96 protein-coding genes, 1 pseudogene and 1 riboswitch (2 of these 98 running past the window's edge) are annotated in these 114673 nt (G+C 72.3%); of the genes and pseudogenes, 24 read left to right on the top strand and 73 right to left on the bottom strand.

Annotated features, from left to right (window positions below):
* The 7 genes from ACZ6A9_RS25135 to ACZ6A9_RS25105 form a co-directional block, all read right to left on the bottom strand.
* On the bottom strand, positions 1-635 hold the 5' portion of the coding sequence (locus ACZ6A9_RS25135; protein WP_468989248.1) for a DUF1266 domain-containing protein. Its footprint begins 196 nt before the window's first position; the window shows 635 of its 831 coding nt (coding positions 1-635); its start codon is at positions 633-635; its stop codon lies beyond the left edge, outside the window.
* A 581-nt stretch (positions 636-1216) separates the two neighbouring features.
* Positions 1217-1585, bottom strand: coding sequence for a hypothetical protein (locus ACZ6A9_RS25130; RefSeq protein WP_468989244.1), 369 nt, complete (start codon positions 1583-1585; stop codon positions 1217-1219).
* The gene (locus ACZ6A9_RS25125) at positions 1582-6069 is read right to left on the bottom strand and encodes a putative T7SS-secreted protein (protein WP_468989241.1); all 4488 of its coding nucleotides are present in this window, start codon (positions 6067-6069) and stop codon (positions 1582-1584) included. Before ACZ6A9_RS25125 ends, ACZ6A9_RS25130 begins: the two co-directional genes overlap by 4 nt.
* A gap of 21 nt (positions 6070-6090) precedes the next feature.
* On the bottom strand, positions 6091-6585 hold the full coding sequence (locus ACZ6A9_RS25120) for a hypothetical protein (RefSeq protein ID WP_468989238.1): 495 nt from the start codon (positions 6583-6585) through the stop codon (positions 6091-6093).
* A complete protein-coding gene (locus tag ACZ6A9_RS25115) occupies positions 6582-7091 on the bottom strand; it encodes an SseB family protein (protein WP_468989235.1) in 510 nt (169 codons plus the stop codon). Before ACZ6A9_RS25115 ends, ACZ6A9_RS25120 begins: the two co-directional genes overlap by 4 nt.
* A 139-nt stretch (positions 7092-7230) precedes the next feature.
* A complete protein-coding gene (locus ACZ6A9_RS25110; RefSeq protein WP_468989232.1) occupies positions 7231-7542 on the bottom strand; it encodes a WXG100 family type VII secretion target in 312 nt (103 codons plus the stop codon).
* A gap of 31 nt (positions 7543-7573) precedes the next feature.
* Complete coding sequence (locus tag ACZ6A9_RS25105; protein ID WP_189559447.1) at positions 7574-7906, bottom strand: WXG100 family type VII secretion target; 333 nt, start codon at positions 7904-7906, stop codon at positions 7574-7576.
* 344 nt (positions 7907-8250) lie between these two features.
* On the opposite strand from ACZ6A9_RS25105, the gene ACZ6A9_RS25100 reads away from it, so the two are divergent.
* Positions 8251-8562, top strand: a complete 312-nt coding sequence (locus ACZ6A9_RS25100; RefSeq protein ID WP_468989230.1) for a DUF397 domain-containing protein — start codon at positions 8251-8253, stop codon at positions 8560-8562.
* Between the two features lie 13 nt (positions 8563-8575).
* On the opposite strand, the gene mycP is transcribed toward ACZ6A9_RS25100, so the two are convergent.
* Entirely contained in the window at positions 8576-9817 is a 1242-nt protein-coding gene (gene mycP / locus ACZ6A9_RS25095; protein ID WP_468989228.1) for a type VII secretion-associated serine protease mycosin, read from the bottom strand.
* A gap of 77 nt (positions 9818-9894) precedes the next feature.
* On the bottom strand, positions 9895-11436 hold the full coding sequence (eccB, locus tag ACZ6A9_RS25090; RefSeq protein ID WP_468989225.1) for a type VII secretion protein EccB: 1542 nt from the start codon (positions 11434-11436) through the stop codon (positions 9895-9897).
* Positions 11437-11615: 179 nt separating this feature from the next.
* Between eccB and eccE the strand changes: the two genes are divergently transcribed.
* The 3 genes from eccE to ACZ6A9_RS25075 all read left to right on the top strand — a co-directional run bounded on the left by eccE (position 11616) and on the right by ACZ6A9_RS25075 (position 17336).
* The gene (gene eccE / locus ACZ6A9_RS25085) at positions 11616-12944 is read left to right on the top strand and encodes a type VII secretion protein EccE (protein WP_468989221.1); all 1329 of its coding nucleotides are present in this window, start codon (positions 11616-11618) and stop codon (positions 12942-12944) included.
* Positions 12941-13738 (top strand): hypothetical protein, encoded by a 798-nt coding sequence (locus ACZ6A9_RS25080; protein WP_468989219.1) that lies wholly within the window; start codon positions 12941-12943, stop codon positions 13736-13738. Before eccE ends, ACZ6A9_RS25080 begins: the two co-directional genes overlap by 4 nt.
* 373 nt (positions 13739-14111) lie before the next feature.
* Entirely contained in the window at positions 14112-17336 is a 3225-nt protein-coding gene (locus ACZ6A9_RS25075) for an SCO5717 family growth-regulating ATPase (protein WP_468989216.1), read from the top strand.
* 60 nt (positions 17337-17396) lie between these two features.
* Here the strand turns inward: ACZ6A9_RS25075 and ACZ6A9_RS25070 are convergent, their stop codons facing one another.
* The gene (locus ACZ6A9_RS25070) at positions 17397-17840 is read right to left on the bottom strand and encodes a RidA family protein (RefSeq protein WP_468989215.1); all 444 of its coding nucleotides are present in this window, start codon (positions 17838-17840) and stop codon (positions 17397-17399) included.
* 92 nt (positions 17841-17932) lie between these two features.
* Here ACZ6A9_RS25070 and ACZ6A9_RS25065 point away from each other — a divergent pair, with 92 nt between their 5' ends.
* Positions 17933-18433: a MarR family winged helix-turn-helix transcriptional regulator gene (locus ACZ6A9_RS25065; RefSeq protein ID WP_468989211.1), complete on the top strand. Its 501-nt coding sequence runs from the start codon at positions 17933-17935 to the stop codon at positions 18431-18433.
* A gap of 145 nt (positions 18434-18578) precedes the next feature.
* On the opposite strand, the gene ACZ6A9_RS25060 is transcribed toward ACZ6A9_RS25065, so the two are convergent.
* The 9 genes from ACZ6A9_RS25060 to rimP form a co-directional block, all read right to left on the bottom strand.
* On the bottom strand, positions 18579-19550 hold the full coding sequence (locus tag ACZ6A9_RS25060) for a bifunctional riboflavin kinase/FAD synthetase (RefSeq protein WP_468989209.1): 972 nt from the start codon (positions 19548-19550) through the stop codon (positions 18579-18581).
* Positions 19551-19689: 139 nt separating this feature from the next.
* A complete protein-coding gene (locus tag ACZ6A9_RS25055; protein WP_468989206.1) occupies positions 19690-23391 on the bottom strand; it encodes a trypsin-like peptidase domain-containing protein in 3702 nt (1233 codons plus the stop codon).
* Positions 23392-23876: 485 nt separating this feature from the next.
* Positions 23877-24782, bottom strand: a complete 906-nt coding sequence (truB, locus tag ACZ6A9_RS25050; RefSeq protein ID WP_468989204.1) for a tRNA pseudouridine(55) synthase TruB — start codon at positions 24780-24782, stop codon at positions 23877-23879.
* A complete protein-coding gene (rbfA, locus tag ACZ6A9_RS25045) occupies positions 24779-25228 on the bottom strand; it encodes a 30S ribosome-binding factor RbfA (RefSeq protein WP_468989202.1) in 450 nt (149 codons plus the stop codon). The genes truB and rbfA overlap by 4 nt, the downstream gene beginning before the upstream one ends.
* Before the next feature lie 49 nt (positions 25229-25277).
* The gene (locus ACZ6A9_RS25040) at positions 25278-25574 is read right to left on the bottom strand and encodes a DUF503 domain-containing protein (RefSeq protein WP_468989322.1); all 297 of its coding nucleotides are present in this window, start codon (positions 25572-25574) and stop codon (positions 25278-25280) included.
* A 245-nt stretch (positions 25575-25819) separates the two neighbouring features.
* Positions 25820-28855 carry a translation initiation factor IF-2 gene (infB, locus tag ACZ6A9_RS25035; protein WP_468989200.1) on the bottom strand — a complete coding sequence of 1012 codons (3036 nt, stop codon included), beginning with the start codon at positions 28853-28855 and terminating at the stop codon, positions 25820-25822.
* A 186-nt stretch (positions 28856-29041) separates the two neighbouring features.
* Positions 29042-29323, bottom strand: coding sequence for a YlxR family protein (locus tag ACZ6A9_RS25030; RefSeq protein ID WP_189559457.1), 282 nt, complete (start codon positions 29321-29323; stop codon positions 29042-29044).
* Positions 29324-29426: 103 nt separating this feature from the next.
* A complete protein-coding gene (gene nusA, locus ACZ6A9_RS25025; protein WP_228967367.1) occupies positions 29427-30413 on the bottom strand; it encodes a transcription termination factor NusA in 987 nt (328 codons plus the stop codon).
* A 2-nt stretch (positions 30414-30415) separates the two neighbouring features.
* The gene (gene rimP, locus ACZ6A9_RS25020) at positions 30416-30937 is read right to left on the bottom strand and encodes a ribosome maturation factor RimP (protein ID WP_468989196.1); all 522 of its coding nucleotides are present in this window, start codon (positions 30935-30937) and stop codon (positions 30416-30418) included.
* Positions 30938-31148: 211 nt separating this feature from the next.
* Here rimP and ACZ6A9_RS25015 point away from each other — a divergent pair, with 211 nt between their 5' ends.
* Genes ACZ6A9_RS25015 through ACZ6A9_RS25005 form a run of 3 tightly spaced genes read left to right on the top strand, consistent with a single transcriptional unit; the run spans position 31149 to position 33120 of the window.
* Positions 31149-31691, top strand: a complete 543-nt coding sequence (locus ACZ6A9_RS25015; RefSeq protein WP_468989194.1) for a hypothetical protein — start codon at positions 31149-31151, stop codon at positions 31689-31691.
* Positions 31688-32161: a DUF4439 domain-containing protein gene (locus ACZ6A9_RS25010; protein ID WP_468989192.1), complete on the top strand. Its 474-nt coding sequence runs from the start codon at positions 31688-31690 to the stop codon at positions 32159-32161. Before ACZ6A9_RS25015 ends, ACZ6A9_RS25010 begins: the two co-directional genes overlap by 4 nt.
* Before the next feature lie 50 nt (positions 32162-32211).
* Positions 32212-33120, top strand: coding sequence for an aminoglycoside phosphotransferase family protein (locus ACZ6A9_RS25005; protein WP_468989189.1), 909 nt, complete (start codon positions 32212-32214; stop codon positions 33118-33120).
* 335 nt (positions 33121-33455) lie between these two features.
* Here the strand turns inward: ACZ6A9_RS25005 and ACZ6A9_RS25000 are convergent, their stop codons facing one another.
* From ACZ6A9_RS25000 to ACZ6A9_RS24960, 9 genes are all read right to left on the bottom strand, one after another.
* Entirely contained in the window at positions 33456-35156 is a 1701-nt protein-coding gene (locus ACZ6A9_RS25000) for a proline--tRNA ligase (RefSeq protein ID WP_468989187.1), read from the bottom strand.
* A 123-nt stretch (positions 35157-35279) separates the two neighbouring features.
* A complete protein-coding gene (locus tag ACZ6A9_RS24995) occupies positions 35280-35846 on the bottom strand; it encodes a GNAT family N-acetyltransferase (RefSeq protein WP_468989184.1) in 567 nt (188 codons plus the stop codon).
* 27 nt (positions 35847-35873) lie between these two features.
* Positions 35874-36722, bottom strand: a complete 849-nt coding sequence (locus tag ACZ6A9_RS24990) for a GNAT family N-acetyltransferase (RefSeq protein WP_468989319.1) — start codon at positions 36720-36722, stop codon at positions 35874-35876.
* 147 nt (positions 36723-36869) lie between these two features.
* Complete coding sequence (gene ispG, locus ACZ6A9_RS24985; RefSeq protein WP_468989182.1) at positions 36870-38027, bottom strand: flavodoxin-dependent (E)-4-hydroxy-3-methylbut-2-enyl-diphosphate synthase; 1158 nt, start codon at positions 38025-38027, stop codon at positions 36870-36872.
* A 183-nt stretch (positions 38028-38210) separates the two neighbouring features.
* Positions 38211-39503, bottom strand: coding sequence for a M50 family metallopeptidase (locus ACZ6A9_RS24980; RefSeq protein ID WP_468989316.1), 1293 nt, complete (start codon positions 39501-39503; stop codon positions 38211-38213).
* 8 nt (positions 39504-39511) lie between these two features.
* Complete coding sequence (gene dxr, locus ACZ6A9_RS24975) at positions 39512-40774, bottom strand: 1-deoxy-D-xylulose-5-phosphate reductoisomerase (protein WP_468989180.1); 1263 nt, start codon at positions 40772-40774, stop codon at positions 39512-39514.
* Positions 40775-40926: 152 nt separating this feature from the next.
* Positions 40927-42867 carry an acyl-CoA dehydrogenase family protein gene (locus ACZ6A9_RS24970; RefSeq protein WP_468989178.1) on the bottom strand — a complete coding sequence of 647 codons (1941 nt, stop codon included), beginning with the start codon at positions 42865-42867 and terminating at the stop codon, positions 40927-40929.
* 133 nt (positions 42868-43000) lie between these two features.
* Positions 43001-43684: an ABC transporter ATP-binding protein gene (locus ACZ6A9_RS24965; RefSeq protein ID WP_468989175.1), complete on the bottom strand. Its 684-nt coding sequence runs from the start codon at positions 43682-43684 to the stop codon at positions 43001-43003.
* Positions 43681-44772, bottom strand: a complete 1092-nt coding sequence (locus ACZ6A9_RS24960; RefSeq protein WP_468989172.1) for an ABC transporter permease — start codon at positions 44770-44772, stop codon at positions 43681-43683. Before ACZ6A9_RS24960 ends, ACZ6A9_RS24965 begins: the two co-directional genes overlap by 4 nt.
* Positions 44773-44941: 169 nt before the next feature.
* On the opposite strand from ACZ6A9_RS24960, the gene ACZ6A9_RS24955 reads away from it, so the two are divergent.
* The 3 genes from ACZ6A9_RS24955 to ACZ6A9_RS24945 all read left to right on the top strand — a co-directional run bounded on the left by ACZ6A9_RS24955 (position 44942) and on the right by ACZ6A9_RS24945 (position 47992).
* Positions 44942-46159, top strand: coding sequence for a sensor histidine kinase (locus ACZ6A9_RS24955; RefSeq protein ID WP_468989170.1), 1218 nt, complete (start codon positions 44942-44944; stop codon positions 46157-46159).
* Positions 46160-46795, top strand: coding sequence for a response regulator (locus ACZ6A9_RS24950; RefSeq protein WP_468989167.1), 636 nt, complete (start codon positions 46160-46162; stop codon positions 46793-46795).
* A 183-nt stretch (positions 46796-46978) separates the two neighbouring features.
* Positions 46979-47992, top strand: coding sequence for a LacI family DNA-binding transcriptional regulator (locus tag ACZ6A9_RS24945; RefSeq protein ID WP_468989165.1), 1014 nt, complete (start codon positions 46979-46981; stop codon positions 47990-47992).
* Between the two features lie 48 nt (positions 47993-48040).
* On the opposite strand, the gene ACZ6A9_RS24940 is transcribed toward ACZ6A9_RS24945, so the two are convergent.
* From ACZ6A9_RS24940 to ACZ6A9_RS24905, 8 genes are all read right to left on the bottom strand, one after another.
* A complete protein-coding gene (locus ACZ6A9_RS24940) occupies positions 48041-48877 on the bottom strand; it encodes a dioxygenase family protein (protein ID WP_468989164.1) in 837 nt (278 codons plus the stop codon).
* A gap of 176 nt (positions 48878-49053) precedes the next feature.
* Positions 49054-49767 (bottom strand): glycoside hydrolase family 12 protein, encoded by a 714-nt coding sequence (locus tag ACZ6A9_RS24935; protein WP_468989161.1) that lies wholly within the window; start codon positions 49765-49767, stop codon positions 49054-49056.
* Positions 49768-49801: 34 nt separating this feature from the next.
* A complete protein-coding gene (locus ACZ6A9_RS24930) occupies positions 49802-52015 on the bottom strand; it encodes a glycosyl hydrolase family 95 catalytic domain-containing protein (protein ID WP_468989158.1) in 2214 nt (737 codons plus the stop codon).
* Positions 52012-53982: a beta-galactosidase gene (locus ACZ6A9_RS24925; protein ID WP_468989154.1), complete on the bottom strand. Its 1971-nt coding sequence runs from the start codon at positions 53980-53982 to the stop codon at positions 52012-52014. Before ACZ6A9_RS24925 ends, ACZ6A9_RS24930 begins: the two co-directional genes overlap by 4 nt.
* Complete coding sequence (locus tag ACZ6A9_RS24920; protein WP_468989152.1) at positions 53982-56168, bottom strand: WD40/YVTN/BNR-like repeat-containing protein; 2187 nt, start codon at positions 56166-56168, stop codon at positions 53982-53984. The genes ACZ6A9_RS24925 and ACZ6A9_RS24920 overlap by 1 nt, the downstream gene beginning before the upstream one ends.
* A gap of 122 nt (positions 56169-56290) precedes the next feature.
* Entirely contained in the window at positions 56291-57226 is a 936-nt protein-coding gene (locus ACZ6A9_RS24915) for a carbohydrate ABC transporter permease (RefSeq protein WP_468989149.1), read from the bottom strand.
* Positions 57223-58257 (bottom strand): ABC transporter permease, encoded by a 1035-nt coding sequence (locus tag ACZ6A9_RS24910; protein WP_468989147.1) that lies wholly within the window; start codon positions 58255-58257, stop codon positions 57223-57225. Before ACZ6A9_RS24910 ends, ACZ6A9_RS24915 begins: the two co-directional genes overlap by 4 nt.
* 27 nt (positions 58258-58284) lie before the next feature.
* Positions 58285-59976 carry an extracellular solute-binding protein gene (locus tag ACZ6A9_RS24905; protein ID WP_468989144.1) on the bottom strand — a complete coding sequence of 564 codons (1692 nt, stop codon included), beginning with the start codon at positions 59974-59976 and terminating at the stop codon, positions 58285-58287.
* 361 nt (positions 59977-60337) lie between these two features.
* Here ACZ6A9_RS24905 and ACZ6A9_RS24900 point away from each other — a divergent pair, with 361 nt between their 5' ends.
* Positions 60338-63178: a glycoside hydrolase family 3 C-terminal domain-containing protein gene (locus ACZ6A9_RS24900; protein WP_468989142.1), complete on the top strand. Its 2841-nt coding sequence runs from the start codon at positions 60338-60340 to the stop codon at positions 63176-63178.
* Between the two features lie 98 nt (positions 63179-63276).
* Here the strand turns inward: ACZ6A9_RS24900 and ACZ6A9_RS24895 are convergent, their stop codons facing one another.
* From ACZ6A9_RS24895 to ACZ6A9_RS24885, 3 genes are all read right to left on the bottom strand, one after another.
* Positions 63277-64722 (bottom strand): aldehyde dehydrogenase family protein, encoded by a 1446-nt coding sequence (locus tag ACZ6A9_RS24895; protein WP_468989140.1) that lies wholly within the window; start codon positions 64720-64722, stop codon positions 63277-63279.
* Between the two features lie 355 nt (positions 64723-65077).
* On the bottom strand, positions 65078-66637 hold the full coding sequence (locus tag ACZ6A9_RS24890) for a PucR family transcriptional regulator (RefSeq protein WP_468989139.1): 1560 nt from the start codon (positions 66635-66637) through the stop codon (positions 65078-65080).
* A 123-nt stretch (positions 66638-66760) separates the two neighbouring features.
* Positions 66761-69181, bottom strand: coding sequence for an ATP/GTP-binding protein (locus tag ACZ6A9_RS24885; RefSeq protein ID WP_468989136.1), 2421 nt, complete (start codon positions 69179-69181; stop codon positions 66761-66763).
* A 280-nt stretch (positions 69182-69461) separates the two neighbouring features.
* Between ACZ6A9_RS24885 and gabT the strand changes: the two genes are divergently transcribed.
* Positions 69462-70796: a 4-aminobutyrate--2-oxoglutarate transaminase gene (gabT, locus tag ACZ6A9_RS24880; protein ID WP_468989133.1), complete on the top strand. Its 1335-nt coding sequence runs from the start codon at positions 69462-69464 to the stop codon at positions 70794-70796.
* A gap of 397 nt (positions 70797-71193) precedes the next feature.
* On the opposite strand, the gene ACZ6A9_RS24875 is transcribed toward gabT, so the two are convergent.
* Complete coding sequence (locus tag ACZ6A9_RS24875) at positions 71194-71994, bottom strand: tetratricopeptide repeat protein (RefSeq protein ID WP_468989129.1); 801 nt, start codon at positions 71992-71994, stop codon at positions 71194-71196.
* 53 nt (positions 71995-72047) lie between these two features.
* Between ACZ6A9_RS24875 and ACZ6A9_RS24870 the strand changes: the two genes are divergently transcribed.
* Entirely contained in the window at positions 72048-72680 is a 633-nt protein-coding gene (locus ACZ6A9_RS24870; protein ID WP_468989126.1) for a phosphatase PAP2 family protein, read from the top strand.
* Positions 72681-72692: 12 nt separating this feature from the next.
* On the opposite strand, the gene ACZ6A9_RS24865 is transcribed toward ACZ6A9_RS24870, so the two are convergent.
* Genes ACZ6A9_RS24865 through ACZ6A9_RS24840 form a run of 6 tightly spaced genes read right to left on the bottom strand, consistent with a single transcriptional unit; the run spans position 72693 to position 79890 of the window.
* The gene (locus ACZ6A9_RS24865; RefSeq protein ID WP_468989124.1) at positions 72693-74111 is read right to left on the bottom strand and encodes an NAD(P)/FAD-dependent oxidoreductase; all 1419 of its coding nucleotides are present in this window, start codon (positions 74109-74111) and stop codon (positions 72693-72695) included.
* Positions 74112-74147: 36 nt separating this feature from the next.
* Complete coding sequence (locus ACZ6A9_RS24860) at positions 74148-74951, bottom strand: ABC transporter permease (RefSeq protein ID WP_468989120.1); 804 nt, start codon at positions 74949-74951, stop codon at positions 74148-74150.
* Positions 74952-75881: an ABC transporter permease gene (locus tag ACZ6A9_RS24855; protein WP_468989117.1), complete on the bottom strand. Its 930-nt coding sequence runs from the start codon at positions 75879-75881 to the stop codon at positions 74952-74954. It lies immediately after the preceding gene.
* Complete coding sequence (locus tag ACZ6A9_RS24850) at positions 75881-77053, bottom strand: ABC transporter ATP-binding protein (protein ID WP_468989116.1); 1173 nt, start codon at positions 77051-77053, stop codon at positions 75881-75883. Before ACZ6A9_RS24850 ends, ACZ6A9_RS24855 begins: the two co-directional genes overlap by 1 nt.
* A gap of 4 nt (positions 77054-77057) precedes the next feature.
* Positions 77058-78305, bottom strand: coding sequence for a polyamine ABC transporter substrate-binding protein (locus ACZ6A9_RS24845; protein ID WP_468989113.1), 1248 nt, complete (start codon positions 78303-78305; stop codon positions 77058-77060).
* A 49-nt stretch (positions 78306-78354) separates the two neighbouring features.
* Positions 78355-79890: a gamma-aminobutyraldehyde dehydrogenase gene (locus ACZ6A9_RS24840; protein WP_468989109.1), complete on the bottom strand. Its 1536-nt coding sequence runs from the start codon at positions 79888-79890 to the stop codon at positions 78355-78357.
* Positions 79891-80113: 223 nt separating this feature from the next.
* Here ACZ6A9_RS24840 and ACZ6A9_RS24835 point away from each other — a divergent pair, with 223 nt between their 5' ends.
* On the top strand, positions 80114-80695 hold the full coding sequence (locus ACZ6A9_RS24835; RefSeq protein WP_468989107.1) for an NADAR family protein: 582 nt from the start codon (positions 80114-80116) through the stop codon (positions 80693-80695).
* Here the strand turns inward: ACZ6A9_RS24835 and ACZ6A9_RS24830 are convergent.
* Entirely contained in the window at positions 80688-81503 is an 816-nt protein-coding gene (locus tag ACZ6A9_RS24830) for a DUF4190 domain-containing protein (protein WP_468989106.1), read from the bottom strand. The genes ACZ6A9_RS24835 and ACZ6A9_RS24830 overlap by 8 nt on opposite strands.
* Positions 81504-81656: 153 nt before the next feature.
* Between ACZ6A9_RS24830 and ACZ6A9_RS24825 the strand changes: the two genes are divergently transcribed.
* Both ACZ6A9_RS24825 and ACZ6A9_RS24820 read left to right on the top strand, forming a co-directional pair.
* The gene (locus ACZ6A9_RS24825) at positions 81657-82724 is read left to right on the top strand and encodes an adenosine deaminase (protein ID WP_468989103.1); all 1068 of its coding nucleotides are present in this window, start codon (positions 81657-81659) and stop codon (positions 82722-82724) included.
* A 19-nt stretch (positions 82725-82743) separates the two neighbouring features.
* The gene (locus ACZ6A9_RS24820) at positions 82744-83520 is read left to right on the top strand and encodes a glycerophosphodiester phosphodiesterase (protein WP_468989101.1); all 777 of its coding nucleotides are present in this window, start codon (positions 82744-82746) and stop codon (positions 83518-83520) included.
* Between the two features lie 87 nt (positions 83521-83607).
* Here ACZ6A9_RS24820 and ACZ6A9_RS24815 read toward each other — a convergent pair whose 3' ends face one another.
* Together ACZ6A9_RS24815 and ACZ6A9_RS24810 are read right to left on the bottom strand one after the other, a co-directional pair.
* Positions 83608-84129 (bottom strand): hypothetical protein, encoded by a 522-nt coding sequence (locus ACZ6A9_RS24815; RefSeq protein WP_468989098.1) that lies wholly within the window; start codon positions 84127-84129, stop codon positions 83608-83610.
* Positions 84130-84234: 105 nt separating this feature from the next.
* Positions 84235-85674, bottom strand: a complete 1440-nt coding sequence (locus ACZ6A9_RS24810) for a gamma-aminobutyraldehyde dehydrogenase (protein ID WP_468989097.1) — start codon at positions 85672-85674, stop codon at positions 84235-84237.
* A 206-nt stretch (positions 85675-85880) separates the two neighbouring features.
* On the opposite strand from ACZ6A9_RS24810, the gene ACZ6A9_RS24805 reads away from it, so the two are divergent.
* The 6 genes from ACZ6A9_RS24805 (at position 85881) to ACZ6A9_RS24780 (ending at position 91576) form a co-directional block, all read left to right on the top strand.
* Positions 85881-86399: an Lrp/AsnC family transcriptional regulator gene (locus ACZ6A9_RS24805; RefSeq protein ID WP_228967325.1), complete on the top strand. Its 519-nt coding sequence runs from the start codon at positions 85881-85883 to the stop codon at positions 86397-86399.
* Positions 86400-86401: 2 nt separating this feature from the next.
* On the top strand, positions 86402-87775 hold the full coding sequence (locus tag ACZ6A9_RS24800; RefSeq protein WP_468989093.1) for an aspartate aminotransferase family protein: 1374 nt from the start codon (positions 86402-86404) through the stop codon (positions 87773-87775).
* A gap of 246 nt (positions 87776-88021) precedes the next feature.
* Entirely contained in the window at positions 88022-88771 is a 750-nt protein-coding gene (locus ACZ6A9_RS24795) for an ABC transporter ATP-binding protein (protein WP_468989091.1), read from the top strand.
* Positions 88753-90090, top strand: coding sequence for a hypothetical protein (locus ACZ6A9_RS24790; protein WP_468989089.1), 1338 nt, complete (start codon positions 88753-88755; stop codon positions 90088-90090). The genes ACZ6A9_RS24795 and ACZ6A9_RS24790 overlap by 19 nt, the downstream gene beginning before the upstream one ends.
* A 132-nt stretch (positions 90091-90222) precedes the next feature.
* Positions 90223-90630 carry a VOC family protein gene (locus ACZ6A9_RS24785; protein WP_468989086.1) on the top strand — a complete coding sequence of 136 codons (408 nt, stop codon included), beginning with the start codon at positions 90223-90225 and terminating at the stop codon, positions 90628-90630.
* A gap of 244 nt (positions 90631-90874) precedes the next feature.
* Entirely contained in the window at positions 90875-91576 is a 702-nt protein-coding gene (locus tag ACZ6A9_RS24780; RefSeq protein WP_468989084.1) for an LAETG motif-containing sortase-dependent surface protein, read from the top strand.
* Positions 91577-91643: 67 nt separating this feature from the next.
* Here ACZ6A9_RS24780 and ACZ6A9_RS24775 read toward each other — a convergent pair whose 3' ends face one another.
* The 10 genes from ACZ6A9_RS24775 to rpsB form a co-directional block, all read right to left on the bottom strand.
* Positions 91644-92480 carry a maleylpyruvate isomerase family mycothiol-dependent enzyme gene (locus ACZ6A9_RS24775; protein ID WP_468989080.1) on the bottom strand — a complete coding sequence of 279 codons (837 nt, stop codon included), beginning with the start codon at positions 92478-92480 and terminating at the stop codon, positions 91644-91646.
* Positions 92481-92505: 25 nt separating this feature from the next.
* Positions 92506-93525, bottom strand: coding sequence for an ABC transporter ATP-binding protein (locus ACZ6A9_RS24770; protein WP_468989077.1), 1020 nt, complete (start codon positions 93523-93525; stop codon positions 92506-92508).
* A complete protein-coding gene (locus tag ACZ6A9_RS24765; protein ID WP_468989072.1) occupies positions 93526-95127 on the bottom strand; it encodes an ABC transporter permease in 1602 nt (533 codons plus the stop codon).
* Between the two features lie 47 nt (positions 95128-95174).
* Positions 95175-96263, bottom strand: coding sequence for a thiamine ABC transporter substrate-binding protein (locus ACZ6A9_RS24760; RefSeq protein WP_468989070.1), 1089 nt, complete (start codon positions 96261-96263; stop codon positions 95175-95177).
* Positions 96264-96340: 77 nt separating this feature from the next.
* Positions 96341-96446, bottom strand: a riboswitch (TPP riboswitch).
* A 24-nt stretch (positions 96447-96470) separates the two neighbouring features.
* Entirely contained in the window at positions 96471-97583 is a 1113-nt protein-coding gene (rlmN, locus tag ACZ6A9_RS24755) for a dual-specificity RNA methyltransferase RlmN (protein ID WP_468989066.1), read from the bottom strand.
* A 155-nt stretch (positions 97584-97738) separates the two neighbouring features.
* Complete coding sequence (locus tag ACZ6A9_RS24750; protein WP_468989064.1) at positions 97739-98863, bottom strand: phosphatidate cytidylyltransferase; 1125 nt, start codon at positions 98861-98863, stop codon at positions 97739-97741.
* Positions 98863-99420 (bottom strand): ribosome recycling factor, encoded by a 558-nt coding sequence (gene frr, locus ACZ6A9_RS24745; RefSeq protein WP_468989062.1) that lies wholly within the window; start codon positions 99418-99420, stop codon positions 98863-98865. The genes ACZ6A9_RS24750 and frr overlap by 1 nt, the downstream gene beginning before the upstream one ends.
* 119 nt (positions 99421-99539) lie before the next feature.
* Complete coding sequence (gene pyrH, locus ACZ6A9_RS24740) at positions 99540-100298, bottom strand: UMP kinase (RefSeq protein WP_030216636.1); 759 nt, start codon at positions 100296-100298, stop codon at positions 99540-99542.
* Positions 100299-100488: 190 nt separating this feature from the next.
* Positions 100489-101325: a translation elongation factor Ts gene (tsf, locus tag ACZ6A9_RS24735; RefSeq protein ID WP_468989058.1), complete on the bottom strand. Its 837-nt coding sequence runs from the start codon at positions 101323-101325 to the stop codon at positions 100489-100491.
* 156 nt (positions 101326-101481) lie between these two features.
* A complete protein-coding gene (gene rpsB, locus ACZ6A9_RS24730) occupies positions 101482-102396 on the bottom strand; it encodes a 30S ribosomal protein S2 (protein ID WP_468989055.1) in 915 nt (304 codons plus the stop codon).
* Positions 102397-102677: 281 nt separating this feature from the next.
* On the opposite strand from rpsB, the gene ACZ6A9_RS24725 reads away from it, so the two are divergent.
* Positions 102678-103271, top strand: a complete 594-nt coding sequence (locus ACZ6A9_RS24725; RefSeq protein ID WP_468989053.1) for a murein hydrolase activator EnvC family protein — start codon at positions 102678-102680, stop codon at positions 103269-103271.
* Between the two features lie 435 nt (positions 103272-103706).
* Here the strand turns inward: ACZ6A9_RS24725 and ACZ6A9_RS24720 are convergent, their stop codons facing one another.
* From ACZ6A9_RS24720 to rimM, 14 genes and pseudogenes are all read right to left on the bottom strand, one after another.
* Positions 103707-104264 (bottom strand): TetR/AcrR family transcriptional regulator, encoded by a 558-nt coding sequence (locus ACZ6A9_RS24720; protein WP_468989313.1) that lies wholly within the window; start codon positions 104262-104264, stop codon positions 103707-103709.
* A gap of 90 nt (positions 104265-104354) precedes the next feature.
* Positions 104355-105197, bottom strand: coding sequence for an RNA polymerase sigma factor WhiG (gene whiG, locus ACZ6A9_RS24715; RefSeq protein ID WP_228967311.1), 843 nt, complete (start codon positions 105195-105197; stop codon positions 104355-104357).
* Positions 105198-105468: 271 nt separating this feature from the next.
* Positions 105469-106629 carry a DNA-processing protein DprA gene (gene dprA, locus ACZ6A9_RS24710; protein ID WP_468989049.1) on the bottom strand — a complete coding sequence of 387 codons (1161 nt, stop codon included), beginning with the start codon at positions 106627-106629 and terminating at the stop codon, positions 105469-105471.
* A complete protein-coding gene (locus tag ACZ6A9_RS24705; RefSeq protein WP_468989047.1) occupies positions 106626-108251 on the bottom strand; it encodes a YifB family Mg chelatase-like AAA ATPase in 1626 nt (541 codons plus the stop codon). Before ACZ6A9_RS24705 ends, dprA begins: the two co-directional genes overlap by 4 nt.
* A gap of 1 nt (position 108252) precedes the next feature.
* Positions 108253-108654, bottom strand: coding sequence for a YraN family protein (locus tag ACZ6A9_RS24700; protein WP_468989045.1), 402 nt, complete (start codon positions 108652-108654; stop codon positions 108253-108255).
* 58 nt (positions 108655-108712) lie between these two features.
* Positions 108713-109021 (bottom strand): DUF2469 domain-containing protein, encoded by a 309-nt coding sequence (locus ACZ6A9_RS24695; RefSeq protein ID WP_003965949.1) that lies wholly within the window; start codon positions 109019-109021, stop codon positions 108713-108715.
* A 52-nt stretch (positions 109022-109073) separates the two neighbouring features.
* Positions 109074-109601 (bottom strand): NUDIX hydrolase, encoded by a 528-nt coding sequence (locus ACZ6A9_RS24690; protein WP_468989043.1) that lies wholly within the window; start codon positions 109599-109601, stop codon positions 109074-109076.
* Positions 109591-110367, bottom strand: coding sequence for a signal peptidase I (gene lepB, locus ACZ6A9_RS24685; RefSeq protein ID WP_468989038.1), 777 nt, complete (start codon positions 110365-110367; stop codon positions 109591-109593). The genes ACZ6A9_RS24690 and lepB (ACZ6A9_RS24685) overlap by 11 nt, the downstream gene beginning before the upstream one ends.
* A gap of 33 nt (positions 110368-110400) precedes the next feature.
* Complete coding sequence (lepB, locus tag ACZ6A9_RS24680; RefSeq protein WP_468989036.1) at positions 110401-111390, bottom strand: signal peptidase I; 990 nt, start codon at positions 111388-111390, stop codon at positions 110401-110403.
* Positions 111281-112372, bottom strand: a pseudogene (lepB, locus tag ACZ6A9_RS24675) (signal peptidase I); the annotation flags it as partial. The gene lepB (ACZ6A9_RS24680) and the pseudogene lepB (ACZ6A9_RS24675), both read right to left, overlap by 110 nt.
* Positions 112365-113105 (bottom strand): signal peptidase I, encoded by a 741-nt coding sequence (gene lepB / locus ACZ6A9_RS24670; RefSeq protein ID WP_468989033.1) that lies wholly within the window; start codon positions 113103-113105, stop codon positions 112365-112367. The pseudogene lepB (ACZ6A9_RS24675) and the gene lepB (ACZ6A9_RS24670), both read right to left, overlap by 8 nt.
* Before the next feature lie 45 nt (positions 113106-113150).
* Positions 113151-113501 carry a 50S ribosomal protein L19 gene (gene rplS / locus ACZ6A9_RS24665; RefSeq protein WP_190098062.1) on the bottom strand — a complete coding sequence of 117 codons (351 nt, stop codon included), beginning with the start codon at positions 113499-113501 and terminating at the stop codon, positions 113151-113153.
* A gap of 132 nt (positions 113502-113633) precedes the next feature.
* Positions 113634-114467 carry a tRNA (guanosine(37)-N1)-methyltransferase TrmD gene (trmD, locus tag ACZ6A9_RS24660; protein ID WP_468989030.1) on the bottom strand — a complete coding sequence of 278 codons (834 nt, stop codon included), beginning with the start codon at positions 114465-114467 and terminating at the stop codon, positions 113634-113636.
* Positions 114467-114673, bottom strand: the final stretch of a protein-coding gene (gene rimM / locus ACZ6A9_RS24655; RefSeq protein WP_468989027.1) for a ribosome maturation factor RimM. Its footprint extends 345 nt past the window's final position; the window shows 207 of its 552 coding nt (coding positions 346-552); the start codon falls outside the window, past its right edge — the gene reads right to left on this strand; its stop codon occupies positions 114467-114469. Before rimM ends, trmD begins: the two co-directional genes overlap by 1 nt.

Raw genomic sequence — 114673 nt, 5'->3', positions numbered from 1 at the left:
GCCTCCGCTTCCTGGACTGTGGCATAGCGCGCTCCGACTCCCCACCGCGCCATCTTCGAGACACGCCCGAGGTCCCACGCGTCCACGGATGTCACGTAGCGGTTCTCGTCCAGCACGCCGTCGGCGCGCATTCGGGCCTCGTAGCGGGTGATGCGTCCGATGAGTCGCTGCGTCCCCTCGATCAGTGCTTCTGACTCGGGCTCGGAGATCGGTTCGGTCCGCGTGACTCCGTCGGGACCGAGTACGGTCCGGCCCTCGACGCCGGATCGCAGTACCTGGGCGACGGTCTGCCGCCAGTAGCCGACGTCCACGTGTCCACCGAAGTTCCGGGCGATGGTCCGACGCACGCGCAGGACGAACGTCCAGGTGGAGCTCGATGCTTCACAGGCGAGGAGGTTGCGGGTGTGGTGTTGCCAGTCCTCGCGGCTGCGGATGCCCCACCACTCGCGTAGCCGCGAGCGCTCCGCGGGGTAGCCCGTGCCGTGCCACCCCATGGCGTTCCACAACGAGCCGTTGTTGACGCACAGGAGGGCACCGAGGGCGAGGCCGTGTGCGACGGGGCCGGAGAGGACGCCTCCGACGCTGAGGCCTCGCAGCCGCATGCCGAGGGGAGGCTCGCCCACCCGTGCGGCCACTTGGGACCACTCCGTCGATCCCGGAGGGCCGAAGGGCAGCGTGAGCTCGGCAGGGCTACCCGGGTTGATCACGAGAACTTGAGGGGCTTCGGGACTCCATTGGCGCGCGACCCAGCAGAGCCGGGCCGCTGTGTATATCCGGTCCGGCTCAGGAGCGGGCAGCATGCCGTCGGTGAATGCCTCGTACCTCGGAGCTGAAGTGAGCGGGTCCCGACCGAAGGCCCAATGGTTTTGGTGAGGGGCCTCGTCCGCCCACTTCCGGGGCGCGACGAAGTACAGCCGTACCTGAGCCAGAGTCTCGTAGTAGGCCGTCCAGTCGCCCCGTGTTTTGCTCTCGACGAGAGCTCGCTCAACCTCCGTTGGTGGGATCCAAGAGGGTGGTACGGATGGTGCGTAGCCGGGAGGGGGTGGCACGAAACTCATTCTTTATTCCTCGACGGTGACTCATGAGGCAGCATACTGCGTGCAATTCAATAAGGTTGCAAGATGGTGTTGGCATTGCAAGACAGCACGCGCAGCGACCTTGATGAGCTCCTCACAGCGCACCTGTTCCGGAATGTGTCATTGCAGCATTCCACGTGTCATGAGAGAGGACTTTCGCCGCCCGCCCAATCTCGTTCATCGAGATAACGCAAAGCTTCCGTGGCGAGAATCCTCAGTTCGTCCCACGCCGATGAATGGCGTAGGGCATCGATGCTCCACTCATCCCCGCGCGAGCGCGTCATCTCACTCAAGATTTCATCGATTGGGGCCAGGATCCTACCGAGTGATACCGGCAGTAGCCCTTCACTTACCATGCCTGCGGCGACACGGAAGGAATCGTCGAATTCGAGCGCAAGTTCATCGGCGCCAACAGCGAGCCGGTTGATGTAGTCGATCTGACTTTCTGCTTCCCACGACAGATGCGTCAGCGCGTTCCGCAACTGCCGTGAAACTCTTTCAGCTGTCATCTGATAATCCCTTCCGCGTCGCCTCCGACAACACCCTCCATATCCAGAACGCGCCAGTATGCTCCGTCGCCGTGATGCCCGCCACCGGGGTGCCACCGAAGCATACGGCCTGTTGGGTGCCCTCGGTCGTTGTATTCGCGTAGAACCCAACCCTGGCCTGCGTGATCGCCCTTACCCAAGCTTTCCTCCCTCCAGCCCGGTGTGTTCACCAGTGCACCGCGAATCTGGTCCGGCGTTACCCCTCCAGTGAGCACATCGGGGTCCCGCATGATGTCGTCAATTCCCTGAATTGACCCCACGGGTCCGGCTTCAACACGAAGTTGCTCACGAAGGCGCTCACCATTCGCAGTATTGTGGGGTCCGTCAGCTCCATTGCGCCACTCTCCCTGCGGGCACGCATCTGGCGCCAGTCCAAAAGGATCCACCCACGTATGTGGATTACGGACAAAGTTTTGTGGATCGGGTGCGGGCGCCAGACCGAGTGGGTCCGGCGTCAGATATCGCGCCGTTTCCGGGTCGTAGTGGCGGAAGTAGTTGTAGTGGAGGGCTGTTTCCGGGTCGTAGTACTGGCCGGGGAAGCGGAGGGGGGTGTAGGCCGTGCTGGAGGTTGGCCAGGTTGTTGTGCCCCATAGGGTGCTGCGGGTGCGCCAGGCTATGCCGCCCTGCTCGTCGATGAGTTCGGTGGGGGTGCCGACCAAGTCGGTGACGATGGCGAAGAAGCGGGAGTCGATCTCGTGTTGGGGGGCGTCCGCGGCGGTGATGCGTTCCGACTGGGTGATGGGGTGGAGGCCCCGGTGGTTCCAGGTCAGGGTGACCGGGTTCGGGAGGGACGGGGAGGTCGTCGTCTGTTCGCAGAGGGTTGTGCCGTCCCAGGTGAAGAGGACCTGTTCGGTGACGGTTTCGCCGTCGTCGGCCAGGCGGAGTTTGGCCGTTCTGCGGCCCAGGGGGTCGTAGGTGTAGCGCCAGCGGGTGCCGTCGGGGGTGGTGACCGCGGTCAGGCGGTCTTCCGCGTCCCAGGTGTAGTGCCAGGTGTCCGGCTTGCGGGACAGGCGCGGCTTCTGACGGAGGGTGGTGCGGCCCAGGGCGTCGTGTTCGTAGCGGACGCGGCCGGCCCGGGTGATGCGGGTGCCCGCATAGTCGCGGGAACCGGTTGCTTCGCCGCCCGGATGTGACGTCGGCCATGACGCGGACGTCTGGTTGCCGGACCCGTCGTAGGCGTAGCGCTCCGTCCAGTTCGCGGCGTGTACGGCCGTAACCCGGCCCGTCGGGTCCAGGTCGAAGCGGCGCGGGCCTGCGAGCTGGTCCTCGATGCCGATCAGGTTGCCGTCGGCGCGGTAGGTGTACGCGCGGTGCTGCACGGAGCGGCCGTGCGTGCCTGTCACTGACTGGGTTGTCAGGCGACCCAGGGGGTCGAAAGCATGGTCCAGGGTGACTGTTTCGCCTATGCGGCGCTTCAGTTCGCGGCCGACCTGGTCGTACGTGAAGTCGATGGTGCGGCCCGAGACCGTCATGCCCGTGCTGCGGCCGGTCGCGTCATAGGTCCAGGTGCTGGTCGCGCCGGTGGGGGTCGTGCGGGCTGTGCGGCGGCCGAGGTCGTCGTAGGCGTAGGCGAGGGTGCGGCTGTCGACCGTTTCGGAGAGGACGCGGCCGTGGATGTCCCGGTCGATGGTCAAGTTCGTGCCGTCGGGGCCGTTGGCTTCGATCAGCCGGCCGTTCGTGTCGTACGCGTAGGTGGTGACTCCGTCGGGCGTGCGCTTGGTGTTCACCTGGCCCAGTGCGTCGCGCTCGTACGTCAGGGCCTGGCCCAGCACGTTGCTGCGGGACGTCAGGCGGCCGGCCTCGTCGTAGGTGTAGGTGAGGGTGCGGTCGTCGAAGTCGGTTTCCGTGGTCAGGCGGCCGGCTGGGTCGTAGGTGTAGTTCCAGGTCAGGCCCTTCGGGTTGGTGACCTTGGTGAGGTTCAGCTCGGTGTCGTGCTCGAATTCGTAGCGCACTCCGTCCGGGCCGGTGCGGGCCGTCAGCAAGTCGAAGTGCGTGTATTCGAAGTGTGTGGTGCCGCCGAGTTGGTCGGTGTGGGTCGTGCAGTTCCCCTCGCCGTCGTAGGTCCAGGACTCGGTCGTGCCGTCGGCGGCGGTGCGGCGGGACAGGCGTCCCTCCACGGTCCATTCGAAGCGGGTCACCGCGCCTGTGGGGTCGGTGATCGTGACCGGGCGGCCGAAGGCATCACGTTCGTACGACGTCGTAGCGCCGAGGGGGTCCGTGATGCGTACCGGGAGGCCCGCGTCGTCGCAGGCGATCGTTGTGGTGTGGCCCAAGGGGTCGACGACGGCCGTCAGGCGGCCCCGCTCGTCGTGGCTGAAGTGGGTGGTGTGGCCCGTCGGCGCTGTGAGGGAGGTTCTGTTGCCGCGGGAGTCGTACGTCTGGTGGGCGGTGGTGCCGTTCGGGTGGCGGACCGTTGTGGGGAGGTGGAGGTCGTTGTAGTCGGCTCGGGACTCGCGACCGTCGGGACGTATGACAGAGGTGAGGTTCCCTGCCTCGTCGTAGCTGAAGCAGGTGGTGTGGCCCAGGGGGTCGGTGCGGGCGAGCAGGCGGTTGCAGCGGTCCCGTTCGAAGCGGGTCATCGCGCCCACCGGGTCGACCTCGGCGACCACCTGGCACAGGTCGTTGACGAAGTACCGGTAGGCGTGTCCGTTGCCCGTGGTGGCGGTGGTGGTGCGAAGGCCCGTCTCGGCGTCCTGGTCGGCGTACTCGATGCGCAGGCTCATGTGGCCTTCGGCGCCGCCCTCGGCGATACAGCGGTCGTGGTCGTCGTACTCGTACGTGTAACCGCGGTCGTTGGTGTCGGTCCAGGAGGTGATGCGGCCCGCTTCGTCGTAGGTGAAGCGGAGCGGCAGGGCGGAGGAGTTCACCACCTCGGTGAGATCGCCCGCCGCGGAGTAGCCGTACCGGATCAGTTCCTGGTCGTCCCCGCCCGGAGCGGCGCCGGCGAGGTGGAGGGCTGTGATTCTGTGCGCCTCCGTGGTGATGCGGATGCGGTGACCGCCGTTGTGGGTGATGGCGGTGGGCGTGCCGTCCGTGTCGTGTTCGAACGTGATGCGGTTGCCGTTGCGGTCGTCGATCCGTTCCAGGAGCGCGTGGTCGTCGGCGTGTCGGGTGAAGTGCCAGGTGCGTCCGGCTGCCGGGTCCGTGATCGTGTAGCCCTCGGGCTCCGCGCGCAGTACCCATCGAGGACCCTCGGTCGGCAGGCTTGTGCCGCCGGGGGCCGGGTGGGGGTAGGCCAGGATGAGACCGTCCTCGTGGACGAGGACGATGCGGTCGGCCTCGATCTCCAGCCGCTGGTCGACGGTCGAGGACCAGGAGGGGCCGAACCAGCGGCCGGCGCGGTAACCGGACTCGGCACGGCGTATGAACACCAGGGGAAGTGTTCCGGGGAGAGCGACGTCGGTCTGCGGCATGTACATCTTGCCGGTGGCGAGGTCGACCGGGTCGGTGGGGTTGTTCTGGGTGGCGTGGCCATCGCTGTGGCTACCGGGACGGCTGGCGTCGAGGTGGGCGCCGGCCGTGCCGAGGCCGGTCGGGCTGCCGAGCGCGTTGGGCCCGTCCATGCTGCGTGCCAGGCTTCCCGCACCCTTGAAGGCCGCTCCGCCGGCGAGGCTGGGCGCCATGTAGCCGAGCATGCGGGCCGGGTCCTTCTGGAACTCGTCCCAGGTGGAGGAGACGCCCTGGTACACGTCCTTCGAGAAGCCGACCGGGTCCCTGACCGCGCCGACGCCTCCGTCGATGACCATGGCCGCATCGTGGACGTAGGCCTTGGGTTCGGTCAGGAGCCTGCCGGGGTTGACGGCGAGGCCGAATTCGACGAGGTCGTTCCAGCCCTCCTTCGCGCCGTCGGTCATGCGTTGCCAGCCGCTCGGCCGTTCGGGCGCTTTTCCGGCTGCCTTGTGGAGAATCCGTTGGGCGGCGCTGGCGGCTTCCTCGACGTTCCCCTGGGCGCCGTTGATCCTTTCGACCAGTTCGGCCATCGTGGTACGGCCCGGGTCGGTCTCCGGTGGCCGGGTGGGGAGCGTCGTCGCGCCGGCTTTGATCGCCGCGTTGTAGTCGTCGACGGCCTTGGCGTACTGGCGGGAGAGGTCGCGGGCGACGGGTGCCTCGTGGTCGAGGATCCGCTGGGTGAGGCGCTGGGCCGCGTCGAGCACCTCGCGGTAGGCGAGTACGGCGGCGCCCGCCTCGACGAACGCGTCCAGCGCGCCGTCGAGTTCCTTGGGCAGCTTCTTGACCGTCTTGCGGAACGCCTCGGCGGCCTCGCCCTGCCAGGGGTCGGTGTCGAGCTTGCGCAGCTGCTCCGCGCCCTCGCCGAAGTGTGCCGCGGCGCCGGCGAGTTTCTTGATGAGCCGGTCGAGTTCGGTGGGCTTGCCCGGGATCCAGTCCTGGACGGTGTCGTCGGGGCCGATCCAGATACGGCGGAAGAGGGACCGTTTTTCCGTCATGCCGGGTCTTCCTGCTCCTGCCTACTTCGGGGTCCGGACGTCCTGGCCGTCGGGGTTCACGGGATCCAGGCGGGCTCGGAACTCCTTTTTCTCCTCTGCGGCGACGCCGTGCTCCTCCAGCCACGTGGTGACGGGGTGGTCGTCCTCGTGCTGTTGCTGCCGCTCGAGCATCATGGCCTTGTACCGGGTCCTGGTCTCGGTGACGAGGAAGTCGTTGATCGTCGCGCTGAGCGCGGAGACGATCACATCGGCGTCGTCGGCGATGCAGCCCAGGCCGTGGCACCACTTGTCGAGGAAGTCGTTGACCGCCGTGGTCACCGCACCGGCGCCGGTCGTGTCCTCGGTGACCTGGAAGACGTCGTCGAACCGCTGCTCCGCGCGGTCCCCCGCGATCTTCCGGGCGGCGGCCGTGGACTCTTCCAGCGGCTGCGCGATCGACTGGAGAAACTGGACCTCCCACGTGAATTCGCCGCCGTCCGCTCCCCGCGGGATCAGCCAGCCCTGCGCGTCACTCACGCCACGGTCCTCCGGGGTCGGTAAGAGACGTGCAGCACCGGCTGCACGGCGGTGGCGGCCGTCACGAGTCGTACGGAGTGCTCGGCGGCCGGGTCGAGCCACACGTCGAGTCCCGCGGGGAGCAGGTCCAGGACGTCGGCACCCGTCGTCGAGAACCAGGCTCCCCCGCCGGTGAAGCGTGCGAACTGTTCCAGTGAGGTGAACACCGGTAGCAGCCGGGCCGGTGCCGGCGCGGAGTCGGTCATGGTGCTGGCCAGGTCGAGGATGCGGGAGCGCGGCTGCGTGTCGTCGGCGGTGTGACCGGGTGCGGTGACCGTCAAGAAGCCTGGGTCCTCCGGTCGTTCGCAGTGGACCCGGGCTCGGAGGAAGGCGTCGAAGACGTCCTGAGGGGAGGCCCTTCCGGCTTTCGCGCGTCGCACGGTCTCCGCCAGTTCGACCGGCTCGTGTCCCGCCGCGCCCGTGCCGCTGATCGTGGTCATGTCGGCGCCGCCCCCGTTCGCACGCATGAGGAAGAAGATCGCACACGTAGTCCGGGCGCGCTATGCGGTTCCGCCGCCCCGGCGCGTGGTGAAGCACACGTGTGAAGGGGGCCGCCCCGGATCGGGCCGCCCCCTTCGTGGCCGGTGTGGTGCCGTGGGGTGCGGGTCAGCCCATCAGCATGCGGAAGCGGGCCGCGTTGCCGTGGTCGGTGTCCTTGTAGCCGACGACGGACTCGTCGAGGAGCTGGGCGATGCGGACCAGCTTCTGGCACATCTGGTCCATCTCGACGCTGCTGCTGCGCTGGATCTCGGTGTAGGCAGTCTTGGCCTCGCCCTGCCAGGTCTCGGCGACGGCCTTGACCTGGCGCATGAGGATGTCGAGCTGCTCGCTCATCTCCTTGGCCGTCTTGCGGACGTCCATGGCGGCCTGGGTGACGGTGTCGAAGTTGACCGCCGTGCGGTCGTAGTTGACGCTCACTGTGTGCTTCTCCCGGATGCGGCGGTGTCGGTCAGGCGAGGTCGGTGATGCGGCTGGAGACCTGGTAGGAGTTGTCCACCCGGCGGATCTCGGAGACGCGCTCCTGCTCGTTGGCGCTGAAGCCCTTGACGCTCATCCGCATGACGTCCTCGAGGTCGACGAGGTCGTCCTGGAGCTTCTTCAGGTGCTGGTTGACCCCGCGCTGGACGGAGTCGAACTCCTTGCCCGCGGCGCCCTGCCAGCCCGCCTGGATCATGTCGACGACCGTGTTGAGGGACGTCACCCTCTTGCTCACGTCCGTGTGGAAGTCCTGGATCTTGTTGGCGAGATCCGTAAGGTCGGAGTCGCTGTAGTCGACGCTCATGTGTCTCTTGCCCTCCTGGTGAAGTGCTGGTGGCCGTCGCCACCGTGACGGGTCGCCGTGGACGGTTGTCCAGGTGTCCTGGCGGGCAAGAACCGCTGCCTCCCAGCGCGACTCGTGGTCGCAGCGTCGCGCCGCCCCCGTGCGGTACCACACGCGTGGCACCGGGAGCCACTTTAGTCACTTGCTGTGGGTGTTCCAACTGCAAAGCGCCCACGGGTCAGTTCGCGGCCGGTACTGTCCGCCGGAACCGTTGTGATCCGGTCACGGAACGGACATGCCCCGAGGGGGTGCCCAGTACTGTGGCCGGGGATCGTTCGTACGTGACGAAAGGACACCGTTCCGCCATGGCTGATCTGCCGGACCGGGAGCGCGAGACGCCCGAGGACATCAAGGCGCGCAAGGAGCGTGAACGGGACGAGCTGTACGCGCTGGACATCTCCGGCGTCGAGTGGCACTCCGCTCCGGGTACGGAGGAGCACGAGGAGCGGGTGGAGATCGCCTATCTGCCCGACGGCGCGGTGGCCATGCGGTCGTCGCTGGATCCGGAGACGGTGCTGCGCTACACGGAGGCGGAGTGGCGTGCCTTCGTCCTGGGGGCGCGGGACGGGGAGTTCGACCTGGAGCCGTCGGCGGGGAACGCGGCCGCCGGCGACTGAGCGGGGAGGGTGGTCACGTCTCCCGCTGTGCCCGGCGGCGGCGCAGGTCGCGCAGTGCCACCGCGCAGCCGGCGATGACGGTGACCAGGACCGCGGTGATGCCCAGGGCGTAGGTGGCGTGCCGTTCGTCGCGTTCCGCCGGGGTCTCCGCGAGGGAGAACGGGGGGACGTCGGGTGACTGGGCCCGGGCCACCCCGGGGTCGGGCGTGGGGGACGAAGGGGGGTCGGCGAGGTCGGACTCCTGGACGGCGCGGACCGGGTCGACCACGCCCCACCCGACGAAGTTGTCGTGGCCGTTGACCGAACGCTCCGCCGTCTGTTCGATCCGCGTGACGATCTGGGCCGGGGTCCAGTCGGGGTGCTTCTCCTTGAGGAGGGCGGCCACCCCGGCGACGAAGGGCGCCGAGAAGCTGGTGCCACTGTCGGTGCACTGGCCGCCGCCGGGGACGGTGGAGACGATGTCGACTCCCGGCGCGGCCACTCCCACGAAGTCCCCGGCCTGGGAGAAGGCGGCGCGTTCGTTGTTCCGGTCGGAGGAGGCCACGGCGAGGACGCCGTCGAAGGCGGCGGGGTAGGTCTTCTTGGCCTTGCCGTCCAGGCCGTCGTTGCCCGCCGACGCGACCACGACGACGTCGCGGGCGATGGCCTTGCGGACCGACTCCGCGAGGGCGGAGGTGGCGGAGAGCGGCTTGGCGGTGTCCTGGGAGATGTTGATGACGTCGGCGCCGCGGGCCACGGCGTGGTCGATGGCCCGGGCCATGCTGTCGGAGTCGCCGCTGCTGTCGGCGTCGTTCTGGCGGATCGGGATGATGGTGGCGCCCGGTGCCAGGCCGACGAAGCCGGTTCCCTCGCGGGGGCGGGCGGCGATGATGCCGGCGACCTTCGTGCCGTGTCCCACCTCGTCGTTGGTGGGGTCGGCACCCGTGCCCGAGGTGAGCAGGTCCAGTCCGGCCGCCTTGTCGACGGCGGCGGTGAGCTGGGGGTTCCTGTCGTCGACGCCCGTGTCGATGACGGCGACCCGGACGCCCTTGCCCTTGTTGGTGCCCTGCCAGAGTTCGTCCAGCAGGACGCGCTGCAGGGCCCACGGGCGGGCCTTGAACTGCTGTTTGCTGGGGTAGGTGCACTCTCCGCTGCCGGCCAGCCGGAGGGGCTCCCGCGGCGGTTCGGGCGCCCCGTGGGCGGGCGTGGGCGGCGTGCCGCCGAGTGCGGTCAGCAGTACGGCGGTGGCCAGCAGGGCGGCCTTGGTGGGCGACACCGGTGCGGTCCCTCTCTTGTCCGTCGTCCATGGTCCGTGCGTCCGGGGTCGGCGGGTGTCCGCCTGGGAGTCCCGGATCACGAACCCTGCGGCTGCCGTGCGCTGTTGGTGTCCAGGCGTGGTCCCTTGGCGAGGAACTCGGACCAGGCCAGCGGGATCCTCGTCGGCCTGACGTTCTGGTAGCCGAGCTTGACCTGGGCCTCGCTGGGTTCGGGTGCGGTGTCCTGCTCCTGGCCCGCGTCCTTCTGGTCCGTGGTGCCCGCGCCGATGTCGGAGGTGTCGCTGTCGCTGTCCCCGTTCGCCTGGACGGCGTACCGCAGTCCGGTGTCCGTCACCAGGAAGAGGGAACCGGCGTCGGCGGCGGTGCCCTGGATCTGCGTGTAGAGCTGGCCGGTTCCGGGGGTGACGTAGGTGCTGGTGCCGCCGGCCGTGATCTCGACGGGGTAGCCGCTGCCCGCCCAGGTGCTGAGCACCGTCGTGTTGTCCTTGCCCACGTCGCGCAGCACGCTGCACACCGTGTTCCGGCCGCCGTCGGGGGAGTTGACCTGCTGGGCTCGCAGTTCGGGCCAGTTGGCGGGCTGTCCGGCGAACGGCTCGGGGTCGGCGGTGAAGTCCTGCAGGCCCACGGTGCGGGCCTTGCCGTTCATGTTCAGTACGGCCGTCTGCGGCGAGGAGATCAGCAGCCAGGCGGTGAACTCGCTGACCGGCTGCACCTTTCCGGGCAGGACGACGAAGTGCCGGGTCCCTTCGCCGGTCTCCGCCCTGAGGACCGTGCCGACCCTGTTCTCGTCCGCCGACAGCTGTCCCGGGACGCCGGCCGGGTCGCCGACGCCCGCGGGGAGCCGCGGGAAGCGGATGGGATCGCCCTTGTGGAGGGTGGCGAGCCATTCCTCGGAGACGAGCTGGGGCTTGCGGGAGCCGACGAGGGCGATGGTCAGCGGGTCGGATTCCGCTCCGGTGACGGCGTAGGAGGTTCCGCGGGCGTCGACGAGGTGGCGCTCGCCGCCGCGGGTCTTGACGTACAGGGTGTCGCCGCCGGTGAGCCGGCCGGATCCCTCGGTCTTCTTCTTGTCGGCGTCGGCGAGCACGAACGTCGCTTCCTGGACGGTGCTGTTGCCGTCCTTGCCGCCGGGCTGCGCGCAGACGGCCCAGCGTTTGGCCCGCCCGGCCTCCTCCGCGGAGGGCAGGCGGTCGGGGGCGTAGGGGATGCCGAGGATGGGTCCGCGCGGCAGTCTGCCGGAGTCGAGGATCTTGTCGTCGACCTGAACCACCTTGTACTGCGCGTCCTTCATCAGCAGGCGCGCGGAGGCGTGGTTGAGCACCGGGTGCAGGCGGGTGTCGCCGTCCGTCTTCAGGACGACGTACCGGGTCGTCGACTGCTTGCCGACGATCACGCGCGTGCCGGGTTCGTCCCAGTCGGGCGGGGCGGTGGGCTTGAACATGCCCCAGGCCCCGAACACGCCGAGCACCAGTGCGCCGACCACCAGGCTGGGTACGACCGCGCGCAGCGGCCGGGGGGCTCCCTCCTCCGATCCCGAGGGTGAGGGCTGGAGAAACGCGGCGAGCATGCGCCGCTTCGCGAACGTGTAGGCGTTGAGTTCGTCCCGCCGTGATGCCATGAGTGACTGCCGCTCCCCGTTACCGCCCCCGGGGTCCGAGTCCCGGGCCGTCCGTTGTCGGACCGGCCCCCTACTATGCCTGGTGATCGTCGGCGTGCGTGGAGCAGGTAGGGTTCGGGCTCTTTCCGGGCCGTGGCGGGGCAGTTGCCCGGGGTGTCGTGAGCAGATCGGGGGATGGTGTGAGGGCTTCGGGGACGCGGGTGCGTGGCCCGGCGGGAGTGCGGGGGCCGTCCGCGGGCGGGCCCGAGGGGGCGGGGCCGCCGGCGGCGGCCGGGGAGCCCTCGCGAGGGCAGCCGCGTCTCAGGGCGCGTCCGGGACAGGGGGGTTCGTTCCGGTTGCAACGGCTTGTGCTGCTGGAGATCGCCGCGGCGGTGCTGCTCGTCGGCTGGGTGACCGGTCCGGTCGGCCTGGTACCGGCCGCGGTCGTCGCCGCGGTGCTGGTGGCGCTGGCCGTGGTCCGTCGCCGTGGCCGCTCGCTGCCCGAATGGCTGGCCACCGCGCGGGCGTTGCGTGCGCGGCGTCAGCGGGCCGCGGCGCTCGAGGTTCCGCCGGGGACCGAGCCGGGGCTGGTGCCGGTGCTCGAATGCGCTCCGGCCCTGCGCACGTACGCGCACGGGGCACGGGACCGGCGGCCGGTGGGGATCATCGGCGACGGCACCTTCGTCACGGCGGTCGTGCACGTGGAGGCGGACTTCACCGCGCTCCGCGCGCAGCGCAGCAGGCAGCCGCTGCCGTTGGCCCTGGTGCGGGACGCCCTGGAAGTGGACGGGATCCGGCTGGAGTCGGCGCAGATCGTGCTGCACACCCAGCCCGCTCCCGCGCTGCATCTGCCCCGGCAGTCGGTGGCGGTCGCCAACTACGCGCCGCTGCAGGAGCAGATCGAGGCACCGGCGGTGCGCATCACGTGGGTCGCGCTGAAGCTGGACCCCGAGTTGTGTCCCGACGCCGTGGCCGCGCGGGGCGGTGGGCGGGTGGGGGCGCAGAAGTGTGTCGCCCGTGCGGCTCATCATCTCGCCAGCCGGTTGACGGGGGCCGGTTTCCGGGCGGCCGTGCTGGACGAGGAGGAGCTGGTCGCGGCCCTCGCCACGTCGGCGTGCGCCAATCCGCTGGTGACGGCGGAGGCGGGGCGGACGGAGACGAGGGAGCGGCGGACCGAGGAGTCCGGGCGCAGTTGGCGCTGCGACAACCGCAGACACACGACGTACTGGATACGCCGGTGGCCGGGGGCCGGTGGCGGTGACGGGCCGTCGCTGCCCCAGTTCGTGGCCCGCGTGACGGCGGTGCCCGCGCTCGCCACGACCTTCAGTCTCACGCTGTCCCGCGGGGAGGGGCGGGACGTCTCCCTGTGCGGGCACCTGCGGGTGACGGGGCGCAGTGACGACGAACTGGTGGCGGCACGGCACGCGTTGGAGGAGGCGGCCCGTCGGTCGGGGGCGGGTCTGGCCCGCCTGGACCGGGAGCAGTTGCCCGGCATGCTGGCCACGCTGCCACTAGGAGGTGCGCGGTGACGACGACCACGACGGATCCGGCCGACGGGTCGTCGGCGCAGGGTTCCCCGGACGGGGGCGCCCCGCCCGCGGACCGGAGGGTGGGGGCCGGCCGACTGCTCAGCGGCTTCGGGCTGCTCGGGCCGCGGCACGGGCGGCACACGCTGCCCGTGGACGAGGTGGACGCGCTGGCGTTGCCGATCGGCGACGACGGGGTCATCGCCGGGGTGGATGCCGAGGGCCGGCCCGCGGTGCTGGGGCTCAACCGGCCCACGCCCTACGACGTCGTCCTGATCGGCGGGTTGTGGACGGCACAGGTGCTCGCGCTGCGGGCGGCGGCGACGGGTGCGCGTGTCGCGGTGGAGACGGGCCGCCCACAGGCCTGGTTGCAGATGCTCCACGCGATGGGGGGCGGGCAGAACGGTCTGGCGGTGTACGACGTGGGCCGTGTGCCGCCCCAGGGCGCGTCCGCGGGGACGCCCGTGCTGGTGGTGCGGGACTGCGGGATGCGGCCGCCCCGGGGGCGGGTCGTCTCGGGTCCCTGGCAGTCGCTGCTGACCCTGTTGCCGTATCTGAGTCCTGTCGCTCCCGGGCTGCTGCGGCGTGCCCGGCTGGCGGGCATCCAGCGGGTCTCTCCGGACGAGGCGGCGGAACTGGGCCGCACCATGGGGCTGACACCGGCCGAGGTGGAGTCCCTGCCCACCCTCGCGGACGGTGTGACGCTCTGGTGCGCCGACGGCGACCGGCAGTACGTGACGACCCGGCCCACGGACGCGGAGACCGGACTGCTGGGCATGCCGCGGCGGATGGACTGACGGGGACGGGACGCGCGGCGTCGTTTCCTCACCCGGATTTCACCGCATGGTCACACGACCGCCGGGCTTGCCCGGTTTGCAGGCGGATGTCGGACGGCCGGCCCCCGGGGTGTTCCGTCGGGGGCCCGGAGGGCCGATGGTGGTGGGTGGACGGGCCTGCCGGTGTGGGGCGTGTGGTGATTAGGCTGGGAGTGGGCGTGACGTCGGAACCCGTGAACCGGGCGGCGGCGTCCCCGGGTAGGGCGGGGAAGTCCGGCGGCGCCGGAGGATCTCGCACGACCTCGAGCGGCTTCGGCGCACTGCGGAGCACTTCGGACGACGGACACGGTCGCCCCAGCGCGGCATGAGGGTGCACGACCAATCAGGAGGAACTGTGAGCAGCGATCGGGACGGGACGCGCGGGGGCTGGGCGACACCCGGCGATGACCAGCCCGACGCGGAGTCAGCCATCGAGACGACGGGCGAGTTCACCATCGACTACGCGCCGCCGGCCTGGTACACGCAGAATGCCGCGGGGAGTTCGGGTGCGGGAGCGTCGTCCGCCTCCTCCGGTCCCTCCGACGCCGCCGGTTCCGCCGCTTCCTCCTCTTCTCCCGTTTCCGGTTCCTCGCCCGTCCCGCCGCCGGCGGCGCCTACGGCCGGGGGGCCCGTTCCGCCGCTGCCCGGACCGACTCCGCCGGCGCCTCCGGTGGGGGCGTCCGACCCGTCGCCGGTGCCGGGTGCGCCGTTCGCTCCTCCCGCGCCGCCGACCGGGCCGCCGGTCGCCGTGCCCAGGCTTCCGGTGGGAAGCGGGTTCGAGCCGCAGCACCCGGAGGCTGCGGCGGACGCCGCGGACCCGGATTCCGGTGCGGCTTCACCCGCGGGTGCGCCGGACGTTCCCGGGGGCGGGAGTCCGGCGCCGTGGTCCGCGCCGCAGGCCTCCCCCGCGCAGCCGGAGCAGCCTCAGCCGGACACGACCGGCAACGGTGACCTGGAGAGCGGTGCCACGATCCGCTTCTCCGCCGCCGCGTTGAAGCGGGAGATCGCACAGCGCGAGACGGACAGCGAAGCACCCGCGGACGCGGGGACCGCAGCGGATGCCGGCGCCACAACGGATGTCGGCGCTACAGCGGATGCCGGGACAGCGGCTGGGGCCGAAGGCACGGCGTCCGCCGACGAGGACGCCCGGGCAGGGGCCGCGGATGCCGCGGATTCCTCCGCTGACGGGTCCGGCGGCGCCGAGGAGGTCGCGGAGGCCGAGGAGCCCTCCGGTGCCGCGGCCGGTGGCGTCTCGCCCACCGGGGACGCGGTGGGGGATGCCGGTGGGCAGGACCAGGACGCGGGGTCGTCGGTGACGGACGGCACCGACTCGGCGGAGGACGACGCCTCGGCGGCGGAGCCGGAAGGCGAGCCCGAGGAGGTGGCGCCCGCGGAGGACGTACCGGCGGCGCTCGAGCCGGAGAACGCCGAGCCGGTCGTGACCGACCCGGCGCCCGCCGGTGAGGCCCCCGCCAGGGCCGACGAGGACGAGATCCCCCGGGACGCCGTCCCGGCGCCGGCCGACGCCGTGCCCGCCTGGACTCCCCCGGCGCCGCAGGTGCCCCCGGCCCCGCCGTCGGCGTACCCCGCCGCGCCCGCGCCCGCGGCCGAGTGGCCCGTACAGCCGCCGCAGGCGCCCGGGCAGCCGCACCCCGCGGCGGCGCAGGACCAGCCGGCGGTCCCGGCTCAGCAGCCGCCGTTCCAGCCGCAGGCGCCCGAGCCCGCGCCCGCCGCCTGGAACCCGCCGCCCGCCGGTCCGGCGCAGCCCGGCTACGGCTTCCCGCAGCCGGACGCCGCCGCCCAGCAACCCCCCGTGCAGTCGCAGGCCCCGCAGGCCGGGTACGGCTTCCCGCCCGCAGGTGCGGTCCGGCAGCCGCCCGCGCCGCAGCACCCCCAGAACCCGCCCGTGCCCGACCCGCAGGCCGGTTACGGCTTCCCCCAGCCCGGGACCCCGGCCCAGCCCCCCGCTCCCCCGGCCGCGAACCCGGCCTCGCCCCACCAGACCGGTTACGGCGTGCCGCAGCCGGGCGCTCCCGCGCCCCAGCAGCCGCCCGCCCAGCCGCCGGCCGGGAATCCGTCCGTCCCGCAGGCCGGTTACGGTTTCCCGCCCGCCGGTGCCGCCCCGACTCCCCCGGCCCAGCCCGGTGGTTACGGCTTCCCCCAGCAGCCGCGGCACCCCGGGGTGCCGCAGCAGGCACAACCCCCGCAGGCACAGCCCCCGCAGCAGGTGCCTCAGCAGCCCGTCGATCCGCGGGCCGGGGCCGCCTGGCCGCAGCCGATCCGGCACGATCAGCGGCAGCCCACCAACCCCGGGGCCGCGCCGCTCGGTTACACGGCTGCCGTGGAGCTGTCGTCGGACCGGCTGCTCAACAGCAAGAAGCAGAAGGCGAAGAGCAGCCGGCCCGCGTCCGCCGGGTCACGCTTCAAGCTGGGCGGGAAGAAGGAGGAGGCGGAGCGGCAGCGGAAGCTGGAACTGATCCGCACGCCGGTGCTGTCCTGTTACCGCATCGCCGTCATCAGCCTCAAGGGCGGTGTCGGCAAGACGACCACGACGACCGCGCTCGGTTCCACGCTCGCCACCGAGCGGCAGGACAAGATCCTCGCGATCGACGCCAACCCGGACGCCGGTACGCTCGGCCGCCGGGTGCGGCGCGAGACCGGGGCCACCATCCGTGACCTGGTCCAGGCGATCCCGTACCTCAACTCGTACATGGACATCCGGCGGTTCACCTCGCAGGCGTCCTCCGGTCTGGAGATCATCGCCAACGACGTCGACCCCGCCGTGTCCACGACGTTCAACGACGAGGACTACCGGCGCGCGATCGACGTGCTGGGCAGGCAGTACCCGATCATCCTCACGGACTCCGGCACGGGTCTGCTCTACAGCGCCATGCGCGGCGTGCTGGACCTCGCCGACCAGCTGATCATCATCTCCACGCCGTCGGTCGACGGTGCGAGCAGCGCCAGTACGACGCTGGACTGGCTGTCCGCGCACGGCTACGCGGACCTCGTCTCCCGGTCCCTCACCGTCATCTCGGGGGTGCGCGAGACCGGCAAGATGATCAAGGTCGACGACATCGTGGCGCACTTCCGGACCCGGTGCCGGGGTGTGCTCGTCGTACCGTTCGACGAGCACCTGGCCGCCGGTGCGGAGGTCGACCTCGACATGATGCGGCCGAAGGTGCGGGAGGCGTACTTCAACCTCGCCGCGCTGGTCGCCGAGGACTTCGTCCGCCACCAACAGTCGCACGGCCTGTGGACCTCCGACGGCAACCCGCCGCCGGTCGCCGCCCCGCCGCTGCCGGGCCAGCCCGTCCCAGGTCAACCCGTCCCGGGCCGGCCCGGTGCGTATCCGCAGCAGCCGCAGCCCGGAGAGCCGTACGGCGCACCGGGCCGGCCCCCGGCCCGGGCACCCCAGGCCCAGCCCGGGCAGCCGTACGCGCCACCGCACCAGCAGCCCGCCCAGCCCTATCCCCAGACGCCGGCCCAGCCCCAGCCCGGGCAGCCTCCGGCCGGCTACGGCTACCCCCAGGCGGGACAGGGGCAGCAGCCCGGACAGCAGCCGCCCCCGCAGCAGTAGGACCGTGGCGTGGCGGAGGCGGTGGCCCGTCGAGGGGCCGCCGCCTCCGCCACGGGCCGGTCAGTCGTCCCGGCCGACGACGGCGGTGACGCGGATCTCGACCCTCATGCCCGGGGCGCCCAGCGCCGCCACCCCGATCTGTGTCCAGATGGGCGCGCGCTCACCCATGCGCCGGCGGAACTGCTCGACCATGACGCGGTTGTGCGCCTCGCCGATGGAGTCGGCGTCGGTGGGCACGTGGTAGGAATCCACGGCGATGACGTCTCCCCAGGTGGCTCCTGCCTCGGCGAGCGTCTTCTCCACGTTGTCGAACGCCCGGACGATCTCGTCCTCCAGCGTCTCCGGGAAGTTCGTGTCGTCGTCCCAGCCGCCCTGACCCGAGATCTCGACGCGGTCACCCACGCGTACGGCCTGGCTGTAGTGCAGCAGCGCCAGATGCTTCTCCCCGTAGCCGGGAGTGAGGAAGAACCGCGGGGCCGGGGGCTGCTCGGTGGTGGCGGACATGGCCACATCCTCTCATTGACTTCATTCTTGAAGTGAACGTACCACGGATGACTTCAAGCATGAAGTCAAAGACCGCTTGGTACTGTGACGGGATGACCAGTTCCGCGCCCCTGGATGCCGGCGACGACTCCCCCGGCGAACCCCAGTGGCTCACTCCCGACGAGAAGGAGGCCTGGACCGGCCTGGCCTCGCTCGTGCTGTTGCTGCCGGGACGGCTCGAAGCCCCGTTGCAGCGCGAGGCGGGCCTGACGCTCTTCGAGTACCTGACCCTCAGCCACATGTCGGAGACGCCCGAACACCGCCTGCGCATGAGCGAGTTGGCCTACCTCGCCAACGGCTCGCTCTCCCGGCTGTCGAACGTCGTCAAGCGGTTCGAGGCGCGGGGGTGGGTGGAGCGCTATCCCGACCCGGAGGACGGCCGCTTCACCATCGCCGCCCTGACGGACGCCGGGTACCAGGTCGTCGTCGCCGCCGCGCCCACGCATGTGCGGGCGGTCCGCAGACTGGTCCTCGGACCACTGAGTCCCACGGACCAGCGCGCCCTCGCCCGCATCGCCGAAAAGCTGCGGACACGGCCCGAGGACCTCGCCTGACGGCACGCGCGCCGTGAGAGCGGCTCGCGACGGCGGAGCCGGGAGTACTCACCGGCTTCGAGCCTGAACGACGGCCACACGGTCCTCGGCCCGGACGGACGGCCGGACCCGCCGCACGTCCGGCCGGACCGGCGAGAACCCGCTCCTACGCCGTCCGCCCCGCGCCCTGCTGCTCGGCCGCGGCGACGAGCTCCCTGCAGCGCTCGACGTCCTCGGCCATCTGCTCCAGCAGCGCCTCGATCGTGTCGAACCTCGCCTGCCCGCGCACGAACGCAAGGAAGTCGACGGCGACGTGGAGGCCGTACAGGTCGAGGCCGACGCGGTCGATGGCGTACGCCTCGACCGTCCGCTCGGTGCCGTCGAACTGGGGGTTGGTGCCGACCGAGATCGCGGCCGGCATGGCCTCGCCCTGGGCGTGCAGCCAGCCGGCGTAGACGCCGTCGGCGGGGATCGCGGTGTGCGGGAGCGTCTCGACGTTGGCCGTGGGGAAGCCCAGGTCGCGGCCGCGCTGGGCGCCCCGGACGACGATGCCCTCCACCCGGTGCGGACGGCCCAGGATCTCGGCGGCGCCCCCGACCTCGCCCTCGGCGACCAGGCGGCGGGTGAGCGTGGAGGAGAACGGCTCGCCGCCGCCCGCCTCACCGCTGACGTACAGGTCGACGACCTCCACGTCGAAGTCGTAGACCTCGCCCTGTTCGGCGAGGAAGTCCACGGTGCCCGAGGCCTTGTGGCCGAAGCGGAAGTTGGGGCCCTCGACGACCGCCTTGGCGTGCAGCTTGTCGACGAGGACCTTGACCACGAAGTCGGCCGCGGACAGCTTCGAGAACTCGGTGGTGAAGGGGAGGATCAGGACCGCGTCCACCCCGAGGCCGGACATGAGTTCGGCGCGCCGGTGGTGCGGGGCGAGCAGCGGGGGGTGGCTGCCGGGGCGGACGACCTCGCTGGGGTGCGGGTCGAAGGTGACGACGACGGCCGGTACGCCCAGCTCGCGGGCCCGGTCCACGGCATGCCGGATGATCAGCTGGTGCCCGCGGTGGACTCCGTCGTAGGAGCCGATGGTGACGACGCTGCGCCCCCAGTCCTGGGGGATGTCCTCCAAGCCACGCCAGCGCTGCACTGTGCCTGCTCCTTGTCGAAACCTTGCCGGACGGACCCGGGTCCGCGGACTGCTCTGCGCAGGTCTAAGGGTGCCATGCCGCATGCGGTCCGCCCGCATCGGCATGGTCACGGTGTGACGGGCCGCACGTCGGGGCGGGTCAGGCGGGGACTCCCGCGCCCGCCAGGTCCTCGACGGTCCGCCGCGTGGCGGGGCCCACCAGCGGGGCCCAGGCACGCGGGGAGTCCGTGAGCCAGCCCGCCACGGTGACGGCGAACCCGGGGACGTGGCGGCACAGGTCGGTAAGGCAGCGCTCGAAACGGACGGCTCCCTCCGGGGTGCGGCCGAGGAGCAGCCCGGTGCGGTGGACGAGGACACGCGGCTCGGGGCCGGTGGTGCGGACGGCGGCGCGCAGCACCGCCTCGAGGACGGCCGGGTCGGACTCGCGGGCCAGGAGGCCGTCCAGCAGTTCGCGGCGCAGCGGGCGGGATGCCCGGGTGCCGGGGGCGGTGAGGACCCCGGCGAGGACCAGCCGGAGTGGTTGCGGACCGTCCTCGAGCAGGCCGGTGAGCAGGGCCCGCAGTACGGCACGGTCGGCGGGGCCGCCGTGGTCCAGTCTCCGGTCGGCGTAAGCGGCCATGGGCCCGGTGAGTTCGGGCCGCCGTTCCGCGCTGTCCCGCAGGACGGCGGCGACCGGCCGGGCGAGGGCGGGGGTGGTGGCGTCGGCGAGGGCGTGGAAGGTGCCGGCCGGGTCGGCCGCCCGTGCCAGCCTCGTGCGGAAGGCGTCCAGGACGGGTCCCGGGTGGGTTTCGAGGGCGTCGGTCAGCGCGCTCGGCGGGAGGTGGGGGTCGCCGTCCGCGAAGTGGGCCAGGGCACGGGTGAGGTGCCGGTCCCTGCTGTCGGGGTCGCGGACGAGGAGGGCGAGCGCCCCGCCGTGCAGGTCCCGGTCGGCGGCGCGGACGAGCACGGAGAGGGCCGCGTATCTGAGCAGGGTGCGGTCGGCGGCGTCCCGCGCGTGCGGCGCGGCCCGCAGGCCGTAGGTGATCGCCGCGGCCCGGCGCGCGGGGCGTTCGTCACGCGCCCAGCGGTCGGCGGCCCGGCACATCGCCGCCGGCTCCTCGTGCGTCAGTACGGTGAGCAGTTGGTCGGCGCGCCGGTGGGTGCTGTCGGCGAGGGCTTCCGTCAGCGCGTCCAGGGCCTGGTGGCGGTGGGTGTGCAGCAGCGCCTGCGCGGCCGTCGCGACGGTCGCGTGCGGGGTGGCGGGCAGCGGCCGCTCGTCCTCGAACCAGCGCACCAGGTACGGCAGTACGGCGACGGGGTCGGCGGTGAGCAGCCGGGCGGCGGCGTCCAGGAAGCGGGGGCCGCCCTCGCACGGAGGGCCGTCGGCGTGGACGAGGCGGCGCAGCAGGGCACAGCGGGTCTCCATGGGCAGCCGGAGCGCGGTCCAGAAGGCGGGGCCGAGCTCCGGCGGGACCGTCCGGCGCTGTTCCCGCCACGCCACGATCCGGTCGGTCAGCAGGCGCAGCACGTCCGTGTACGGGGTCGCGTCGGGTACGCGTGCGAGGGTCGTGGTGAGCAGGCGGGCGGCCCACCAGGAGCCGGGGTCGGCGTCGAGGCCGTGGACGAGGTCAGCCAGGCGTGAGGCGAGGCGGCCGGCACCGTGCCGGCGGGTGAGGAGCAGCAGGGCCTCGACGACGGGCCCGATGCGGTGGTGCGGGACGGGCTCGGTGTGCGGCGGGGTGCGGTGGCCGTGGTGGACCAGGGCGCGCAGGGCGCCGTCCAGGTCGAGGTGGAGGCCCTGGAGCCAGTCGGCGAGCTCTTCGTGGGCGAACCGGTAGCCGGTCCCGGCGGGGACCAGGAGTCCCTCGGCGAGTACGGCGGCGGCCCAGCCGGTGCCGTGCCCCGCGGGCCGTCCGGGGACGGGACCGGCCGGGAACAGGTCCTCGAACGCCTCCCGGTCCAGTGCGCCGTGCCCGGTGCCGAGGCCGCGCCGGGCGGCTTCGTGGACCCGTCCGGCCACCTGGGCCGCCAGCCGCCGCACGGCGGTGCCGCGCAGTCCTTCCCCGGCGGCGAGGCGGGTGGCGGTGCGCAGGCACAGCAGGTCCAGGTGGGCCGCGAGCACGTCCTCGCGGTGGACGGGGGCGTCGGGGGCGTCGTCGGCGAGAGCGGACCTCACCTCGGCCATCAGCCGCAGGGTCAGCGGGTGGCGGGCGTCGGTGCCGGCGACGGCGTCTTCGGGGATGCCGTGGCGGGCACGGAGGTCGCGGGCCTCTCCGGGGGTGAGGTCGCCGAGGGCCACGCACGGGGGGAGCCCGTCCGGGCGGAGCGCTGCGGGGTGCAGCAGTTCCGCGGGGAATGCCGCCGCCTCCCAGTGCTCCGCGCGGCACGCCACCACCAGCCGCAGGCCCGTGGCCCCGAGCCACCGCGCGGTGCCGGCGGTCCATTCGGGGAGGCGGTGGAAGAGCTCCGGCGGCATGTGCTCGGGGTCGTCGAGGAGCAGCATCAGGGGGTGGCCGGCGGTGTGGGCGAGCCGGGCGAGATGTTCCGGGCTCACGTCGCCGAGTGCGTCCGGGGTGGCTGGGAAGGGGACGCGGGAGGTGGCGACGACCGCGGCGGCGCGGTCCAGCGCGCGGCGGGCGGCGTCGGCGAGGGAGCGGTCGTGCTCGCGGAGATCGGCGCCGCGCAGCATGAGGGTGGGGCGTCCGGCCCGCCGGCGGCGGGCGGCGAGCGCCGCGAGCTCCGTGCTGCGGCCGCTGCCGGGGGGCCCGACGAGGCCCAGTACGGTGGCGCCGCCCCGCTCGAAGGCGGCGAACTCCGCGAGGACGGCGTGCCGTTCGACGGGTTCCGCGGTGGCCCCGCGTGCTCCCTCGCCTCGCGCGGAGGTGGCCGCCGGTGCGGCGTGCGAGACGGCGGCGCCCTCCGCGTCCGGACCGAACCCGGGGTAGGGCGGGACGAGTTGTCCCGGGGCGGCCACGCACCCGGCTGCGGTGACCGCCTGGTGTGCGGCGCCCGGAGTGGATCCGGCGAGCGCCGTGTCCACGGCCGGCCCCGCCGTGGACGCGGCCGTGAACCCCTGCTCGCCGGGCGGGAGTTCGTTCCACGTGGCCGTCAGTTCCACCAGCCCGGCGAGGTTGAGGTCGGCGCCGTGGGCGGGGACGGTGGCCGCGTTCTCGGCGAGGAGTGCGGCGAGTGCCGGAGCAGCCGGGGGAAGCGGCACGGCGAAGCCCACCTCGCTGTCGGCCGAGCGGAGGGCGGTGCCGAGGACGCCGAGGACGGTGCCGGTGCGGGCGTCGAGCACCGGGCCGCCGGCGGCTCCGCCGCCGAGCCGCAGCGCGTCCCGGCCGGCGGTGCCGACGGCCAGCTCCAGGGCGTCGGCGACGGGGTACGGGCGGTCGGTGGCGGTGTAGGTGACGGCGGCCGTGCCCAGGACCCGCGCCTCGCGCCAGCCTCCGGCGGGGATCCGCACGTAGGTGCCGCTCTCGACGTCCTTCCGCATGGAGACGGGCAGCGGTGCCACGCCCAGCCCGTCGGTGCGTACGAGGGCCAGGTCGAGCGCGGGAAGCGGGGTGACGGCGTCGGCGGTCACCACGCAGTGGCGGTTCCCGGCCCCGTACAGCACGAGTCGGGGCAGGCCGTCGACCGCCTCATGGCTGGTGATCACCGTGCCGTGGCGGTCGGCGACGAAGCCGGTGCCGCGCGGGCGGCCGGCGAGATCGTGCAGCCGGACGAGACCGTCGTCGACGGGCTCACCCGGCGCGCCGGGCCTGCCGCCCGGCAGACTGCCGGGGCCGAGCGGACTGCCGGGGCCGAGCGGACCGCCGAAGGGATCCGCGAGGCCGGGAGCGACGGGAGGGGCGGCCAAGGCCCCCGAGGCGTCCCGGAGGCTCACGAGGGCCCCGCCGGACGGCTCCGGGAGGGCGCGGGCGGGCCGGGGGCGCCCGGACGGCTCCGCACGCCCCGGGGCCCTCTCGCCGCCGACGGGGTCAGTGTGCTCCCGCGGTCGCGGGAAGCCGCAGGTGACCGGGGCCCCGGTGGAAACCGAGGGGCTGCCCGGGACGTCCCGCTCCTCGCGGGATCCGCTTCGTGACGGCATCCTCGAGCCTCCCGCCGTACATCCGTGCCCTGGTCTGTGACATTAGGCCCGAAATGATCAGCGGGACAGATCCGTCGGCGAACGCGCCCCCTTCCGCTCCCCCGGTTCACTCCGAGCGCCCGCACCTACGGGTGAACAGGCGGACGCGACGGGACAGACCCTGGGGGTGGGGGAACCGAGGGGGGCCGTGGAGCGGCGGCATGTCCATCCCGTGACGCCGCTCCACGGGCGGACCCCCGCTCCGGTCGCTCCGGTCAGCCGAAGACGGCCAGGCTCTTCGCCTTCCCCCGCTGCTCCTCGACGAGCGCCAGGAACCGGCCCCCGGGGCCGAAGACGCCCACGGCTCCGGATCCGGCGTACTCCTCGGGCATCTCCAGCCGCACCCCGTTGGTGAGCAGCCTGGCCCGCCGCTCGTCGACGTCCCAGCGCGGGAAGGCGGCCGTGGCGGCCTCGGCGAGGGGCATGACCGTCAGCTCCTTCTGCAGCTGGTCCAGCGTCTTCGCGGAGTCCAGCTTGTACGGGCCGACGCGGGTGCGGCGCAGCGCGGTGAGGTGGCCGCCGACGCCGAGGCCCGCGCCGAGGTCGCGGGCGAGGGCGCGGATGTAGGTGCCGGAGGAGCAGACGACCGAGACCACCAGGTCCAGCACCGGGGTGCCGTCCTCGGCGACGCCCTCCCGGACGTCGTACACGGAGAAGGAGGAGACGGTGACCGGCCGGGCGGGGATCTCGAACTCCTCGCCCTCCCGTGCGCGCTTGTAGGACCGCACCCCGTTGATCTTGATGGCGCTGACCTTGGACGGCACCTGCATGATGTCGCCGGTCAGCCGGGCGACGCCGGCGTCGATGGCCTCGCGGGTGACCGCGGAGGCGTCGGTGGAGGAGGTGATGACCCCTTCGGCGTCGTCCGTCAGCGTGTTCTGGCCGAGCCGGACGGTTCCGACGTACTCCTTCTCGGTCAGCGCCAGGTGGCCGAGGAGCTTGGTCGCCTTCTCGACGCCGAGGACGAGGACTCCCGTCGCCATCGGGTCGAGGGTGCCGGCGTGGCCGACGCGCCGGGTGCGGGCGATGCCGCGCATCTTGGCGACCACGTCGTGCGAAGTGAAGCCCGACGGCTTGTCGACGATGACAAGGCCGTCGGGCGTGGTGTGCTTCTGGGTCATTCGGAGGTGTCGTCCGTCTCGTCGTCTTCCGGCTTGCGGTACGGGTCGGCGTCGCCGGCGTACCGGGCGCCCGCGGACGCCTCGCGCACCTTGGCGTCGGACTGGCGCGCCTTGTCGAGGAGGTCCTCGATGTTGCGTGCCGTGTCCGGCAGGGCGTCCATGACGAAGGTCAGGGTCGGCGTGAACTTCACGCCCGCCGCCCGGCCCACCTCGGAGCGCAGGATCCCCTTGGCGCTCTCCAGGCCCGCCGCTGCGGCCTTCCGCTCCTCGTCGTCCCCGTACACGGTGTAGAAGACGGTCGCCTCCCTGAGGTCACCGGTGACCCGGGTGTCCGTGATGGTGACGTGCGAGCCGAGCCGCGGGTCCTTGATCCCGCGCTGCAGCTTCTGGGCCACCACCTCTCGGATGAGGTCCGCCAGCCTTTTCGCCCGCGCGTTGTCGGCCACTGGTCCGTCTCCCGTTCTTTCCTGTCTGCGTGTCTTGGGGCTGTGGTCGTCAGTCGTCGTCTTCGCCGTGGAAGCGCCGCCTGACGGACAGCAGCTCCACCTCGGGGCGCCCGGCGACCAGCCGCTCGCACCGGTCCAGTACGTCTCTCAGGTGCCCCGCGTCACCGGACACCATGGCCAGGCCGACGACGGCCCTGCGATGGAGGTCGATGTGGTCCACCTCGGCCGCGCTCACCGCGTACTTGCGCTGGAGCTCGGCGACGATCGGGCGGACGACGGAGCGTTTCTCCTTCAGCGAATGTACGTCGCCGAGGAGGAGGTCGAAGGACAGCGTCCCCACATACATGTGCAACCGGTTCACCCGCCGGTACGGGATCGGTGGCCCCGCCATCCGTGGTGGGCAGGGACACCAGAACCGTACATCGAAGGGGGCGTGGCGATCGACGGATATTGCGCCCGCCGGCGCCCCCTCCGCGCCCCTCGGGGTTCCCCGGACCTGCCCAGATCGTCCCGGGAGCGCGACGCGGTCCCCGCACACACGAGCCGGCCGGCGGGACCGTGGTCCCGCCGGCCGGTGTGAACCGTGGGGTGTTACGCCCGCGGCTTCTCGCGCATCTCGTACGTCGCGATGACGTCGTCGACCTTGATGTCGTTGAAGTTTCCGAGGTTGATACCGCCCTCGTAGCCTTCACGGATCTCGGTGACGTCGTCCTTGAAGCGACGCAGGCCCTCGATGTTGAGGTTCTCCGCGATGACCTTGCCGTCGCGGATGAGGCGGGCCTTGGTGTTCCGCTTGACCTCGCCGGAGCGGATGAGCACACCCGCGATGTTGCCCAGCTTGGACGAGCGGAAGACCTCGCGGATCTCCGCCGTGCCGAGCTCGACCTCTTCGTACTCCGGCTTGAGCATGCCCTTGAGGGCCGCCTCGATCTCCTCGATCGCCTGGTAGATGACCGAGTAGTAGCGGACGTCCACGCCCTCGCGCTCGGCCATCTGCTGCGCACGCCCGGCGGCGCGCACGTTGAAGCCGATCACGATGGCGTCCGAGCCCATCGCCAGGTCGATGTCGGACTCCGTGACCGCACCGACGCCGCGGTGCAGGACGCGGATGTCGACCTCTTCGCCGACGTCCAGCTGGAGCAGGGAGGACTCGAGGGCCTCCACCGAACCGGAAGCGTCACCCTTGATGATCAGGTTCAGCTGCTGGACCTCGCCGGCCTTGAGCACCTTGTCCAGGTCCTCGAGCGACACGCGGCGCGTGCGCTTGGCGAACGCGGCGTTGCGCTCACGGGCGGCGCGCTTCTCGGCGATCTGACGGGCCGTACGGTCCTCGTCGACGACGATGAAGTTGTCGCCCGCACCCGGGACGTTGGTCAGGCCCAGGACCTGGACCGGCGTCGACGGGCCGGCCTCGGCGACGTTGTTGCCGTTGTCGTCGAGCATGGCGCGCACGCGGCCGTAGGCGTCGCCCACCACCATCGTGTCGCCGACCCGCAGCGTGCCTCGCTGGACGAGGACGGTCGCCACGGCACCGCGGCCGCGGTCGAGCCGGGACTCGATCGAGATGCCCTGCGCGTCCTGCGTGGGGTTGGCCCGCAGGTCGAGCGAGGCGTCCGCGGTGAGGATGACGGCCTCGAGGAGGCTGTCGATGTGCAGACCCTGCTTGGCGGAGATGTCGACGAACATGGTGTCGCCGCCGTACTCCTCGGCCACCAGGCCGTACTCGGTCAGCTGACCGCGCACCTTGGTCGGGTCGGCGCCCTCGACGTCGATCTTGTTGACCGCGACGACGATCGGGACCTCGGCCGCCTTGGCGTGGTTGAGCGCCTCGACCGTCTGCGGCATGACGCCGTCGTTGGCCGCGACGACCAGGATCGCGATGTCCGTCGACCGCGCACCACGGGCACGCATGGCGGTGAACGCCTCGTGACCCGGGGTGTCGATGAAGGTGATCCTGCGCTCTTCCTCGTTGACCTCGGTCGCGACCTGGTAGGCACCGATGTGCTGGGTGATGCCGCCGGCCTCGCCCGCGATGACGTTGGTCTTGCGGATGGCGTCGAGGAGGCGGGTCTTACCGTGGTCGACGTGACCCATGACGGTGACGACCGGCGGGCGGACCACCAGGTCCTCCTCGTCGCCCTCGTCCTCGCCGAACTCCAGGTCGAAGGACTCGAGCAGCTCGCGGTCCTCCTCCTCCGGGCTGACGATCTGAACCGTGTAGTTCATCTCGTCCGCGAGGAGCTGGAGCGTCTCGTCGGAGACGGACTGGGTCGCGGTGACCATCTCGCCGAGGTTCATCATGACCGCGACGAGCGACGCCGGGTTGGCGTTGATCTTCTCCGCGAAGTCGGTGAGCGAGGCACCGCGCGACAGGCGAATGGCTTCGCCGTTGCCGCGAGGCAGCATCACGCCGCCGACCGACGGGGCCTGCATGGCCTCGTACTCCTGGCGCCTCTGCCGCTTCGACTTGCGTCCGCGACGCGCGGGACCACCGGGACGACCGAAGGCGCCCTGCGTGCCACCACGGCCACCCGGACCGCCGGGACGGCCGCCGAATCCGGGACGGCCACCGCCGCCACCGAAGCCGCCGCCACCACCGGGACGGCCGGCGAAGCCGCCGCCGCCACCGGGACGACCGGCACCGCCACCGCCACCGGGACGACCGGCGAAGCCGCCGCCGCCACCGGGACGACCGGCACCGCCGGGACGACCCGCGCCACCGGGACCGCGGCCACCGGGGCCGCCACCGGGACGGGGGCCGGCAGCGGGACGCTGCGGCATCATGCCGGGGTTGGGACGCGGGCCGCCGGGGCCGCCGCCGGGACGGGGACCGCCCTGCGGACGCGGCATCGAGCCCGGCGTCGGGCGCGGACCGCCCGGAGCCTGCGGACGCGGACCGCCGCCCTGGCCACCGGGGGCCTGGGGACGGGGACCGGCGCCGGGGGCACCGGGACCGGGACGCTGCCCCTGCGGGCGCGGGGCCTGCGGACGGGCCATGCCGGTGGAGCCACCGGAGGTGAACGGGTTGTTGCCGGGACGGGGACCGGCCGGGCGGGCACCCGGACGCGGAGCGCCGCCACCGGGACGCTGACCCTGGCCGGCCGGACGGCCGCCCTGGCCACCCTGACCCTGGCCCGGACCGGCCGGACGGCCACCGGGCTTGGGGGCACCGGGACGCGCGCCGGCGGGCTTCGGGCCGGACGGAGCGGGGGCCGCCGCCGCGGGCGGGGCCTGGAACTCCGGGGCCGCCGGAGCCGGACGCGGCGCGGGCCGCGGGCCCGGCGTCGGGCGCGGACCGGAGGCCGCCGGCGAAGGCGCCGACGGGGCCGCGGGCGGCTGGGCCGCGGCGGGCTTGGGCGCCGGCGGCTTCGGGGCAGCCGGACGTGCCGCCTGCGCCGGGGACGGCGCTGCGGGCCTGGGGGCGGCCTTCCTGGGCGCACCGGGCTTGGCGGCGGACTTGCCATTGCCGCCGCCCTGGAAGGCGTCTGTCAGCTTGCGTACTACGGGCGCTTCGATGGTCGAAGACGCCGAACGGACGAATTCACCGAGTTCCTGGAGCTTGGCCATGACGACCTTGCTCTCCACACCGAACTCCTTGGCGAGTTCGTAGACCCGGACCTTAGCCACTTCGCTCCTCTGAGGTCCGGGTTGCGTCCGGACCGTCGCTAGTTCATGGGCGTACTCATCGCGTACTCATCGAGTGCTCATCGCAATCTCGACCTGCTTTCGACTCGCGAGGTACCAGACCGTACGGAGGTTTCCGTGCGGCATGTTCGTGCCGTGTTGCCTGCCCAGTCGGCGCGGGGCCGCTGCTCAGCAACCTTGTGCCTGCTCGACGTAGTGGCGCAACGCCTTTACGTCGAGCGGTCCCGGGACGCGCAGCGCCCTGGGGAACGCCCTGCGGCGTACCGCCTGGTCGAGACAGACCGGGGCGGGGTGCACGTACGCACCCCGGCCGGGCAGCGTACCGCGAGGATCCGGGACGCACGCGTCCTCGATCGCCACGATCCGCAGCAGCTCGTTCTTGACCGCTCGCTCCCGGCACCCCACGCAGGTGCGCTCGGGGCATACGCCAGCTCGTGTCCGGCCAGACACTCCTTAGTCTACCTCCCCGGACCGACCTCACCCCTTCGGGGCAAGAATCGAACACCACCGCGCGGACAAAGCTGTCGTGAACTCAGCCCACCGCGGCCTGGATCTATTCCCCGGTCTGCTCGGTGTCGGGCCGGATGTCGATCCGCCAGCCGGTCAGACGGGCGGCCAGGCGGGCGTTCTGCCCCTCCTTGCCGATCGCCAGGGACAGCTGGTAGTCCGGCACGGTGACCCGGGCGGAGCGGGCCGCCAGGTCGACGACGTCCACCCTGGAGACCCGGGCCGGGGAGAGCGCGTTCGCCACCATCTCGGCCGGGTCGTCCGACCAGTCGACGATGTCGATCTTCTCGCCGTTCAGCTCGCCCATGACATTGCGCACACGGCCGCCCATGGGGCCGATGCAAGCGCCCTTGGCGTTCAGACCCGACCGGGTGGACCGGACGGCGATCTTGGTGCGGTGACCGGCCTCGCGGGCGATGGCGGCGATCTCCACCGAACCGTCGGCGATCTCCGGCACCTCCAGGGCGAACAGCTTCTTCACCAGATTGGGGTGCGTACGCGACAGGGTGACGGACGGGCCGCGCACCCCCTTGGCCACCCGGACGACGTACGACCGCAGCCGCATGCCGTGGGGGTAGGTCTCGCCGGGCACCTGCTCCTGCACCGGCAGGATGGCCTCCAGCTTGCCGATGTCGACCAGCACGTTCTTGGGGTCGCGGCCCTGCTGGACCACGCCGGTGACGATGTCGCCCTCACGGCCGGCGTACTCGCCGAGCGTCGCGTCGTCCTCGGCGTCGCGCAGGCGCTGCAGGATGACCTGCTTGGCCGTGGTGGCCGCGATACGGCCGAAACCGGACGGGGTGTCGTCGAACTCGCGGGCCTCCTGGCCCTCCTCGAGGTCCTCGGGGTCCTCCTTCGCCCACACGGTCACGTGTCCGGTCTCCCGGTCGAGCTCCACGCGCGCGCGCCGGCGGCTTCCCTCGGTGCGGTGGTAGGCGATGAGGAGGGCCGACTCGATCGCCTCGACCAGCAGGTCGAGGGAGATCTCCTTCTCCCGTACCAAGAGCCGAAGAGCACTCATGTCGATGTCCACGATTACGCCTCCTCTTCCTTCGTGTCGTTCTTCTTGTCGGACGCGTCGTCCTTGCGGTTGAACTCGACCTGGACGCGCGCCCTGGTGATGTCGGCGAAGGCGAGTCTGCGCGCGGTGGGCCTGCGGCCCTTGACCCCGGGCACCTCGACGTCGAGTCCCTCGTCGTCCGCCTCGGTGATCCTGGCGACGAGTTCGTCGCCACCGGCCAGCTGGAACCGCACCAGGCGGCCGGTGGCGCGCACGTAGTGGCGGTGCTCGGTCAGCAGGCGTTCGGCGCCCGGGGTGCCGACCTCGAGGGTGTACTCGGCGCTGCCCATCGCGTCCGTCTCGTCGAGCTTCGCCGAGAGCGCGCGGCTCACATCGGCGATCCGGTCGAGGTCCGCACCGGTGTCGGAGTCGACGACGACGCGCAGCACCCGCTTGCGGCCGACCGCGTCCACGGCGATCTCCTCGAGGTCCAGGCCCTGGGAGCTGACGAGCGGCTCCAGAAGTTCTCGAAGCCTCTCGCTCTGGGTGGTGCTCATCCGGGTGACTCCTCGGCCGCGTGTGCTGTTGTGGGACGGTGCGCGTGTCTGGATCAAAGGGTATCCGGTCGCGGGGGGTGTTGCCGTCCACCCCGGTCACGGAGGGTGCCGCTGACGGCTGCGGGGCGGACGCCCGGGTACCGTGATCGCGGGCCAGCGGTCCGCTTCCCTTCCGTCGTCACGTTCGTACGAGTCCCCGAGGACGTCTGCCGTGCCGTTCCCCTCGTCTCCGCCCGCCCGTTCGGGGCCGCGCAGGAGGATCCTGCTCGCCGTCGCCCCGGCAACCCTGCTGGCGGCGGGCTGTTCCGCCGGGTCCGAGAAGCCGGAGAGCGGCGGCGGCCGTCCCTCGGCCGCCGACCGGGTCCGCGCGCGTGCGGCCGGGGACAGCCGGGAACTGGCCGAGCGGTACGACGCGGTGGTCGCCGCGCATCCCGGGCTGACGGGGCGGCTGGCTCCGCTGCGCGCGGAGGTCGCCGCGCACGCGCGGGCGTTCGGGGAGGGCGATGCGGCGAAGGCCTCGCCGTCACCGTCCGGTTCCGGGACGGCCGCCGCCTCGTCCCCGGCTCCCGCCCGGGCCGCCGTGCCCGTCAGGGAGAAGGACGCCCTCGCCGAACTGGCGGCCGCGGAGCGGCGGATCGCCGACCGGCGGACGCGGGAACTGCTGGAGGCGCCGGACGAACTGGCCCGGCTGCTGGCCTCGGTGGCCGCGGCGGGCGCGGCGCACGTCTATCTGCTGACGGAGGCCGGACGGTGAGCGAGACGCGCGACGCGGAGGACGGGGAGCTGCGGGCCCTCCAGGCGGCCCTGGCCGCGGAGCACGCGGCGGTGTACGGCTACGGGGTCGTCGGCGGGCGCGTCGGCAGGGAACGGCGCACCGAGGCTCGGACGGCGTACGACGCGCACCGGGCGCGCAGGGACGCGTTGGCTCGCGCGGTACGCGACACGGGTGGCGCGCCCGTCGCCGCCGCGGCGGGGTACGCGCTGCCGTTCCCGGTGCCGGACGCGGCCGCGGCGGTGCGGCTGGCGGCGGAGCTGGAGGGCAGGGTGGCCGGGGTGTACGCCGATCTGGTGCGCGCGAGTACCGGCGAGCGGCGGCGCGGGGCGGCCGAGGCGATGCGGGAGGCGGCGGTGCGGTCGGTGCGCTGGAGCGGGAAGAGCGTAGCCTTCCCTGGGCTCGCCGAGCGGGGCGGTACGGCATCGGGGACACCGGCGCCGTCCGCGTGACGTGACGGGGCGGCAGGCACCGCGTACAGCAGGAAGGAAGCGACTCGCGCATGGTTTTCGAACCGCCGCAGCGTCTGGTGAGGGCGCTCGGTGAGGCGGCGCCCGAGGGTGACGACTGGCTGGAGAAGCTGCCGGAGTTGGCGCACGAGGCCGTCGCGCAGCGCGAGTTGACCGTGGAGCGGGTACAGGTGCCGGGCGGGCGCAGCAGCCTGGTGGTGCTGGTGCGCACGGCCGGCGGGAAGCCCGCGGTGCTGAAGCTGGCGCCGCGCCGGGCCCGCCCGGCAAGTGAGCGGGCGGCGCTGGCCCGGTGGGACGGGCTGGGAGCGGTCCAGTTGCTGGAGGAGACCTCCTCGCCGGGGGCCGAGGGGGTGCTGCTGCTGGAGCGGCTGCATCCGGACGTGTCGGTGCGGACGCTGCCGGAGGCGCGGGCGTTGCTGGAGGCGGCGGGGACGCTGCGCCGGCTGTGGGTGGACCCGCCGGAGGGGCACGGTTTCGAGACGGTCGCCGAGCGGACGGGGCGGCAGGCGCAGGCGATGCGGGCGAGCGCGGTGGCCGACCCGGAGGTGGCGCCGCTGGTGGACGCGGCGCTGACGGCCCGGGAGGAGTTGCTGGCCGCGCCGCCCGAGCATCGTCTGCTGCACGGGACGTTCCGGCAGAGCAAGGTGCTCGCCGGGGAGCGGATGCCGTGGCTGGCGGTGGGCCCTGACCCGGTGGTCGGCGAGCCCGCCTTCGACCTGGCCCGGCTGGTCCGCGACCGCGTGGAGGACCTGATCGCCCAGCCGTCGGGCGCGACGACGACGCGCCGCCGGGTGAAGCGGCTCGCGGAGTCCCTGGACGTCGACCGTGACCGGCTGCGCGGCTGGACGCTGTTCCGTGCGGTGGAGTCCGGTGTGCGGGCCCGACGGGTGCGGCGCGAGCGGGACGCGGAGCTGTTGCTGGAGTTCGCCGCCTGGCTGTGAGTGGGCGGCGCATTGGTGCTGGCCGGGGGTAGCGGCGCGGCCCGGCGCCTACGGGGTGCCGCCGCGCCCACCCTCCCCCATGCTCGGCTGCGCTCGACCGGGGGCCCCATCGCCCCGGCGGCACGACTGCCCGCGGTTGCGCGCGCCTGGGCGCTGGTGCGGCCCGGGGGGGGTGTCGGCGCGGCCCGGTGCGTGCGGGGGAACCGCCGGGCCCGCCCTCCCCCGTCGCCCGGGCGGCACGGCTGTCCGCGGCTCGGGGCGGCACCGCATGGGTGCGGCCCCGAGCCTGCGGGGGTGCTGCTCTGCTGGCTGCGGGCGGCTGCCCGCGGCTCGGGTCAGGCCGTCAGGCGGGTTACCGCTTCCTCGACGGTGAGTTCCTCGCGTTCGCCGGTGCGGCGGTCCTTGAGTTCGACGATCCCCTCGGCGGCGCGGCGGCCGGCGACCAGGATCTGCGGGACGCCGATCAGCTCGGAGTCGGTGAACTTCACGCCCGGGGAGACGCCCGCGCGGTCGTCGACCAGGACGCGGAGTCCGGCGGCGGACAGCTTCTCGGAGACGTCGAGCGCGAGCTCCGTCTGCAGCGCCTTGCCGGCGGCGACCACGTGCACGTCGGCCGGGGCGACCTCGGCGGGCCAGCACAGGCCCTTGTCGTCGGCGGTCTGCTCGGCGAGCGCCGCCACCGCGCGGGAGACGCCGACGCCGTAGGAGCCCATGGTGACGCGGACCGGCTTGCCGTTCTGGCCGAGGACGTCCAGCTTGAGGGCGTCGGCGTACTTGCGGCCCAGCTGGAAGATGTGGCCGATCTCGATCGCGCGGTCCAGGCGCAGGCCCGTGCCGCACATGGGGCAGGGGTCGCCCTCCTGCACCACCACGACGTCCACGTACGCGTCGACCTCGAAGTCGCGCCCGGCGACCACGTTCTTCGCGTGCGTGTCGGCCTTGTTGGCGCCCGTGATCCAGGCGGTGCCGGGTGCGACGCGCGGGTCGGCGATGTACCTCACCTTGTCCAGGCCCTGCGGGCCGACGTAGCCGCGCACCAGCTCGGGGCGGGCGGCGAAGTCGGCCTCGGTGACCAGTTCCACCGCGGCCGGGGCGAAGTGCGCCTCGACCTTGCCCATGTCGACCTCGCGGTCACCGGGCACGCCCACGGCGACGATCTCGCCATCGACCTTGACCAGCAGGTTCTTCAGCGTGGCGGAGGCGGGCACGCCGAGCGACGCGGCGAGGGTCTCGATGGTCGGGGTGTCGGGGGTGGGGATGTCCTCGGCGGCCGGGACCGCGGAGCCGTCGACCGCCTTCAGGTCGTACGCGACGGCCTCGGTGTTGGCGGCGAAGTCGCAGTTCGGGCAGTCGGCGAAGGTGTCCTCGCCGGCCTCGGCGGGGGCGAGGAACTCCTCGGACTTGGAGCCGCCCATGGCACCCGCGGTGGCCGCGACGACGCGGTAGTCGAGGCCGAGGCGCTCGAAGATCTTCTGGTAGGCGGCGCGGTGCAGGGCGTACGACTGGGCGAGGCCCTCGTCCTCGAGGTCGAAGGAGTAGGAGTCCTTCATGAGGAACTCGCGGCCGCGCAGGATGCCGGCGCGGGGGCGGGCCTCGTCGCGGAACTTGGTCTGGATCTGGTAGAGGATCACGGGCAGGTCCTTGTAGGAGGACGCCTGGTCCTTCACCATCAGGGTGAAGATCTCCTCGTGGGTGGGGCCGAGGAGGTAGTCGCCGCCCTTGCGGTCCTGGAGGCGGAACAGCTCGGCGCCGTACTCGTCCCAGCGGCCGGTGGCCTCGTAGGGCTCACGCGGCAGCAGGGCGGGCAGCAGGACCTCCTGGGCGCCGATGGCGTCCATCTCCTCGCGGACGATGCGCTCGACGTTGGCGAGGACCTTCTTGCCGAGGGGCAGCCACGTCCAGATGCCGGCGGCGGTACGGCGCACGTAGCCCGCACGGACCAGCAGCTTGTGGCTGAGGACCTCGGCGTCCGCCGGGTCGTCGCGCAGCGTCTTCGCCATCAACTGGGACATGCGCTGGACCGGTGCGTTCGCCATGGTTCTCGTACTCCTGCTGCTGGGGGTCCCCCCGCTCGAGCGCAGCCGAGAGTGGGGGCGGGTCGATGACAGGGAGGTTAGCCGGGCGGGACGCGGCGGCGGAAATCCATTGTCTGCCGTCCGCTACCCGCGCGGCAGCGGCAGCGGGGCGCCCATGACCGCGTAGGGCATGGCGGCGCTGGGGAAGTGGACCTGCCGGGCGAGGTCCTGGTAGCCGAGGGAGCGGTACAGGTGGCGGGCGGGGCTCTCGGTGTCGATGGCGGAGAGGATCGAGCGGGGCTGTTCGGCGCCGTCGGTGATCGTGGTGATCAGCGCGCGCCCGATGCCGTGTTTCTGGTAGCGGGGGTGGACGTGCAGCTCGGTGATGACGAAGGAGTCGTCGAGCCAGTCGCCGTGGCCGCGGGCGCGCAGATAGGGCTCGACGACGGTGGACCACCAGTGGGTGCGGTCGTTGGGCATGCCGTAGACGAAGCCGACGAGGCGGCCACCGACCGTGGCGCCGAAGGCCCGGGCGCCGGGGAAGGTCATGTGGCGCAGCACGATCTGCCGGCGGACGGCCACCTCGTCCGGGCCGAGCCCGAACGCCACCGCCTGCACCGCGAGTGCCTCGTCGACGTGACCGGGCAGGTCGAGGGGGCCGATCACGATGTCGTCGGGCTCGGAGCGGTCGTGACCGGGGAAGCGCAGCATGCCGGGGAGACTACAGGGACGCGCCGGTCAGAACAGCACGCTCATGAAGGCTCCGACCTCTTGGAAGCCGACCCTCTCGTACGTCCTGCGGGCGGGGGTGTTGAAGTCGTTGACGTAGAGGCTCGCCACGGGGGCGACGTCGGTGAGGGCGTAGCGCAGGACGGCCGCCATGCCGGGGGCGGCGACGCCGTTGCCCCGGTGTTCGGGGGCCACCCACACGCCCTGGATCTGGCAGGCGCGGTCGGTCGCGGCGCCGATCTCGGCCTTGAAGACGACCTTGCCGTCGGCGTCGAAGCGGGCGAAGGAGCGGCCGGCGCCGACGAGTTCGGCGACCCGGGCCTGGTAGAGCAGGCCCCCGTCACCGGCCAGCGGGGAGATGCCGACCTCCTCGGTGAACATCGCCACGCACGCCGGCATGATCGTCTCCAGTTCGTCCTTGCGGACGCGGCGGACGGAGGGGTCCGGGGCGACGGTGCGGGGCATGCGGTCGGTGACCATGAGGGGCTGGTGGGTGCGGACCTCGCGGGCCGGGCCCCACTGGGGTTCGAGCAGCCGCCACAGTTCGGCGGTGGGCTCGGCCGGGCCGACGATGGAGGAGCAGCGGCGTCCGGCCCGGCGGGCGCGGTCGGCGAAGGCCCGCACGGCCCGGGGGGTGGCGCAGATCGGCACCAGGTTGGCGCCGGCGTAGCAGAGGGAGGTCAGGACGCCCCCCTCGTACCATCCCCACATCTCGCCGCCCAGCCGCCAGGGGTCCAGGCCGGCGATCTGGACCCGGGCCGTGACGAAGGCGTTCGCGACCGGCTCGCGGTCGAGGACGGCGAGGGCTGCGGCCAGGTCGCTCGGCTCGAGGACCCGTGAAGTGGTCTGCGTCAACAAAAGCGGGGGCCTCACACAAAGGGGTCTGCCTGATTTCCGCACTGTACCCGCGGAAGCCGGGCAGCGCCGCCCCGGTCCGGCCCCGGGCCGGCTGGTCCCCGGGCGCCGGAGCGGGCTGTCCGCCCCGGCCGGCGCCCGGCGCGGCCGTCAGCCGGCGACCGAGACCTCGGGCTCGCCGGAGGCCACTCCGTCCTTCTCCATCTGCTCGGCGATCTTCATCGCCTCCTCGATCAGCGTCTCCACGATCTTCGACTCGGGCACGGTCTTGATGACCTCGCCCTTCACGAAGATCTGGCCCTTGCCGTTGCCGGAGGCGACACCGAGGTCGGCCTCGCGGGCCTCGCCGGGGCCGTTGACGACGCAGCCCATGACGGCGACGCGAAGCGGGACGTCCATGCCGGTGAGGCCGGCGGTGACCTCCTCGGCGAGCTTGTACACGTCGACCTGGGCGCGGCCGCAGGACGGGCAGGAGACGATCTCCAGTCCCCGCTGCCGCAGGTTCAGGGACTCCAGGATCTGGATGCCGACCTTGATCTCCTCGACCGGCGGGGCCGACAGCGAGACGCGGATGGTGTCGCCGATGCCCTGGGAGAGCAGGGCGCCGAAGGCGACGGCCGACTTGATGGTGCCCTGGAAGGCGGGGCCGGCCTCGGTCACGCCGAGGTGCAGCGGGTAGTCGCACTGGGCGGCGAGCTGCCGGTATGCCTCGACCATGATGACCGGGTCGTTGTGCTTGACGGAGATCTTGATGTCCCGGAAGTCGTGCTCCTCGAAGAGGGACGCCTCCCACAGGGCGGACTCGGCCAGCGCCTCGGGGGTCGCCTTGCCGTACTTCTGGAGCAGGCGCCGGTCCAGTGAGCCGGCGTTGACGCCGATGCGGATCGGGGTGCCGTGGTCCTTGGCGGCCTTGGCGATCTCCTTGACCTGGTCGTCGAACTTCTTGATGTTGCCCGGGTTGACGCGGACGGCGGCGCAGCCGGCCTCGATCGCCGCGAAGACGTACTTGGGCTGGAAGTGGATGTCGGCGATGACCGGGATCTGCGACTTCTTGGCGATCACCGGGAGGGCGTCGGCGTCGTCCTGGGTGGGACAGGCCACGCGGACGATCTGGCAGCCGGACGCGGTGAGCTCGGCGATCTGCTGGAGGGTGGCGCCGATGTCGGACGTGCGCGTGGTCGTCATCGACTGCACGGACACGGGGGCGTCCCCGCCTACCGCAACGGACCCGACCTGGATCTGCCGGCTCTTGCGGCGCTCGGCGAGCCTGGTCGGAACGGACGGCATGCCGAGAGAAATCGCGGTCATCTGCTGTGCAACCCCAAGTCGTGGTTCGAGCTCCGGCTCCCCGTGAGCAGCGGGCCCCGGGCTCCGAGATTACGGTACCGACCGCCGCCCGGGCACATCGTGCCCGTGAACCCGCTCAACGGGCGACGGCCCGGAACCCAAGGGTTCCAGGCCGTCGTGAACGGCGGGTGGCGGGGGCGGGCGTCAGGAGATCCTCACCGGGTTCACCACGTCCGCGATCAGGACGAGGAGGGTGAAGCAGACGAAGATCCCGGCCACGACATAGGCGACCGGCATCAGTTTCGCCACGTCGAACGGTCCCGGGTCGGGGCGGCGCAGCAGCCTGGCGAGGTTGCGGCGCAGCGACTCCCACAGGGCGCCCGCGATGTGTCCGCCGTCGAGTGGGAGCAGCGGGAGCATGTTGAACAGGAACAGGGAGAGGTTGAAACCCGCGAGCAGCATCACGAACATGGCCATCTGCTGTGAGGCGGGGATCTCCAGGGTGGCGATCTCGCCGCCGACCCGGGCGGCCCCGACGACCCCCATGGGGGAGTCCTGTTCGCGCGGGCCGTCGCCGAAGGCGGCGTCCCACAGGGCGGGGATCTTGGACGGCAGGGCGGCGAGAGAGTCGACGGCGTCGCCGACCCGGTCGGTCATCCAGACCACGGAGTCGCCGAGGTCCTGTTTGACGACGCCGGTGGCCGCGCTGAAGCCGAGGAAGCCGGCCTTGACGTACTCGCCCTCGACGTAGGCGCCGTTGCCGTCCTTCTTGGCGACCAGGTTGGTGGCGATCTTCGCCTGGAGGGTGACCTCCCGGCCGTCGCGGTCCACGACGATCGGCACGCTCTTGCCGGCGCTGTCCCGGATGAGGTCGGAGAGGGTGGCCCAGTCGTCGGTCCTGACGCCGTCGAAGGCGACGATCCGGTCCTCGGCCTTCATGCCGGCCGCCGCGGCCGGGGACTGCGGGTCGGACTTCTCGCAGTCGTCGCGGTTCTCGCTCTGTGAGATGACGCACTGGGAGACCGAGCTCACGGTGGTGGTCTGCTGCTGGATGCCGAAGCCCATCAGCACCGTGAGGAACAGCACGGCCGCGAGGATCAGGTTCATGAACGGGCCCGCGAACATCACGACGACCCGTTTCCACGGCTTGCGCGTGTAGAACAGCCGCTTCTCGTCGCCGGGCCGCAGCTCCTCGAAGGCGGCGGAGCGGGCGTCCTCGATCATGCCGCGCCACGGTGAGGTGGAGCGGGCCTCCACCCGGCCGTCGGGGCCGGGCGGGAACATGCCGATCATGCGGATGTAGCCGCCGAGGGGGATCGCCTTGACGCCGTACTCGGTCTCGCCCTTGTGCCGGGACCACAGGGTCGGTCCGAAGCCGACCATGTACTGGGGCACGCGGATCCCGAACATCTTGGCCGTGGACAGGTGCCCGAGTTCGTGCCAGGCGATGGAGAACAGCAGGCCGACCGCGAAGACGACTATGCCGAGGATGAACATCACGATCGTCATGCACGCGCCTCCGCGCTCGCCGTCCGGACTGTCAGTTCCCGGGCCCTGGTCCGGGCCCAGGTCTCCGCTTCGAGGACGTCCGACACGGTCAGGGAGGTTCCCGTCGCCGGGGTGCCGTGTTCCTCGACGACCCGGGTGACCGTCTCCATGATCCCGAGATACGGCAGCGCACCGGAGCGGAAGGCCTCGACGCACTCCTCGTTCGCCGCATTGAACACCGCCGGGGCCGTTCCCGCGAGCTCGCCGACGTGCCGGGCGAGGTTCACCGAGGGGAAGGCCTCGTTGTCGAGGGGGAAGAACTCCCAGGTGGACGCCTTGCTCCAGTCGAAGACCGGGGCCGCGTCCGGGACCCTTTCGGGCCAGCCGAGGCCGATGGCGATGGGCCCGCGCATGTCGGGGGGCGTCGCCTGGGCCAGTGTCGATCCGTCCGTGAACTCAACCATCGAGTGGACATACGACTGCGGGTGCACGACGACCTCAATGCGGTCGAAGGGAATGTCGTAGAGGAGGTGCGCCTCGATGACCTCCAGGCCCTTGTTGACGAGGGTCGCGGAGTTGATCGTGATGACCGGGCCCATCGCCCAGGTGGGGTGGGCGAGGGCGTCCTCGACGGTGACGCAGGCCAGCTGCTCCCTGGTGCGGCCGCGGAAGGGTCCGCCGGAGGCGGTGACGACGAGCTTGGCGACGTCGGCGCGGGTGCCGGCGGCCAGCGCCTGGAAGAGGGCGGCGTGCTCGGAGTCGACCGGGATGATCTGGCCCGGCTCGGCGAGCGCCTTGACCAGCGGGCCGCCGACGATGAGCGACTCCTTGTTGGCGAGCGCGAGGGTGCGGCCCGCCTCCAGGGCGGCGAGGGTCGGGGCGAGGCCGATGGAGCCGGTGATGCCGTTGAGGACGGTGTGGCAGTCGGAGGCGGCGAGCTCGGTGGCCGCGTCCGGTCCGGCGAGGATCTCCGGCAGCGGCTCCCCCGTGCCGTACTGCGCGGACAGCGCCTCGCGCAGCGCCGGTACGACGTCCTCGCGGGCGACGGCGACCGTGCGCACCCGCAGCAGGCGGGCCTGCTCGGCGAGGAGGGCGACCCTGCCGCCATTGGCGGACAGGCCGGTGACCCGGAAGCGGTCGGGGTTGCGCAGCACGAGGTCGATGGCCTGGGTGCCGATCGACCCGGTCGAGCCGAGGATCACCACGTCCTTCGGGCCGTCTCCCACCACGGGGTCGTACACCAGGTGCGGATCGGCGAGGGGGGCTGGAGCGTCGGTCATGGCCCCCATTGTGTCGGGTCCCGCCCGCCGCCGGGGCCCCGCCCCGGCTCCCGGCCCGGCGTTCCCCTGCTCCCCCGGGCGGGGGAATCCGGTCGTACGGATGCCGCCCTGCCCGGGGGAGCACCGCCGGAAGGGGGTGCGGGCCGCGCGGGTCAGCGGATCGGCCGGTGGACGTTCTCGCGTTCGGACGGGCCCGGGGTGGCGTCGGCGATCCAGGGTCCGTCGTCGGAGGGGTCGACGACCCCCTGCTCGAGCCATGCGTAGGTGCCGGAGAGCACGCCCTTGACGACCTTGCGGTCGAGGTCGTCGGTGTTGGACCACAGCCGGCCGAAGAGTTCCTCGACGCGGATGCGGGCCTGGTGGCAGAAGGCGTCGGCGAGCTGGTACGCCTCACGGCCGTTCTCACCGCGGCCGCGGAGCAGTTCCGCGCGGACGCAGGCGGCGCTCATCGCGAACAGTTCCGCGCCGATGTCGACGATCCGGCCCAGGAAGCCCTGCTTGGTCTCCATCTTCCCCTGCCAGCGGGACATGGCGTAGAAGGTGGAGCGGGCCAGCTTTCGGGAGGTGCGTTCGACGTAGCGCAGGTGCGCGGACAGGTCGACGCCGTGCTTGAACTCGCCGTAGGAGGTGGGGAGCTGACCCGGTCCGGCGACGAGCTTCGGCAGCCACTTGGCGTAGAAGAGGCCCGCTCCCGCGCCGGCCTTCGCCTTGTCGGCGAGGGACTTGTCCGGGTCGATCAGGTCACCGGCGACCGACAGGTGGGCGTCGACGGCCTCGCGTGCGATCAGCAGGTGCATGATCTCGGTGGAGCCCTCGAAGATGCGGTTGATGCGCAGGTCGCGCAGCATCTGCTCGGCGGGGACGGCGCGTTCTCCGCGGGCGCGCAGGGACTCGGCGGTCTCGAAGCCGCGTCCGCCGCGGATCTGGACCAGTTCGTCCGCCATCAGGCAGGCCATCTCCGAGCCGTACAGCTTGGCGAGGGCGGCCTCGATGCGGATGTCGTTGCGGTCCTCGTCGGCCATCTGCGAGGAGAGGTCGACCACGGCCTCCAGGGCGAAGGTGGTGGCCGCGATGAAGGCGATCTTGGAGCCGACGGCCTCGTGCAGCGCCACCGGCTTGCCCCATTGTTCGCGGGCCGCCGACCACTCGCGGGCGATCTTCAGGCACCACTTGCCGGAGCCGACGCACATCGCGGGCAGCGACAGCCGGCCGGTGTTCAGCGTGGTGAGCGCGATCTTCAGGCCCTGGCCCTCCTCGCCGATGCGCTGGGAGGCCGGAACGCGCACCCGGTGGAAGCGGGTGACGCCGTTCTCCAGTCCGCGCAGGCCCATGAAGGCGTTGCGGTTCTCGACGGTGACGCCCTCGGAGGCGGCCTCCACGACGAACGCGGTGATGCCGCCCCGGTGGCCTTCGGACCTGGGCACGCGCGCCATGACGACGAGGAGGTCGGCGACCACGCCGTTGGTGGTCCACAGCTTCACACCGTCGAGGACGTAGTCGTCGCCCTCGGGGACGGCGGTGGTGGCGAGGCGGGCCGGGTCGGAGCCGACGTCCGGCTCGGTGAGCAGGAACGCCGAGATGTCGGTGCGGGCGCAGCGCGGGAGGAACGTCTCCTTCTGCTCGCGCGTGCCGAAGATCTTCAGCGGTTGCGGGACGCCGATCGACTGGTGGGCGGAGAGCAGGGCGCCGATCGCCGGGCTGGCGGAGCCGACCAGGGCGAGGGCCTTGTTGTAGTAGACCTGGGTGAGGCCGAGACCGCCGTACTTGGTGTCGATCTTCATGCCGAGGGCGCCGAGCTCCTTGAGTCCGGTGACCACCTCGTCGGGGATGCGGGCGTCGCGCTCGATCGTGGCGCCGTCGATCTTCGTCTCGCAGAAGTCGCGGAGCTTGGCGAGGAACTCCTCGCCGCGCTGGACGTCGTCGTCGGCGGGCAGGGGGTGGGGGTGGATCAGGTCGAGCCGGAGGCGGCCGAGGAACAGTTCCTTGGCGAAGCTGGGCTTGCGCCAGTCCTGCTCGCGGGCGGCCTCCGCGACCTCGCGGGCCTCCCGTTCGGTGACCGTGGGCCGGGACGGGGACTCGGGTACTGCGGACATGAGGCTCACCTCGCCGCGAAGTGGGTGGAGTCGTGCGGAGTCGTGCGTTACTGACTGGTGCTACCCGATCGTATGTACCCGATTCGTAGCGACCCCACCACCCTTCGTGCGGCCGTTCGGCCGATACGTCCGCTCAGGGGGCCGGCGCCGGGAGGGTGAGCCGGCCGTCGTGGACCTCGGCGACCCGGTCGACGGCGGTGAGCAGTCCGCGGTCGTGGGTGACCAGGACGGTGGCGGTGGCACGCTGGTGGGTGAGCCGGGTGAGCAGGTCCACGACGGCAGCGCCGCGCTCGTGGTCGAGGGCGCTGGTGGGTTCGTCGACCAGCAGGACGGTGGGGTCGTTCATCAGGGCGCGGGCGATGTTCACCCGCTGGCGCTGGCCGCCGGAGAGCTGGTGGGGGCGGCGGCCGGCCCGGTCGGCGAGGCCGACGGCGTCGAGCAGTTCCATCGCCCGGCCGCGGGCGCGGCGCGGTGAGCGGCCGTCGATCGCGGCCATGACCTGGAGTTGTTCGACGGCGGTGAGGGAGGGCAGCAGGTTGGGCTGCTGGAAGACGATGCCGATGGCGCGGCGGCGCAGGTCGGTGAGGTCCCCGCGGCCCAGGCCGGTGGTGGGGGTGCCGTCGACGGTGACGGTGCCGGAGTCGGGGGTGACGAGGGTGGCCGCGACGGCGAGCAGACTGGACTTGCCGGAACCGGAGGGTCCGACGACGGCGGTGACGCTGCCGCGGGGGATGTGCAGGGTGACCCGGTCGAGGGCGGTCAGCCGGGTGTCGCCGTCGGGGTAGGTGAGGGTGATGCCGGTCAGTTCGAGGCTCATCGGACGCTCCCCAGGGCGGTCAGCGGGTCGACGGACGTGATGCGGCGGACGGACAGGGCCGCCCCGAGCGCGCCGAGGAGGACCGTGACGGCGGCGGGGACCAGCACGGTCGCGGGGGTCAGGGCGAAGGGGATCGCGGAGCCGGAGACGGCGGCGCCGATCGCGGCGGCGAGGGCGGTGCCGGCCAGGGTTCCCCCGGTGAGCAGCACCAGGGCCTGGCCGAGGGCGTCGGCCAGCAGTCGGCGCGTGGGTGCGCCGAGTGCCTTCAGCACGGCGACGTCGGCGCCGCGCTGGATGGTCCAGACGGTGAAGAAGGCGCCGACGACCAGGGCGGAGATGGCGAACAGGAAGCCGCGCATCAGCTGCAGCGAGCCGTTCTCCGAGCTGTAGGAGCCGATCGCGGAGAGGGAGTCGTCCTTGGTGACGGTCCGGGTGCCGGCGGCGCGGTCGGCGGCCGGGAGGTCGGCGCCCGGGCCGGTGTCCAGGGCGATGACGGTGGCGGCGGGTTCGCCGTCGGGGGCGGCGGCGGGCGGGGCGACGGCGTTCCAGGTGCGCAGGGACGTCCAGACGACGGGGGTGTGGCTGAAGGAGGCCCGCCCGCTCGTGGCGGCGACGGTCAGCTTCCGGCCGGCGAGGGTGACGGGGTCGCCCGCGCCGACGCCGAGCGCCTCGGCCGCGGCGGCCGACACGACCACCGTGCCGTCCGCGATCCGGGTGCCGTGGGGGGCCAGCGGGGAGCCCGGCAGCACACCGAAGACGGAGACGCCGGTGGTGCGTGCGCCGGCGGTCGCCCTGGTGGTGGTGATGCCGAGGGGTTCCGCGCGCGTCACTCCGGGGGTGTTCGCCCACCGCCGCCACTGCGGCTCGGTGACGGTGGAGTCGGCGTACGAGAGGTCCTGGCCGTCGGCGGGGGCGGCGAAGGCGACGCGGTCGGCGGGCAGCCCGGTGACGGCGGAGACGTTCTCCCGGGCGAGTCCGGCGGTCAGCCCGGACAGCAGACCGACCAGCAGGGTGATCAGGACGACGACGGCGCCCATCAAGGCGAATCGCCCCTTGGCGTATGTGAGGTCCCTCCAGCCGACGTACATGCCCTGACCTGCCCCTTCGATCGGTGGAAACGGTGTGCTCCCACCGTCGCGTCCGGCTGGGTGCGGGGGCATCGCACCCATGAGGGGACTTTGCGAATCGAAGGGTCGGTGCCGGTCTCCACCTTTTGATCGATGCCCGGTATGCGCGGTTCTCCGTAGAGTGGGGTCGATGAACAGCCTCACTCCGACGACCCGGGCCCTGGACCGGTCCCTCCACCTGCTCGTGGCGGGGCTGCTGGCCCTTGCCGCCGTGCGGGCGGCGACGGAGGGCCTGGCGCACACGGGTGCCGTGATCGCTGTGTGCGCGGCACTGGCGGGCGTCTACGCGGCCGGGCCGCTCACCCCGGCCGTCTCCGCCTCCCGCCGCGCCGCCCGGTGGTGGCTGGCGGCGCTGGGCGGTGGCTGGCTGCTGCTGCTGGCGCTGACCCCGGACGGGGTGTGGCTGGCGTTCCCGCTGTACTTCCTGCAGCTGCACCTGTTGTCCCGGCGCGGCGGGCTGACGGCGGTGGTGGCCATCGCCGTCGCCGCGATCGCCGCGTTCGCCGCGCACCGGGGGTCGTTCTCCCCCGCCGTGGCCATCGGGCCCGCGCTCGGGGCGGCCGTCGCCGTCGCGGTGGTGTGGGGGTACCAGGCCCTGTACGGGGAGAGCGAGCGCCGCCGCCGGCTGATCGAGGAGCTCACCGCCACCCGCGCCGATCTGGCCGCCGCGCAGCACACCGCGGGTGTGCTCGCCGAGCGTGAACGGCTGGCCCGGGAGATCCACGACACCCTGGCGCAAGGGCTGTCGAGCATCCAGTTGCTGCTGCGCGCCGCAGAGCGGGCCCTGCCCGACCGGCCGGGGGCGGCCGCCGCCCACGTCGTGCAGGCCAGGCAGGCGGCCGTGGGCAACCTCGCCGAGGCCCGCCGGTTCGTCGCCGCCCTCACCCCGCCCGCGCTGGAGGGCACCACGCTGGCGGGGGCCCTGGAGCGGCTGTGCGCCACCACCAGCGCCCAGCACCCCGTCGCCGTGCGCTTCCGCCTCACGGGCACACCCCGCGCGCTGTCCACCTCCGTCGAGGTGGCCCTGCTGCGCATCGCCCAGTCGGCGTTGTCCAACACCGTCCGGCACGCGCGGGCCTCCACCGGCGAGGTCACCCTGAGCCACCTGGAGGACGGCGTGCGGCTCGACGTGGTCGACGACGGCACCGGTTTCGACCCCGGGCGGCTTCCGGCTCCGGACCCGGCTGCCGGCGGGTTCGGCATCGCGGCGATGCGCGCCCGGGCGCGCGCCCTGCACGGCACGCTGGCCCTCGAGTCGTGCCCGGGCGGCGGCACGGCGCTGTCGGCACGGTTCCCCCTGGACGCCGCGGAGCGGCGCTCCGACGCGCCGGACGAGGACGAGGCCTAGGTGGACGACCTTCCCATCCGCATCCTGATCGCCGACGATCACCCGGTGGTCCGGGCCGGGCTGCGCGCGGTACTGGAGACCGAGCCGGACTTCGTCATCGTGGCCGAGGCCGCCACCGCCGAGGAGGCCGTGGAGCTCGCCGCGTCCGGCGGGGCCGACGTCGTGCTCATGGACCTGCAGTTCGGCGGCGGCATGAACGGATCGCAGGCCACCGCAGCCATCACCGCCCGCCCCGGGTCGCCGCGTGTGCTGGTCGTCACCACCTACGACACCGACGCCGACACGCTCCCGGCGATCGAGGCCGGGGCCACCGGCTATCTCCTCAAGGACGCGCCGCCCGAGGAGCTGGCCGCCGCGGTGCGCACCGCGGCGGCGGGACGCACGGCGCTCGCGCCCGCGGTCGCCGACCGGCTGATGCACCGGCTGCGCGCACCGCACACGTCGCTGACCAGGCGCGAGACGGAGGTGCTCACCCTGGTCGCCGAAGGGCTGTCCAACCAGGGCATCGGTGAGCGGCTGCACCTGACCCAGGCCACGGTGAAGTCCCACCTGGCGCACGTCTACGCCAAACTGGGGGTCGACTCGCGCACCGCCGCGGTCGCCGCGGCCCTGGGGCTCGGCATCATCCGCCGCTGAGGGACACTTCTCCCGCGGAGCGTCTCCGGGGGCGCACCATGTCGACCGCCGAAAGAAAAGTGTCGAAGCGCTTCGACAGCCTCTGGACACCCGTTGTCCTGTACGGCTACTGTCGAGCACACTCTCCCTACCCGGTCCGCCCCGGCCCCTTGTCGAAGCGCTTCACACACTTGGAGAACGTGCATGGTCACCCTCGCCGAGGTCGCCCAGCACGCCGGAGTCTCGGCGAGCACGGTGAGCTATGTCCTCAGCGGCAAGCGGTCCATCTCCGCCGGCACGCGCCAGCGGGTCGAGCGGAGCATCCGCGAGCTCGGGTACCACCCGAACGCCGGGGCCCGCGCCCTGGCCAGCAGCAAGTCCAACATCATCGCGCTGATGGTCCCCCTGCGCACGGACATGTACGTGCCGGTGATGATGGAGATCGCCATCGCGGTGGCCACCACCGCCCGCACCCACGGGTACGACGTGCTGCTGCTCACCGGCGAGGAAGGCCCGGACGCGGTGCGCAGGGTGGCGGGCAGCGGACTGGCCGACGGCATGATCCTCATGGACGTCGAGCTGGACGACGAGCGGCTGCCGCTGCTGCGCGGGGCGCGGCAGCCGGCGGTGCTGATCGGTCTGCCCGCCGACACCGAGGGCCTGACCTGCGTCGACCTCGACTTCAGGGCCACCGGCGCACTCTGTGTGGAGCACCTGGCCGAGCGCGGGCACCGGGACGTCGCCGTCATCGGCGAGGCCCCGGCGGTCTACGAGCGGCACACCGGCTTCGCCGAACGCACCCTGGACGGACTGCGCGGCCGGGCGCGGGAGCTGGGGCTGCGGCTGCTGCACCGCCCGTGCGAGGGCGGGTACGACGCGATGGCGGTGACGCTCGCCCGGATCCTCGACGAGCGTCCCGGCACCACGGGCTTCGTCGTGCAGAACGAGGCGGCGGTCGAACCGCTGCTCGCCCTGCTGCGCCAGCAGGGCCGCGCCGTGCCCGAGGACGTGTCCGTGGTGGCGGTCTGTCCGGAGCAGGTCGCCGTGCAGGCGTCGGTGCGGCTGACGTCGGTCGCCGTCCCCGCCCAGGAGATGGGCCGGCACGCTGTGGAGCAGCTCGTCGCCAAGCTCGACGGCCGCGGCGGTGAGAAGGTCGTCCTGCTCCCGCCCGAGCTCACCGTCCGGGCGAGCTCGGGCCCCGCACCCCTGCAGCCGTGACCACCCGTCCTTCCGCAGGGCCCGTACCGTCCGCGAGCGGCGCTGCTCCTACTCGCGGCGCCACAGGGCCGGAACATGGGGGGGCTCCCAGCCCGTCATGGACGTGTGCGCCTGGAGGCAGCGGTATCCGGCACCGCTGTGGGTGACCCTGTCGCCCGCGCTGTAGGCGCGGGCGGGCGCCCAGCTGCCGCTCGGCGGGTCGGTCGGCGGATCGGTGGGCGGATCGGTGGGGCCGCCCCGCACATCGAGCACGAAGTCGAAGGTGGCCTCCTTGCCGCCGCCTGCGCCGCGGACGTTCATCAGCAGCGCCGGATCGAAGATGGTGTCCGTGCTGTTGCGGGGTTCGCCCGGGAAGTACAGCTGGGTGGTCAGGACGGGCTCACCGGGTGCCTGGGCCTTGACGTGGATGTGCCGGGTGCGTCCCGGGTAGAGACCGGGCACGATCGTCCGCAGGGTGAACGCGCCGGAGGCGTCGGTGAACTGGTGCCCGCGGAAGGTGTACCCGACATTGTCGTAGGCGCCCGCGTGGTCCGCCTGCCAGAAGTCGAGCAGGACCCCGCGCAGCGGGACGCAGTTCCGGCCGAAGACGTAGCCGCTGACGGTGAGCGGCGTGCCCGGGGCGCCCGGTGTCACGAGGCCGGTGCGCAGCGGGGATCCCGGCTTGAAGTAGGGGCCTTCCATCTGGGGAATCGTGGGGTCGTCGCCGTCGTCGCAGAACGGTGTCGGGACGAGGTCCCGTCCCTGGGAGCCGGCGTCCCTGGCGAGTGCCACCGTGCCCGTCGCGAGCAGCGGGACGGCGGCACCGGCGGCGACAGCCGCCCTGAGCAGGCTCTTGCGGCTGATCCGGCGGTCGGCGCCGGGTTCGTCGGGAGCGGACGGTGTCATGGCGGTCTCCTCGGTGGGGGGCGTACCGGGTGAACGCCGGCCAACGTAGCCGCGCCGGCGGGCGGGGAGGCAGCTCCCGTCCCGGCCCCTGTACGGCGTTATGGAAGGCGTGTGCCGCCGGACGCCCCGGGGCCGCCCGCCGCCCGCCCGGGGCGGGCGGCGGGCGGAATCGGTGCCTAACCGCCCGACACCGTGAGGTTGTTGGTGCGGAAGTCCAGTCCGCCGGACGACGAGGTGATCTCGAAGCCGAACTGCACGTCACCGATGGTCTCGTTACCCATCCAGCCCTTGGTGTCCTTGATCCATTTGAGGATCGGCAGGATGTCGACGGTGCCGGAGTCCGAGTCCGAGGTGCGCAGGAACGAGAAGACCTCGTTGTGCCCGTTGCTGCCCTTGTGGACGTTCCAGGTGTGCCCGCCGAGGCTGACCGTGCCCTGGGGGGAGCCGAGCGGGCCCACGGCCCCGTTGTGGTTGACCCACAGCATGATCTCGTAGTCGTAGTCGGTGTCCCAGATGTCGTACGAGGTGTTGTACGCGCCCGAGGACGGGACGGTGACGTTGTAGCTGCTGGTGAGCGAGGCCAGGGAGGCGATCGGCTTGTTGATCACCTTCTTGGAGTTCGGGTAGGACTTGATGCCCCCCGTGTCGGGGTGGTCGGCCCACACGCCCCAGTCGGTGCCGGAGTTGGCCCAGAAGCACTGGGCTCCGGAGCCCGAGCCCCAGATGTTGTTGTAGAGCGTGTAGCCGTTCAGGCCGGTGTTGCCCCACTGGTCGCAGGTGCTCCAGACGGCGGCGTGCGCGGGGGCGGAGGCGAGGCCGGCCGTCGCGCCGAGCGCGAGGGCGGGGGCCAGCAGGACCTTGGTGATCCTGCTCAGGGTGCCTGTTGCCATGGTGGTCCTTCCATGGGTGGGGGGATTGCGGGGTTCACCGCGTCTTCAGCGGGAGGACGCGGTCTTCTCCGGCGACCAGGTCGAGTGCTTCGGCGCCGGCGGAAGTCCACAGGGTGATGCGGTGGGTGCGGGTCGGCCGGACGACGGCGGTGGCGTCGTCCGGGGACCAGGTCAGGTCGAGCACGGCCCCGAAGCGCGTGCGGATGCCCGTCAGGCGCCCGGTCGGGTAGGCGGGGAGGGGGGCGGGGAGCAGCACCAGCCGGTCGGGGGTGGACTGGACGAGCGCCTCGATCAGCACGGCGGGCAGGGTGTGCGCGGCGTCGGCGTTGTAGACGTGACGGTGCGGGTAGTGCGCGCTCATCAGGGAGTCGTGGAAGAAGTCGCCGTCGAGGACCTGGCCGAGCGCGTGGGTGACCCGCTCGCCGTCCCGGAGGCGGGCCGCGATCAGCGCGTGGTGCAGGTGTCCGTGCGCGGAGTCGTTCTCGGCGCCGCGCAGTTCGAGGGCGCGGTGGGCGGCGGCGGCCAGGTCCGGGGTGTCGTAGGGGGTGATCTCGTCCAGGGGCCAGACGCCGTAGAGGTGGCTGAGGTGGCGGTGGTCGTAGGAGTCCTCCAGGCCGGGCCACGCCCATTCGGCGAGCGCGCCGTCGGCGTTGATCCGGTGCGGGGGGAGGCGGTCGGCGAGGGCCCGCCGGCGGTCGGCCCGACCGGCGTCGTAGGCGGCGGCCGTCCGCAGGGCGTGGCGGGCGGCGGAGAGGTCCATGGCCGCGTTGACGGTGCCCCAGCTCGCGTTGGCGGGCCGGTTCTCCGGCGAGTAGGAGGGCACGACGACCGGTCGGCCGTCGTCGTCGGTACGGCTGAGGAAGTCCTCGTAGAACAGGGCGACTTCGTCGAGGGCGGCGGCGGTGCGCGGGTCGCGTTCGCCCCGGGTCTCGTCGTGGTCGACGAGCGGCTTGAGCAGCCAGTCGGCGCCCGCCGTCCACAGGTGGAGGGGGTACTCGCGGCTGAAGTGGTACGAGTGCCCGGACTCGCCGTCGCTGTGGGCGGGCGCGACGACGCCCCGGGAACCGAACACCGTGCGGGCGTTGTCCCGCCAGTCGGGCAACTGGCGCTGGATCAGGGCGGCCAGCGCCTCGGTGACCTCGGGGAGGGCGGCCGCGGCGGCGGAGGCGGTCTGGAGGTTGAGGTTGGCGTCGTGGGTGAAGGCGCCCGACCAGGCGGTGTCCCAGTCGCCGGTCCACAGTCCGGTGAGCCGGGGCGGCAGCAGACCGCTGGAGGACAGCAGGTGGTAGCGGCCGGCGGCGAAGAGCCGTTCGAGCAGGGCGGCGCTGCGTGGCCGGGCGAGCAACTCGGATCCAGGAAGGGCGCGTTCGTCCGGGTCGGCGGCCAGGTCGAGGGTGACGCGTTCGTAGGCGGTGCGGTGCGGGGGCAGGTGGCGGGCCAGGAGGCCGTCGTACGGGGTCCCGGGTGCTTCGTCGAGGAGGTCGCGCAGGGCGCGGCCCTCGGCCGGCACGTCCGCCTCCCCGGTGTGCCGGCGCACCCGGGTGAGCAGCAGCACCGAGCGCGCGCCCTCGACGCGCACGCCGGGCGGGGCGAGGGCGGTCGTGCCGCCGGTGACGACGACGAGGGTGACGCCCGTGTAGGCGAGGTCGCTGCCGGGGTAGCGGGCGCGCAGGCTCAGCAGGGCACCCTCGGGGGTGAGGACGGCTCCGTGACCGACGCCCAGGCCGGCGGGGGCGCCGGGGAGCCGGTGGTCGAGGGAGAGGCCGAGGGAGAGACCGGCGCCGGTGACGCACTGGACGATCACGTCGTCGGCGCGGGAGACGAAGACGCGGCTGGTCCAGCCGTCGTGGGTGGCCTCCGCGACACCGGTGGCGAAGTCGACCCCGCGGCGGTAGCCGGAGGGGTCCCCCTCGCTCCCCTCGCGGCGCACACGGATCTGGAAGGCCGGGTGGAAGGGGCGCACCCACTGCAGGGGGCGGCCGTCGGTGAACTCCTCGGCCGCGGCCGTGTCCCCGGCGAGCAGCCGGTCCCGGAGGCCTTCGAGCCGGCCGGCCAGCGAGGGCGGCAGCCGGTACCGGCCGTCGCCCTCGCCCGGGCGGACGAGGGTGTGATGGGTGACGACGGTGCGGTCGTCGTCCGGGTCGCCGAACACCAGGGCGCCGTGGTGGCCGTTGCCGCTCAGGAAGGCGTCCTCCCAGCGGGCGGCCGGGCGTGGCTCCCACGTTCCGTGGACGGGCGTGGCGCTCATGACTCCAGCACCGCCACGCCGTAGCGGCCCAGGGTGATCCGGTCGGTCACGGTGGTCTCCGTCAGGAGGTCTCGGTGGGTGCCCGGGACGTCCACGGTGACCGGCTCCCGGCCGTGGTGGAGCAGGAACAACAGCTCGCCCCGGCGTACCGCCTCGACCTCGTCCGGGAGGCCGCCGAGCACCGGCCGCGCCCCGGCGTCGGCGGCGATACGGGCCAACAGCGCTCGCAGCGAATCCGGTTCGGGGAGTGTGGAGACGTACCAGGCGCGTCCCTTGCGCAGCACGGCGGGCAGTCCGCCGAGCTCGCCGCCCTCGTAGGCGAGGATCTCCTCGGCGGTGCCGTCGGGCTCCAGTTCCTCGGACCACAGGGTGCCGCGCAGGCCGCCCTCGCACACGGCGGTCTCTCCCGGTTCCAGCGGCCACCACTCGTGCAGGGTGCGGATGCCGAACAGCTCGCGCAGCCGGGCGTCCATGCCGCCGGGCCGCACCCGGTCGTCCTCGTCCGCGACCCCGGTCAGGAACCCGCAGACCAGGGTGCCGCCGCCGCGTACGTACGCCAGCAGGTTGTCGACGGCCGCGTCGGTGAGGAGGTAGAGCTGCGGGACGACGACCAGCCGGTAGCCGGACAGGTCGTGTCCGGGGTGGGCGAAGTCGGTGGTGAGGTGCGCCTGCCACAGCGCACGGTGCCAGGCGCCCAGGACCTCCGTGTAGTCGACCTCGAGGGAGGGGCGGCCCTCCTGGTCGCCCGCCCACCAGGAGTGCCAGTCGTGCAGCACGGCGACGTCGGCCGTGACGCCGCTCCCGCTCACCCGCGGGCCGATCCGGGCGAGGTCCGCGCCGAGCCGCTCGACCTCCTGGTACGTGCGCCCCCGCTCGCCCGCGTGGCCGACCATCCCGGAGTGGAACTTCTCGGCGCCCTGCCGGGACTGGCGCCACTGGAAGTAGCAGACGGCGTCCGCGCCCCGCGCCACGGCCTGGAGCGACCACAGCCGGTTGAGGCCGCGCGGCTTGGGATGGTTCACCCGGCGCCAGTTGACCGGTCCGGCAGCCTGTTCCATGAGCATCCACGGGCCCCTGGCCTGGGAGCGGGTCATGTCCTGGACCAGGGCTCCGCTCTGCGCGCCGGACGGGTCGCGCGGGTCGGGGTAGAGGTCGACGGAGACGACGTCCTCCTCCTCGGCCCAGCGCCAGGCGTCCTGACCGGCCCACAACGGCATGAAGTTGGTGGTGACCGGCAGGTGCGGGGTGTGCCGGCGGACGATGTCGCGTTCGGCGGTGTAGCACTCCAGGAGCATGTCGGAGGTGAAGCGCTTGAAGTCCAGCACCTGGGTGGGGTTCTTCATGTAGTGGGCGTGCCGGGGCGGCAGCACCTCGGCCCAGTCGCCGTATCCCTGGCTCCAGAAAGCGGTGCCCCAGGCGGTGTTGAGGGCGTCGAGGGTGCCGTAGCGGTGGCGCAGCCAGTCACGGAAGCGGGCGGCGGCCTCGTCGCCCCAGTCGTAGGTGCAGTACTCGTTGTTGATGTGCCACAGGGTGAGGGCCGGGTGGCCGGCGTAGCGGCCGGCGAGGTCCTCGGTGACGGCGGCGGCGAGGCGGCGGTAGGTGGCGCTCGAGTGCGAGAAGTGCTGGCGTCCGCCCCACCACTCGGTCCGGCCGTCGGCGTCGCGGGGCAGGGTGTCGGGGTGGAGGTGGCCCATCCAGGGCGGCGGCGAGGCGGTGGGGGTGGCGAGGACGACCCCGATGCCGTGGGCGTGCATCAGGTCCATCAGCCGGTCCAGCCAGCCGAATTCCCGTCTCCCCGGAGCTGGTTCGATCCTGGCCCAGGAGAAGACGCCGAGGGTGACGGTGTTGACGCCGGCCCGCTTCATCAGGCGGACGTCCTCGTGCCAGGTCTCCTCGGGCCACTGCTCGGGGTTGTAGTCGCCGCCGTAGAGGACGCGGCCGCGGGTGACGTCGTTCAGGTCCGGCATCAGGCGGGCTCCCCGTACTGGATGCCGCGCCCGTTGGTGGCGAGGTAGACCCTGCCGTACACGCGCGGGTCGCCGGTGATCATCTCGCCGGTCCAGCCCCACTGGTGGTCGTCGTCGTTGATGCGCACCCAGGTCCTCGCCTCGTCGTCGGAGCGGTACACGGCGGTGATCGCCCCGGTCGAGCCGACCTGGTAGACAGCCGGGTATCCGGCGCCGTCGGCGGCCTTGCCGAAGCCGAGGGTGTAGGAGGCCCGGCAGCTCTCCACCTTCGTGAAGCTCCCGCCCCCGTCGGTGGAGCGGTACAGCCCGTTCCCCTTGGTGCTCAGCCACAGGTCGCCGGTGCGGCCGGGCGCCGCCACCACCTTGAACTGGCTGTCACCGGAAGGCAGTCCGGTGGCGCGGGCGGCGAAGGACCGGCCGCCGTCCGTGCTGGCGAGCAGCGTCCCGGTGACGGTGTCGTACGCGTAGAACAGGGCGGGGTCGACCGGGTCGGCGACCGGCACGGCCCCCTTCGGGAAGGAGGCCACCTCGGTCCAGGTGGCGCCGCCGTCCGCCGAGCGGTGGGCCGGGTGCGCGGTGCCGTCCCAGTGCACGAAGGACCACAGCAGCACGCTGCCGTCGGCGTTGGTGGCGATCGGACCCGGTGCGTCCTTGGCGATGCCGGGCTGGGAGGCGAACGGCGCCCAGGTCCGCCCGCCGTCGTGGGAGGCGGCGCCGTTGCCGTGATCGCCCCAGCCCGCCCGGACGACGTAGGACGGTCTGCGCGCCGCCTGGGCGAGTCCCGTCGCCGATCCGAAGACGGGGTTCGTCGCCATGCCCGCGGCGGGGGACGAGGTGAGCCGCTCGTGGTACATCACGCCGATGTCCCGCGACCCGCTGATCAGGTGCGCCCGCCCGGCCGGGGGCGAGACCAGCTGGGTCACGGAGGTCTCCTCCAGGCCGCGGACCCGCGGCGCCCAGTGGCGCAGGTCGCGGGTGCCGTAGAGGGTGGCGCCGGTGCCGTACACGAGGTGGCGGGAGTCGTACGGGTCGAGGGCGAGGGCCTGGATCCACCAGCCGAACTTGGGCTCGTCCTCACCCCACTTCAGGTAGGGCGTCTCGGAGACGTCGAGCACGGCGGTGTCCTTCAGCGAGCGCCAGCTGCGGCCGCCGTCGGTGGAGCGGTACAGCGTGTCGACCGCCGCCCAGCGGTTGTTGGTGGAGACGACGACGGTGCCGGGACGGCGGGCGTCCACGGCGACCCCGCCGTAGCCGAAGGTGTCGGCGGAGCCCTCGTCGGGCTTCACCGGGGTGACCTCGCTCCACTCGTCGCCGGCGGTGCGCAGCTTGTGCACGCTGCCGTCGGACTGGCCGTTCGGGCCGGGCGCGTCGGCGTAGGTCACGTACAGCTCGCGGGCGTGCCGGTCGTGGGCGGCACGGATCGGCACGCGCGCGGCGGCACCGGAGGGCTGTCCCGGGACGGCCTCCCAGCTCGTGCCGTCGAAGGTGCGGAACAGGTTCGCGTCGCCGTCGTCGCCCCAGCCGGCGTAGACGGTGCGCCCCGCCGCGACGAGGAACGTGACGCCCTGGCCCGTGGCGGAGGGCGTGGCCGGGAATCCGCTCACCGGGGCCCAGGTGGCGCCCCGGTCGGTGGACCTGAGCAGTCCGTCGTGCCGGGTGCCCAGCCACAGCGTGTCGCTGTCCCGGGGGTCGACGAGCAGCCGCTCGCCGGTGCCCCGTCCGTCCTCGTTGGCGCCGAGCTTCACGGTGAGGTCGGTGCGCCGCCAGGTGGCGCCGCGGTCGTCCGAGCGCAGCACGGCGCCGTCGCTCCCCCACGACTGGGCGTAGGTGCCGCAGGCCAGGTAGAGGCGGTCCGGGTGCGCCGGATCGACCGCCATCGCCTCGACACCGAGCAGGTTCCAGTCGTCCCACCCGATGTGGTCGAGCAGCGGGACCCAGCGCTCGCGCCGGCCGTCCCAGCGGTAGGCGCCCCCGATGTCGGTCCGGGCGTAGACGAGCCCGCGCACCCGCGGGTGGAACAGCACACCGGTGATGAACCCGGTCCCGCCGATGACGACGTTGCGCCAGCGGTAGCCGGACGGTCCGGCGGCCTGCGCCTGTCCGGCGAGGACGGGCACACCGGCGGCAGCGGCGACGGCCGCGGCACCGGCGAGAACGGCACGCCGGCTCGGGGAGGACGTGAGCATGGGAGAACCTCGCCTGTGAGGGGGGGGGAGTGAGGAAACCGGAAGGGGCGCGGGGAACTGCGCGGCCGGCCACGGGAGACCCGCGGCCGAAGGACGACGCAGCTCCCCGGACGGCACGGGCGTCAGCCCTTGACGGCGCCCGTGAGCATCCCCTTCTTGAAGTGCTTCTGGACGAACGGCGACAGCACGGCCACCGGCAGCAGCGCCATCACCATCACGGCCATCTGCACCGCGAGACCGGACAGCTCACCCGTCTTGATCGCCTGGCCCAGACCGACCGGCGCCTCCTGCTTCTGCACCAGCTGGATCATGACGTTCTGCAGCGGCAGCATGTCCTGGTCGTTCAGGTAGAGGGAGGCGTTGAACCAGGCGCTCCAGTACCCGACGGCGTAGAACAGGGTGATCACCGCGACGACCGCGCGGGAGAGGGGCAGCACGATCTGCCACAGGACGCGCAGGTCCCCCGCGCCGTCGATGCGGGCGCTGTCGATCAGCTCCTGCGAGATGCCCATGAAGAAGCCGCGCAGCACGAGGATGTTGAAGACGCTGATCGCGCTGGGCAGGATCAGGGCGAGGTAGGTGTCCGTCAGGCCCAGGGACTGCACCAGCAGGTAGGTGGGGATGAGGCCGGCGCTGAAGAACATCGTGGCCAGCAGCACCATGAGGATCCAGCGGTGGCCGAGCGAGCCGCTGCGGGACAGGCCGTAGGCGCACAGCACCGACACCGTCATCGAGAACGCGGTGCCGACGAGGGTGATGCCGATGCTGACGAGCGCGGCCCGGGTGACCTGGCCGCCGCTGAGCAGCTCCTGGTAGGCGATGAAGGTGATGTCCGTCGGGATCATCACCAGCCCGCCGGCCTCGTCGATGGCCTTGCGCGTGGACAGGCTGGTGACCACGACGATCCACAGCGGGAACAGGATGGCCAGACAGGCGAGGAGCAGGACCAGCCCCTTGCCCGCGATCCCGGCCCGGCTGGGCTTCTCTTCCCACACCGGCCGGGGCGGGGCGGCCCAGCGACCTGGTGTGCGCGCGGGTTTGTCGATGACGGCGGTCACTTCTTGTACACCCCCTGCTCGCCCATGAGGTGGGCCACCTTGTTCGCCACCAGGACCAGGCCGAGACTGATGACGCCCTTGACCAGCCCCGCGGCGGCCGCGTAACCGAAGTCCTGGTTGCGCACGCCGTTCCACCACACGAAGGTGTCGAGGACCTCCGAGGCCGCCGGCCCCACGGCGTCGCGTTGGAGCAGGATCTGTTCGAAGCCGACCGTCAGGGCGTCGCCGACGCGCAGCACCAGCAGCAGGGCGATCACCGGGCGCAGTGCGGGCAGCGTGACGTGCCACACGCGGCGCCAGCGGTTCGCGCCGTCCATCGCGGCGGCCTCGTACAGGTCGGGGCTGACCGAGGCCAGCGCGGCGAGGAAGACGATGATCCCCCAGCCGGCGTCCTTCCACACGCTCTGCGCGGTGACCAGGAACTTGAAGGTCTCCGGGTCGGTCATGAGGCTGAGCCCGTCGTACCCGTGGTCGCGCAGCAGCTGGGACAGCAGCCCGGCGCCGCCGAACAGCTGCTGGAACACGGCGATGACCAGCACCCACGAGAAGAAGTGCGGCAGGTAGAGGATGGCCTGCGAGATCGCCCGCACCCGTGGCCTGACCACGCTGTTGATGAGCAGCGCGAGCAGGATGGGGATGGGGAAGTACAGCACCAGCTGGAGGAAGAACAGCACCAGCGTGTTCTGCACCGCGTTCCAGAAGGCGGAGTCCTCGAAGATCCGCTGGAAGTTCTCCAGGCCCACCCACGGGCTGTGCAGGATGGAGACGACCCCGTTGTCACTGATGTAGGGGTCGTACTCCTGGAACGCGACGACGTTGCCGAGGATCGGCACGTAGTTGAAGAGCAGCACCAGCAGCACGGCGGGCAGCGTCATCAGCAGCAGGACGCGGTCGCGCCTGAACCTCAGCCGGAGGCCGAGCTTCCCGGCGGGTGGTTTCCCGGTGGCCCCGGTGGCGCCGCCGTGCGCCCCCGGGGGGTTCTCCTTCGCTTCGGCCTCGGTGTCGGTCCGAGGCACCGTGCTGTGGGACACGGCGGTTCTCCTTGCCTCGGTGCCCGGTCAGCCGGCCGCCGTACCGTTCTCGTCGAGGATCTTCTTGTACCAGTCGCGCAGTTCGTCCCCGCCCTTGCTCTTCCAGTCGGAGACGGCCTGCTGCACGTCGCTGATCTTCTTGCGGCCGCGGACGACGTCGTCCTCCAGCTGCTCGAAGTCGTTGGAGAGGTTGGTGTAGCGGGTGGGTTCGGTGATCTGCATGCCGTAGAAGGACGACTTCCTGGTGAAGGCGCCCATCCGCTGCTGCCACTCCACCTGGCCCTTGGCGACCTCGGGGAAGTCGGGGTGGGCGATGGTCGGGGCGGGGCTCGCGATCATCACGAAGGCGTTCATCACGTCGATGTTGCCCTGCTCGGTCTTGGTGGGCACGCCGTCCTTGACGGTGTAGTGGGTGCCTTCCACGCCGTAGTTGGTGGCCATGTACTCCTTGGTGCCGTACGGCGCGGCGGTGACGTTGGCGACGGCCAGCACGTCACGGATCACGGCCTCGGACGCCTTCTTGTTGACGAAGGCGAAGATGCCGGCCGGGTTCTTGGCCCACAGCGTGGGGTCACCGCCGTCGTGACCGAAGACGTCCATGCCCCAGATCTTGAACTCCGGGTTCTGTACGGCCTGTTCCGCGGTACGGCTCCACCACTGCGAGGAGTCCTGGTTGTAGATGAGGAACTCGCCGGCGGCGAACTTGGGGCCGGGGTCGTTGGCGTTGCTCTTGCCCAGCGCTGCGTCGGGGTGCACCACGCCGGCGGCGAACAGCTTGCGCGTCCACTCCAGCGCCTCGAGGTACTCCTCCGTCTCGATGCGGTAGACCAGCTTGCCGTCGACCTCGTTCCAGCCGAGCGACTTCTCCTCGCCGGAGAGCACACCGAAGGCGTTGAAGGCGGTCCACTTCATGTCCAGGCAGGCCCAGCGCTTGGCCTTCGCGCTGGTGGCCTCCTTGGCCAGTGCCATGAACTCGTCGCACGAGCGGGGGACCTCGTAGCCCTCCTTCTCGAATATGTCCTGGCGGTAGAGCGGGACGATGCCGGTGACGTAGGAGGACGGCATGGGCAGGCCGCGCAGCTTGCCGCCGAAGATGGACCGCTGCCAGGCGTCGGTGGGGATCGCCGCGAGGTTCGGGTAGTCCTTGACGGCGTCACCGGACAGGTACGGGCCGAGGTCGGCGAACTTGCTGATGATGGCGCTGGGGATCTTGCCCGACATGTTCCAGCCGGGCACGACCACCACGTCGGGCACCTCACTGGAGGCGAGCACCGCGCCGAGCTTCTGGTCGTAGGTGTTGCCGTCCTGGTTCTGCCAGACCACGTCGACGCCGATGAGGTCGTTCATCGACGTGTAGTAGGTGTTGCCGGCCTTGGGCGGGGAGCCCCAGAACGGGGACATCACGGTGATTTTGCCGCCCTTGCCGAGCTTCTCGGGCACCGACGTCTTCAGGCCCGCCAGGTCGAGCTTGCCGGTGAAACCGACCGCGGAACCGTTCTTGCTGGGGATGTCGGGGGTGACCACGTTGCTCGCCACGTACGCCGGGAGGATCTTCTTGGCGTCCTTGCCCGACGTGGTGCCGTCCCGCGAACCCGCGTCGGATCCACCGCATGCCGCGAGCAGCGGCATTCCCCCCGCCACCGCTGCGGTGGCGACCGCCGTGGAGGCGAGGAAGCTTCTCCGGCTGGGTCCGGAGGAGTGGGAGGCGTTCGGCGTCATTGCGTCAACCCTTCGTGGCGCACCAGGACACCCGGCAGGGGGCCGTCGGCTGCGGTGTCTTCAGTGGAACTGGCTGAGCCGAAGCGGTCGTTCGGCGGGAGCTGCGCCGCACGGGGCGGGGCCTCCCAGTCGAAGCGCTTCGATGTTGCTGCGAGGTTAAGTGAACACCCAGGGGCACACAAGGGCCACATCCAAGATTCCTCGGATGTATACGTGATCGCGACGCACATGTGAGAGAGGAGGGCCGCTGGAGAAGCGCCCGATCCGGTGGCCCGGGATCACTTGACACCCGCCCCTGCCTCGAATGAGCATCGAAGCGCTTCGAAAGCGCCTCGCCGCTCCACCCCGAGGGGAACTCCACGTGACCGCACCACCGCCGCCCACGCCGCCTTTCCGCGATACGGGACTGCCGTTCGCGAAGCGCATCGACGACCTTCTGTCGCGGTTGACCCTCGACGAGAAGACCCGACTTCTGCACCAGTTCGCACCGGCCGTCGAGCGCCTGGGCATCGCCGCCTTCCGCACCGGCCAGGAGGCACTGCACGGGGTCGCCTGGATGGGGCCGGCGACGGTGTTCCCGCAGGCCGTGGGTCTGGGCGCGACCTGGAACGAGGAGCTGGTGCGCCGGGTGGGCGAGGCCGTCTCCCGGGAGGCACGCGCCATGCGCGCCCGGGACGAGCGCGTCGGCCTCAACGTCTGGGCGCCGACCGTCAACCTGCTGCGCCACCCGCTGTGGGGCCGCAACGAGGAGGGCTACTCGGAGGACCCGAAGCTCACCTCCGCGATCGCCACCGCCTACACCCACGGGCTGCGCGGCGACCACCCGGTGTACTGGCGCACGGCGCCGGTCCTCAAGCACTGGCTGGCGCACAACAACGAGACGGACCGCGACACCTCGTCCAGCTCCGTTCGCCCCCGCGTCCTGCACGAGTACGACCTGCGCGCCTTCCGTGAGGCGGTCGGGGCGGGCACGGTGGCCGGGGTGATGCCGGCGTACAACCTGGTCAACGGCCGTCCGAACCACGTCTCGCCGTACCTGAGGGAGCAGTTGCGCTCCTGGACCGGGGAGGAGCTGCTGGTCTGCTCGGACGCGGGCGCGCCGTCCAACCTGGTCGACTCCGAGCACTACTTCGACACCCACGAGGAAGCCACCGCGGCGGCCCTGCGGGCCGGGGTCGACAGCTTCACCGACCACGGCACCGACAGCTCGAAGATCATCGGACGGGTGAAGGGCGCGCTGCAGCGGGGCCTGCTGACGGAGGCCGACATCGACACGGCCGTCCGCAGGCAGCTCTCGGTGCGGTTCCGGCTGGGCGAGTTCGACCCGGGCGCGGACCCCTACGCCGGGGAGCAGTCCTTCGACACCCCGGAACACCGGGCGCTCGCCCTGGAGGCCGCCGAGCAGGCGGTCGTCCTGCTGAAGAACGACGGCCTCCTGCCGCTCGCCCCGGACACCCGCGTCGCCGTCGTCGGGCTGCTCGCCGACGAGTGCAAGCTCGACTGGTACAGCGGCAGCCTCATCCACCGCTCCACACCGCTGGAGGGCCTGTACGAGCGGCTCGGCGCGGACCGCGTGGAGTTCGCCGAGGGTGTGGACCGGGTCCTGCTGAAGACCTCCACCGGCGCCTGCCTGCACGTGCCGCCGGCCTCCGGTGCCCCCGGGGAGGCGCGCGGCACCGAGGGCGCCCTCGACCCGGCGCTGCTCGCCGGCCGTACCGACCTGCCGCCGCTCACCGCGGGTGAGGCGGGCACCGAACTGGCCCTGGTCGACTGGGGCGGGGGCGTGCTCACCCTGCGGGCGCCCGACGGCCGCTACCTCTCGGTCGCCGAGGACGGGTACGTCCGCGCCTCCGCCGACCAGCCGGGCGGCTGGGTCGTGCAGGAGACGTTCCGGCTGGAACCGCACGGGGACGGTCACCTCCTCAGGCACATGGGAACGGGACGCCATGTGCAGGTCGCCGCCGACGGCGTGAAGGTTGCCGAGGAGGAACCCGAGGTCTTCGAACTGGTCGTCGTCGAACGCGGGCAGGACGCGGTGGCGCGTGCCGCGGCCGGCGCCGACGTGGTCCTGGTCGTCGCGGGCAACGACCCGCACATCAACGGGCGCGAGACCGAGGACCGTACGACGCTGCGCCTGCCCGCCCAGCAGGAGGCGCTGCTGCGCGCGGCCCGCGCCGCCAACCCGAACACGGTGCTGGCACTGGTCTCCGCCTACCCGTACGCGGTGGACCCGGCGGACCTCCCGGCCGTCCTGTGGACCGCCCACGGCGGCCAGGCGGCGGGCACCGCCCTGGCCCGGGTGCTCGCCGGTGACGTCTCCCCCGCCGGCCGGCTGCCGCAGACCTGGTACGCCGACGACGCCGACCTGCCGGACCTCCTCGACTACGACGTGATCGGTTCCCGGCAGACCTACCTGTACTTCGAGGGCGCACCGCTGTTCCCGTTCGGACACGGCCTGTCCTACGCGTCCTTCTCCTACGGGGAGCTGACCGCCCGGGTCGTGGACGGGACGGTACGGGCCGGGTTCCAGGTCACCAACACCGGTGACGTCACCGCCGACGAGGTGCCGCAGCTGTACGTCCGGGCCGTCGACCCGTCGGTGCCCCGCCCGCGGCGCGAGTTGCTGGCCCACCGGAGGGTGACGCTGGCGCCCGGGGAGACGGCTGAACTGTCCTTCGTGCTGCCGCTGTCCGCCTTCGCGTTCCGGGACGTGGCGGCCGGCCGGTGGCGGGTGGAGCCGGGGGCGTACGAGCTGCTGGCCGGGGCCTCCAGCGAGGACGTCCGCGTGCGCACCACCCTCACCCTGGAGGGCGAGCCGGCCGTCCCGCGTCCCGTCGTCGAACACGGCCTGGAGGCCGCCGACTTCGACGAGCAGAGCGGCACGGTGATCGTCGACCGGACGAGGACGGCCGGCGACTCGGTCACCGCCGTGACCGGAAAGGACGGCGAACTGCTCTTCCGGCGCTGCGACTTCGGCGCCGGCGTGACACAGGTGACGGTGGACGTGTCCGGCGAGGGCACCGTCGACGTCTCGCTCGCCGACGGCCCGGTGCTCGCCTCGCTGTCGACGAAGGCGCCCACGCCGGGGCCGTACGACTACACCACGCTCCGTGCGTCGTGCACGGTCGTCGGCGGTGTGCACGATGTGCGCCTGCGGCTGCGCGGCCCGTTGCGGCTCGCGCGGGCCGGCTTCTCCGGCTGAGGGTCCTCAAGGCGGCCGGCACGACGGAAGGGGCCCGGCACCGACGGTTTCGACGCTGTCGGTGCCGGGCCCCTTCCCGTACGGGCGGGACGTCTCGCCTAGAGGTCGAGACCGGTGAGGACCATCACCCGCTCGTAGGTGTAGTCCTCCATCGCGAACCGGACGCCCTCACGGCCCACCCCGGACTGCTTGGCACCGCCGTACGGCATCTGGTCGGCGCGGTAGGAGGGCACGTCACCGACGACCACACCGCCGACCTCCAGGGCGCGGTGCGCCCGGAACGCGGTCTGCAGGTCGTGGGTGAACACGCCCGCCTGGAGGCCGTACTTGGAGTCGTTGACGGCGGCGAAGGCGGCGGCCTCGCCGTCCACCTTCTGCACGGTCAGCACCGGCCCGAAGACCTCCTCGCAGGAGAGCGTCACATCGGCCGGCACATCGGTGAGCACGGTCGGGGCGTAGGAGGCGCCGTCGCGCTTGCCGCCGGTGTGGAGGGTGGCACCCGCCTCGACGGCCTCCTGCACCCGTGCCTCGACGCGCTGCGCGGCCTCCTCGCTGACCAGCGGGCCGACGTCGGTGGCGTCGTCGTTCGGGTCACCGGTGACCTGCGCCTCGACGGCGGCGACGATGCGCGGCAGCAGCCGGTCGTACACGGAGGCGTCGGCGATCACCCGCTGCACGGAGATGCAGGACTGGCCGCCCTGGTAGTTGGAGAAGGTCGCGATGCGCTGCGCGGCCCGGTCCAGGTCCTCGTCGCCTCCGAAGTCGGCGAGGACGACCGCCGCGCCGTTGCCGCCGAGTTCCAGGGTGCAGTGCTTGCGCGGCACCGAGTCCATGATGGCGTAGCCGACCTTCTCGGAACCGGTGAAGGAGATCACCGGCAGCCGCTCGTCCTGGACGAGGGCGGGCATGCGGTCGTTGGGCACCGGGAGGATGCTCCAGGCGCCGGCGGGCAGTTCGGTCTCGGCGAGCAGCTCACCGAGGATCAGCCCGGACAGGGGCGTGGCGGGCGCCGGCTTCAGCACGATCGGGGCACCGGCCGCGATGGCCGGGGCGATCTTGTGGGCGCACAGGTTCAGCGGGAAGTTGAACGGCGCGATGCCGAGGACGACGCCCTTGGGGAAGCGGCGGGTGAGCGCGAGCCGCCCCTGGCCGCCGGCGTCGGTGTCCAGCCGCTGCGCCTGACCGCCGTTGAAGCGGCGGGCCTCCTCGGACGCGAAGCGGAACACGGAGACCGCGCGGCCGACCTCACCGCGCGCCCACTTCATCGGCTTGCCGTTCTCGGCGGAGATCAGCCGGGCGATCTCCTCGGTGCGCTCCGCGAGACGCCGGCTGACGTGGTCCAGGGCGGCGGCGCGGACGTGGGCGGGGGTGGCGGCGAACTCCTCCCGTACCGCGTACGCGGCGGCCACGGCCTCCTCGACCTGGGCGTCGGTCGGCACGCTCACGCTGCCGACGACCCGGCCGTCCCAGGGGGAGGTGACGTCGAAGGCGGCCTCACCGGTGGCCCGGCGGCCGGCGAGCCAGAAGGCGTGGGTGGAAGTCATGTGGAGTCCCGGCCCTTCCGCGTAGGGGGTGTACTGGATTTCTGGGGTCCACGGTAGGGGCGCCTCGGCGGACGGGCGCTTGTCCGGCACGTACGGATGCGGGCCCCCAGTGCGCCGCATCGGCACAAAGCGGGGGACGGCACCACGGGAGACCACCGCGACGCGACGGCCCCGCGGCTCGGACGTCCAGCACGCGACCGCCCGGCCGGACACAACCGTCCGCACCACGGCCCACCGCGTCGCCCGGGCCCGCCGCACCACGCCACCACCGTCGCCCGGGGGCCCGCCGGTGCGGCAGTGGCAGCACCCCGACAGGGTTCGCCGTCCCCGCGGACGGGGGCCGGCAAGTCACCGCTCAACCGGTCTCGGACGACGTCGCCTTCAGAGCCAGCCACAGCTCCATACGGACGTCCGGGTCGTCGAGGGAGCGGCCGAGGATCTCCTCGACCCGGCGCATCCGGTAGCGCAGGGTGTGGCGGTGGACACCGAGGTCGGCGGCGGCGGCGTCCCACTGGCCGTGCCGGGAGAGCCAGGCGCGCAGGGAGGCGACGAGGTCGCCGCGGCCGGTCGCGTCGTGTTCGCGCAGGGCGCGCAGCAGCCCGTCGGCGAAGGCCCTGACCGCGTCGTCGGCGAGCAGCGGCAGGACGGACCCGGCCGCCATGTGCTCGTGCTCCACCAGCACCCTGCCGCGCCGCCTGGCCACCGAGAGTGCCTGTTCGGCCTGCTTGTAGGCGGCGGACGCGGCGATCGGCCCGGCCGGGGCGGACAGTCCGATCACCAGGTCGTCGTCGGCCTTGCGGGCGGTCTCCCGCGCGGCGGCGTGTTCGCGGACGGCGGCCACCGCGGCGCCGCCGTCCGCGGCCAGGACGACCAGCCTCTCCCCCTCCGGCACGACCAGGACCGCCTCGCCGGAGCGGGTGGCGGCGGACTCCGCGGTCTCGGCGAGGGCCCCGAGACCGTCACCACCCGCCTCACCGCCGACGGCGACGACGATCCGGAAAGGGGCGTCGAGGAGGGTTCCGAACAGGTTTCCGGCCACCGCGCGGGCGTGGTCCGGCTCCCCGGCGAGCAGCATGCGCAGCACGGCGGCGCCGAGGCGCTGTTCGGCCGCGTGCAGGGAGCGGGAGCGTTCCGTGGTGAGGGTGAGCAGGGCGACGGCGGAGTGTACGGCGTACCGTTCGGCGGTGCCGAGGGCGGCCGCCGTGCCCACGGCGAGCGCGGCACGGGGGCGGCGTCCGGTGCCGAGGGAGTGCAGTTCGACCCGGTCCTCGTGGTCGGGGCCGGCCACCACGGAGGAGGCGGGCGCGGGTCGCTCCCGCAACCGGGTCACGTCCGCGGTGAGCCGCGCGGCCCGCCGGGCCGCCCACTCCGGTGCCGTGGCGACGAGGGCGCCGGAGGCGTCGTAGAGCGCGGCCCAGCCGTCGACCTGGCCTGCCAGCGCGGCCAGCAGACCCTCGGGGCCGTCGGTCAGGGTCTGCCGGGTCAGTTCCCGCTGGGCGGCGAAGCCGGCGGTCACCGCGCGGTACTGGTCGGCGGCTATGGCGGCGGACACGGCCTTGCTGATCGCCAGGAAGGGGGTGCGGCGCGGCACCTCCAGCAGCGGCAGGCCCTCCGCGCGGGCCGCGTCGACGAGCGCGTCGGGGATGTCCTCGTAGTGGACGCCGACGGCGAAGCCCAGCCCGACCACGCCGGCCCCCACCAGCCGCTTCACATAGCGGCGCATCGCCTCCCGGTCCTCCGCGTCGAGCTTGAGCGCGGTGATGAGCAGCAGTTCCCCGCCCTCCATGTACGGCACGGGGTCGGCGAGTTCGCTGGCGTGCGCCCAGCGGACGGGCGCGTCGAGGCGGTCCTGACCCGCGCGCACGGTCAGCTTGAGCGCGGAGTGGTGGACGAGCGAGGCGAGCGTCGGGGGCATCGGAGCCTTGGGCCTTCGGGTCAGCGCCGGGTGGCGTGAGGACTCGGTGATCTTTTGGCCGCCGCGTATGAACGGCCCATGTCGATTCTGCCTCACTGTACGGTCACCGGCCGCCCGGGCCGCTCACCCCCGCAGGTCCACCAGGAGCGGGGGCGCGTGTTCGCCGCCGACGGTCGTCAGCGAGAGCACCGCGTGGCCCGCGGGCACCGCGTGGGCGAGTTCGGAGGCGGACCACCGCTCCCGTTCGACCTGCCGTACCGTCACCGCGTCCGTGGTGACCGCCTTGCCCGTCACCAGCTTGCGCAGCGCGTGCAGGGCGCGGGTCATCGGCTGGTCGGCGAAGACGGTGTGCTGGGCGACCTCGGTGGTCTCCACCCACTCGGTGCCCCACGTCCGCGCGAACCGGTCGCCGTCCCAGGTGGTGACCCCCGAGAACGCCATGCGGCAGCCCACGGCTCCGTAGAGCGGGCCGTGCAGTGCCTCGGGGACGTCGGCGACGGTGCGCAGGGCGAACAGCACGCCCGCGTTCTGCGACCGCAGCCGCTGGATGCGGCGCACCGACTCGACGGTGACGGTGCCGGTCGCGTCGTCCAGGACCAGGCAGGCGAAGTGGGCGCGCCGGCCCTCCCGTACGACGGCGTGGAACTGGGCGAGGACCAGCCGCGTGATCAGCCGGCCGGCCTCCTCGTGGCCGCGCTCGGGCAGGTCGATCCGCACCCGCAGGGGGTGGTGGGCGATGGCGCGCAGGGAGAACGGTCTGCCGGGGCCGCCCCCGCCGAAGAAGCCGGCGAACACCGGCCGGTCGAGCAGGGCCAGCCGGTCGGCGAGGGTCCGCCCCGTGTCGCCCGGCGCTCCCGTCTGCCGGGCGCGCGCGTCGAGTTCGCGCCGCATGACGTCGTCGCCGCTCACGGCGAGCGCCTCCCGCAGCCGGGTCAGCGCCGCCTCGTCCCCTTCCAGCAGTTCGCGCAGCTCCGGCAGGGTGGGGAAGCGCGCGTGCACCGCCCGGAACGGGCCGAGCAGCTGGGCCAGCGTGGTGGCGGCGCTCCGCGTGCCGGCCGTGTCGAGGTCACCCGCCAGCGCCTCGGCGAGTACGGCGGCGGCCTCGTCCGGGTCGTCGGACTCGGCGTACGGGTCGAGGTCGTGCACCGAGGACGGGTCGCCGATCCGCACGATCACGTCGAAGGAGTCGTCCGCGCCGAGCGGGCTCCCGGCGGCGGAGACGGCGACCACGGCGCAGCTCCCGGTGAGTGCCTGCAGCGCGAGCGCCTCGGTGACCGGCTCGACGAGGGTGCGGGTCTTGCCGGACCCGGAGGGTCCGACGGCGAGCAGCGAGGTGCCGAGGGCGTCCGGGCCGAGGGCCGCCCCGGCGCCGCGGTAGGGCTCCGGGGCGCGGTCGGCCGCCACCCAGCTGCCGATCCGCACCTGCTCGGTGAGCAGGTCGTGGCGGGCGCTGCGGCGTGGCAGGTCACGGGCGCCGGAGGGGTGGGTCCAGGCCGCGCCGGCCTGCCGCAGGACGGTGTCGCGGAAGGCGGCCTGCGTGCCGCCGCGGCGTGCGACGGCGAAGGCGTGCCCGATGCGGGTGCAGTCGACGTCGTTCATCCGGCCGCCGGCCACCTCGGCGGTGAGCCGGTCCGCGGCCTCCCCGAGGCCCGCGTCGCGCAGGTCCGGCCACTGGGAGCGGGGGCGTTCGGCCGCCTCGGCGCCGGGGCCTGTGCTCTCCCGGCGGGTGGCGAGCAGGTGCCTCGCGTACGGCAGCCAGCCGCCGAGGCGGGCGAACGGCCACACCACGAGCAGTGTGACGACGGTGTACAGCGTGTTCGTGAAGAAGGACGACGCCATCAGGTCGTAGCCGTCCGTGATCAGCACCGTGAGGGACAGCAGCGGGTCGACGACCGGCACCGGGGACCATCCGGCGAGCGGGAACGCGTCGGGGAAGACCAGGCTGAGGGCGACCAGGGCGAGGAGCGCCGCGACCAGGGCCCGCGCGGGCTGCGGCCGGCGGGCCACGTAGTGGCGGACGATGGCGCGCCAGCTGCCGAGGACGGCCACCGCGACGGCCAGCACGGCGAAGGAGACGCCTTCGTAGACCACGAGGGCCTCCGCCCCCGGGGACGGCACCGGCTCGCCCGCGAACACCTTGGGCGAGACGACGGTGCCGGCCCACCACCAGTCGTCCGGGGTGAAGGCCCGCAGCGGGGCCATCTGGTAGGAGGTGACGCCCCGCTGCCAGAGCGACCAGACGAGTGCCGCGAGGGCGAGCGGGACCAGCATGCCGGCGACCGTCACCGGCGCGAGCCGCTCCGACGCGGCCTGCTTGGGCGGACGGTAGCCGTAGCGCCAGATCCCGGGCCGGGCGGCCGGCCGCGCCGTGTCGAGCCAGGCGGCGACCGCGGACGCGGGGCGGGGAGCCTGCGCGGGGAGAGGTGGCAGGCTTGGGGCGCCGCTCGGCCGGGGCGGCGCCGCCGGTACGTCCGGTGGTCCGGCCGGGCGCGGCACGGGGCCGGCATGCGTGCCCCGCGCGTCCTGGGTACCGTCGCTGTCCATCGCCCTTGCCCCCTGAGCAGCCGCGCCATCCGCCATCAGCGAGCCAATCTAACGCCCCGGCAGGTCGAGTCCAGCGATTGCGCAGTCCGGCCGCGGGCACTCGCGCCCGGCGAACGCGGTGAGGGCGGCCCACCCCGCTATGTCCACCGCGGACAACGGGAGACCCCGCACAGCGCCCACATGGAGCATGCCCAGCCCTCTCCCGGGGCCCTAACCTGCGAGAAAAGAAGGAAAAAGCGTCCGTTACCCAGGCGTCCGTCACACCCCCCAGGAGCCCCGCATGACCGCACTTCCGCAGGAGCGCCGCGTCGTCACCGCCATCCCCGGCCCGAAGTCGCAGGAGCTGCAGGCCCGCCGCACCGCCGCGGTCGCGCAGGGGGTGGGCTCCGTACTGCCCGTGTTCACCGCCCGGGCCGGCGGAGGGATCATCGAGGACGTCGACGGCAACCGGCTGATCGACTTCGGCTCGGGCATCGCCGTGACCTCCGTCGGCGCCTCCGCCGAGGCCGTCGTGCGCCGAGCCTCCGCCCAGCTCGCCGACTTCACGCACACCTGCTTCATGGTCACGCCGTACGAGGGCTACGTCGCCGTCGCCGAGGCGCTCGCGGAGCTGACCCCGGGCGACCACGCCAAGAAGTCCGCGCTGTTCAACAGCGGCGCCGAGGCCGTCGAGAACGCTGTCAAGATCGCGCGTGCGTACACCAAGCGGCAGGCGGTCGTGGTGTTCGACCACGGCTACCACGGCCGCACCAACCTCACCATGGCGCTGACCGCGAAGAACATGCCGTACAAGCACGGCTTCGGCCCGTTCGCGCCCGAGGTGTACCGCGTCCCGGTCGCCTACGGCTACCGCTGGCCGACCGGCCCTCAGAACGCCGGTGCCGAGGCCGCCGCGCAGGCCATCGACCAGATCTCCAAGCAGGTCGGCGCGGAGAACGTGGCCGCGGTCATCATCGAGCCGGTGCTCGGCGAGGGCGGCTTCATCGAGCCGGCGAAGGGCTTCCTGCCCGCGATCAGCGCGTTCGCGCGGGACAACGGCATCGTCTTCGTCGCCGACGAGATCCAGTCGGGCTTCTGCCGCACCGGCCAGTGGTTCGCCTGCGAGGACGAGGGCATCGTCCCGGACCTGATCACGACCGCGAAGGGCATCGCGGGCGGACTGCCGCTGGCGGCCGTCACCGGCCGCGCGGAGATCATGGACGCCGCGCACGCGGGCGGCCTGGGCGGCACCTACGGCGGGAACCCGGTGGCCTGCGCGGGCGCGCTCGGCGCCATCGAGACGATGAAGGAGCTGGACCTCAACGCCAGGGCGAAGCACATCGAGTCGGTCATGAAGGGCCGCCTCGCCGCCATGGCCGAGAAGTTCGACCTCATCGGCGACGTCCGCGGCCGCGGCGCGATGATCGCGATCGAGCTGGTCAAGGACCGCGACACCAAGGAGCCGGCCCCGGAGGCGACCGCCGCCCTGGCGAAGGCCTGCCACCAGGAGGGCCTGCTGGTCCTGACCTGTGGCACCTACGGCAACGTGCTGCGTTTCCTGCCGCCGCTGGTCATCGGCGAGGACCTGCTGAACGAGGGACTCGACATCATCGAGCAGGCGTTCGCGCGCATCTGAGCCGGCATCGGGGCAGGTGAGCCGCCTGCCCCGCCCCGCGGCGGCGGCGGACGACGCAGCGTGTGAAGAACGTGTGCGGGGTGGATGGCGAGCGGCCGTCGGCCCTGTCGCCGGGCCACCCCCTGCCGTAGGTTTCTCCCCGGATGAGAGACACACCCCGTCCACGGGGAACCGTGGACGGCTCAGGCCGGGGCCTCCCCAGCTTCGACCTGGCCGTGCCCTCGCGCACACAACCGGGGCCTTGAGGCTTCGGGTCTCCTCAGGATCGGACGGTCGCCCGCCCCAGACCCCCCGGGGCGCGCGACGTTCCGGTCCGGACGGCCGTCCGGGCACCTCACACGGCAAGCCGTTCTCCGAAGGGCCGGCGCTCACCCCCCTTGCGCCGGCCCTTCGGTGTTCACGGACGGGGTTCCTCCCCGGTGACGCGCGCCAGCAGGGCGCGGGCCGTCCCGATGCGGGGATGGGCCGGATGCAGACTCCGCTCGCAGTCGGCCAGCGCCCGGCGGGCCCCGGCCTCCGCCTCCTCACGGCGCCCGAGACCGAGCAGGGCCTCGGCCGTCACCAGGTCGAGGAGTCCGCTGTCCTTGCGGTCCGGTGGCAGTGTGATGCCTCGCGACTCGGTGAGGGCCTCCTCGTACCTGCCCTGTCCGTTCAGGCTGCGCGCCAGCGTGAGGCGCGGGACCGCCGCGCCGTCGCCCGCGCGGGAGAGGTTGCCGCGGGTGATGGCCTCCGCCTCCTCGAAACGGCCCTGCCCGCACAGGGCCCCGGCCAGGAGGCCCAGGGCGCTCAGTTCCAGCTTCGACAGGGTGATGAGGTGGGCGAGACGGGAGATCTCACCGAGGATGTCCAGCGCCTCCCGCTCGGCCTCCTCGTACCGCTCCTGGCCGGAGAGGACCACCACGCGGTTCCTGCGCACCACCAACCGCAGGACCTGCGTCTCGACGTCGACCGGTGCCAGCTCGGCGATCAGCGTCTCCAGCTCGCCCAGCACCTCCGCCTGGCGCCCGTGCGCGACGGCCGCCATCGTGGCCAGCGTCCGCGCCTGCCACTCGGGCAGGGCCCGCTTCCGCCAGGCGCTCCTGGCGCCTTCGGCGAGCGCGCGTGCCGTGGCCTCGACCTCCTCGTACTCCCCCTGTGCGAAGAGGTCCTCGAGCCGGGCGAAGAGCTCGCGTCGTGCCTTTTCCCGTATGCGTCTCATGGGTTTCACGGGCAGTGAGCCTACGGGCCCGCCGACCTGCGAAGCTGGGCGGCATGCTGCTGCTCGGACCGCCCCTGCTCCTCTTCGCGCTGATCACCTGGCAGGTCGTCGTCGACGGGCCGCTGGTGGACCTCGACGAGCGGCTGAGCGAGGACCTGGTCCGGCCGGACGGGGTCTCCGAACTGCTCGCCGACATCGGCAACATCCAGGTGGCCGTGCCCGTCCTCGCGCTCGCCCTGGCCATGGCCGCGTGGCACGGGCGCCGGCGGGGCCGTGACCGCTGGTGGCTGCCGCCCCTCGCCGGGGCGGTGGCGATGGCCCTGGTGCCGGCGCTGGTCGCGCCGCTGAAGGAGTGGACCGACCGCCCGGGCACTCCGGCCGTGCCCCCGGCGGTCGGTTACTACCCCTCCGGGCACACCGCCACCGCCGTCGTGGCATACGGCGCGGCGACGCTGCTGCTCCTTCCTCTGCTGCGGTCGCCGGCCGTGCGGGGCGGGCTGGTCGCGCTCTGCGGCGTCCTGGTGCTGGGCGCCTCGTACGGACTGGTGCGCCGGGGTTACCACTGGCCGCTGGACGTGGTGGCCAGTTGGTGCCTCGGCGCGGCGCTGCTGACCGGTCTGTGGCTGCTGGCCGGACGCACGGGCGTGCCCGCCCCCGCGGACGGCTGCCGTGGTCGACGCCGTTGACGGCCGCTTCCCTCAGCTGTCGAAGCCCAGTCCCAGCCTGTCCATCGTCCGCAGCCACAGGTTGCGGTGCCCACTGCGGGCGTCCGCCCTGGCCAGGGACCACTTGGTGAGGGCGATGCCGGTCCAGGCGAACGGCTCCGGCGGGAACGGCAGCGGCTTCCTGCGCACCATCTCCAGCTCCGTGCGCTCGGTCCGCTCCCCCGCCAGCAGGTCCAGCATCACCTCGGCGCCGAAGCGGGTGGCACCCACCCCGAGCCCCGTGTACCCCGCCGCGTAGGCCACCCGGCCCGCGTGCGCCGTGCCGAAGAACGCCGAGAAGCGGGAGCAGGTGTCGATCGCGCCGCCCCAGGCGTGGGTGAAGCGCACCCCCTCCAGTTGCGGGAAACAGGTGAAGAAGTGCCCGGCGAGCCTGGCGTACGTCTCCGGCCGGTCGTCGTACTCGGCACGCACCCGGCCGCCGTAGGGGTAGATCGCGTCGTAGCCGCCCCACAGGATCCGGTTGTCGGCGGACAGCCGGAAGTAGTGGAACTGGTTGGCGCCGTCCCCGAGGCCCTGGCGGTTCTTCCAGCCGATCGAGGCGAGCTGCCCGTCGGTGAGCGGCTCGGTCATCAGGGCGTAGTCGTACACCGGGACCGTGTAGGGGCGGACCCGCCGCACCAGGCTGGGGAAGACGTTGGTGCCGAGTGCCACCGTGCGGGCGCGGACCGCCCCGTACGGGGTGCGGACGGCCATGCCGCCGCCGTGCGGCCGCAGGCCGAGGGCGGGGGTGTGCTCGTACACGCGGACGCCCAGGTCCAGGCAGGCCCGCTTCAGTCCCCAGGCGAGCCCGGCGGGATTCAGCATCGCCACGCCCCGGCGGTCGTACAGGCCGGCCTCGAAGGTCGGGGAGTTCACCTGGTCCCGTACGGCGTCGGTGTCCAGGTACTCGATGCCCTCGGCGAGGCCCTCGGACCGGATCCTGTCGTACCAGTCCCTGAGCTCCCGGGCCTGGTACGGCTCGGTGGCAACGTCGATCTCACCGGTGCGTTCGAAGTCGCAGTCGATGCGGTGGCGGGCGACCGTCTCCTCGATGGCGTCGAGGTTGCGGTCACCCAGCCGCTGAAGGGTGCGGATCTCGTCCGGCCAGCGGGTCAGTCCGTTGGGCAGGCCGTGGGTGAGGGAGGCGGCGCAGAATCCGCCGTTGCGGCCGGAGGCGGCCCAGCCCACCTCGCGGCCCTCCACCAGCACCACGTCCCGGGCCGGGTCGCGCTCCTTGGCGATCAGCGCGGTCCACAGTCCGCTGTAGCCGCCGCCCACGACCAGCAGGTCGCAGGTCTCGGGCCCGGTGAGGGCGGGCTCCGGGTCGGGCCTGCCGGGGTCGTCCAGCCAGTAGGAGACCGGCCGGGCCTCGGAAAGGGATCTCGTCCAACGGCTCATGGCGGCAGGGGCCATGATGTCAACTCCCTACGGGGGACTGCGGAGGTGTGGCTACGCCTGCTGCCGGTTCCGGCGACGACTGCCGATGAGCATGGAGACCAGGACCAGCGACACGGCGATGACGAACATGGCCGTCCCGATGACGTTGATCTGCACGGGGGTTCCCCGCTGGGCCGAACCCCAGACGAACATCGGGAAGGTGACGGTCGAGCCGGCGTTGAAGTTGGTGATGATGAAGTCGTCGAAGGAGAGCGCGAAGGCGAGCAGCGCGCCCGCCGCGATGCCGGGGGCGGCGATCGGCAGGGTGACCCGGAGGAACGTCTGGACCGGGCCGGCGTACAGGTCCTGCGCGGCCTGTTCGAGGCGGGGGTCCATCGACATCACGCGCGCCTTCACGGCGACCACCACGAAGCTGAGGCAGAACATGATGTGGGCGATCAGGATCGTCCAGAAGCCCAGCTGGGCGCCCATGTTGAGGAAGAGGGTGAGCAGCGAGGCGGCCATGACGACCTCGGGCATCGCCATCGGCAGGAAGATCAGCGAGTTGACGGCGCCGCGGGCGCGGAAGCGGTAGCGGACCAGGGCGAAGGCGATCATCGTGCCGAGGAGGGTGGCGCCGAGCGTCGCCCACAGCGCGATCTGGAGGCTCAGCGACAGCGAGGCGCAGAGCCCGGAGACACCGCAGGGGTCCTGCCACGCCTCGGTGGAGAATTCCTGCCAGGTGTAATTGAAGCGGCCCTTCGGATTGTTGAAGGAGAACACGGTGACGACGACGTTCGGCAGGAGGAGGTAGGCGAGGGTCAGCAGCCCCGCGATGACGACGAGGTGGCGCTTGAGCCAGGTGACGAAGGCCATTTAAACCAGGTCCTCCGTCCCGGACTTGCGGATGTAGAGCGTGACGATGACGAGAATGGCGGCCATCAGGATGAAGGAGAGTGCCGCGGCGGTCGGATAGTCGAGGATCCTCAGGAACTGCGACTGGATGACGTTGCCGACCATGCGGGTGTCGGTGGAGCCGAGCAGGTCCGAGTTGATGTAGTCGCCGGACGCCGGGATGAAGGTCAGCAGCGTGCCGGAGACCACGCCCGGCATCGACAGCGGGAAGGTGACGCGGCGGAAGGTGGTCGACGGCTTGGCGTAGAGGTCGTTCGCCGCCTCGTGCAGCCGGGGGTCGATGCGCTCCAGAGAGGTGTAGAGCGGCAGGATCATGAACGGCAGGAAGTTGTACGTCAGACCGCACACGACCGCGAGCGGGGTGGCGAGCACCCGGTCGCCGGCGGTCCAGCCGAGCCAGGCGGTGACGTCCAGGACGTGCAGGGCGTTGAGGGCGTCGACCACCGGGCCGCCGTCGGCGAGGATCGTCTTCCAGGCGAGGGTGCGGATGAGGAAGCTGGTGAAGAACGGCGCGATCACCAGGATCATGATCAGGTTGCGCCAGCGTCCCGCGCGGAAGGCGATCAGGTAGGCCAGCGGGTAGCCGAGCAGCAGGCACAGCACGGTCGCGGAGGCCGCGTAAAGCACCGAGCGGACGAACTGCGGCCAGTACTCGGAGAGCGCCTCCCAGTACGTCGCGAAGTGCCAGGTGACCTCGTAGCCCTGTTCCAGGGAGCCCGTCTGCACGGACGTGGAGGCCTGGTAGATCACCGGCAGCGCGAAGAACACCAGCAGCCACAGCAGGCCGGGCAGCAGGAGCAGGTACGGCGTCCAGCGGCCCCGTCCGCGCGGGGGTTTCCTCTCCGGGGCGGGCGGCGGCGCCACGGGGGGCGCCTGGGTGAGCGTGGCCATCAGGCGACCTCTTCCTCGACGGTCTCCACACCGGCGTCGATGTCCTGCGTGGCGTCCAGGCCGAAGGTGTGCGCCGGGTTCCAGTGCAGGACGACCTCGGCGCCGGGCACCAGCCGGGGGTCGCGGTCGATGTTCTGGACGTAGACCTCGAAGTCGGTGCAGACGGGGCTGTCGACGACGAACTGCGTGGAGACGCCGATGAAGCCGGCGCCGGCTATCCGGCCGGTGATGCGGTTGCGGCCCCCGGGTATCTCGCCGGCGTCGTCGGCGTGCGTGAGGGAGATCTTCTCCGGGCGCACACCCACCAGCACCCTGCCGCCGGTCGTGGTGGGGGCACTGGTACGGGCCTCGGGCAGGATCAGCTTGCCGCCGCCCGCCTTCAGTACGAGCTCTCCGCCGGACGCCGAGTCGATCTCGGCCTCGATGAAGTTGGAGGTGCCGAGGAAGTTGGCGACGAAGGTGGTGCGGGGGTTCTCGTAGAGGTCGGCGGGCGCGCCGAGCTGCTCGACACGGCCGGCGTTCATCACGGCGACCGTGTCGGCCATGGTCATGGCCTCCTCCTGGTCGTGCGTGACGTGCACGAAGGTGATGCCGACCTCGGTCTGGATGCGCTTGAGCTCCAGCTGCATCTGCCGGCGCAGCTTCAGGTCGAGCGCGCCGAGCGGCTCGTCGAGGAGGAGCACCTTGGGGTGGTTGATCAGCGCGCGGGCGACGGCGACGCGCTGCTGCTGGCCGCCGGAGAGCTGGTGCGGCTTCTTGCGGGCCTGCTCGCCGAGCTGGACCAGCTCCAGCATCTCCTCCACCTGCTTCTTGACGCTTCTGATGCCGCGCCGGCGCAGGCCGAAGGCGACGTTCTCGAAGATGTCGAGGTGCGGGAAGAGGGCGTAGGACTGGAAGACCGTGTTCACCGGCCGTTTGTACGGCGGCAGGGCGGTGACGTCCTGGTCGCCGAGGTGGACGGTGCCGGTGGAGGGCTCCTCCAGGCCGGCGATCATGCGCAGGGTGGTGGTCTTGCCGCAGCCGGACGCGCCGAGCAGGGCGAAGAAGGAACCTTCCGGCACGGTCAGGTCGAGGGGGTGCACGGCGGTGAAGGAGCCGTAGGTCTTGCCGATGCCGGTGAGGCGGACGTCCCCGCCGTTGCCGGGCGCGGTGGTGTCTTTGGTGGTCTTCATCTCGTCACGCCCCAGTGAGCTTCGCGAACTTCTCTTCGAATTCCGTTTCTTCCTTGGAGCTCAGGGAGCGGAAGGCACGGGACTTGGCCTGCATGGCCTTGTCGGGGAGGATCAGCGGGTTGTTCGCCGCGTCCTCGTCGATCTTCGCGAGCTCGTCCTTCACTCCCTCGACCGGGCAGACGAAGTTGATGTAGGCGGCGAGCTCCGCGGCGGCCTGCGGCTCGAAGTAGTAGTCGATGAGCCGCTCGGCGTTGGTCTTGTGGCGGGCCTTGTTCGGCACCAGCAGGTTGTCGCTGGACATCATGTAGCCGCTGTCCGGTATCAGGAAGTCGATGTCCGGGTTGTCCGCCTTCAGCTGGACGACGTCCCCGGCCCAGGCCACACAGGCGGCGAAGTCGCCCTTGCTGATGTCGGCCGTGTAGTCGTTGCCGGTGAAGCGGCGGATCTGGCCCTTGTCGACGGCCCTCTGCAGCCGGGCGAGCGCCGCGTCGTAGTCGTCGGCGGTGAACTTCTCCGGCTCCTTGCCCATGTCGAGCAGGGTCAGGCCCATGGTGTCGCGCATCTCGGTGAGGAGACCGACGCGTCCCTTGAGCTTCGGGTTGTCCAGCAGGTCGGAGAGGGTCTTCACCTCGACGCCGTCGAGGGCCTTCTTGTTGTAGGCGATGACGGCGGCGATGCCCTGCCAGGGATAGGAGTAGGCGCGTCCGGGGTCCCAGTCGGGGCTGCGGAACTGGGGCGAGAGGTTGGCGAAGGCGTTCGGGAGGTTGGCGGGGTCGAGCTTCTGCACCCAGCCGAGCCGGATCAGGCGGGCGGCGAGCCAGTCGGTGAGGACGACGATGTCGCGGCCGGTGTCCTGACCGGCGGCGAGCTGCGGTTTGATCTTGCCGAAGAACTCGGTGTTGTCGTTGATGTCCTCGGTGTACTTCACCTTGATGCCGGTGCGTTCGGTGAACGCGTCGAGCGTGGGGTGCCGGCGCCCGGTCTCGTCGATGTCCATGTACTCGGTCCAGTTGGAGAAGTTGACCGACTTCTCCTCCTTCGAGTGGTCCTCCGCCGGGACGCCGCCCCGGGTGTTCCCGGCAGCGGGGATGCCGCAGGCGCTCAGTGCGCCGAGTCCGCCCACCGCGAGCGCGCCGCCCGTGGAGGCGCGCAGCAGGGAACGGCGGGTGAGTGCCGCCCTTCCGTTGCGGAAACTGCGCCGGACGGCGGCCTCCTGGGCCGGCGAGAGGCGGTCGGGCTCGTACTGCTCCATGCGCGTGGTGCCCTTTCGGGAGGATGGCCGCGGTCGGACGGCCTGGCTGCTATCGGTCCCCGAAGACGGTGCGGTGCCAGTCCTTGCGGACCACCGCCGTGTTGTCGAACATGACGTGCTTGATCTGGGTGTACTCCTCGAACGAGTACGCGGACATGTCCTTGCCGAAGCCGGACGCCTTGTAGCCGCCGTGAGGCATCTCGCTGATGATGGGGATGTGGTCGTTGATCCACACGCACCCCGCCTTGATCTCACGGGTGGCCCGGCCCGTGCGGTACACGTCGCGGCTCCAGGCGGAGGCGGCGAGCCCGTACGGGGTGTCGTTGGCCAGCGCGATGCCCTCGTCGTCGGTGTCGAAGGGCAGGACGACCAGCACCGGACCGAAGATCTCCGACTGCACGACCTCGCTGTCCTGCGCCGCGTCGGCGATGAGTGTGGGGCGATAGTACGCGCCGTTCCCCAGTTCGCCCAGGGGTGTCTCGCCGCCGGTCACGACCCGCGCGTAGGCACGCGCCCGGTCGACGAAGTCGGCCACCCGGTCGCGCTGGAGGTGCGAGATCAGCGGGCCGAGGTCGGTGCCGGGGGCGAAGGGGTCGCCGAGCCGGACCGTGTCCATCAGGGCGGCGGTGCGCTCGACGAACGCCTCGTAGAGCGGGCGCTGCACGTACGCGCGGGTGGCGGCCGTGCAGTCCTGTCCGGTGTTGATCAGCGCGCCCGCGACCGCGCCGTTGACGGCGGCGTCGAGGTCGGCGTCGTCGAAGACGAGGAAGGGCGCCTTGCCGCCGAGTTCGAGGTGGAGGCGCTTGACGGTCGCGGTGGCGATCTCGGCGACCCGCTTGCCGACGGCGGTGGAGCCGGTGAAGGAGGTCATGGCCACGTCGGGGTGGCCCACCAGGTGCTCACCGGCGTCCTTGCCGGTCCCGGTGACGATGTTGATCACACCGTCCGGGATCCCCGCGTCGGTGGCGGCCTGGGCGAAGAGCAGCGAGGTCAGCGGGGTGAGCTCGGCGGGCTTGAGCACGACGGTGTTGCCCGCTGCGATCGCCGGGAGGATCTTCCAGGCGGCCATCTGCAGCGGGTAGTTCCAGGGGGCGATGGAGCCGACCACGCCGATGGGCTCGCGGCGGACGTAGGAGGTGTGGTCGCCGGAGTACTCGCCGGCGGACTGGCCGGCGAGGTGGCGGGCGGCGCCGGCGAAGAAGGCGATGTTGTCGATCGTGCCCGGGACGTCGAACTCGCGGCTCAGCTTCAGGGGCTTGCCGCACTGCAGCGACTCCGCCCGGGCGAAGTCCTCGGCGCGGTCGGCGACCACGGCGGCGAACCGGTGCAGGGCCTCGGACCGCTCGCCGGGCGTGGCCCCGGCCCACCCCGGGAAGGCGTCCCGCGCGGCGGCGACCGCCGCGTCCACGTCGTCCGGGCCGGCGAGGTCGTAGGTGTACACCTCCGCGCCGGTGGCCGGGTCGACGACCGCATGGGTGCGGCCCGAGGTGCCCTTGGCCGGGCGGCCCGCGATGAACTGCGCACCGTCCGCGAACCGGTCCTGGGCGGGGAATCGTTCCGGGGTGGTGGTGCCCGGGTTGTGCATGTCGCGCTCCTCCGTGTCCCCGAGGGGGGCGGCGTGGCTCCAGCTCGATTTGAGTGCCGATCCTGACAGAGCAATGAATCACCAACAAGTGATTCCGTTGTTGAATTTTGATTACGCGACGGAATCTGTCGACCAGGTGTCGAGCGGCCACGGAAAAGGCAGGACGGAGTGTCCGTGGTGCCTGCCAGAATCGCGTGCAGGGACGGGATCACGGGGGGTGGCGATGAGCGGGACGACGCGGACGGCCGGTTCCAGGGAGGCGCTGATCGAGGCGCTGGGGGCCGGGGCGCGGGTCAGGTACCTGCATTTCTGGGGGCACCGCCCGCTGCCCGGCGGACGGGTCGGGGCGGGCTGTCTGAGTCAGTGGTGGCCGTCGCCGTTCACGGTGGACGGCGTGGCGTACGCGACCGCCGAGCACTGGATGATGGCCGCCAAGGCCCGGCTGTTCGGGGACGTGGAGGGCGAGCGACGGGTGCTGACGGCGGGGCATCCCGCCGAGGCGAAGAAGGCGGGGCGGCTGGTGCGGGGCTTCGACGAGGCGACCTGGCGCCGTGAGCGGTTCGGGATCGTCGTGGAGGGCAGCGTGCACAAGTTCGCGGCCCACGACGACCTGCGGGCGTTCCTGCTGAACACCGGCGACCGGGTGCTGGTGGAGGCGAGCCCGGTGGACCGGGTGTGGGGCATCGGCCTCGCCGCGGACGCCGAGGGTGCGTCGGACCCGGGGCGGTGGCGGGGGCCGAACCTGCTGGGCTTCGCGCTGATGGAGGCCCGCGAGCGGCTGCGGGCCTCCCGGACGGCTACGTGAGCAGGACGATGACGCCGAAGGCGATGCCCAGTGCGATACCGACCGATCCGCAGATGATCCCCGCCAGGGCCTGACCGCCGTTCGTGGCCTCGCCGCGCAGGGCCTTGCCCCGGCCGATCCCGCCGAAGATCACGGCCAGCACGCCCAGCAGGATGGCCACCGGCCACAGGCAGAACACGGCGGCCGAGATGATCCCCAGCACGAGCCCGGTGACGCCCAGCCCGTTGTTCGGCATCGGCGCCGTGCCCGCCCAGCCGGAGTACGCCGGCGCCGGTGCGGCCCCGTACCCGCCGCCGCCCGGGTAGCCGTAGGCGGCCGGTCCGGGGCCCTCGGGGCCGATGGGCGGCGGCGGGACGGGAGCACCCCCGGCCGGGGGCGCGAAGGGGTTGGCCGCCGGGACGGGTGCGGGGGGCGGCACGGGAGCGGAGGGACCGGTCCACGGCTGGGCCGGGGCGGGGTGGTCGCCCAGCGCGGGGAAGGACGTCACCGTCTGCTGGTCGTGGACGGACGGGGACGGCGTGGCGGGCGCGGACGGTGCGGACCAGGGCGGGGTGCCGCCCGCCACGACCGTCTCACCGGGGCCGCCGGACGCCGGGGTGCGGTCCGACGGCAGAGCCCAGGGGTCGGGGGCGGCCCGGCGGGAGGTCTCGGTGGTCCGGGCGTCCACCAGGGAGCCGTCCTGGGCCTGCGTGTCCTGCCCGCCCCCGTCGGCCGGTGCCGGCCACGCGGCCCCTCCGTGCGGACCTCCCGGCGGCGTGCCATCCGCTGTCTCTTCCCGCGCCTTCGGCGTCTGCGCGTCGTCGGCCATGCGCTGGGGCCCCCTCCCTCGGACGTCCCGTCATGCTACGGCCCGCGACCACCCCGTGCGCGCCCGGCCTACGATGATCCCCGGACCACCGATCAGCCGATCACCCGCGTCCCGCCGCGACCCGGCCGGCGACGCCGTTCCCGGGGAGGAACCATGACCGACCGCCTCGACGCGGCCACCACCGGCCAGGACCGCGACCTGCACGCCTTCATCGCCGGACTGCCCAAGGCCGAGCTGCACGTCCACCACGTCGGCTCCGCCTCCCCCCGTATCGTCTCGGAGCTGGCCGCCCGCCACCCCGACTCCAAGGTCCCGGCCGACCCCGAGGCGCTCGCCGACTACTTCACCTTCACGGACTTCGCCCACTTCATCGAGGTGTACCTGTCCGTCGTCGACCTCGTGCGTACCCCCGAGGACGTCCGGCTGCTGACCTTCGAGGTGGCCCGTGAGCTGGCCCGGCAGCGGGTGCGGTACGCGGAGCTGACGATCACTCCGTTCTCCTCCACCCGCCGGGGCGTCGACGAGCGGGGGTTCATGGACGCCATCGAGGACGCGCGCAAGGCCGCCGAGGCCGAGTTCGGGACCGTGCTGCGCTGGTGCTTCGACATTCCCGGCGAGGCCGGCCTGGAGTCCGCCGAGGAGACCGTGCGGATGGCCACCGACGACCGGCTGCGCCCGGAGGGCCTGGTCTCCTTCGGCCTGGGAGGACCCGAGATCGGCGTGCCCCGGCCCCAGTTCAAGCCGTACTTCGACCGTGCCCGCGCCGCCGGTCTGCGCTCCGTGCCGCACGCCGGCGAGACCACCGGTCCGCAGACCGTGTGGGACGCGCTCGACGAGCTCGGCGCCGAACGCATCGGACACGGCACCAGCACCGCCCGGGACCCCCGGCTGCTCGCCTACCTGGCCGAGCGGCGCATCCCGCTGGAGGTGTGCCCCACCTCCAACATCGCCACCCGGGCGGTGACCACCCTCGACGAGCACCCGATCAAGGAGTTCGTCCGCGCCGGTGTCCTGGTGACGATCAACTCCGACGACCCGCCGATGTTCGGTACGGACCTCAACAACGAGTTCGCGGTCGCCGCCCGGCTGCTGGACCTCGACGAGCGGGGCCTGGCCGAGCTGGCGAAGAACGGGGTCGAGGCGTCGTTCCTGGACGCCCCCGGCAAGAAGCGCCTTGCCGCCGAGATCGACACCTACACCGCCACGTGGCTCGCCTCCTGACCACCCGCGAAGGGCCGCCATGCAGAACGTGACCGCCGTCGCACACCGCGGCGACCCCTACCGCGTGCGGGAGAACACCCTCGCCTCGCTGCGGTCCGCGCTCCACCGGGGCGCGGACGCGGTGGAGATCGACGTACGGCTCACCCGGGACGGGGTTGCGGTGCTGCTGCACGACGCGACGCTGAAGCGGCTGTGGGAGCACGACCGCCCGCTGTCGGCGCTGTCGTGGGAGGAGGTGCGCGGGCTGACCGGCGGCGGAGTTCCGACGCTCGCCGACGCGCTGGCGGCGACGGACGGCAGCCGGGTGATGATCGACCTGCCGGGGACGCCGGACGTCCGTGCCGCGCGCCGGGTCGTGGACGCCGTGCGCGAGAGCGGCGCCCAGGACCGCGTCCACTACTGCGCGGGCGCCCACGCCATGCTCGCCGTCCGCGCGGCGGACCCGTCCGCCGAGATCGCGCTCACATGGACGACCCGGGCCCCGGCCCGGGCGGGCCTGCTGGCGGCGATCCGCCCGCGCTGGCTCAACTACCGCTTCCCTCTGGTCGACCGGGAGCTCGCCGAGCGCGTGCACCACGACGGCTTCCTGCTGTCCGTCTGGACGCCGGACACCCGCCGCTCGATGCGCCGGCTGCTGGCCCTGGGCGTCGACTCGATCACCACCAACCGCGTCGATGTCCTGTGCGCGCTGCGTGACGCCCAGGGCCGCTCGGGGCGGCGGTCACCACGGTCCACTGTCTCAAGACCGGCGCCCGTCCCGGCTACAGCACGGCGATCGCCGCCACCGAGGACCTGAGTCTCACCCTCGTGTACGCGCTCTCCGACACCGACGCGAAGGGCACGACGCCGAACCCGGTCGCCGAGCGCGTCCAGGAGGCCGCCCTCATGGAGCAAGGGCCGGCGCCGCGTTCGGCGTGAGCGCCTCCAGCCGCTTGATCCTCCGGCGGACGGCGTACAGCGGGATCACGCCGAACACCCCGAACGCCATGTCGATGACGCTCCACCAGAAGGGGATGCCGCGGATCGGGCCGCAGATCAGCGCGAGCGGGACGACGCCGGCGCAGGCGATCATGCCGAACTCGACGACCCAGATGTTGCGGACGGGGTCGCGGTAAGGGCCGTAGAAGGCGACCGCGATGACGAGGTGGGCGAAGGCCAGCCAGTCGGTGCCGTAGAGGAGGAAGGGGTACTCGGCGTCGGCGGTGTCGAGTCCGACCCGTACGCGCGTGATCCAGTCCATGAGGCCGGGGAGGTGCTCAGGTGCCGAGAGGGAACCCAGCAGGGATTCGGTCCAGCGCAGTTCGTGCACCAGGGGGAAGGCCGTGACGCCGCTGAGCACCAGACAGACCACGAAGAAGACCAGCCAGGCGCGAATGCCCTTGAGCAGGGCGGCTCTGTCGCTCATGGCGACAGCGTACGCCTTATTGAACATGTTCAAAAACTCTCCAGGCGGTCCGGAACGAGAAAGCCCCGCACCCCCAGGGGGTGCGGGGCTGCCGTCCGCGGGCGCCTACGCGTCCAGGGACGTCATCACGTGCTTGATGCGCGTGTAGTCGTCGAAGCCGTACGCCGAGAGGTCCTTGCCGTAGCCGGACTTCTTGAAGCCGCCGTGCGGCATCTCCGCGACCAGCGGGATGTGGGTGTTGATCCACACGCAGCCGAAGTCGAGCTTCTTGGACATGCGCATCGCGCGGGAGTGGTCCTTGGTCCACACCGAGGAGGCCAGCGCGTACTCGACGCCGTTGGCGTACTCGACGGCCTGGTCCTCGTCGGTGAAGCGCTGGACGGTGATGACCGGGCCGAAGACCTCCTTCTGGACGATCTCGTCGTCCTGGTTCAGGCCCGAGACGACGGTCGGCGCGTAGAAGTACCCCTTGTCGCCGACACGCTTGCCGCCGGCCTCCACCCGCGCGTGCGCGGGCAGCCGCTCGATGAAGCCCTCCACCTGTGCGAGCTGGCCGGCGTTGTTGAGGGGGCCGAAGAGCACGCCCTCGTCGTCCGGCATGCCGGTCCTGGTGTCGGCGGCGGCCTTGGCGAGCGCGGAGACGAACTCGTCGTGGATGGACTCGTGGACGAGGACACGGGTGGCGGCCGTGCAGTCCTGGCCGGCGTTGAAGAAGCCCGCCTCCGAGATGCCCCCGACGGCGCCCGCGATGTCGGTGTCCTCGAAGACGACGACCGGGGCCTTGCCGCCCAGCTCCAGGTGGACCCGCTTGAGGTCCTTGGAGGCGGACTCGGCGACCGACATACCGGCGCGCACCGAGCCGGTGATGGAGGCCATCGCCGGAGTCGGGTGCTCCACCATCAGGCGGCCGGTGTCGCGGTCGCCGCAGATGACGTTGAAGACGCCCTTGGGCAGGATCGAGCCGAGGATCTCGGCGAGCAGGACCGTGGAGGCCGGAGTGGTGTCCGAGGGCTTCAGCACGACCGTGTTGCCCGCGGCGATCGCCGGGGCGAACTTCCACACGGCCATCATCATCGGGTAGTTCCACGGCGCGACCTGCGCGCAGACACCCACCGGCTCGCGGCGCACGATCGAGGTCAGGCCCTCCATGTACTCGCCGGCCGAGCGGCCCTCGAGCATCCGCGCCGCGCCCGCGAAGAAGCGGATCTGGTCCACCATCGGCGGGATCTCCTCGGTGCGGGTCAGCCCGACGGGCTTGCCCGTGTTCTCCACCTCGGCCGCGATGAGTTCCTCGGCCCGCTCCTCGACGGCGTCCGCGATCTTCAGCAGGGCCTTCTGGCGTTCGGCCGGGGTGGTGTCGCGCCAGCCGGGGAACGCCTCGGCGGCGGCCGCCATCGCGGCGTCCACATCCGCCTGCCCGGACAGCGGAGCGGTCGCGTACGCCTCGCCCGTCGCGGGGTTGACCACCTCGGTGGTCCGTCCGTCGGCGGCGTCCCGGAACTCCCCGCCGATGTAGTTGCGCAGACGACGCAGCTCGGTGCTCACTGCAGGCCCTCCTGGTGTTCCTTGTGGGTGTTTCCGAGGTGTACAGGGATGAGATGTCTGGGTGTCCACCTTCTGAGACACCCACCCTAAACCGACGACTGTCCCCTTCAACACCCCCACCCGCCCCGTACCTGCGAAATCCGCACGATGGGACCGCGCAGACAACGAATTTCATCGATCGCGCCTTGCAGAACTGTCGATACGTCGTGCACAGTGACCCCGTGGCCAGTCGAAGCGCAGACCCGAAGGACTCCCGCGAGTCCAAGAACGGCGGAGGTCCCCAGTTGGACGCCGTCTCCCTCGCCATCATCGAGCAGCTCCAGGAGGACGGCCGCCGGCCGTACGCCGCCATCGGCAAAGCCGTGGGTCTGTCGGAGGCGGCCGTGCGCCAGCGCGTCCAGAAGCTGCTCGACCAGGGCGTGATGCAGATCGTCGCCGTCACGGACCCGCTCACCGTGGGCTTCCGCCGCCAGGCGATGGTCGGGGTCAACGTCGAGGGCGACGTGGAGTCCGTGGCCGACGCGCTGACCGCCATGGACGAGTGCGAGTACGTGGTGATGACCGCGGGCTCCTTCGACCTCATGGTCGAGATCGTCTGCGAGGACGACGACCACCTCCTGGAGGTCATCAACCGGCGCATCCGCGCCGTCCCCGGAGTGCGTTCCACCGAGAGTTTCGTCTACCTCAAGCTCAAGAAGCAGACCTACATGTGGGGAACCCGATAATCGTGAGCACCGACCGCACCGAGGATCTCAGCAAGTCCGCGTACGACCACCTGTGGATGCACTTCACCCGCATGTCCTCGTACGAGAACGCCCCCGTCCCCACCATCGTCCGGGGCGAGGGCACCCACATCTACGACGACCGGGGCAGGCGCTACCTCGACGGCCTCGCGGGCCTGTTCGTGGTGCAGGCCGGCCACGGCCGCCAGGAACTCGCGGAGACCGCCTCCAAGCAGGCGCAGGAGCTCGCCTTCTTCCCCGTGTGGTCCTACGCCCACCCCAAGGCCGTGGAGCTCGCCGAGCGGCTCGCGCACGAGGCCCCGGGCGACCTCAACAAGGTCTTCTTCACCACCGGCGGCGGCGAGGCGGTGGAGACCGCCTGGAAGCTCGCCAAGCAGTACTTCAAGCTCGTCGGCAAGCCCACCAAGTACAAGGTCATATCCCGCGCGGTGGCCTACCACGGCACCCCGCAGGGCGCCCTGTCCATCACCGGACTGCCGGCCCTGAAGGCCCCGTTCGAGCCGCTGGTGCCGGGCGCGCACAAGGTGCCCAACACCAACATCTACCGGGCACCGATCCACGGCGACGACCCGGAGGCGTTCGGCCGCTGGGCCGCCGACCAGATCGAGCAGCAGATCCTCTTCGAAGGCCCGGACACGGTCGCGGCCGTCTTCCTGGAGCCCGTGCAGAACGCGGGCGGCTGCTTCCCGCCCCCGCCCGGCTACTTCCAGCGGGTCCGCGAGATCTGCGACCAGTACGACGTGCTGCTCGTCTCCGACGAGGTCATCTGCGCCTTCGGCCGCCTCGGCACGACGTTCGCCTGCGACAAGTTCGGCTACGTGCCGGACATGATCACCTGCGCCAAGGGCATGACCTCGGGCTACTCCCCCATCGGGGCGTGCATCGTCTCCGACCGCCTGGCCGAGCCGTTCTACAAGGGCGACAACACCTTCCTGCACGGCTACACCTTCGGCGGCCACCCGGTCTCCGCGGCGGTCGGCATCGCCAACCTCGACCTGTTCGAGCGCGAGGGCCTCAACCAGCACGTGCTCGACAACGAGGGCGCCTTCCGCGCCACCCTGGAGAAGCTCCACGACCTGCCGATCGTCGGCGACGTCCGCGGCAACGGCTTCTTCTACGGCATCGAGCTGGTCAAGGACAAGAACACCAAGGCGTCCTTCGACGCCGACGAGACCGAGCGCGTCCTGTACGGCTTCCTGTCGAAGAAGCTCTTCGAGAACGGCCTGTACTGCCGTGCCGACGACCGCGGCGACCCGGTCGTCCAGCTCGCCCCGCCGCTGATCTCCGACCAGGAGACCTTCGACGAGATCGAGCAGATCCTGCGCGCGACCCTCTCGGAGGCGTGGACCAAGCTGTAGGACCGTTGCTCCGTGCTGCAGGACCGTTGCTCCGTCCGGGTTCCCGATCTTCCTTCTGGATGATCAACACCGGCCCCGGTGCCCCCGTTCGAGTGAGAAACGGCGGCCCGGGGCCGCGTGCTGTCCGGCCTCCCGCCGCGGCCTGCCTAGCGTGCCTGTGACCGATCGGCCGCGCCTTCGTTCCCCCGGACGGGGGACATTCCCGCTTCGCGCACGGCATTTCCGATCCGAACCGAGGTGTACGCCATGGTGGCCCCACCGGACAACGACGTGCTCTGGGCGCGCGCCCTGCACTTCCGGCACGACGACGGCTCGCCCGGCCTGAGCGGCGTCTCGCTCGGCGTCCGGGAGGGCGAGATCCTCGCCGTCGGCGGTCCGCGCGGCAGCGGCAAGACGACCCTGCTGCGCTGTCTGTCCGGCCTGCTGCCCGCGCAGAGCGGCGAGGTCTGGTTCAACAGCGTGCCCGTGCACACCATGAGCCCGGTCACCCGCGAGCGGCTGCGCCGGGACCGCTTCGGCTGGATCGACCCGGCCCCGCTGCTCGTGGCGGAGCTGAACGTGTGGGAGAACGCCGCCCTGCCCCTGATGCTGCGCGGCACCGGCCGGCGCCGCGCCAAGGCGGCCGCCCTGGAGTGGCTGGAGCGTCTGGACATCGGGGACAGGGCCCACAGGCACCCCGTGGAGCTCACGCACGCGGAGCGGCAGCGGGTGTGCATCGCCCGTGCCCTCGCCCCGGCGCCCTCGGTACTGTTCGCCGACGAGCCGACCGCTCCATTGCACCGGGCCGACCGCGTGCACGTCCTGCGCACGCTCACCACCGCGGCCCGCTCGCACGGCATCACCGTCGTCCTCGCGACGCACGACGCACAGACCGCCGCCCTGGCCGATCGCACCGTGTCGCTGCTCGACGGGCGGCGCGTGCGCACCCTCCACCTGCCGCCGCTCCCCGGCGCGGCCGAGACGGAAGGCCTGGCGGCGTGCTCGCTCTCCGTCTGAGCCTCGGCGCCCACCCCGCCGTCCAGCTGCGCCGCTTCCTCGTCGCGGCCGCGTCGGCCGGCACGGGCTTCCTGCTGCTGAGCGCCCTCGGCCACGCCCTGGCCCACCCGGACCCGTCCGTCTCGGCACTCCGGCTGGCGTGGTGCACCGCCCCGCTGGCGGCCACGGTGTACTTCGCGGTCGCGGTCGCCCGCACCGATCCGGGCACACGGCCCCGGCCGGGCCTGTCAGCGGTCGGGCTCGGTCCCGTCCGGCTGATGGCGATCTCCGCGGCCACCACGGCGGCGTCCTGTCTGCTCGGCTCGGCGCTGGCGCTGCTGGTCTTCCTCGGCATGCGCGGCGACCTCACCGCCCTGCCCTTCGACAGCGCCGGGACGGACTTCCTCGCGGCCGGCCGGCCGCTTCCGCTGCCGGCGGCACTGACGCTGCTGGCGCTGGTGCCGCTGAGCGCCTCGGCGGCGGTCGTCATGGCGCTGCGACCGCGCGAGCCGGTGGCGGGCGCTCCCCGCGCGATGCGCGCCTACGGCCGGTTCGGCGCGTACCGGCGCACGCCGGTGCTGGAGTCCTTCGGGGCCTACGGACGGTTCGGCAAGCAGTCGGGACCGTCGGCGCGCGGCCGGCGCACCGCCGGAACGGCGCCGGAGCAGGAGGGTGCCGCGGAGGCCGCCGCAGCCGCCGCACCCGGGGTGGCCGCCGCGCCCGGGGTGGCCGCAGACGCCCCGCCCGACGCGCCGCGTACGGTGCCTTCCGGGCTGCCCTGGGGCATCACGGTGCTGGCGGTGGGGCTGGCCGTGGAGGCCTTCGCGAGCCGTCCGGGCCCCGGCTCGCCGGGCGACCGGCCGGCCGCGCTGCTCGGACTGGCCCTGGCGTGCGTCGGGCTGGCCCTCGCCGGCCCCGGCCTCACCCACCTGTGCGGCCGGCTGCTGCAGACGATCCGCCCGGGCGCCCTGCGGCTGCTGGCCGGACGGGTGCTCATGACCGAGGCCACGCGCATCGGGCGCCCGCTGGGCGTGGTCTGCGCGGTGATGTCGGCCGCGTACGCCATGGCCGCGCTGCACGACCGCGAGGACACCTCGTCCGCTCCGCTCGTCGCGCTCGGGGTGCTGCTGGTGGCCGGCTGCACGGTGGCCACCCTGCTGACGGCCGCCGTCGAGTCCCGGCAGGCCCGCGCCGACACCACCGCCGCGCTCCGCCGCCTCGGGGCGCCCGCGGTGACCCTGCGCAGGGCGGCCGTGCTCCGCGCGGGAGTCCTGCTCGCCCTGTTCGGGCCGCTGTCGCTGGTCGTGGCCGAACTGTCGACGTGGCCGCTGACCGGTTGAGGGACACCTTGCGCGCCCTGCGCAGACCGGACGGGAACCGGCCGGAGAAGTCCCCCGCGGGCGATGAGTTCCGCGGGGGACGCCGGTCTACCACCACGAACACCACGGAACCGAACGGGAGAGGCCCCCGCCATGTACCAGCAGATGATCTTCGTGAACCTGCCCGTCGCCGACCTCGACGCCTCGAAGCGGTTCTTCACCGACCTCGGCTACTCGATCAACCCGCAGTTCAGCGACGAGAACACCGCCTCGGTCGTCATCAGTGACACGATCATCGCGATGCTGCTGACCCGCCCGAAGTACGCGGAGTTGACGAAGAAGGAGATCGTGGACGCCACGAAGAGCAGCGAGGTGCTGCTGGCGCTGAGCGCCGAGAGCCGCGAGAAGGTCGACGAGCTGGTGGAGAGGGCCCTGGCCGCGGGCGGATCGACGGCGGGCGAGACGCAGGACCTCGGCTTCATGTACGGCCGCTCGTTCGACGACCTCGACGGCCACACCTGGGAGGTCGCGTGGATGGACCCGGCCGCCCTGGAGGGCTGAGCGGCAGCGGGATCCGGCAGGGGCCGGTGCGGGACGGACGGCCCCCTGCCCCGTGTCACGGGAGGCACTCGAAGGCGTCGAAACGTCCGGGTGGTTAACGAGTGGGCAAAGCCCGAGCCTGCGATCGGCATATGCGTTGACACTACTTACGCGCCGCTTATAGACCTGGGAGCCTCACGGGAGTGCTGATGCTCCGTCATCACTCCCTCAACCCCCCGCATTCGCGCATCCCGTAAGGACAAACGTGGCAGTTCTGTCCGTATCCCGCCGCACCGTCACGCGCTCCGTGCGCACCCTCGGCGTCGTCTCCGCGTCCGCCGCGCTCACGATCGGCATCGCCGGCAGCGCGGCGGCGTGCACCATCGACGAGTTCTCGGCCAAGGCCGAATGCGTCGGTGACAACGGTGTCATCACCGTCACCGACGTCGACCCGGCCGGCGTCCCCGCGACCGTCACCGTGTTCCTGCAGAACAACGGCGCCGACCTCCGGAAGATCGGCGAGCAGGTGGTCAAGGGCTCCCGCGAGGGCACCACCATCACCTTCGAGGAGGACTGGAAGCCGAACGCCGAGTACCGCATCCACGTCAAGGCGACGCCCTACGTCGACGAGGACATCGAGCCGAACCTGACCACCCCGGCGACGCCCTGCGCGGACGACGAGGAGCCGCCCGCTCCCGAGCAGCCCGCGCCCACCCCGTCGCAGTCGTCCTCCACCCCGGCGGAGGAGCCCGGCGCCCCGGCCCCGTCGGCGTCGGAGAGCGGCAGCACCCCCGCGGCGGACACCTCGGGCAACGTGCCGTCCCCCGCCGGTGAGTCCCACCTCGCCGAGACCGGCGCCGGCTCGAACACCGGTCTGATCGTGGGTGTCGCGGCCGCTCTGGTCGCGGTCGGCGGTGGGGCCGTCTTCTTCGGCATGCGCCGCCGCGGAACGAACAGCGAACGCTGACGCCCCACGGACCCACGGACGGCCCGTCCCCTCGCGGGACGGGCCGTTCGCGTCGCCGCAGCCGCGCTCAGCCGAACGTCGCCCGTTTCAGCCACGCCTCCAGCAGCTCCCGGTCGCCGAGCACCTCCACCTCCGGCGAGTCCAGCGGCAGACGCCGGTAGAAGGCGAGGAGCACGCAGGTGAGCGGGCCGCGCAGGGCGACCGTGGCCCTCTCGTGCCCGCGGCGCCAGGAGACACCGTCCTCGGTGAGCTCGATCAGCCTCCCCCAGCCTTCGGCCGGGGGGACCCCCCTCCCGCTCAGCCCGGCGTCCCCTTCCGGCCCGGTGTCCGTGGCGTGCAGGTGGAGGGTGCGCCGGGGACCGCGCAGTTCGTGCACCGCGTCCTCCGGCTGCGTCCGCTGCGCCCACTCCACGATCTCCAGCCACTCGTCGATCGCGTCGGCCGCGGCGTCGGGCGCGACCTCGAAGGGCAGCCCGGCGGCGAGGGCCGCGTCCGCGCGGTGCACGATCAGCTCGTGCGTCATGCGGCGGGCCCAGAACCCGGCGTTGCAGATCCCCGCCCAGCTCCAGACCCCGGCGTCCGGACCGGCGTCCCGCAGCGCACCGACGACCAGCTCGCCGGACTCCGCCAGCCACGCGTCCAGCGCGCCGGGATCGCCCCATGTCTCCGGCCCGCCGAACCCCGGCACCCGCTCCTCGGGGACCTCGTCCTCGGCCCCGGTGCGCACCATCAGCGCCGCCCAGCGCAGGGCGCCGCCGACATGGCGCAGGAGGTCCTCGAGGGACCAGTCGGGGGTGGTGGGCACCGTGCGGGACAGATCGGTGCCGGAGGTCACCACCGTGCGCAACTGTCCGATCTGGTGGGCGATCTCCTGGCAGTAGCGGTCGTGCGTGAGTGGGGTCATGGCGCTCACCCTAGGCAGGCGGCGGTCACCCGAGCACGGCGATTTCCGCCTCGTCGAACTCCACCCCGACCTCGTCCCCGACCTCCGGCGCGGACCTGAGCGCGCAGGCCGCCTCCAGGAGGGGTGCGTCCTCGGGCCGCAGGCGCACGGCGACATGGGTGCCGCGGAAGGTGCGCGCGGCCACCGTGCAGGGCAGTCCCTCGCCGGCCGGGACCAGGCGGACACCGGCCGGACGGACGAGCAGCGTCCGGTTGCCCCCCGGGGCTCCGTCCGGCACGGGCACCTTGCCCCAGGGGGTCACGGCGATCCCGTCCGCCACCGTCGCCCCGACGACGTTCTCGAAGCCGAGGAAGCGCGCCACGAAGGCGTCGGCCGGCCGCTGCCACACCTCGAGCGGCGTGCCGGACTGGGCGATCCGCCCGTCCCGCATCACCACGACCCGGTCGGCCAGGGCGAACGCCTCCCCCTGGTCGTGCGTCACGGCGAGCACGGTGGTGCCCAACCGGCCGAACAGCTCCCGCAGTTCGACGACCAGGCGCTCCCTCAGCGACCGGTCGAGCTGCCCGAGCGGCTCGTCCAGCATCAGCAGCCGGGGGCTGGGGGCGAGGGCGCGGGCCAGCGCGACGCGCTGCTGCTCGCCGCCGGAGAGCGCGGCGACGGCCCGCCCGGCCGCTCCCGGCAGCCCCACGAGGTCGAGCAACTCCCTCACGCGCCTGCTCTGTTCGTCCCGTGCGGCGCCGTGCATCCGCAGCCCGAAGGCGACGTTGCCGCCCACGTCGCGCTGCGGGAACAGCTGGTGGTCCTGGAACATCAGCCCGACACCGCGCCTGTGCGCGGGGACGCGCGCCTGGTCGTGGCCGTCGAGCAGGACGCGCCCGGAGTCGAGGGGCTGCAGCCCGGCCACCGCACGCAGCAGGGTCGACTTGCCGCTGCCGCTTGGCCCGAGCACGCACACGATCTCGTGCTCGGCGACGCCCAGGTCGACGGCGTCCAGCACCGCCCGCCCGCCGAAGCGGACGGTCGCCGACTCCAGGTTCAGCAGCATCTAGAACTCCCCGGTCCTGTCGGTGCGCAGCCGCTCCAGCACGAGCAGGGCCACCGCGCACACGATCATCAGAATCGTCGACAGGGCCATCGCCTGCCCGTAGTTGAGGTCCCCGGGCCGCCCCAGCAGCCGTGCCACGGCGACCGGCAGTGTCGGGTTCTCCGGCCGGGCGATGAACACCGTCGCCCCGAACTCCCCCAGCGACACCGCGAAGGCGAACCCGGCCGCGATCAGCAGCGCCCGCCGCACCATCGGCAGGTCCACCTCGCGCCACGCCCGCCACGGGGACGCCCCGAGCACCGCCGCCGCCTCCCGCAGCCGTACGTCCACGGCCCGCAGCACCGGCAGCATCGTCCGCACCACGAAGGGAACGCCGACCAGCGCCTGCGCGAGCGGGACCAGGATCCAGGAGGCCCGCAGGTCCAGCGGCGGCTCGTCGAGGGCGATCAGGAAACCGAACCCGACGGTCACCGCGGACACCCCGAGCGGCAGCATCAGCAGGGCGTCGAAGCCGCGCACCAGCCGGCCCGCGTCCCGCCGGGTCAGCGCGACGGCGGCGAGGCCGCCGATCACCACGGCGATGGCGGTGGCGGCGACGGCGTACTGCAGCGAGTTGCCGACCGCCTCGATGGGCGGGACCAGGAACACTCCCCCCTCGTCCTCGGTCAGTGCCCGGTAGTAGCCGAGGCCGGCGCCGCCGAAGGAGCGCTGCACCAGCACGGCGAGCGGCAGCAGGATCAGTACGGCGACGGTGGCCACGACCGCGCCGAGGAAGACCCACTGCCCGGTGCCGCGCGGCCTGCGTGCCGTCACCGATGCGTCCACCAGGCGCAGCGTGGTCTCCCGGCGCCGTACGGTCCAGGCGTGCAGGGCGAGGATCGACCCCACGGCGACGAACTGGATCATCGTCAGCACGGCGGCCGTGGAGAGGTCGAAGATCTCCGAGGTCTGCCGGTAGATCTCCACCTCCAGGGTGGAGAAGGCGGGTCCGCCGAGGATCTGCACCACACCGAAGGAGGTGAAGGTGAACAGGAAGACCATCAGCGCGGCGGCGGCCACGGCGGGCGCGAGGGCGGGCAGGGTGACCGTCCGCCAGGCCGCGAACCGTGAGGCGCCGAGCATCCGCGCGGCCTCCTCCTGCCGCGGGTCGAGCTGGGACCAGAGTCCGCCGACGGTACGGACGACGACCGCGTAGTTGAAGAAGACGTGCGCGAGCAGGATCGCCCACACGGTGGTGTCCAGCCGGGCGCCCCACAGGTCGTCGAGGAGTCCGCCGCGTCCGACCAGCGCCATGAACGCCGACCCGACGACGACCGTCGGCAGCACGAACGGCACGGTGACCACGGCGCGCAGCACCTGCTTGCCGGGGAAGTCGTAGCGCGCGAAGGCGTACGCGCCGGGCAGGGCGACGAGGAGGGTGAGGGCGGTGGAGGCGAGCGCCTGCCAGGTGGTGAACCACAGCACCTGACGGACGTCCGACTGCGCCAGTACGTCCGTGATCCGCCCGAGCTGCCAGGTCCCGTCGGTCTTCAGCCCGCGCGCGACGATCGCGGCGACGGGGTAGGCGAAGAAGACGGCGAAGAACGCGACGGGCACGGCCATCAGGCCGAGCCGCGCCGCGTTCCCGCGCCGTTTCGCCGCGGCCCGCGTCACTTCAGTACGAGCGAGGTCCACGACTTGACCCACTGGTCACGGTTCTCGGCGATCCTCGCCGGGTCCATGGTCTGCGGGTCCTTCGCCCGCGGCCCGAACTTCACGAACTCCTCGGGCAGCTGGGCGGCCTCCCGCACCGGGTGGACGAACATGTTGAGCGGCATGTCCTCCTGGAACGTCTCGCTGATCAGGAAGTCGAGCAACGCCTTGCCGCCCTCGGGGTTCTTCGCGTTGCTCAGCAGTCCCGCGTACTCGACCTGGCGGAAGCAGGTGCCCTCGGCGACGCCGGTGGGGGCGGTGTCCGGCCTGGGGTCGGCGTAGATCACCTCGGCGGGCGGCGAGGAGGCGTAGGACACCACCAGCGGCCGGTCGGCGCCGGCCTTCCTGCCGCCGGCCGAGCCGGAGAACTCCTCGTTGTACGCCTGCTCCCAGCCGCCGGCGACCTTGACGCCGTTCGCCTTCAGCTTCTTCCAGTAGTCCTGCCAGCCGTCGTCCCCGTACTTCGCGGCCGTCCCGAGCAGGAAGCCGAGGCCGGGCGAGGAGGTGGAGGCGTTCTCGACGACGAGGAGGTCCTTGTACGCGGGCTTGACCAGGTCGTCGAAGGTCTTCGGCGGGGTCAGGCCGTGCTCGGCGAACCACGCCTTGTCGTAGTTGACGCAGATGTCACCGCTGTCGACGGGGGTGACCCGGTGCTCGTCCCCGTCGGCCCGGTACTCGGGCAGGATCAGGTCGGAGCCCTTGGCCTCGTACGGCTGGAACAGCCCGTTGTCGAGGGCGCGGGAGAGCAGGGTGTTGTCGACGCCGAAGAGGACGTCGCCCTGCGGGTTGTCCTTGGTCAGGACGGCCTTGTTGACGGCCTGCCCAGCGTCCCCGTCCTCGAGGACCTTCAGCCGGTAGCCCGACTGCTTCTCGAAGGCGGCGACGACGTCCTCGGACACGGCCCACGAGTTGTGGCTGACGAGGGTGACGGTCCGGGAGCCGCCGCCGTCGCCGCCCGCGGTGCCGTCGTCGGACGACCCGCACGCGGACAGCGTGACCAGTCCCAGCCCGACGGCCAGGACCGTGACCTTCTTGGTGATGCCCACTTGATTCCTCCTGGAGGGACCAGGAAGAGACGCGGCCCTGCCCGGGACCCCTGGGCGGAGTCCCGGGCAGGGCGCAACAGCTCGAGTGACCGATCTCCCTACCCAGAATGACCTGGGCCAGGTTCGGAGGGTCTGCGGCCGGTGCCGCACTCTCAGCGCTGTGGCGCTCCCCTGTCGGAATATGAAGATGTGCTTACTCGCGTCACCTTACCGTTCGCTCGCGGCGAGCTGACCACACGCCCCGTCGATCTCCTGACCACGGGTGTCCCGGATCGTCACCGGCACACCGTGCGCGGCGATCGCCTCCACGAACGCCTTCTCGTCCTCGGGACGGGAGGCGGTCCACTTGGAGCCGGGGGTGGGGTTCAGCGGGATGAGGTTGACGTGCACGGGCCGGCCCTTGAGCAGCCGGCCCAGCCGGTCACCGCGCCATGCCTGGTCGTTGATGTCCCGGATCAGCGCGTACTCGATGGACAGCCGCCGCCCCGACTTCGCCGCGTACTCGAACCCGGCGTCGAGCACCTCGCGCACCTTCCACCGCGTGTTCACGGGGACGAGCGTGTCGCGCAGCTCGTCGTCGGGGGCGTGCAGCGAGATGGCGAGGCGGCACTTGAAGCCCTCGTCGGAGAACCGGTGGATGGCCGGGACGAGACCGACGGTGGACACGGTGATCCCGCGCTGGGACAGCCCGAGCCCGTCCGGCTCGGGGTCGGTGAGCCGGCGGATCGCGCCGACGACCCGCTTGTAGTTGGCGAGCGGCTCGCCCATGCCCATGAACACGATGTTGCTGAGCCGCGCCGGACCGCCCGGGACCTCGCCGTCCCGCAGCGCCCGCATCCCGTCGACGATCTGGTGCACGATCTCGGCGGTGGACAGGTTGCGGTCCAGCCCGGCCTGACCGGTGGCGCAGAACGGGCAGTTCATGCCGCACCCGGCCTGCGAGCTGATGCACATGGTCACCCGGTCCGGGTAGCGCATCAGCACGGACTCGACGAGCGTGCCGTCGAACAGCTTCCACAGCGTCTTGCGGGTGGTGCCCTCGTCGGTCGACAGATGCCGGACGACCGTCATCAGCTCCGGGAGCAGCGCCTCCTGCAGCCGGCCGCGCGAGCCGGCCGGGATGTCGGTCCACTGCTCCGGGGCGTGCGCGTACCGCGCGAAGTAGTGCTGCGAGAGCTGCTTGGCACGGAACGGCTTCTCACCGGCCTCGACGACCGCCTCCTTCCGCTCGGCGGGCGTGAGATCGGCGAGGTGCCGCGGCGGCTTCTTGGCTCCGCGGGGGGCGACGAAGGTGAGCTCTCCGGGAACGGGACGGGCCACGGTCGGGCAACTCCTCAGGACGACGGGGGCCTGGCGACCCGGCACGGGCGGGTGACGGCACCGCTGTGCCTGAGCCAGAAGACAACCCGCGGGGGCGGGGACGTACGAAAGGGCCCGCAGAACACCGCGAGCCCTTCCAGAGTACCTGTTCGCCGTCAACCCGATCCGACGAAGATCACCAGCAGCAGCCACACCACCGGCGCCGTCGGCAGGAGGGAGTCCAGCCGGTCCATGATGCCGCCGTGACCCGGGAGCAGGGTGCCCATGTCCTTGATGCCCAGGTCGCGCTTGATCATGGACTCGCCGAGGTCGCCCAGGGTGGCGCTGGCGGCGACGGCGAGGCCGAGCAGCAGGCCCTGCCACCAGGTGCCGTCGTCGATCAGGAACTGCATGCACAGCGCGCCCGCGGCCATCGCGAAGCCGATCGCGCCCAGCAGGCCCTCGCGGGTCTTTCCGGGACTGATCCGCGGGGCGAGCTTGTGGGTGCCGAAGCGCCAGCCGACGGCGTACGCCCCGGTGTCGCTGACCACGGTCAGCAGGAGGAAGGTGAGGACGCGCCACGCGCCGTCGTCGGCGGTGAGCATCATCGCGACGAAGGTCGCCAGGAACGGGACGTAGAACACCGCGAAGACACCCGCCGTGACGTCCTTCAGGTACCCCTCGGGGGGTGCCGTCATCCGCCAGACGAGCACCGCCAGCGTGGTGAGCGCCATGGCGACCCAGGCGCCTTCCGCCCCTCGCGCGTACCCGGCGACGACCATGGCCGCACCGCCGAGGGCGAGCGGAACGAGGGGCGCCTTGATGCCCTTGCGCTCCTCCATCCGCGACGTCAGCTCCCACAGGCCCACCACGACGGCGACGGCGACCACCCCGACGAAGACGGCCTTGACGACGAACAGCGACGCGATGATCACCACGCCGAGCCCGACGCCGACGCCTATCGCCGCGCCGAGGTCGCGACCCGCGGTCTTCTTGTGCGGGGCGGGCGCCGGCTGCGGGGCGTCGGGCATGGGCTCCGGATTCTGCGGCACCTCCCCGGGATGGGGCCGTGCCTGCGGCGTCTCGTCTCGGAACAGGGGGCCGCCCAGCCGAGCGGCCCCCCGGTCCACATCCTGGTTTCCGCCGTGTTCGGGTACGTCGGGCACGACGGGCATGGGGCGAGTCTGCTGCGCGTAGTGCGCATCGTACGCGGGACCCGCCGGGGCAGCCCCCTGGCCGGGCCCGTGGTCGGGCGGGCCCCAGTAACCGGCCTGCGGCGTTCCCCAGGAAGAGTCGTTCATCAGACTTCGAGCAGTTCCGCTTCCTTGTGCTTCAGGAGCTCGTCCACCTGGGCGACGTACTTCGCGGTGGTGTCGTCGAGCTCCTTCTCCGCACGGCGGCCCTCGTCCTCGCCGACGTCTCCGTCCTTGATCATCTTGTCGATGGCGTCCTTGGCCTTGCGGCGCACGGAACGGATGGAGACCTTGGCGTCCTCACCCTTGCCCTTGGCGACCTTGATGTAGTCGCGGCGGCGCTCCTCGGTCAGCTCGGGGAACACCACGCGGATGATGTTGCCGTCGTTGCTCGGGTTGACGCCCAGGTCGGAGTCGCGGATCGCCTGCTCGATGTTGCGCAGCGCGCTCTTGTCGAACGGCGTCACCACGGCCATGCGCGGCTCGGGCACGGAGAACGAGGCCAACTGGTTGATCGGCGTCGGCGCGCCGTAGTAGTCGGCAACGATCTTGTTGAACATCGCCGGGTGCGCACGGCCGGTGCGGATCGCGGCGAAGTCCTCCTTGGCGACCACGACGGCCTTCTCCATCTTCTCCTCGGCCTCGAGGAGGGTCTCTTCGATCACCACTTGCTCCTGCGTGTCTTGAGTAGGCCCGGCTGCCGTCCCTGTCGGGGCGGCGGCCGGCTGCGTCGCGTCTTCTTCCTGCACGGTTCCCGACCGGCAGGACATTGTCCATCCCCCGGTCAGTTGCGTCCGGCTTGGTCACCCACCAGCGTGCCGATCTTCTCACCCTTGACGGCGCGGGCGATATTGCCCTCCTTCAGGAGCTCGAAGACGACGATCGGCAGGCTGTTGTCACGGCAGAGCGTGACGGCCGTGGCGTCGGCGACCTTGAGGTCCCGGGTGATGACCTCGCCGTAGCCGAGGGCGTCGAACTTCACGGCGTCGGGGTTGGTCTTGGGGTCGGAGTCGTAGACCCCGTCCACGCCGTTCTTACCCATGAGCAGCGCCTCGGCGTCGATCTCCAGGGCGCGCTGGGCGGCGGTGGTGTCGGTGGAGAAGTACGGCATTCCCATACCGGCGCCGAAGATGACCACGCGGCCCTTCTCCAGGTGCCGCACCGCGCGCAGCGGGATGTAGGGCTCGGCGACCTGCCCCATGGTGATGGCGGTCTGCACGCGGCAGTCGACGCCCTCCTTCTCCAGGAAGTCCTGGAGGGCGAGGCAGTTCATCACGGTGCCGAGCATGCCCATGTAGTCGGAGCGGGCACGGTCCATGCCGCGCACCTGGAGCTCTGCGCCGCGGAAGAAGTTGCCGCCGCCGATGACGATCGCGATCTCCGCGCCGTCCCGTACGACGGCGGCGATCTCACGCGCGATGGCGTGCACCACGTCGGGGTCGACGCCCAGGCCCCCACCGCCGGAGAACGCCTCTCCGGACAGCTTCAGCAGGAACCGGCCGCGTACTTTGCCGTCGTCGCTCTTCTCAGCCTTGGTGGTCATCGGGGATCCCGCCTCTTTCGCGTGTTGCACATACGAAGAAGGCCATTGCCGGTGGGGTGTGGTTCGCATCCCATGCGGCAATGGCCTCCTCGTCAGATCTGCTGTCGCCCGGCACGCGCGCGTGCGTGGACGCGTGTCCGAACGACTGCTGTCGACCCTATCGGGGTCGCGCGTCCGTCGCGGTACGGACTCAGATGCCGACCTTGATGCGCGTGAAGCGCTTCAGGGTGACACCGGCCTCGTCCAGGACCTTCTGCACGGACTTCTTGTTGTCCAGCGCGTAGGGCTGGCCCAGCAGGGTGGCGTCCTTGAAGAAGCCGTTCAGACGACCCTCGACGATCTTGGCGATCGCGGCCTCGGGCTTGCCCTCGGCGCGGGTGGTCTCCTCGGCGATGCGGCGCTCCGACTCGATGACGTCGGCCGGCACGTCGTCCTTGGCGAGGTACTTCGGCGCGAAGGCGGCGATGTGCTGCGCGATGCCCTTGGCGACCTCGGGGTTCGACGTGTCGAGCTCGACCAGGACACCGATCTGCGGGGGCAGGTCGGGCATCGTGCGGTGCATGTACGCCGCCACGTAGCCGCCGGTGAACTGCGCGAAGCGGTCCAGGACGATCTTCTCGCCCAGGTTGGCGTTGGCCTCGTCCACGAACGCCTGGACGGTCTTGCCGGCCTCGATCTCGGAGGCGAGCAGGGCCTCGAGGTCGGCCGGGGAGGTCTTGGCGACGTGCTCGGCGATGGTGGTGGCCACGGCCTGGAACTTCTCGCCCTTGGCGACGAAGTCCGTCTCGCACTTCAGCTCGACGAGGACACCGGAGGAGTTGTCGTCGGCGAGGATCGAGACCACGGCGCCGTTCTCGGCGGAGCGGCCCTCGCGCTTGGCGACGCCCTTCTGGCCCTTGATGCGGAGCGCCTCGACGGCCTTGTCGACGTTGCCGTCGGCCTCGTCCAGCGCCTTCTTGCAGTCCATCATGCCGGCGCCGGTGAGCTCCCGGAGCTTCTTGACGTCGGCGGCGGTGTAGTTCGCCATGAGTCTGTGAATCTTTCTCGAAGTCTGGCGGGTCGGAGGTCTGCGGGGTCAGCGACCTGCGGGAGGGCAGGTGTCCGACGCGCCGCCTGCCTACGGGTGAACGGCGGGAGCGGTTTCGGTGTCACCGCTCCCGCCGTCAACGGCTCTGACGGAAGGTCAGGCCTGCTCGGCCTCGGCGGCGGGGGCCTCAGCGGGCTTCTCGGCCTCGGCCTCGGCCTCGGCGGCGGGGGCCTCGGCAGCGGGGGCCTCAGCCGGCTTCTCGGCCTCGGCGGCGGCCGGAGCGGCCTCCTCGGCCTTCTTCTCGCCCTCGAGCAGGTCGCGCTCCCACGCGGCGAGCGGCTCGCCCGCGGCCTTGTCACCCTTGTCGCCGGTGGCGACGCCGGAGCGGGCGATGAGGCCCTCGGCGACGGCGTCGGCGATCACGCGGGTGAGCAGGGTGACGGAGCGGATCGCGTCGTCGTTGCCCGGGATCTTGTAGTCGACCTCGTCGGGGTCGCAGTTGGTGTCGAGGATGGCGACGACCGGGATGTTGAGCTTCCGGGCCTCGCCGACCGCGATGTGCTCCTTCTTGGTGTCCACGATCCAGACGGCGCTGGGCACCTTCTGCATCTCGCGGATACCGCCGAGGGTCTTCTCCAGCTTGGCCTTCTCGCGGGAGAGGACCAGCAGCTCCTTCTTGGTGAGGCCGGAGGCGGCCACGTCCTCGAAGTCGATCTGCTCGAGCTCCTTGAGGCGCTGCAGACGCTTGTAGACGGTCGAGAAGTTGGTGAGCATGCCGCCCAGCCAGCGCTGGTTGACGAAAGGCATGCCGACGCGGGTGGCCTGCTCGGCGATGGCCTCCTGCGCCTGCTTCTTCGTACCGACGAACATGACCGTGCCGCCGTGGGCGACGGTCTCCTTGACGAACTCGTAGGCGCGGTCGATGTACGACAGCGACTGGAGCAGGTCGATGATGTAGATGCCGTTGCGCTCCGTGAAGATGAAGCGCTTCATCTTCGGGTTCCAACGACGGGTCTGGTGACCGAAGTGGACGCCGCTCTCCAGCAGCTCCCGCATCGTGACGACGGCCATGGCCGTATCTCCTCGAGTTTCTCGGTTGTGCCGCGGATGCCGGACGGCTCCCGCGCCTGACGCCCACGACGCGCCGTTGCCACGAAGGACCGAGGGGCGCTGACATCGGGGGCCCGGCCGTGACCGGCCTCGATGTCGGGGCGTGCGAAGTCGACCCGGTGGCCCGGGTCGCCACCAGAAGTGTACGGGAACCACGGGGTGCCGGGTGACGCCGTTGTCCACAACCGGTCGCCGGTCCACAGGGCCGGGCGGTGATCACGGCTTTCCGGGACGCTCCCGGCATGCGAACGAGTCGATGGACGGGAGTGGCCGCGCGCCTGGCCCTGCTGGTGATCCTGACCCTGACGGCTTTGACGGCCCCGCCGCCTTCCGCCTGGCCCCGGCCGGCGGCACCGGCCGCCGAGGACCGTGTGACGCCGCGTGTGGCCAGCGTGTGGCCGGTGGGAGCACGTCCGCGGGTGCTGCGCGGCTGGGAGCCGCCGGCGACGGCGTACGGGCCCGGCCATCGTGGCGTGGACCTGGCGGCGGCACCGGGAACCCCGGTACGGGCGGTCGCGGCGGGCCGGGTCTCGTTCGCCGGCCGGGTGGCCGGAAGGGGCGTCGTCTCGGTCGCGCTGACGGGCACGGGTGATCCCCCGCTGCGCACGACCTACGAGCCCGTCCGCGCCTCGGTGACCGAGGGCGCCGAGGTGTCGGCGGGCGAGGTGGTCGGCACGGTGGAGGCCACCGGCTGGCACTGCGCGGCCCCCTGCGTGCACTGGGGTCTCCTGCGGGCCGGCACCTACCTGGACCCGCTCTCCCTGCTCCCCCCGTGGCTGCTGCGCGGAGCACCGTCGAGACTGCTGCCGGTACTGGGGGTCCCGCTGCCGGAGTAGGCCGAGCGTCCACCCCGCCCCGGGGCGGCCCCCTGCGGCGTCCGGCCACCCCGGGCCGCGGCCCCGGGCCGCCGCTCGGGCACTCCGGCCGGTCTGGGCACTCCGGCCGGTCTGGGTACTCCCACCGGTCCGAGGCCCGCGCGCCCCCCATCGCTCGGGGGGCTCCGCACGTCCGGCACCGGGCCGGGATCGGAGCACTGACCCACAAGGCCCCTGCGGATCAGTTGGCGACACCAGCGGAATCGAACCCGGGCGGTCGGACGCGGCCCACCTGGCTGCCCGGCCGACTGCCGCCGGACTACCTCGACGCGAGCCCGGCCCGGCCCGGGCAGCCCCGCTCCCCCGGGCAGGTGAACCCCGCCGGGCGGGGCGAGGGCCCACCGGGCCCCGGGCCGGGGCGACCGGGTGTCCCGTACCTGCCCGCCCCGCGGTTCGTCAGCCGCTCACGCCCTTGAGGATCATGGAGACCGCTGCCTGGGTGATCGTGTCCGGGTGTTCCGCCGCGCCCAGTTCGATACGGCGCACGGCGGCGTCGACCACTCCCTGGAGCAGCATGGCCGCCAGGCGGGGCTCGGCGTGGCCGAGGCCGGCGAGGGCTTCCACGATCATCGCGACCAGGCCGCCGTGCGCGGCGCGGATCTTCTCCCGGGCGCCGGCGTCGAGCTCGCTCGCGGAGATCGCGACGACCGCGCGGTGCCGGCGGTCCCCGACCAGTTCCAGCTGCTTGCGGACGTACGCCTCGATCTTGGCCTCGGCCCCGTCGGCGGCCGCCATCGCCGCCTCCACCTCGGCCGCCCAGACCGGGAAGTCGACCGCGCACAGCTCCTCGACGACGGCGGCCCGCGAGCGGAAGTACTCGTAGACGGACGAGCGCGCGAGCCCGGTGCGCTCGGCGAGGGCCGGGAAGGTCAGCGCCTCCGTACCGCCCTCGGACAGGAGGGAGCGTGCCGCGTCCAGCAGGGCGGCTCGCTGCATCGACCGGTGCTCGGCCACGGAGGCCGCTCGAATCCTTGGCACGTCGACCACTTTACGGACGCCCCGCCCGTGGCGGCCAGAGGATCGACGGCTCTCCGCCGTAAGGGATCAGCGGCCGAAGCCCGCCAGCTTCGCGCGCAGCTGGAGCACGGACTTGGTGTGGATCTGGCTGACCCGGCTCTCGGTCACACCCAGCACATTGCCGATCTCGGCGAGGGTGAGTCCCTCGTAGTAGTACAGCGTGACGACGGTCTTCTCCCGCTCCGGCAGCGTGTTGATGGCCCGCGCCAGGAACCTGCGCAGCTCCCGGTCCTCGGCCACTTCCACCGGATTGTCCGCGGCGGTGTCCTCCAGGGTGTCCATGAGGCTCAGCCGGTCGCCGCCCTCACCGCCGACATGCAGCAGTTCCTCCAGAGCGACGACGTTCGCCAGAGACAACTGGCTGAAAACCGCGTGCAGCTCGTCCACGGCGATGCCCATCTCGCCGGCGACCTCGCTCTCCGACGGCGTCCGCCGCAGCCGTGCCTCCAGCGTGGCGTAGGCACGCTCCACGTTGCGCGCCTTCTGTCGCACCGAGCGCGGGATCCAGTCCAGTGCCCGCAGCTCGTCGATCATCGCGCCCCGGATGCGGGTGATCGCGTAGGTCTCGAACTTGATCTCCCGGTCGACGTCGAACTTCTCGATCGCGTCGATCAGCCCGAACACCCCGGAGGAGACGAAGTCCCCCTGCTCGACGTTGGGCGGCAACCCGACACTGACGCGCCCGGCGACGTACTTCACCAGCGGCGAGTAGTGCAGGATCAGCTGCTCCCGCAGTCGCTCGTCCCCTGTCGCCTTGTACGACCGCCACAACTCGTCGAGCGTCGAGGGAGCGGGCGGCCGCACGCTGCCACCGTCGCGGGCGGCTGGGGGGATGGCCGCCCGGTCGGACCCGGAGGTGTGCTGGGGCATTCGTCGCCTAGTGCCGTTCTGCCGTGGGCTGGTGCTGGCCGGATTCGCTGTCTGTCCGATGTCGAGTCGCCTGTCCGTGTCGGATCCTCGTGAGCGTAGCGTGACTGCGGCGTCGCGGTGCGCGAAGAGGCGAGGTAGGACCGTACGCAGATTCGTTCCGGGAGCCGTCCCACCGGGGCACGATCGTCGCTCTGCGTGATCACCAGGGTGCCCCGGCCGGCGCGTTCTCCGTGGTGGACGGGGGTTCCCCCAGACGGCCGAACACGCTCCGTCAGCGGGCTTCGGGACCATCGCGGACCGGCATCATCGCCTGGCGCGTCAACTTCCAGCCGTCGCCGTGTCGTTCGACGTAACCAAGTGCTCGTAGTTCGTACAGTCGCGCGACGGCGTCGTCCGGGGTGGTCTGCGCGGCGCGCGCGATCTCCTCGGGGCGGGCCGTGACGCGTGCCGGCAGCGCGGCGAGGACCTGACGGCCGGCCGGGTCGAGCAGGTCCCGGGGCAGTACGGGTCCTCGGCGCTCCGGAGCGAGTTCGCCCATGTCGCCGACCAGTTCGACGACCTCGGCGGCGTCGGTGACCAGGACCGCGTCCTGGCGCAGCAGTTCGTGCACTCCGGCGGAGAGTCCGCTGGTGGCGGGCCCGGGGACGCCCATGACGTGCCGTCCCAGGCGCCGGGCCGCACGGGCCGTCACCAGGGAGCCGCTGCGGAGGGCGGCCTCGACGACGACCGTGCCCCGGGTGAGCGCGGCGATCACCCTGTTGCGGCAGATGAACCTGCTCGGTGTCGGGTGCTCCCCGGGCGGCAACTCGCCGAGGACCAGCCCTTGTTCGGCGATCCTGCCGATGAGCCCGGCGTGTCCGCGCGGGTAGGGCCGGTCGACCCCGCAGGCGAGGACCGCGACGGTGGCGCCGCCGGAGCCCAGCGCTCCTCGGTGCGCGGCACCGTCGACCCCGTAGGCGCCGCCGGACACCACGATCCAGCCGCGCTCGGCCAGCTCCGCGGCGAGCGTGGCCGCCATGTACGCGCCGTACTCGGTACAGGCTCGGGCGCCGACGACGGCGACCGAGCGCAGGGCCCACATCCGGAGGTCGGCCCCGCCGCGCACCCACAGCCCGAGCGGTCGCGCGTCCCCCAGGTCGTCGAGCTGCCCGGGCCATTCGGCCGCTCCCGGCGGGACGAACCGCACCCCGGCGTCCCGCGCGAGCGCGAGGTCCCGGCGCGGCTCGGCCCGCCCGGCCCGGGCCACCAGCCCGGCCCACCGCTTCCCGCTCACCCCGGGCAGCGGCTCGCCCCCTTCCCGCAGCCGGCGTACCACCGCGTCCACCCCGAGTTCCCGCACCCAGCGCCCGCCCGCCTCGTCACCGGGCTCGACGACCCTGGTGAGGAAGACCCGGCCGAGCACCTCGTCCCCGGAGCCGGCCGCGGCGCTCATACCGCCGCCCCGATCGTCATGGGCACCCCGCGCGGAACCCCGGTCCGCAGTTGCAGGGCGAGTCCGACGTCCGAGGCGTCGGGCCGGTCGCGGCCGGACAGGTCGGCGACCGTCCAGGCGACCCGGAGGACCCGGTCGAGGCCCCGGGCGCTGAGCATGCCCCGTTCCAGGCTGCGCTCGGCGGCGTCCATGGCGCCGGGGGCGGCGTGCCAGCGGCTGCGCAGCTCCCGGCCGGGGACCTCGCTGTTGGTGCGCCAGGGGGTGCCGGCGAGCCGCGCGGCCGCGCGCTCCCGGGCCGTGCGGACCCGGTCGGCGACCGTGACGGTCCTCTCGCCCCGCGCGGCGTTCGCCGTCAGTTCGGAGCGGGTGACGCGGTCGACCTCGACCCGCAGGTCGACCCGGTCGAGCAGCGGCCCGGACAGTCTGGCCTGGTAGCGGCGGACCGCGGCGGGCGGGCACTCGCAGTGGTCGTTGACCAGTGAGAAGCGCCCGCAGGGACACGGGTTGGCGGCGAGCACCATGAGGAACCGGGCCGGAAAGCGCACGACCCCCGCGCTGCGGGCGATGATCACGTGCCCGGCTTCCAGCGGCTGACGCAGGGCGTCCAGGGCCTTGCCGCCGAATTCGGGCGTTTCATCCAGAAAGAGCACTCCACGGTGCGAGAGGGAGACCGCTCCCGGCCGGGCCGTGCCGGGGCCTCCGCCGACGAGTGCCTGCATGGTGGCCGAGTGGTGCGGGGCGCAGTAGGGGGCCGTGCCGATCAGGGGCTTGCCCGGTGGCAGCAGACCCGCCACCGAGTGCACGGCGGTCACCTCCAGGGACGCCTGCCGGTCCAGGGGCGGCAGGATCGACGGCAGCCGCTCCGCGAGCATCGTCTTGCCCGCGCCGGGGGGTCCTTCCAGGAAGAGGTGGTGTCCACCCGCCGCGGCCACCTCCACCGCCGTGCGCGCCGAGTGCTGGCCCACCACGTCCGCGAGGTCGTGGCCCTGGTCGTGCTGTGCCGCGCCGATGCCGTGCATGCCGGTGGCCGCTCCGGTGCCGGGGACACGCAGCCCCGCCAGCAGCGGGTCGGGCCGGTCCCGGTCCTCGGCGTCCTCCTCCGGCACCGGCTCGTCGGTGAGCACGGCGATCAGCCGGCGCAGGCTGCGGACGCCCAGGACGGACACGCCCGGCACGAGCGATGCCTCGGCGGCGGCGCACTCGGGCACCACCACCTGCTCGTAGCCCGCGTCGGCCGCGGCCAGCACGGCGGGCAGGATGCCGCGCACCGGCCGCACCCGGCCGTCCAGCCCGAGCTCGCCGATCATCACGATGTCGGCGAGCACACGTGGATCGATCCGCTCGGCGGCTCCGAGCACCGCGCAGGCGACGGCGAGGTCGAAGCCGCTGCCGGCCTTCGGCACCGAGGCCGGGCTGAGGCCCACGGTGAGTTTCTTCTGCGGCCACTCGCCGCCGGAGTTGACCACGGCGGCCCTGACCCGGTCGCGGCTCTCCGTGAGGCTCTTGTCCGGCAGTCCCACCAGGGTGAACGCCGCGACGCCCGGTTCCAGGTCGGCCTGGACCTCCACGACGACACCCTCGACGCCCACCAGCGTCACCGAGCACGTACGGGCGAACCCCATGTCAGGCCACCCCCCGGACGTGCTCGACGACGGGTGCGCCGCGGGCCGGCAGCAGTACGCCGACCAGGTCGATGCGGACACCGCCGGGGGGTCCGCCCCCGTGTTCGTGGAGCCAGCGTTCCGCCAGGTTCCGCAGGCGGCCGGCCTTGGCCGGCGTGACCGCCTCCATGGGGTGCTGGAATGCTCCTGCCCTGCGGGTCTTCACCTCGCAGACGACCAGGGCGTCTCCGTCCCGGGCCACGATGTCGATCTCACCGGTCCTGCCGCAGCGCCAGTTGCGCTCCAGGACCGTCATGCCCGCCTGGGTCAGCCGCCGTGCGGCCAGGGTCTCGCCGTACCTGCCGAGTGCGCTGCGCGCCCGTTGTGCGTTCATGTCGGCACCACCTCCGGCGCCCACCGTCACGCGTTCCGCCGCACGAAGTGGATCTTGGTGCGTTACCCGGCGGTTGTGGACAACTCCGTCACCCGCCCGGGAGCTCCAGATCGCTCTTGTTGAGCTCCTCGATGTTCACGTCCTTGAACGTGAGGACCCGCACCTGCTTCACGAACCTGGCCGGGCGGTACATGTCCCACACCCAGGCGTCCGCCATGGACACCTCGAAGAACACTTCGCCCTGGACCGAGTGCACCTGCATCTCGTAGTCGTTGGTCAGGTAGAAGCGGCGCTCGGTCTCGATCACGTATTTGAACAAGCCGACGACATCTCGGTACTCCCGGTAGAGCTTCAGCTCCATCTCGGTCTCGTACTTCTCGAGGTCCTCGGCGCTCATGGCAGTTCCCCTTCAGCCGTGCGATCCCCCCATTGTGCGCCAGTCCCGGAAGTCACCGGACGATTTCGGTGTCCAGGGTCACGGGGCGGGCCGGGGGACCTTCGTCGAGCAGTGTCCGCAGCAGCCCTGCGAGTCCGGTCGGATACACCGTCTCATGCGTCCCGGCCAGTTCCGGGCACGTCCACCAGCGCGCTCCGGCGACGCTGCGCCGCTCCAGCTCGGTCAGCGCCGTGGCCGCGGTCACCGTCTGGGTGGTGCGGGCGAGGAAGTACCACTCGTCCTGGTCCCAGCGGCGCCCTGCGAAGGGGAAGGAGCACCTGCGCCGCCACAGCACCGGCCCGAGCTCGACGTCCGTGATGCCGGTCTCCTCGGCGAGCTCGCGCAGCGCGGCCTGCTCACGGGTCTCCTCGCCCTCCACTCCCCCGCCGGGCGTGAACCACCAGTCGTCGGCGGGGTCGTCCGGCTCGTGGCCGTGCAGCAGGAGGACACGGTCCCGCGGGTCGAGCAGCACGACCCGGGCGACCCGGCGCAGCCCGCCCTCGTAGGAGCTCTCGACCGCCGGAAGGGGCTCAGCGGGCACCGGCGCTCCCCGCGTCCCCCCGGGCCCGGGAAGCCCCCGCCCGCTGGGCGAAGGGGCCGTACGCCGCCCCGCCGAGGACGAGCACGGCACCGGCGATCACCACCGCGGTCACGGTCCTGAGCGGGCCGGGCGAGGACAGCGCGCCGAGCTCCTCGAAGCCGGAGGGCGCGGGCAGCATGCCGTCCATCGGCCAGACGACGGCGTCGACCCTGGCCTGTACGGCACCGCGGGAGACGGTGCCGCCCGCGGCGTCGGTCAGGTGGGCCGTGGAGTCCACCGACCCGGAACGCTCGTCGCCGAGGAGGAAGAGGCGCCCCTTCGGTACGGTCACCTCGGGGAAGGCGGTGAAGCCGGTCACCGCGTCGGCGGCGAGATACGGCTCGTCGATCTCCTCGCCGTTGACCTTCAGCTTGCCCTCCTGGCAGCAGGAGACCTTGTCACCGCCGACGGCGACGACCCGCTTCACCATGGGCACGTTGGACCACGTGGCGTCCGTGAAGACGACGACGTCACCGCGGCGGACCTCACCGCCGTCGACGCGCTGGGCCAGCACCCGCTCGCCGGCGCCGATCGTCGGCGCCATCGAGGTGGTGGGCACGGTGTACGGCCGGTACACCACCGCGCCCCACACGAATCCGCCGAGGAACATCAGCAGGCCGAGGGCGACGGCCACGTTGGACAGGAGCTGACCGGTGCGGCCGCCCGCCCGGGAAGTTCCCGGACCGCCCGTGCCGGGGACCGTACGCGTCGTGCTCTGACCACTCATGGCCCGCACCCTACCCGGCAGTACCGGACGCGGTCAGCCCTCTTCGCGGCCCTCCCCGGCGCCGGACCGCCGGCGCCGCCAGAGCACCAGCGGCACCGCGCCCACCAGCGCGAGCCCCTGCGGCGCGAGGGACAAGGCCGCGCCGGACGGGGACGAGGCGTTCAGACCGGGCTGGTCGAAGGTGTCCGGGACCGGCAGGTTGCTCCAGCGGTCCAGCGGCCAGGCGACGACGACGGCACGGCCGACGACCTTGTCCACGGGGACGAAGCCCTCGTTCTCGTCGGCCTGGTTGTACCGCGAGTCCCGGGAGTTCTGACGGTGGTCGCCCATGACCCAGACGTGGCCCTCGGGGACCTTCACCTTGAACTGGCCACCCTGGTCGTCCTGGCTGCACGGGGTGTTGCCGGGATAGACGTACGACGACTCGTTCAGCGCCTTGCCGTTGACCTTCAGGGGGCCGGTGCCCTTGCACTCGACCGTGTCACCGCCGACCCCGATGACCCGCTTGATCAGGTCCTTCTCCTCCGCGGACGGCATCAGGCCGATCCAGCTGAGGACCTTCTGCAGCGCGTTGGGCTCGGGGGTCGGCTCGCCCGCGAGCCAGTTGTCGGGGTCGTGGAAGACGACGACCTCACCACGCTCCGGCTCGGAACCGAACCAGGGGGTGAGCTTGTCGACCAGGACCCGGTCACCCCGCTGGAGGGTGTTCTGCATCGAGTCGGACGGGATGGAGAACGCCTGCACCAGGAACGTCTTGATCAGCAGCGCCAGCACCAGGGCGATACCGATCAGGATGGGCAGCTCCTTCCAGAAGGAGCGGGGCTGCTTCGACCGCGGCGAGCCGTGGCCCGAGCCGCCCTGCTCCGTCGGGGGCTGCCCGCCCCCGGATCCGTCGCCGTCCGCCGAGGAGTGATTCCCGGAGGTCACGGAGTCGTCCGCCGCCGGATAGGCCGCTTCCCCGGGACGCCCGCGGCGCTCCTCGCCCTCGCGCCCGGACCGTGCGCCAACCGCCGCATCCCCCACGCCATCTCCTCACTCTCTGCCGCCGCCCGCGCCATCCCCGGCGCAGGCCCACCACTCCCATAACGAGCGGGAGTTCCGCAGGGGTCGGGAGCTGGACCATTCCCTCGGGATCGTCCGGGGCAACCCTATGCGACAGCGGGGCGGCGGCGGTCGATCCCGGCGCGGAGTCCGACACGGACGCGTAGGTCGCGGGTTCCTCCAGGGTGCTCCAGCGGCCGAGGGGCCAGGCGATGACCACGGCCCGGCCCACCACCTCGTCCTCGGAGACGGTGCCGCCGTAGTCGGTGTCCTGGTGGGAACGGGAGTCGGCCGAGTTCGACCGGTGGTCGCCCATCACCCACAGGCGCCCCTCGGGCACCGTGATGTCGAACGGGATCGTGGACGGGGCGTTGCCGGGGTAGAGGTAGTCGCCCTCGTCCAGGGGAACGCCGTTGACCGTCACCCGGCCCTGCTGGTCACAGCACTGGACCTGGTCGCCGCCGACGCCGACGACCCGTTTGATGAGGTCCTTGTCGTTCTCGGACGGCAGCAGTCCGATGAAGGTGAGCCCTTCCTTGATCTGCTTGATCCCGACGGGGTCGTCCTTGCTCGGGGTGGGCTGCTCGGTCGCCAGCCAGCCGCCGGGGTCCTTGAAGACCACGACGTCGCCGCGCTGCGGCTTGGACCCGAACCACGGTGTGAGCTTGTCGACCAGCACCCGGTCGCCGATCTGGATCGTCTGTTCCATCGAGCCGGAGGGGATGACGAAGGCCTGGACGAGGAACGTCTTGAGCACCAGCGCGATCAGGACGGCGACGCCGACCAGGAGGGGGATCTCCTTGACGGCGCTGCGCCGGCGGCGCCGCTTGACCTTGCGCTGGAGCTTGCGCCGCTCGGCGCGGCTGCGCCCGGGAGACGCGCCGGTCGCGCGGCGGGAGCCGGTGGGCAGCAGGTTCTCGGCGGCGCTCTCGGGGACGCCGCGGGGTTTGCCCCGGTTACCCATGGCCGTCCTCCGCCCGCCGGGCCGTGTCCGCTTCCCGGCCGGGGACGCGCGCGTAGGCGTCGGGCCGGTGCAGCCGGGTGGCACGGTCGAGCGGCCACACGATCGCGTCGGCGCGGCCGATCACCTCGTCCACGGGGACCATCCCGCCGCCGGGTGAGCCGAGGCGGTCGCGGGAGTCGCTGGAGCCGGCGCGGTGGTCACCGAGGACGAACAGCCGTCCGTCGGGCACGACGACGTCGAACGGCACACTGGAAGGGCTGTCGCCGGGGAACAGGAATCCCGACTCGTCGACCGACCGGCCGTTCACCCGGATCCTCCCCTCCCCCGCGCAGCAGACGACGTGGTCTCCGCCCACCCCGACGACCCGCTTGATGTAGTCGGCCTCACCGAAATACCCGGTGCCGTCGAATACAATCACGTCGCCGCGGTCCGGCCCGTCGCCGGAGCGGTACGCCAACTTGTTTACGAGCACGCGGTCCCCGGCCCTCAATCCGGGCTCCATCGATCCGCTGGGGATCTCGAACGGGCGCACCACGAACGTGTTGAGGGCCAGCAGGAACAGCAGGCAGAGCAGCAGCGTCAGGCTGATGCGCCCACCGGGGAGCCAGGACGAGACACGTGGCACCAACGCGGAACGCGACCGCTCCTCCGGCCCCCGTGGATCCGAGGCGTCCTCGGGACCAGGCGGGGGGAGGGAACGGTCGCGCTCCGTCGGCTGTGCTTCGGTGTCCATCGGGGCCGAATGCTATCCGGCCGCGATGTGTCGCCGGTAAAGCGCTCAGTTCTCGCGCTTCTCCTTGATCTTCGCCGCCTTGCCGCGCAGCTCGCGCAGGTAGTACAGCTTGGCGCGGCGGACGTCGCCCTTGGTGACGAGCTCGATCTTCTCCACGATCGGGGTGTGCACCGGGAAGGTGCGCTCGACGCCGACGGAGAAGGAGACCTTGCGGACCGTGAAGGTCTCGCGGACGCCGGCACCCTGGCGGCGGATCACCACGCCCTTGAACTGCTGCACACGGGAGCGGTTGCCCTCGATGACGCGCACGTGGACGTTGACGGTGTCGCCGGGGCGGAACGCCGGGACGTCGCTGCGCAGCGACGCGGAGTCGACGGAGTCGAGCAGGTGAGACATTTCGTCTGCTTTCTTCGCTGATGCCGCAGGTCATCAACGGCGTCTAGGGTTTCGGATCACAGAGGTGCGGTGCGGGCGGGCGTCATGTCCCCCTGCGGCAGGGGCGCACGCCGGACGACGCACAACAGCGGCCTATTCTTCCACGCCGTCGGTCCTGCGCCAAAATCGACCGTACGGCTCGCCCGCGGGGTCCGGCGCCCAGCCCAGGATGGACAGCATCTCGCGGTCCTTCTTGTCGAAGGCCCCGGGCTCGCAGCGTTCGATGAGGTCGGGGCGGTGGGCGGTGGTGCGGCGCAGCGCCTCGTCGCGGCGCCAGCGGGCGATCTTCCCGTGGTGGCCGCTGAGCAGCACGTCCGGGACGCCCCGGCCGCGCCACAGCGGCGGCTTGGTGTGGACGGGGCCCTCCAGGAGGCTCGCCATGGCGCCGGGTGCGAAGGAGTCGTCGCGGTGCGACTCGGCGTTGCCGAGGACGCCGGGGAGCAGCCGGGCCACGGCCTCGGTGACGACGAGGACCGCCGCTTCGCCGCCGGCCAGGACGTAGTCGCCGATGGACACCTCGTACACGGGCATCCTGGTCGCGTACTCGTCGACGACACGGCGGTCGATGCCCTCGTAGCGGGCCGGGGTGAAGATCAGCCACGGGCGCTCGGAGAGCTGGACGGCGAGTTCCTGGGTGAAGGGACGCCCGCTGGGGGTGGGGACGATCAGGGCCGGCTCGCGGGAGCCGCGCTCGTAGCCGTCCGCCAGGACGGAGTCGAGGGCGTCCCCCCACGGCTCGGTCTTCATGACCATGCCGGGGCCGCCGCCGTACGGGGTGTCGTCGACGGTGTGGTGGCGGTCGTGGGTCCAGTCGCGCAGGTCGTGCACGTGCACGTCGAGCACGCCGCGCGCGCGGGCCTTGCCGACGAGGGAGACGTTCAGCGGTTCCAGGTACTCGGGGAAGATCGTGACGACGTCGAGCCGCATCACGCCTCGTCCCCGGCGTCCCTGGACGAGACGACCTCGGCCCGGTCGTCGATCAGGCCGGGCGGCGGGTCGATGACCGCGCGCTGCTCCTCCAGGTCGATCTCGGTGACGATCTCCTCGACGAACGGCACGTACACCTCGCTGCCGTCGGGACGCTCGACCACGAAGAGGTCCTGGGTGGGCAGGTGCGAGATCTCGGTGATCCG

Source organism: Streptomyces sp. NPDC041124 (genome assembly GCF_055592385.1).
This window is presented reverse-complemented; position numbering and strand designations above follow the sequence as displayed.

Bases quoted from the DNA above. Each gene is read 5' to 3' on its own strand.
- ACZ6A9_RS25130 (WP_468989244.1), bottom strand. From the start codon at position 1,585: ATGACAGCTGAAAGAGTTTCACGGCAGTTGCGGAACGCGCTGACGCAT.
- ACZ6A9_RS25125 (WP_468989241.1), bottom strand. From the start codon at position 6,069: ATGACGGAAAAACGGTCCCTCTTCCGCCGTATCTGGATCGGCCCCGAC.
- ACZ6A9_RS25115 (WP_468989235.1), bottom strand. From the start codon at position 7,091: ATGCGTGCGAACGGGGGCGGCGCCGACATGACCACGATCAGCGGCACG.
- ACZ6A9_RS25105 (WP_189559447.1), bottom strand. From the start codon at position 7,906: ATGAGCGTCGACTACAGCGACTCCGACCTTACGGATCTCGCCAACAAG.
- ACZ6A9_RS25100 (WP_468989230.1), top strand. From the start codon at position 8,251: ATGGCTGATCTGCCGGACCGGGAGCGCGAGACGCCCGAGGACATCAAG.
- eccB (WP_468989225.1), bottom strand. From the start codon at position 11,436: ATGGCATCACGGCGGGACGAACTCAACGCCTACACGTTCGCGAAGCGG.
- ACZ6A9_RS25070 (WP_468989215.1), bottom strand. From the start codon at position 17,840: ATGTCCGCCACCACCGAGCAGCCCCCGGCCCCGCGGTTCTTCCTCACT.
- ACZ6A9_RS25065 (WP_468989211.1), top strand. From the start codon at position 17,933: ATGACCAGTTCCGCGCCCCTGGATGCCGGCGACGACTCCCCCGGCGAA.
- truB (WP_468989204.1), bottom strand. From the start codon at position 24,782: ATGACCCAGAAGCACACCACGCCCGACGGCCTTGTCATCGTCGACAAG.
- ACZ6A9_RS25040 (WP_468989322.1), bottom strand. From the start codon at position 25,574: ATGTATGTGGGGACGCTGTCCTTCGACCTCCTCCTCGGCGACGTACAT.
- rimP (WP_468989196.1), bottom strand. From the start codon at position 30,937: ATGAGCACCACCCAGAGCGAGAGGCTTCGAGAACTTCTGGAGCCGCTC.
- ACZ6A9_RS25005 (WP_468989189.1), top strand. From the start codon at position 32,212: ATGGTTTTCGAACCGCCGCAGCGTCTGGTGAGGGCGCTCGGTGAGGCG.
- ACZ6A9_RS25000 (WP_468989187.1), bottom strand. From the start codon at position 35,156: ATGGCGAACGCACCGGTCCAGCGCATGTCCCAGTTGATGGCGAAGACG.
- ACZ6A9_RS24995 (WP_468989184.1), bottom strand. From the start codon at position 35,846: ATGCTGCGCTTCCCCGGTCACGACCGCTCCGAGCCCGACGACATCGTG.
- ispG (WP_468989182.1), bottom strand. From the start codon at position 38,027: ATGACCGCGATTTCTCTCGGCATGCCGTCCGTTCCGACCAGGCTCGCC.
- ACZ6A9_RS24980 (WP_468989316.1), bottom strand. From the start codon at position 39,503: ATGTTCATCCTCGGCATAGTCGTCTTCGCGGTCGGCCTGCTGTTCTCC.
- dxr (WP_468989180.1), bottom strand. From the start codon at position 40,774: ATGACCGACGCTCCAGCCCCCCTCGCCGATCCGCACCTGGTGTACGAC.
- ACZ6A9_RS24970 (WP_468989178.1), bottom strand. From the start codon at position 42,867: ATGTCCGCAGTACCCGAGTCCCCGTCCCGGCCCACGGTCACCGAACGG.
- ACZ6A9_RS24965 (WP_468989175.1), bottom strand. From the start codon at position 43,684: ATGAGCCTCGAACTGACCGGCATCACCCTCACCTACCCCGACGGCGAC.
- ACZ6A9_RS24960 (WP_468989172.1), bottom strand. From the start codon at position 44,772: ATGTACGTCGGCTGGAGGGACCTCACATACGCCAAGGGGCGATTCGCC.
- ACZ6A9_RS24955 (WP_468989170.1), top strand. From the start codon at position 44,942: ATGAACAGCCTCACTCCGACGACCCGGGCCCTGGACCGGTCCCTCCAC.
- ACZ6A9_RS24945 (WP_468989165.1), top strand. From the start codon at position 46,979: ATGGTCACCCTCGCCGAGGTCGCCCAGCACGCCGGAGTCTCGGCGAGC.
- ACZ6A9_RS24940 (WP_468989164.1), bottom strand. From the start codon at position 48,877: ATGACACCGTCCGCTCCCGACGAACCCGGCGCCGACCGCCGGATCAGC.
- ACZ6A9_RS24935 (WP_468989161.1), bottom strand. From the start codon at position 49,767: ATGGCAACAGGCACCCTGAGCAGGATCACCAAGGTCCTGCTGGCCCCC.
- ACZ6A9_RS24930 (WP_468989158.1), bottom strand. From the start codon at position 52,015: ATGAGCGCCACGCCCGTCCACGGAACGTGGGAGCCACGCCCGGCCGCC.
- ACZ6A9_RS24925 (WP_468989154.1), bottom strand. From the start codon at position 53,982: ATGCCGGACCTGAACGACGTCACCCGCGGCCGCGTCCTCTACGGCGGC.
- ACZ6A9_RS24920 (WP_468989152.1), bottom strand. From the start codon at position 56,168: ATGCTCACGTCCTCCCCGAGCCGGCGTGCCGTTCTCGCCGGTGCCGCG.
- ACZ6A9_RS24905 (WP_468989144.1), bottom strand. From the start codon at position 59,976: ATGACGCCGAACGCCTCCCACTCCTCCGGACCCAGCCGGAGAAGCTTC.
- ACZ6A9_RS24895 (WP_468989140.1), bottom strand. From the start codon at position 64,722: ATGACTTCCACCCACGCCTTCTGGCTCGCCGGCCGCCGGGCCACCGGT.
- ACZ6A9_RS24890 (WP_468989139.1), bottom strand. From the start codon at position 66,637: ATGCCCCCGACGCTCGCCTCGCTCGTCCACCACTCCGCGCTCAAGCTG.
- ACZ6A9_RS24885 (WP_468989136.1), bottom strand. From the start codon at position 69,181: ATGGACAGCGACGGTACCCAGGACGCGCGGGGCACGCATGCCGGCCCC.
- gabT (WP_468989133.1), top strand. From the start codon at position 69,462: ATGACCGCACTTCCGCAGGAGCGCCGCGTCGTCACCGCCATCCCCGGC.
- ACZ6A9_RS24875 (WP_468989129.1), bottom strand. From the start codon at position 71,994: ATGAGACGCATACGGGAAAAGGCACGACGCGAGCTCTTCGCCCGGCTC.
- ACZ6A9_RS24870 (WP_468989126.1), top strand. From the start codon at position 72,048: ATGCTGCTGCTCGGACCGCCCCTGCTCCTCTTCGCGCTGATCACCTGG.
- ACZ6A9_RS24865 (WP_468989124.1), bottom strand. From the start codon at position 74,111: ATGGCCCCTGCCGCCATGAGCCGTTGGACGAGATCCCTTTCCGAGGCC.
- ACZ6A9_RS24860 (WP_468989120.1), bottom strand. From the start codon at position 74,951: ATGGCCTTCGTCACCTGGCTCAAGCGCCACCTCGTCGTCATCGCGGGG.
- ACZ6A9_RS24855 (WP_468989117.1), bottom strand. From the start codon at position 75,881: ATGGCCACGCTCACCCAGGCGCCCCCCGTGGCGCCGCCGCCCGCCCCG.
- ACZ6A9_RS24850 (WP_468989116.1), bottom strand. From the start codon at position 77,053: ATGAAGACCACCAAAGACACCACCGCGCCCGGCAACGGCGGGGACGTC.
- ACZ6A9_RS24845 (WP_468989113.1), bottom strand. From the start codon at position 78,305: ATGGAGCAGTACGAGCCCGACCGCCTCTCGCCGGCCCAGGAGGCCGCC.
- ACZ6A9_RS24840 (WP_468989109.1), bottom strand. From the start codon at position 79,890: ATGCACAACCCGGGCACCACCACCCCGGAACGATTCCCCGCCCAGGAC.
- ACZ6A9_RS24835 (WP_468989107.1), top strand. From the start codon at position 80,114: ATGAGCGGGACGACGCGGACGGCCGGTTCCAGGGAGGCGCTGATCGAG.
- ACZ6A9_RS24830 (WP_468989106.1), bottom strand. From the start codon at position 81,503: ATGGCCGACGACGCGCAGACGCCGAAGGCGCGGGAAGAGACAGCGGAT.
- ACZ6A9_RS24825 (WP_468989103.1), top strand. From the start codon at position 81,657: ATGACCGACCGCCTCGACGCGGCCACCACCGGCCAGGACCGCGACCTG.
- ACZ6A9_RS24820 (WP_468989101.1), top strand. From the start codon at position 82,744: ATGCAGAACGTGACCGCCGTCGCACACCGCGGCGACCCCTACCGCGTG.
- ACZ6A9_RS24815 (WP_468989098.1), bottom strand. From the start codon at position 84,129: ATGAGCGACAGAGCCGCCCTGCTCAAGGGCATTCGCGCCTGGCTGGTC.
- ACZ6A9_RS24795 (WP_468989091.1), top strand. From the start codon at position 88,022: ATGGTGGCCCCACCGGACAACGACGTGCTCTGGGCGCGCGCCCTGCAC.
- ACZ6A9_RS24785 (WP_468989086.1), top strand. From the start codon at position 90,223: ATGTACCAGCAGATGATCTTCGTGAACCTGCCCGTCGCCGACCTCGAC.
- ACZ6A9_RS24775 (WP_468989080.1), bottom strand. From the start codon at position 92,480: ATGACCCCACTCACGCACGACCGCTACTGCCAGGAGATCGCCCACCAG.
- ACZ6A9_RS24770 (WP_468989077.1), bottom strand. From the start codon at position 93,525: ATGCTGCTGAACCTGGAGTCGGCGACCGTCCGCTTCGGCGGGCGGGCG.
- ACZ6A9_RS24765 (WP_468989072.1), bottom strand. From the start codon at position 95,127: ATGGCCGTGCCCGTCGCGTTCTTCGCCGTCTTCTTCGCCTACCCCGTC.
- ACZ6A9_RS24750 (WP_468989064.1), bottom strand. From the start codon at position 98,863: ATGAACGACTCTTCCTGGGGAACGCCGCAGGCCGGTTACTGGGGCCCG.
- pyrH (WP_030216636.1), bottom strand. From the start codon at position 100,298: ATGACCACCAAGGCTGAGAAGAGCGACGACGGCAAAGTACGCGGCCGG.
- tsf (WP_468989058.1), bottom strand. From the start codon at position 101,325: ATGGCGAACTACACCGCCGCCGACGTCAAGAAGCTCCGGGAGCTCACC.
- rpsB (WP_468989055.1), bottom strand. From the start codon at position 102,396: ATGGCCGTCGTCACGATGCGGGAGCTGCTGGAGAGCGGCGTCCACTTC.
- ACZ6A9_RS24725 (WP_468989053.1), top strand. From the start codon at position 102,678: ATGCGAACGAGTCGATGGACGGGAGTGGCCGCGCGCCTGGCCCTGCTG.
- whiG (WP_228967311.1), bottom strand. From the start codon at position 105,197: ATGCCCCAGCACACCTCCGGGTCCGACCGGGCGGCCATCCCCCCAGCC.
- dprA (WP_468989049.1), bottom strand. From the start codon at position 106,629: ATGAGCGCCGCGGCCGGCTCCGGGGACGAGGTGCTCGGCCGGGTCTTC.
- ACZ6A9_RS24705 (WP_468989047.1), bottom strand. From the start codon at position 108,251: ATGGGGTTCGCCCGTACGTGCTCGGTGACGCTGGTGGGCGTCGAGGGT.
- ACZ6A9_RS24695 (WP_003965949.1), bottom strand. From the start codon at position 109,021: ATGAGCGCCGAGGACCTCGAGAAGTACGAGACCGAGATGGAGCTGAAG.
- lepB (WP_468989038.1), bottom strand. From the start codon at position 110,367: ATGAGTGGTCAGAGCACGACGCGTACGGTCCCCGGCACGGGCGGTCCG.
- lepB (WP_468989033.1), bottom strand. From the start codon at position 113,105: ATGGACACCGAAGCACAGCCGACGGAGCGCGACCGTTCCCTCCCCCCG.
- rplS (WP_190098062.1), bottom strand. From the start codon at position 113,501: ATGTCTCACCTGCTCGACTCCGTCGACTCCGCGTCGCTGCGCAGCGAC.
- trmD (WP_468989030.1), bottom strand. From the start codon at position 114,467: ATGCGGCTCGACGTCGTCACGATCTTCCCCGAGTACCTGGAACCGCTG.